The 113,572-nt window shown below is 71.6% G+C and carries 111 protein-coding genes, 2 tRNA genes and 3 pseudogenes (1 of these 116 cut by a window edge); 68 read left to right on the top strand and 48 right to left on the bottom strand.

Going from position 1 to position 113,572, the window contains the following annotated elements:
* From ftsH to RM445_RS00510, 14 genes are all read left to right on the top strand, one after another.
* A protein-coding gene (gene ftsH / locus RM445_RS00575; protein ID WP_311553915.1) for an ATP-dependent zinc metalloprotease FtsH crosses the window boundary here: on the top strand, positions 1–1,690 show its 3' portion. The gene continues 692 nt to the left of window position 1, outside the view; the window shows 1,690 of its 2,382 coding nt (coding positions 693–2,382); its start codon lies beyond the left edge, outside the window; the stop codon is at positions 1,688–1,690.
* A gap of 98 nt (positions 1,691–1,788) precedes the next feature.
* Complete coding sequence (folE, locus tag RM445_RS00570; RefSeq protein WP_311553914.1) at positions 1,789–2,358, top strand: GTP cyclohydrolase I FolE; 570 nt, start codon at positions 1,789–1,791, stop codon at positions 2,356–2,358.
* A 56-nt stretch (positions 2,359–2,414) separates the two neighbouring features.
* Positions 2,415–3,248 carry a dihydropteroate synthase gene (folP, locus tag RM445_RS00565; protein WP_449619171.1) on the top strand — a complete coding sequence of 278 codons (834 nt, stop codon included), beginning with the start codon at positions 2,415–2,417 and terminating at the stop codon, positions 3,246–3,248.
* On the top strand, positions 3,245–3,637 hold the full coding sequence (folB, locus tag RM445_RS00560) for a dihydroneopterin aldolase (protein WP_311553913.1): 393 nt from the start codon (positions 3,245–3,247) through the stop codon (positions 3,635–3,637). The genes folP and folB overlap by 4 nt, the downstream gene beginning before the upstream one ends.
* A 94-nt stretch (positions 3,638–3,731) precedes the next feature.
* Positions 3,732–4,229, top strand: a complete 498-nt coding sequence (gene folK / locus RM445_RS00555) for a 2-amino-4-hydroxy-6-hydroxymethyldihydropteridine diphosphokinase (RefSeq protein WP_311553912.1) — start codon at positions 3,732–3,734, stop codon at positions 4,227–4,229.
* The gene (locus tag RM445_RS00550) at positions 4,226–4,711 is read left to right on the top strand and encodes a DUF3180 domain-containing protein (protein ID WP_311553911.1); all 486 of its coding nucleotides are present in this window, start codon (positions 4,226–4,228) and stop codon (positions 4,709–4,711) included. Before folK ends, RM445_RS00550 begins: the two co-directional genes overlap by 4 nt.
* A gap of 184 nt (positions 4,712–4,895) precedes the next feature.
* Positions 4,896–6,164, top strand: a complete 1,269-nt coding sequence (locus RM445_RS00545; protein WP_311553910.1) for a PrsW family intramembrane metalloprotease — start codon at positions 4,896–4,898, stop codon at positions 6,162–6,164.
* 57 nt (positions 6,165–6,221) lie between these two features.
* Positions 6,222–7,121 (top strand): Rossmann-like and DUF2520 domain-containing protein, encoded by a 900-nt coding sequence (locus RM445_RS00540; RefSeq protein ID WP_311553909.1) that lies wholly within the window; start codon positions 6,222–6,224, stop codon positions 7,119–7,121.
* 4 nt (positions 7,122–7,125) lie between these two features.
* Positions 7,126–8,007, top strand: a complete 882-nt coding sequence (gene panC / locus RM445_RS00535) for a pantoate--beta-alanine ligase (RefSeq protein ID WP_311553908.1) — start codon at positions 7,126–7,128, stop codon at positions 8,005–8,007.
* Positions 8,007–8,837, top strand: coding sequence for a type III pantothenate kinase (locus RM445_RS00530; RefSeq protein WP_311553907.1), 831 nt, complete (start codon positions 8,007–8,009; stop codon positions 8,835–8,837). Before panC ends, RM445_RS00530 begins: the two co-directional genes overlap by 1 nt.
* A gap of 102 nt (positions 8,838–8,939) precedes the next feature.
* Positions 8,940–10,364 (top strand): lysine--tRNA ligase, encoded by a 1,425-nt coding sequence (gene lysS, locus RM445_RS00525; protein WP_397469209.1) that lies wholly within the window; start codon positions 8,940–8,942, stop codon positions 10,362–10,364.
* A 185-nt stretch (positions 10,365–10,549) separates the two neighbouring features.
* Complete coding sequence (locus RM445_RS00520; protein WP_311554374.1) at positions 10,550–10,918, top strand: histone-like nucleoid-structuring protein Lsr2; 369 nt, start codon at positions 10,550–10,552, stop codon at positions 10,916–10,918.
* 151 nt (positions 10,919–11,069) lie between these two features.
* Entirely contained in the window at positions 11,070–11,810 is a 741-nt protein-coding gene (locus RM445_RS00515) for a siderophore-interacting protein (RefSeq protein WP_397469208.1), read from the top strand.
* A gap of 186 nt (positions 11,811–11,996) precedes the next feature.
* A complete protein-coding gene (locus RM445_RS00510; RefSeq protein WP_311553904.1) occupies positions 11,997–14,546 on the top strand; it encodes an ATP-dependent Clp protease ATP-binding subunit in 2,550 nt (849 codons plus the stop codon).
* Between the two features lie 177 nt (positions 14,547–14,723).
* On the opposite strand, the gene RM445_RS00505 is transcribed toward RM445_RS00510, so the two are convergent.
* Positions 14,724–15,011, bottom strand: coding sequence for a hypothetical protein (locus RM445_RS00505; RefSeq protein ID WP_311553903.1), 288 nt, complete (start codon positions 15,009–15,011; stop codon positions 14,724–14,726).
* Positions 15,012–15,221: 210 nt separating this feature from the next.
* On the opposite strand from RM445_RS00505, the gene RM445_RS00500 reads away from it, so the two are divergent.
* The 4 genes from RM445_RS00500 to RM445_RS00485 all read left to right on the top strand — a co-directional run bounded on the left by RM445_RS00500 (position 15,222) and on the right by RM445_RS00485 (position 19,993).
* Positions 15,222–16,013 carry a FadR/GntR family transcriptional regulator gene (locus RM445_RS00500; protein WP_311553902.1) on the top strand — a complete coding sequence of 264 codons (792 nt, stop codon included), beginning with the start codon at positions 15,222–15,224 and terminating at the stop codon, positions 16,011–16,013.
* Between the two features lie 59 nt (positions 16,014–16,072).
* The gene (locus RM445_RS00495; RefSeq protein ID WP_311553901.1) at positions 16,073–17,179 is read left to right on the top strand and encodes a hypothetical protein; all 1,107 of its coding nucleotides are present in this window, start codon (positions 16,073–16,075) and stop codon (positions 17,177–17,179) included.
* Entirely contained in the window at positions 17,160–18,260 is a 1,101-nt protein-coding gene (locus RM445_RS00490) for an aKG-HExxH-type peptide beta-hydroxylase (protein WP_311553900.1), read from the top strand. The genes RM445_RS00495 and RM445_RS00490 overlap by 20 nt, the downstream gene beginning before the upstream one ends.
* 731 nt (positions 18,261–18,991) lie before the next feature.
* Positions 18,992–19,993: a YihY/virulence factor BrkB family protein gene (locus tag RM445_RS00485; RefSeq protein ID WP_311553899.1), complete on the top strand. Its 1,002-nt coding sequence runs from the start codon at positions 18,992–18,994 to the stop codon at positions 19,991–19,993.
* Here RM445_RS00485 and RM445_RS00480 read toward each other — a convergent pair whose 3' ends face one another.
* From RM445_RS00480 to RM445_RS00470, 3 genes are all read right to left on the bottom strand, one after another.
* On the bottom strand, positions 19,994–20,827 hold the full coding sequence (locus RM445_RS00480) for a mycofactocin-coupled SDR family oxidoreductase (RefSeq protein ID WP_311553898.1): 834 nt from the start codon (positions 20,825–20,827) through the stop codon (positions 19,994–19,996).
* A 23-nt stretch (positions 20,828–20,850) separates the two neighbouring features.
* On the bottom strand, positions 20,851–22,626 hold the full coding sequence (locus RM445_RS00475) for a right-handed parallel beta-helix repeat-containing protein (protein ID WP_311553897.1): 1,776 nt from the start codon (positions 22,624–22,626) through the stop codon (positions 20,851–20,853).
* A gap of 164 nt (positions 22,627–22,790) precedes the next feature.
* Positions 22,791–23,489 (bottom strand): helix-turn-helix transcriptional regulator, encoded by a 699-nt coding sequence (locus RM445_RS00470; RefSeq protein ID WP_311553896.1) that lies wholly within the window; start codon positions 23,487–23,489, stop codon positions 22,791–22,793.
* Positions 23,490–23,554: 65 nt separating this feature from the next.
* On the opposite strand from RM445_RS00470, the gene RM445_RS00465 reads away from it, so the two are divergent.
* The 4 genes from RM445_RS00465 to RM445_RS00450 all read left to right on the top strand — a co-directional run bounded on the left by RM445_RS00465 (position 23,555) and on the right by RM445_RS00450 (position 27,204).
* On the top strand, positions 23,555–24,418 hold the full coding sequence (locus RM445_RS00465; protein ID WP_311553895.1) for an alpha/beta hydrolase: 864 nt from the start codon (positions 23,555–23,557) through the stop codon (positions 24,416–24,418).
* 140 nt (positions 24,419–24,558) lie between these two features.
* The gene (gene exaC / locus RM445_RS00460; RefSeq protein WP_311553894.1) at positions 24,559–26,082 is read left to right on the top strand and encodes an acetaldehyde dehydrogenase ExaC; all 1,524 of its coding nucleotides are present in this window, start codon (positions 24,559–24,561) and stop codon (positions 26,080–26,082) included.
* Positions 26,082–26,489 carry a DUF779 domain-containing protein gene (locus RM445_RS00455; protein WP_311553893.1) on the top strand — a complete coding sequence of 136 codons (408 nt, stop codon included), beginning with the start codon at positions 26,082–26,084 and terminating at the stop codon, positions 26,487–26,489. Before exaC ends, RM445_RS00455 begins: the two co-directional genes overlap by 1 nt.
* Before the next feature lie 142 nt (positions 26,490–26,631).
* Positions 26,632–27,204 carry a L,D-transpeptidase gene (locus RM445_RS00450; protein ID WP_311553892.1) on the top strand — a complete coding sequence of 191 codons (573 nt, stop codon included), beginning with the start codon at positions 26,632–26,634 and terminating at the stop codon, positions 27,202–27,204.
* 7 nt (positions 27,205–27,211) lie between these two features.
* Here the strand turns inward: RM445_RS00450 and RM445_RS00445 are convergent, their stop codons facing one another.
* The 4 genes from RM445_RS00445 to RM445_RS00430 form a co-directional block, all read right to left on the bottom strand.
* Positions 27,212–27,955, bottom strand: coding sequence for an SIR2 family NAD-dependent protein deacylase (locus RM445_RS00445; protein WP_311553891.1), 744 nt, complete (start codon positions 27,953–27,955; stop codon positions 27,212–27,214).
* Between the two features lie 88 nt (positions 27,956–28,043).
* Entirely contained in the window at positions 28,044–28,352 is a 309-nt protein-coding gene (locus RM445_RS00440; RefSeq protein WP_311553890.1) for an antibiotic biosynthesis monooxygenase family protein, read from the bottom strand.
* 9 nt (positions 28,353–28,361) lie between these two features.
* Entirely contained in the window at positions 28,362–28,823 is a 462-nt protein-coding gene (locus tag RM445_RS00435) for a 2'-5' RNA ligase family protein (protein WP_311553889.1), read from the bottom strand.
* A gap of 97 nt (positions 28,824–28,920) precedes the next feature.
* Positions 28,921–29,787, bottom strand: a complete 867-nt coding sequence (locus RM445_RS00430) for an A/G-specific adenine glycosylase (RefSeq protein WP_311553888.1) — start codon at positions 29,785–29,787, stop codon at positions 28,921–28,923.
* A gap of 85 nt (positions 29,788–29,872) precedes the next feature.
* On the opposite strand from RM445_RS00430, the gene RM445_RS00425 reads away from it, so the two are divergent.
* On the top strand, positions 29,873–30,811 hold the full coding sequence (locus RM445_RS00425) for a hypothetical protein (protein ID WP_311553887.1): 939 nt from the start codon (positions 29,873–29,875) through the stop codon (positions 30,809–30,811).
* A 9-nt stretch (positions 30,812–30,820) separates the two neighbouring features.
* On the opposite strand, the gene radA is transcribed toward RM445_RS00425, so the two are convergent.
* Together radA and RM445_RS00415 are read right to left on the bottom strand one after the other, a co-directional pair.
* Positions 30,821–32,182 (bottom strand): DNA repair protein RadA, encoded by a 1,362-nt coding sequence (radA, locus tag RM445_RS00420; RefSeq protein WP_311553886.1) that lies wholly within the window; start codon positions 32,180–32,182, stop codon positions 30,821–30,823.
* Positions 32,179–32,946 (bottom strand): hypothetical protein, encoded by a 768-nt coding sequence (locus RM445_RS00415; RefSeq protein WP_311553884.1) that lies wholly within the window; start codon positions 32,944–32,946, stop codon positions 32,179–32,181. The genes radA and RM445_RS00415 overlap by 4 nt, the downstream gene beginning before the upstream one ends.
* 275 nt (positions 32,947–33,221) lie before the next feature.
* Here RM445_RS00415 and RM445_RS00410 point away from each other — a divergent pair, with 275 nt between their 5' ends.
* Genes RM445_RS00410 through rlmB form a run of 5 tightly spaced genes read left to right on the top strand, consistent with a single transcriptional unit; the run spans position 33,222 to position 37,276 of the window.
* On the top strand, positions 33,222–33,710 hold the full coding sequence (locus RM445_RS00410; protein WP_311553883.1) for a CarD family transcriptional regulator: 489 nt from the start codon (positions 33,222–33,224) through the stop codon (positions 33,708–33,710).
* A 35-nt stretch (positions 33,711–33,745) separates the two neighbouring features.
* Complete coding sequence (locus tag RM445_RS00405; RefSeq protein WP_311553882.1) at positions 33,746–34,369, top strand: IspD/TarI family cytidylyltransferase; 624 nt, start codon at positions 33,746–33,748, stop codon at positions 34,367–34,369.
* Positions 34,370–34,379: 10 nt separating this feature from the next.
* Positions 34,380–34,847: a 2-C-methyl-D-erythritol 2,4-cyclodiphosphate synthase gene (ispF, locus tag RM445_RS00400; RefSeq protein ID WP_311553881.1), complete on the top strand. Its 468-nt coding sequence runs from the start codon at positions 34,380–34,382 to the stop codon at positions 34,845–34,847.
* Between the two features lie 49 nt (positions 34,848–34,896).
* Positions 34,897–36,288, top strand: coding sequence for a cysteine--tRNA ligase (gene cysS / locus RM445_RS00395; protein ID WP_311553880.1), 1,392 nt, complete (start codon positions 34,897–34,899; stop codon positions 36,286–36,288).
* Between the two features lie 4 nt (positions 36,289–36,292).
* The gene (gene rlmB, locus RM445_RS00390; protein ID WP_311553879.1) at positions 36,293–37,276 is read left to right on the top strand and encodes a 23S rRNA (guanosine(2251)-2'-O)-methyltransferase RlmB; all 984 of its coding nucleotides are present in this window, start codon (positions 36,293–36,295) and stop codon (positions 37,274–37,276) included.
* Positions 37,277–37,290: 14 nt separating this feature from the next.
* Here the strand turns inward: rlmB and RM445_RS00385 are convergent, their stop codons facing one another.
* Positions 37,291–38,136: a metal ABC transporter permease gene (locus tag RM445_RS00385; RefSeq protein WP_311553878.1), complete on the bottom strand. Its 846-nt coding sequence runs from the start codon at positions 38,134–38,136 to the stop codon at positions 37,291–37,293.
* A complete protein-coding gene (locus RM445_RS00380) occupies positions 38,133–38,978 on the bottom strand; it encodes a metal ABC transporter ATP-binding protein (protein WP_311553877.1) in 846 nt (281 codons plus the stop codon). Before RM445_RS00380 ends, RM445_RS00385 begins: the two co-directional genes overlap by 4 nt.
* A 123-nt stretch (positions 38,979–39,101) precedes the next feature.
* Here RM445_RS00380 and RM445_RS00375 point away from each other — a divergent pair, with 123 nt between their 5' ends.
* Positions 39,102–40,205, top strand: coding sequence for a LacI family DNA-binding transcriptional regulator (locus RM445_RS00375; protein WP_311553876.1), 1,104 nt, complete (start codon positions 39,102–39,104; stop codon positions 40,203–40,205).
* Between the two features lie 2 nt (positions 40,206–40,207).
* Here the strand turns inward: RM445_RS00375 and otsB are convergent, their stop codons facing one another.
* From otsB to RM445_RS00360, 3 genes are all read right to left on the bottom strand, one after another.
* Positions 40,208–40,966: a trehalose-phosphatase gene (gene otsB / locus RM445_RS00370; RefSeq protein ID WP_311553875.1), complete on the bottom strand. Its 759-nt coding sequence runs from the start codon at positions 40,964–40,966 to the stop codon at positions 40,208–40,210.
* Positions 40,963–42,363 (bottom strand): alpha,alpha-trehalose-phosphate synthase (UDP-forming), encoded by a 1,401-nt coding sequence (locus RM445_RS00365; RefSeq protein WP_311553874.1) that lies wholly within the window; start codon positions 42,361–42,363, stop codon positions 40,963–40,965. Before RM445_RS00365 ends, otsB begins: the two co-directional genes overlap by 4 nt.
* Before the next feature lie 99 nt (positions 42,364–42,462).
* Positions 42,463–43,875 (bottom strand): threonine/serine exporter family protein, encoded by a 1,413-nt coding sequence (locus RM445_RS00360; RefSeq protein ID WP_311553873.1) that lies wholly within the window; start codon positions 43,873–43,875, stop codon positions 42,463–42,465.
* Between the two features lie 226 nt (positions 43,876–44,101).
* Here RM445_RS00360 and RM445_RS00355 point away from each other — a divergent pair, with 226 nt between their 5' ends.
* From RM445_RS00355 to RM445_RS00340, 5 genes and pseudogenes are all read left to right on the top strand, one after another.
* Complete coding sequence (locus tag RM445_RS00355) at positions 44,102–44,650, top strand: ankyrin repeat domain-containing protein (protein WP_397469207.1); 549 nt, start codon at positions 44,102–44,104, stop codon at positions 44,648–44,650.
* Positions 44,651–44,753: 103 nt separating this feature from the next.
* Positions 44,754–44,996: a hypothetical protein gene (locus RM445_RS00350; protein WP_311553871.1), complete on the top strand. Its 243-nt coding sequence runs from the start codon at positions 44,754–44,756 to the stop codon at positions 44,994–44,996.
* Between the two features lie 24 nt (positions 44,997–45,020).
* Positions 45,021–45,093: transfer RNA gene (locus RM445_RS00345), tRNA-Thr, on the top strand.
* Between the two features lie 110 nt (positions 45,094–45,203).
* A pseudogene (locus RM445_RS32240) lies at positions 45,204–45,383 on the top strand (transcriptional regulator); the annotation flags it as partial.
* Between the two features lie 34 nt (positions 45,384–45,417).
* Entirely contained in the window at positions 45,418–45,822 is a 405-nt protein-coding gene (locus RM445_RS00340; RefSeq protein WP_397469190.1) for a GAF and ANTAR domain-containing protein, read from the top strand.
* Between the two features lie 11 nt (positions 45,823–45,833).
* On the opposite strand, the gene RM445_RS00335 is transcribed toward RM445_RS00340, so the two are convergent.
* Entirely contained in the window at positions 45,834–46,742 is a 909-nt protein-coding gene (locus tag RM445_RS00335; RefSeq protein ID WP_311553870.1) for an IclR family transcriptional regulator, read from the bottom strand.
* Between the two features lie 174 nt (positions 46,743–46,916).
* A pseudogene (locus tag RM445_RS00330) lies at positions 46,917–47,018 on the bottom strand (transposase); the annotation flags it as partial.
* A 279-nt stretch (positions 47,019–47,297) separates the two neighbouring features.
* On the opposite strand from RM445_RS00330, the gene RM445_RS00325 reads away from it, so the two are divergent.
* From RM445_RS00325 to RM445_RS00300, 6 genes are all read left to right on the top strand, one after another.
* The gene (locus RM445_RS00325) at positions 47,298–47,849 is read left to right on the top strand and encodes an FKBP-type peptidyl-prolyl cis-trans isomerase (protein WP_311553869.1); all 552 of its coding nucleotides are present in this window, start codon (positions 47,298–47,300) and stop codon (positions 47,847–47,849) included.
* Positions 47,850–48,006: 157 nt separating this feature from the next.
* Positions 48,007–48,150, top strand: a complete 144-nt coding sequence (locus RM445_RS00320) for a hypothetical protein (protein ID WP_311553867.1) — start codon at positions 48,007–48,009, stop codon at positions 48,148–48,150.
* A gap of 478 nt (positions 48,151–48,628) precedes the next feature.
* The gene (locus RM445_RS00315) at positions 48,629–48,787 is read left to right on the top strand and encodes a DUF6307 family protein (RefSeq protein ID WP_311553866.1); all 159 of its coding nucleotides are present in this window, start codon (positions 48,629–48,631) and stop codon (positions 48,785–48,787) included.
* A 141-nt stretch (positions 48,788–48,928) separates the two neighbouring features.
* Positions 48,929–50,041, top strand: a complete 1,113-nt coding sequence (locus RM445_RS00310; RefSeq protein ID WP_311553865.1) for a glycosyltransferase — start codon at positions 48,929–48,931, stop codon at positions 50,039–50,041.
* A complete protein-coding gene (locus RM445_RS00305) occupies positions 50,038–51,114 on the top strand; it encodes a hypothetical protein (RefSeq protein ID WP_311553864.1) in 1,077 nt (358 codons plus the stop codon). The genes RM445_RS00310 and RM445_RS00305 overlap by 4 nt, the downstream gene beginning before the upstream one ends.
* A complete protein-coding gene (locus tag RM445_RS00300; protein ID WP_311553863.1) occupies positions 51,111–52,607 on the top strand; it encodes a glycoside hydrolase family 130 protein in 1,497 nt (498 codons plus the stop codon). The genes RM445_RS00305 and RM445_RS00300 overlap by 4 nt, the downstream gene beginning before the upstream one ends.
* Here RM445_RS00300 and RM445_RS00295 read toward each other — a convergent pair.
* The 3 genes from RM445_RS00295 to RM445_RS00285 are packed head-to-tail and all read right to left on the bottom strand — an operon-like array spanning position 52,493 to position 56,401.
* A complete protein-coding gene (locus RM445_RS00295) occupies positions 52,493–53,620 on the bottom strand; it encodes a glycosyltransferase family 4 protein (protein ID WP_311553862.1) in 1,128 nt (375 codons plus the stop codon). The two genes, RM445_RS00300 and RM445_RS00295, sit on opposite strands and share 115 nt — an antisense overlap.
* A complete protein-coding gene (locus tag RM445_RS00290) occupies positions 53,617–55,590 on the bottom strand; it encodes a potassium transporter Kup (RefSeq protein WP_311553861.1) in 1,974 nt (657 codons plus the stop codon). The genes RM445_RS00295 and RM445_RS00290 overlap by 4 nt, the downstream gene beginning before the upstream one ends.
* A gap of 55 nt (positions 55,591–55,645) precedes the next feature.
* Positions 55,646–56,401 (bottom strand): SDR family oxidoreductase, encoded by a 756-nt coding sequence (locus RM445_RS00285; RefSeq protein ID WP_311553860.1) that lies wholly within the window; start codon positions 56,399–56,401, stop codon positions 55,646–55,648.
* An 81-nt stretch (positions 56,402–56,482) separates the two neighbouring features.
* Between RM445_RS00285 and RM445_RS00280 the strand changes: the two genes are divergently transcribed.
* Positions 56,483–56,965 carry an RrF2 family transcriptional regulator gene (locus RM445_RS00280; protein ID WP_311553859.1) on the top strand — a complete coding sequence of 161 codons (483 nt, stop codon included), beginning with the start codon at positions 56,483–56,485 and terminating at the stop codon, positions 56,963–56,965.
* A 9-nt stretch (positions 56,966–56,974) separates the two neighbouring features.
* Here RM445_RS00280 and RM445_RS00275 read toward each other — a convergent pair whose 3' ends face one another.
* The 3 genes from RM445_RS00275 to RM445_RS00265 all read right to left on the bottom strand — a co-directional run bounded on the left by RM445_RS00275 (position 56,975) and on the right by RM445_RS00265 (position 60,311).
* Positions 56,975–57,886 (bottom strand): right-handed parallel beta-helix repeat-containing protein, encoded by a 912-nt coding sequence (locus RM445_RS00275; protein WP_311553858.1) that lies wholly within the window; start codon positions 57,884–57,886, stop codon positions 56,975–56,977.
* A 79-nt stretch (positions 57,887–57,965) separates the two neighbouring features.
* Complete coding sequence (locus tag RM445_RS00270) at positions 57,966–59,438, bottom strand: glutamate--cysteine ligase (RefSeq protein ID WP_311553857.1); 1,473 nt, start codon at positions 59,436–59,438, stop codon at positions 57,966–57,968.
* Between the two features lie 60 nt (positions 59,439–59,498).
* Positions 59,499–60,311 (bottom strand): MerR family transcriptional regulator, encoded by an 813-nt coding sequence (locus RM445_RS00265; protein WP_311553856.1) that lies wholly within the window; start codon positions 60,309–60,311, stop codon positions 59,499–59,501.
* A 78-nt stretch (positions 60,312–60,389) separates the two neighbouring features.
* Between RM445_RS00265 and RM445_RS00260 the strand changes: the two genes are divergently transcribed.
* The 9 genes from RM445_RS00260 (at position 60,390) to RM445_RS00220 (ending at position 70,022) form a co-directional block, all read left to right on the top strand.
* Entirely contained in the window at positions 60,390–60,749 is a 360-nt protein-coding gene (locus RM445_RS00260; protein WP_311553855.1) for a nuclear transport factor 2 family protein, read from the top strand.
* 73 nt (positions 60,750–60,822) lie between these two features.
* A complete protein-coding gene (locus RM445_RS00255) occupies positions 60,823–61,146 on the top strand; it encodes a DUF3040 domain-containing protein (protein ID WP_311553854.1) in 324 nt (107 codons plus the stop codon).
* 45 nt (positions 61,147–61,191) lie between these two features.
* Entirely contained in the window at positions 61,192–62,133 is a 942-nt protein-coding gene (locus RM445_RS00250; protein ID WP_311553853.1) for an NADP-dependent oxidoreductase, read from the top strand.
* A gap of 106 nt (positions 62,134–62,239) precedes the next feature.
* Complete coding sequence (locus RM445_RS00245; protein WP_311553852.1) at positions 62,240–63,514, top strand: RuBisCO large subunit C-terminal-like domain-containing protein; 1,275 nt, start codon at positions 62,240–62,242, stop codon at positions 63,512–63,514.
* Between the two features lie 144 nt (positions 63,515–63,658).
* Positions 63,659–64,186 (top strand): ribose-5-phosphate isomerase, encoded by a 528-nt coding sequence (locus RM445_RS00240; RefSeq protein ID WP_311553851.1) that lies wholly within the window; start codon positions 63,659–63,661, stop codon positions 64,184–64,186.
* Positions 64,187–64,262: 76 nt separating this feature from the next.
* Complete coding sequence (locus RM445_RS00235) at positions 64,263–66,005, top strand: dihydroxyacetone kinase family protein (RefSeq protein WP_311553850.1); 1,743 nt, start codon at positions 64,263–64,265, stop codon at positions 66,003–66,005.
* 2 nt (positions 66,006–66,007) lie between these two features.
* A complete protein-coding gene (locus RM445_RS00230; RefSeq protein WP_311553849.1) occupies positions 66,008–66,769 on the top strand; it encodes a triose-phosphate isomerase family protein in 762 nt (253 codons plus the stop codon).
* A gap of 107 nt (positions 66,770–66,876) precedes the next feature.
* The gene (locus RM445_RS00225; protein WP_311553848.1) at positions 66,877–68,382 is read left to right on the top strand and encodes an FGGY-family carbohydrate kinase; all 1,506 of its coding nucleotides are present in this window, start codon (positions 66,877–66,879) and stop codon (positions 68,380–68,382) included.
* Complete coding sequence (locus RM445_RS00220) at positions 68,379–70,022, top strand: glycerol-3-phosphate dehydrogenase/oxidase (protein ID WP_311553847.1); 1,644 nt, start codon at positions 68,379–68,381, stop codon at positions 70,020–70,022. Before RM445_RS00225 ends, RM445_RS00220 begins: the two co-directional genes overlap by 4 nt.
* Positions 70,023–70,097: 75 nt before the next feature.
* Here RM445_RS00220 and RM445_RS00215 read toward each other — a convergent pair whose 3' ends face one another.
* Positions 70,098–70,667, bottom strand: a complete 570-nt coding sequence (locus tag RM445_RS00215) for a hypothetical protein (RefSeq protein ID WP_311553846.1) — start codon at positions 70,665–70,667, stop codon at positions 70,098–70,100.
* Positions 70,668–70,807: 140 nt separating this feature from the next.
* Positions 70,808–70,990, bottom strand: a complete 183-nt coding sequence (locus tag RM445_RS00210) for a hypothetical protein (protein WP_311553844.1) — start codon at positions 70,988–70,990, stop codon at positions 70,808–70,810.
* A gap of 133 nt (positions 70,991–71,123) precedes the next feature.
* On the opposite strand from RM445_RS00210, the gene RM445_RS00205 reads away from it, so the two are divergent.
* The gene (locus RM445_RS00205) at positions 71,124–71,900 is read left to right on the top strand and encodes a PIG-L deacetylase family protein (protein WP_311553843.1); all 777 of its coding nucleotides are present in this window, start codon (positions 71,124–71,126) and stop codon (positions 71,898–71,900) included.
* Here the strand turns inward: RM445_RS00205 and RM445_RS00200 are convergent.
* Positions 71,890–74,709, bottom strand: a complete 2,820-nt coding sequence (locus tag RM445_RS00200; RefSeq protein WP_311553842.1) for a BTAD domain-containing putative transcriptional regulator — start codon at positions 74,707–74,709, stop codon at positions 71,890–71,892. The two genes, RM445_RS00205 and RM445_RS00200, sit on opposite strands and share 11 nt — an antisense overlap.
* A 94-nt stretch (positions 74,710–74,803) precedes the next feature.
* On the opposite strand from RM445_RS00200, the gene RM445_RS00195 reads away from it, so the two are divergent.
* The 5 genes from RM445_RS00195 to RM445_RS00175 all read left to right on the top strand — a co-directional run bounded on the left by RM445_RS00195 (position 74,804) and on the right by RM445_RS00175 (position 78,027).
* Entirely contained in the window at positions 74,804–75,871 is a 1,068-nt protein-coding gene (locus tag RM445_RS00195; protein ID WP_311553841.1) for a class I SAM-dependent methyltransferase, read from the top strand.
* A 114-nt stretch (positions 75,872–75,985) separates the two neighbouring features.
* Positions 75,986–76,108, top strand: a complete 123-nt coding sequence (locus RM445_RS00190; RefSeq protein ID WP_311553840.1) for a hypothetical protein — start codon at positions 75,986–75,988, stop codon at positions 76,106–76,108.
* 3 nt (positions 76,109–76,111) lie between these two features.
* Complete coding sequence (locus RM445_RS00185; protein ID WP_311554372.1) at positions 76,112–76,549, top strand: LemA family protein; 438 nt, start codon at positions 76,112–76,114, stop codon at positions 76,547–76,549.
* A gap of 7 nt (positions 76,550–76,556) precedes the next feature.
* Positions 76,557–77,399 carry a DUF2207 family protein gene (locus RM445_RS00180; RefSeq protein WP_311553839.1) on the top strand — a complete coding sequence of 281 codons (843 nt, stop codon included), beginning with the start codon at positions 76,557–76,559 and terminating at the stop codon, positions 77,397–77,399.
* A 133-nt stretch (positions 77,400–77,532) separates the two neighbouring features.
* Entirely contained in the window at positions 77,533–78,027 is a 495-nt protein-coding gene (locus RM445_RS00175) for a hypothetical protein (protein ID WP_311553838.1), read from the top strand.
* A gap of 182 nt (positions 78,028–78,209) precedes the next feature.
* Here RM445_RS00175 and guaD read toward each other — a convergent pair whose 3' ends face one another.
* From guaD to RM445_RS00130, 9 genes are all read right to left on the bottom strand, one after another.
* Positions 78,210–79,490, bottom strand: a complete 1,281-nt coding sequence (guaD, locus tag RM445_RS00170) for a guanine deaminase (protein WP_311553837.1) — start codon at positions 79,488–79,490, stop codon at positions 78,210–78,212.
* Complete coding sequence (gene xdhC, locus RM445_RS00165; RefSeq protein WP_311554371.1) at positions 79,487–80,332, bottom strand: xanthine dehydrogenase accessory protein XdhC; 846 nt, start codon at positions 80,330–80,332, stop codon at positions 79,487–79,489. The genes guaD and xdhC overlap by 4 nt, the downstream gene beginning before the upstream one ends.
* The gene (gene xdhB / locus RM445_RS00160) at positions 80,332–82,743 is read right to left on the bottom strand and encodes a xanthine dehydrogenase molybdopterin binding subunit (protein ID WP_311553836.1); all 2,412 of its coding nucleotides are present in this window, start codon (positions 82,741–82,743) and stop codon (positions 80,332–80,334) included. The genes xdhC and xdhB overlap by 1 nt, the downstream gene beginning before the upstream one ends.
* Positions 82,740–84,194 (bottom strand): xanthine dehydrogenase small subunit, encoded by a 1,455-nt coding sequence (locus RM445_RS00155; RefSeq protein ID WP_311553835.1) that lies wholly within the window; start codon positions 84,192–84,194, stop codon positions 82,740–82,742. Before RM445_RS00155 ends, xdhB begins: the two co-directional genes overlap by 4 nt.
* A 12-nt stretch (positions 84,195–84,206) precedes the next feature.
* Complete coding sequence (gene uraD / locus RM445_RS00150) at positions 84,207–86,135, bottom strand: 2-oxo-4-hydroxy-4-carboxy-5-ureidoimidazoline decarboxylase (RefSeq protein WP_311553834.1); 1,929 nt, start codon at positions 86,133–86,135, stop codon at positions 84,207–84,209.
* A gap of 512 nt (positions 86,136–86,647) precedes the next feature.
* The gene (locus tag RM445_RS00145) at positions 86,648–88,135 is read right to left on the bottom strand and encodes a nucleobase:cation symporter-2 family protein (RefSeq protein WP_311553833.1); all 1,488 of its coding nucleotides are present in this window, start codon (positions 88,133–88,135) and stop codon (positions 86,648–86,650) included.
* Between the two features lie 8 nt (positions 88,136–88,143).
* On the bottom strand, positions 88,144–89,043 hold the full coding sequence (gene pucL / locus RM445_RS00140) for a factor-independent urate hydroxylase (protein WP_311553832.1): 900 nt from the start codon (positions 89,041–89,043) through the stop codon (positions 88,144–88,146).
* Between the two features lie 25 nt (positions 89,044–89,068).
* Positions 89,069–89,575, bottom strand: a complete 507-nt coding sequence (gene uraD, locus RM445_RS00135; RefSeq protein ID WP_311553830.1) for a 2-oxo-4-hydroxy-4-carboxy-5-ureidoimidazoline decarboxylase — start codon at positions 89,573–89,575, stop codon at positions 89,069–89,071.
* Between the two features lie 187 nt (positions 89,576–89,762).
* Entirely contained in the window at positions 89,763–90,530 is a 768-nt protein-coding gene (locus RM445_RS00130) for an IclR family transcriptional regulator (protein ID WP_311553829.1), read from the bottom strand.
* Positions 90,531–90,716: 186 nt separating this feature from the next.
* Here RM445_RS00130 and RM445_RS00125 point away from each other — a divergent pair, with 186 nt between their 5' ends.
* The 8 genes from RM445_RS00125 (at position 90,717) to RM445_RS00090 (ending at position 99,399) form a co-directional block, all read left to right on the top strand.
* Complete coding sequence (locus RM445_RS00125; protein WP_311553828.1) at positions 90,717–91,526, top strand: hydroxypyruvate isomerase family protein; 810 nt, start codon at positions 90,717–90,719, stop codon at positions 91,524–91,526.
* 32 nt (positions 91,527–91,558) lie between these two features.
* Positions 91,559–92,473 (top strand): 2-hydroxy-3-oxopropionate reductase, encoded by a 915-nt coding sequence (locus RM445_RS00120; RefSeq protein ID WP_311553827.1) that lies wholly within the window; start codon positions 91,559–91,561, stop codon positions 92,471–92,473.
* 1 nt (position 92,474) lies between these two features.
* On the top strand, positions 92,475–94,259 hold the full coding sequence (gene gcl / locus RM445_RS00115; protein ID WP_311553826.1) for a glyoxylate carboligase: 1,785 nt from the start codon (positions 92,475–92,477) through the stop codon (positions 94,257–94,259).
* Positions 94,260–94,277: 18 nt separating this feature from the next.
* The gene (locus RM445_RS00110; RefSeq protein WP_311553825.1) at positions 94,278–95,411 is read left to right on the top strand and encodes a glycerate kinase; all 1,134 of its coding nucleotides are present in this window, start codon (positions 94,278–94,280) and stop codon (positions 95,409–95,411) included.
* Positions 95,408–95,815: an allophanate hydrolase-related protein gene (locus RM445_RS00105; protein ID WP_311553824.1), complete on the top strand. Its 408-nt coding sequence runs from the start codon at positions 95,408–95,410 to the stop codon at positions 95,813–95,815. Before RM445_RS00110 ends, RM445_RS00105 begins: the two co-directional genes overlap by 4 nt.
* A gap of 3 nt (positions 95,816–95,818) precedes the next feature.
* The gene (allB, locus tag RM445_RS00100) at positions 95,819–97,159 is read left to right on the top strand and encodes an allantoinase AllB (protein WP_311553823.1); all 1,341 of its coding nucleotides are present in this window, start codon (positions 95,819–95,821) and stop codon (positions 97,157–97,159) included.
* Complete coding sequence (locus RM445_RS00095) at positions 97,156–97,980, top strand: bifunctional allantoicase/(S)-ureidoglycine aminohydrolase (protein ID WP_311553822.1); 825 nt, start codon at positions 97,156–97,158, stop codon at positions 97,978–97,980. The genes allB and RM445_RS00095 overlap by 4 nt, the downstream gene beginning before the upstream one ends.
* Positions 97,981–98,064: 84 nt before the next feature.
* The gene (locus RM445_RS00090) at positions 98,065–99,399 is read left to right on the top strand and encodes an FAD-dependent monooxygenase (RefSeq protein ID WP_311553821.1); all 1,335 of its coding nucleotides are present in this window, start codon (positions 98,065–98,067) and stop codon (positions 99,397–99,399) included.
* A 1-nt stretch (position 99,400) separates the two neighbouring features.
* Here RM445_RS00090 and RM445_RS00085 read toward each other — a convergent pair whose 3' ends face one another.
* The 3 genes from RM445_RS00085 to RM445_RS00075 form a co-directional block, all read right to left on the bottom strand.
* Positions 99,401–99,751, bottom strand: a complete 351-nt coding sequence (locus RM445_RS00085) for a hypothetical protein (RefSeq protein WP_311553820.1) — start codon at positions 99,749–99,751, stop codon at positions 99,401–99,403.
* Between the two features lie 46 nt (positions 99,752–99,797).
* Positions 99,798–101,165: an FAD-binding oxidoreductase gene (locus RM445_RS00080; RefSeq protein ID WP_311553819.1), complete on the bottom strand. Its 1,368-nt coding sequence runs from the start codon at positions 101,163–101,165 to the stop codon at positions 99,798–99,800.
* A gap of 116 nt (positions 101,166–101,281) precedes the next feature.
* Positions 101,282–102,085: a SigB/SigF/SigG family RNA polymerase sigma factor gene (locus tag RM445_RS00075; protein WP_311553818.1), complete on the bottom strand. Its 804-nt coding sequence runs from the start codon at positions 102,083–102,085 to the stop codon at positions 101,282–101,284.
* A gap of 170 nt (positions 102,086–102,255) precedes the next feature.
* Between RM445_RS00075 and RM445_RS00070 the strand changes: the two genes are divergently transcribed.
* Positions 102,256–102,990, top strand: coding sequence for a GAF and ANTAR domain-containing protein (locus RM445_RS00070; RefSeq protein WP_311553817.1), 735 nt, complete (start codon positions 102,256–102,258; stop codon positions 102,988–102,990).
* Here the strand turns inward: RM445_RS00070 and RM445_RS00065 are convergent.
* From RM445_RS00065 to dusB, 6 genes are all read right to left on the bottom strand, one after another.
* Entirely contained in the window at positions 102,974–103,828 is an 855-nt protein-coding gene (locus tag RM445_RS00065) for a sigma-70 family RNA polymerase sigma factor (protein ID WP_311553816.1), read from the bottom strand. The two genes, RM445_RS00070 and RM445_RS00065, sit on opposite strands and share 17 nt — an antisense overlap.
* Before the next feature lie 60 nt (positions 103,829–103,888).
* The gene (locus RM445_RS00060) at positions 103,889–104,575 is read right to left on the bottom strand and encodes a phosphate signaling complex PhoU family protein (protein ID WP_311553815.1); all 687 of its coding nucleotides are present in this window, start codon (positions 104,573–104,575) and stop codon (positions 103,889–103,891) included.
* A 12-nt stretch (positions 104,576–104,587) separates the two neighbouring features.
* Positions 104,588–105,244, bottom strand: coding sequence for a phosphate signaling complex protein PhoU (gene phoU / locus RM445_RS00055; RefSeq protein WP_311553814.1), 657 nt, complete (start codon positions 105,242–105,244; stop codon positions 104,588–104,590).
* Between the two features lie 73 nt (positions 105,245–105,317).
* Positions 105,318–107,261, bottom strand: a complete 1,944-nt coding sequence (locus tag RM445_RS00050) for an LCP family protein (RefSeq protein WP_311553813.1) — start codon at positions 107,259–107,261, stop codon at positions 105,318–105,320.
* Between the two features lie 757 nt (positions 107,262–108,018).
* Positions 108,019–108,882: a GGDEF domain-containing protein gene (locus tag RM445_RS00045; RefSeq protein WP_311553812.1), complete on the bottom strand. Its 864-nt coding sequence runs from the start codon at positions 108,880–108,882 to the stop codon at positions 108,019–108,021.
* Between the two features lie 116 nt (positions 108,883–108,998).
* A complete protein-coding gene (dusB, locus tag RM445_RS00040) occupies positions 108,999–110,150 on the bottom strand; it encodes a tRNA dihydrouridine synthase DusB (RefSeq protein WP_311553811.1) in 1,152 nt (383 codons plus the stop codon).
* A 171-nt stretch (positions 110,151–110,321) separates the two neighbouring features.
* Here dusB and RM445_RS00035 point away from each other — a divergent pair, with 171 nt between their 5' ends.
* A complete protein-coding gene (locus tag RM445_RS00035; RefSeq protein WP_311553810.1) occupies positions 110,322–110,510 on the top strand; it encodes a MerR family DNA-binding transcriptional regulator in 189 nt (62 codons plus the stop codon).
* 4 nt (positions 110,511–110,514) lie between these two features.
* On the opposite strand, the gene RM445_RS00030 is transcribed toward RM445_RS00035, so the two are convergent.
* Positions 110,515–110,796 carry a hypothetical protein gene (locus RM445_RS00030; RefSeq protein WP_311553809.1) on the bottom strand — a complete coding sequence of 94 codons (282 nt, stop codon included), beginning with the start codon at positions 110,794–110,796 and terminating at the stop codon, positions 110,515–110,517.
* A gap of 156 nt (positions 110,797–110,952) precedes the next feature.
* On the opposite strand from RM445_RS00030, the gene RM445_RS00025 reads away from it, so the two are divergent.
* Together RM445_RS00025 and RM445_RS00020 are read left to right on the top strand one after the other, a co-directional pair.
* A complete protein-coding gene (locus RM445_RS00025) occupies positions 110,953–111,171 on the top strand; it encodes a MerR family DNA-binding transcriptional regulator (protein WP_311553808.1) in 219 nt (72 codons plus the stop codon).
* A 45-nt stretch (positions 111,172–111,216) separates the two neighbouring features.
* Positions 111,217–111,289 (top strand) — tRNA-Lys (locus RM445_RS00020).
* 322 nt (positions 111,290–111,611) lie between these two features.
* Here RM445_RS00020 and RM445_RS00015 read toward each other — a convergent pair.
* The 3 genes and pseudogenes from RM445_RS00015 to RM445_RS00005 all read right to left on the bottom strand — a co-directional run.
* Complete coding sequence (locus tag RM445_RS00015; RefSeq protein ID WP_311553807.1) at positions 111,612–112,424, bottom strand: LLM class flavin-dependent oxidoreductase; 813 nt, start codon at positions 112,422–112,424, stop codon at positions 111,612–111,614.
* A gap of 144 nt (positions 112,425–112,568) precedes the next feature.
* A complete protein-coding gene (locus RM445_RS00010) occupies positions 112,569–112,736 on the bottom strand; it encodes a type II toxin-antitoxin system RelE family toxin (RefSeq protein WP_311553806.1) in 168 nt (55 codons plus the stop codon).
* Between the two features lie 205 nt (positions 112,737–112,941).
* Positions 112,942–113,572: pseudogene (locus RM445_RS00005) on the bottom strand (IS701 family transposase); the annotation flags it as partial.

Raw genomic sequence — 113,572 nt, 5'->3', positions numbered from 1 at the left:
CGACTTCGTCGAGATGTTCGTCGGCGTCGGCGCCTCGCGCGTGCGCGACCTGTTCGAGCAGGCCAAGCAGAACTCTCCCTGCATCATCTTCGTCGACGAGATCGACGCGGTCGGCCGCCAGCGCGGCGCCGGTCTGGGCGGCGGGCACGACGAGCGCGAGCAGACGCTGAACCAGTTGCTCGTCGAGATGGACGGGTTCGACGCCCGCACCAACGTCATCCTCATCGCCGCCACGAACCGGCCCGACATCCTGGACCCGGCTCTGCTGCGTCCGGGACGCTTCGACCGGCAGATCCCGGTCGGCGCGCCGGACCTCGCCGGTCGCCGCGCAATTCTCAAGGTGCACTCCAAGGGCAAGCCGTTCGCGCCGGACGTCGACTTCGAGCAGATGGCGAAGCGGACGGTCGGCATGTCCGGTGCGGACCTCGCCAACGTCATCAACGAGGCGGCGCTGCTCACCGCCCGCGAGAACGGCACGCTGATCACCGGTGTCGCGCTCGAGGAGTCGGTGGACCGCGTGGTCGGCGGGCCGCGGCGGAAGTCGAAGATCATCTCCGAGCAGGAGAAGAAGATCACCGCCTACCACGAGGGCGGGCACGCGCTGGCCGCGTGGGCGATGCCGGACCTCGAGCCGGTCTACAAGCTCACGATCCTGCCGCGGGGCCGCACCGGTGGGCACGCGCTCGTCGTCCCCGAAGACGACAAGGGTCTGATGACCCGCTCGGAGATGATCGCGCGCCTGGTGTTCGCGATGGGCGGGCGCAGCGCGGAGGAGCTGGTCTTCCACGAGCCGACCACCGGCGCGTCCAGCGATATCGACCAGGCCACGAAGATCGCTCGGGCCATGGTCACGGAGTACGGCATGAGCGCGCGGCTCGGCGCCGTCCGCTACGGCCGCGAGCAGGGCGACCCGTTCCTCGGGCGGTCGATGGGCAACCAGCCCGACTACTCCCTCGAGGTCGCGCACGAGATCGACGAGGAGGTGCGCGCGCTCATCGAGGCCGCGCACACCGAGGCCTGGGAGATCCTCAACACCTACCGCGACGTCCTGGACGACCTGGTCTTCGAGCTCCTGCAGAAGGAGACGCTGACCCGGATCGACCTGGAGCGGATCTTCGACCGGGTGGAGAAGCGCCCGAGGATCACCGCGTTCAACGACTTCGGTCAGCGGACGCCCTCTGACAAGCCGCCGATCAAGACCCCCGCCGAGCGTGCCCGCGAGCGCGGCGAGCCCTGGCCGCCGCACACCGAGCCCGCCCGCGAGCCCACGCCTGTCGGCTCGTACCCGGGTGGGGGCAACGGCGTCACCCCGCCGGGGCCGAACGGCGGACCGCAGCCCGTCCCGCCCGGTGGCTACCCGGGCAGCCCCGGCTTCCCGGCCGGACCGGGCGGTTACGCGGGCGCACACCGTGCGGACCAGCCGCGTTCCGCGCAGCCCAATGGCCTGCCCAACAGCGGGCCGGGTCCGCAACCGCCCAACTCCGTGCTGCCGAACTACGGTGCACCGCCGGACTGGCGGCCCGCGACCACGCCGTCGGGCCAGTCGTGGCCGCCCCCCGGTTGGGCGCCGCCGGCCTCCCCTGCGCCACAGCAGTGGCCGGGGAACGGCCGCACGCCGGACGCCGAGGGCACGGACACTCCGCCGTCCGGGACTCCTCGTCCGCCGGCGGACGACGGGGGCCGGAGCTGAGTACGCCGGACCTGGGCACGCCGGACCAGAGCACGTCGGACGGCGACGGACGGGCGCTCCGGGGAGCTCAGGCCGTCGCTCTGGCCGACGGACGCATCGTGCCGGAGCTCGACCGTCCTCGGGCTGAGGCGGCGATCCGTGAGCTCCTCTTCGCGGTCGGGGAAGACCCCGACCGCGACGGGCTGCGCGAGACGCCCGCGCGGGTGGCGCGGGCGTACGCGGAGATCCTCGCGGGGCTCTACGCCGACCCGGACGCGGTGCTCGACAAGACCTTCGACGAGAACCACCGAGAGCTGGTGCTCGTCCGCGACATCCCGATGTCGAGCCTGTGCGAGCACCATCTGCTCCCGTTCAACGGTGTCGCCCACGTGGGCTACATCCCGGGCCGGAACGGCCGGGTCACCGGGTTGAGCAAGATCGCTCGGTTGGTCGACCTGTACGCCCGGCGTCCGCAGGTGCAGGAGCGGATCACCGCACAGGTCGCGGACGCGCTGGTGCGCAGGATGGAACCGCAGGGCGTGATCGTGGTGATCGACGCCGAGCACCTGTGCATGTCGATGCGCGGGATCCGCAAGCCCGGTTCGCGCACCACCACCTCCGCGGTGCGCGGGTTGTTCCAGACCTCGGCCTCGTCGAGGGCCGAGGCCATGGCCCTGATCCGGCAGTGAGCGGTCCACGGGCCGCCGGCGGCGGTGTGGACGTGCCCCGGCCCGGGCGGTGTGCCGTGGTGGGCATCCTGAACGTCACGCCCGACTCCTTCTCCGACGGCGGCCGCTTCCTCGACCTCGACCACGCCGTCGCCCACGGAATCGCGATGCGCGAGGCGGGGGCGGACCTCGTCGACGTCGGCGGCGAGTCCACGCGGCCGGGCGCAGGCCGGATCGACACCGCCGAGGAGCTGGGACGCGTGCTCCCGGTGGTCCGCGACCTCGTCGCGGACGGCGTGCCGGTCAGTATCGACACCACCCGTGCCGCGGTCGCCGAGGCGGTGCTCGAGGCGGGGGCGACGGTCGTCAACGACGTGTCCGGCGGTCTGGCCGACGCGGCGATGGCGCGGGTCGTCGCGGAGGCCCGCGTGCCGTGGATCCTCATGCACTGGCGCGGCCACAGCGCCCGGATGGGCGCGCTCGCGGCGTACGAAGACGTGCTCGCGGAGGTGCGGGCCGAGCTGGTGGCGCGGGTGGACGCCGCGGTGCTGGCCGGGGTGGATCCCGGCCGGATCGTGCTCGACCCCGGCCTCGGGTTCGCCAAGACCGCCGCGCACAACTGGGCGCTCCTGCGTCGCCTCGACGTGCTGCTGGCGCTCGGCTTCCCGCTGATGGTCGGAGCCTCCCGCAAGCGGTTCCTCGGCCAGTTGCTGGCAGGCGACGACGACGCACCCCGCCCACCCGACGGCCGCGAGGTGGCCACGGCCGCGATCACCGCGCTGGTGGCGACGGCCGGGGCGTGGGGTGTCCGGGTGCACGACGTCGCGTCGTCCATGGATGCGGTGGCGGTGGCCGCGGCGATCCACCTGGGGGCGGCGCCGGCTCTGGGTCGACCCCGGACCGAGCCGTGACCGGCGACCACATCGCGCTGCGGGGCCTGCGGGTCCGCGGTCACCACGGCGTGTACGAGCACGAGCGCCGCGACGGGCAGGACTTCGTCGTCGACGTCACCGTGTGGCTGGACCTCGCGGCGGCCGCCGCGTCGGACGATCTCGCCGACACCCTGCACTACGGCGAGCTCGCACAGCGGACCGCCGCGATCGTCGCCGGCCCACCGGCCGACCTGATCGAGACCGTGGCGGTCCGCATCGCGGACGACGTGCTCACCGACCGGCGGGTGCAGGCGGTGGAGGTCACCCTGCACAAGCCGCAGGCCCCGATCCCGCTCGAGTTCGCGGACGTCGCGGTCGTCGTCCACCGCAGCCGCATCCCGCCCACCGGGCGCATCATCCCGGCATGACCCGCGAGTCGGCACGTTCATCAGCGCGAGTCCGTCACTTTGTCAGCGCGAGTCGGTACGAACTGGTGCGCGAATGTCACGTCTGGGGACGCCGGTGACCCGCGCAGTCCTCTCCCTCGGATCCAATCTCGGCGACCGCATCGCGCACCTGCGTGCCGCCGTCGCGGGTCTCGCGGACACCCTCGTCGCCGCGTCGCCGGTCTACGAGACCGCGCCATGGGGCGGCGTCGAGCAGGACGACTTCCTCAACGCCGTACTGATCGTCGACGACCCGGGCACGGACGCGTGGGGCTGGCTGCGCCGCGGGCAGGCGCTGGAAAACGCTTCCGGGCGCGTCCGCGAGGTGCGGTGGGGGCCGCGGACCCTGGACGTCGACGTCGTGACCGTCAACGGAGTCGTCAGTTCCGATCCCGAGTTGCTCCTGCCGCATCCCGGCACCCTTGAGCGCGCCACGGTGCTGCGGCCGTGGCTCGACATCGACCCGGACGCCGTGCTGCCGGGCCACGGCCCGGTCGCGGCGCTGCTCGCGGCCCTGGGGTCGGACGCGGAAGCCGGCATGCGGCGGCGCGACGACCTCACACTGGTGCCATGACAGTCACGCCGATCCGGCCACGGGACCTCGTGGTGACCGCGCTCGTCGTCGCCGTCGTCGTGCACCTGCTCGTGCGTCTGACCTACGGGTCGCTGCCGGCGTTCCCGCTGTCGGCTGGCTTGCCCCTCGCCGTGCTGGGCCTGGCCGAGGCGATCGGCGGAAGCGCTCTCCGGTCGCGCATCCGCGACCGGTCGGGCGCGCGCCCAGTGCAACCGCTGGTCGCGGCGCGGGCGGTGCTGGTGGCGCGAGCGTCCGCGTTGGCGGGAGCGGTCATGACCGGGGTGTGGGCGGGGCTGCTCGCCTACGTCGCCCCGCGCAGCGGCGACGTCGCCGCCGCCGCGGGCGACACCACGGCCGCTGCGCTCGGCGTGGTCGGCGCGCTGGTGCTGGTCGGCGGCGGTCTGTGGCTGCAGCACTGCTGCCGCACGCCGGACGACCCGGAGGGTCCGGAGGACGCGGACGACCGGAGGCGGCGGGCGTAGGCCAGCTGCGGCAACCGGACATTCGCGCGGATGAAGTTGCGAGCTCGCGCGGACGAAGTCGCGGACTCGCGCTGATGAAGTTGCGGACTCGCGCTGACGAACACACGGACTCGCGGGTGGGCGGGGCGGGGCGGCGGTGCGGGTCACGCGCGACCGTCGGGTTGCGCCCGTAGGCTCCCCGTCCATGGCGGTCGCGTCCCCTCACCTGCCCACTCCCGGCCGCCAGCGGCGGGCGGTGCTCGGCACCGTCGTCGGGCTGGTCGTGTTCGGCGTCTGCGGGCTCGTCGTGCTCGGGCTGGTCAGCAGCTCCATCGGGGTGGGAGCGGTACTCGTCGGCGCGGTCTGCGCGCTGGTGCCGGTGGGCCCGGTCGTCTGGGCCTTCCTGTGGGTGGACCGCTGGGAGCCCGAGCCGCCCCGCACGCTGTTGTTCGCCTTCCTCTGGGGAGCCTGTGTCGCGGCGCTGAGCGCGCTGCTCATCAACAGCAGCGCGGTCCTGATCGTCGACGAGGTGCTCGGGCAGGGCAGCGGGGACGTCCTCGGGGCCACGATCATCGCGCCGATCGTGGAGGAGGGGGTCAAGGGCGCGTTCGTCGTCGGCCTGCTGATCTTCCGGCGCCGCGAGTTCGACGGGATCGTCGACGGCGTCGTCTACGCGGGCCTCGTCGCCGCGGGGTTCGCCTTCACCGAGAACGTGCTCTACATGGGCCGCGCCTTCGCCGAGGACGACGCACTGGTGGGGCAGGGCGGCGGGGTCCTCGCGGTGCTCATCCTGCGAGGGATCCTCTCGCCCTTCGCGCACCCGCTCTTCACGTCCATGACCGGCATCGGCTGCGGGCTCGCCGCGACGAGCCGCTCGCCGGTGGCGCGGGTGCTGTACGTGCTGGTGGGCTACGGATTCGCGGTGCTGCTGCACGCACTCTGGAACGGCTCGGCGACGGTGGGCGACGGTGGCGCGTTCCTCGGCGTCTACCTCTTCATCATGGCGCCGCTGTTCCTCGCCATGGTCGGGCTCGTCCTCTGGCAGCGCCGTCGGGAGCAGCGGACGGTCGCCGCCCAGCTGCCGGGTTTCGCGATGGCGGGCTGGATCGCGCCCAGCGAGGTGGCGCTGTTGTCGACGCTGGCGGGACGCAGCCGCTGGCGGCGCGCGGTGCGGCAGCGCTCGGGCAAGGAGGCCGCGAAGGCCGTCACCGAGTATCAGAGGGCGGTCACCGAGCTCGCGTTCCTGCGTGCGCGGATGAGCCGCGGGGCGGTCGGCGCGCGCGCCTGGGACCTGCACAACGAGAGGTTGGACATGCTCACCGTCGCGCGGGCGCGGGCGATGGGGCAGCCGGCGGCGCTGACCGCGGCCTGGCTGCGCCCGCCGCCCTCGGGCTGGGCCCCGGCGGCTCCGCACCCGCCCGGCTGGCGACCGGACCCGTCGCCGCCGCCCGGCTGGGGCCCGCCGCCCCGCTGACGGCCGCGTCTACCCTGGGCGCCGCATCGGGTCGAGTCGGGGCGAGGAGTGGAACGGATGAGTGCAGGCCGTCCCGCACGGCTCGCCGTCGGCGTGGTCTCCGCAGGGCGGGTCGGAGCGGTCGTGGGCGCCGCACTGGCCGCCGCGGGCCACCGCGTCGTCGCCGCCTCCGGCGTCTCGCGGGCATCGGTCAACCGCGCCGAGACACTGCTGCCCGGGGTCCCGCTCGTGCCGCCGGACGAGGCGGCCACCGATGCGGACCTCGTCCTGCTCGCCGTCCCCGACGACGTCCTTCCGGGTCTCGTGCGCGGCCTCGCGGCCGCCGGGTGCTTCCGGCCCGGCCAGATCGTCGTGCACACCTCCGGTGCGCAGGGGGTCGCCGTGCTCGACCCCGCCGTCGTCCACGGCGTGCTGCCGCTGGCCCTGCACCCCGTGATGACCTTTACGGGCCGGGTCGAGGACGTCGCCCGGCTCGCCGGTGCGAGCGTCGCCGTTACCGCGACGGCCGGTCACGAAGCCGCGTGGAGCGTCGGGGAGGCCCTCGTCGTCGAGATGGGCGCCGAACCGGTCCGTGTGCCCGAGTCCGTCCGCCCGCTCTACCACGCGGCCCTCGCCCACGGCGCGAACCACCTCATCACGCTGGTGCGCGACTGCGTCGACGTCCTGGAGCGGGCCGGTGTCCATCCCGCGGAGCGGCTCGTCGCCCCGCTGCTGTCGGCCGCGCTGGACAACGCGCTCCGGCACGGCGACCGCGCGCTCACCGGACCGGTCGCCCGCGGTGATTCCGGTACCGTCCGCACCCACCTGCGGGAGCTCGGCGCCGTCGACCCCGACCTGGCCGCGACCTACCGGGTTCTGGCCGCCCGGACCGCCCGCCGGGCCGAGCGCGCGGGCCTGCTGCCCGCGCATGCCGCCGACGAGGTGCGTGCCACGCTCGACGAGGAGAAGGAGGCCTGACGTGGTGACCACCGCACGAACCCGCGGCGGCTACACGCCGGGTGAGCTCACGGTGCACACGAGCCCGGCCGCGATCAGCCCGGTGACCCGCGCGCTGCGGTCGGCCGGCCGACGCATCGCGCTCGTCCCGACGATGGGTGCGCTGCACGAGGGCCACCGCGAGCTGATCCGGCACGCGCGGCGCATGCCCGGCGCCGGGGTCGTCGCAGTGTCGATCTTCGTCAACCCCCTGCAGTTCGGCCCGACCGAGGATCTGGCCCGCTACCCGCGCCCGCTGGAGGCGGACCTGCAGATCTGCCGCGACGAGGGCGTCGAACTGGGCTTCGCGCCCGGTGTGGACGACATGTATCCCGCAGGGGCGACCACCACGACGGTCGACCCCGGCCCGCTCGGGGCTGAGCTGGAAGGGGCGGTGCGGCCCGGCCACTTCGCCGGCGTGCTGACCGTGGTCGCGAAGCTGTTCCACATCGTCGCACCGGATGTCGCGTTCTTCGGCGAGAAGGACTACCAGCAGCTGGTGCTGGTCACGAAGATGGTCGCCGACCTGAACTATCCGCTCGCCGCGGTCGGTGTGCCGACGGTCCGGGAGCCGGACGGGCTGGCGCTCTCCTCGCGCAACGCCTACCTCTCGGCCGAGCAGCGGCTCGTCGCCGCGACGTTGCAGCGTGCCCTCGCCGCCGGTGCGGCGGTGTCGGCGCGGGGGCCCGAGGCGGTTCTCTCGACCGCGCGTGCGGTGCTGGACACCGAGCCGGAGATCGACGTCGACTACCTGGAGCTGCGCGATCCCGACCTGGGCCGCGACCCGCAGGCCGGCCGCGCCCGCCTGCTCGTCGCCGCCCGACTGGGTACCACGCGGCTCATCGACAACATCGCGGTGTTCCTCTAGTGCTCCTCTGCGTCGACATCGGAAACACCCAGATCGCACTGGGGCTCTACGCCGACACGACCTCGGTCTCGGTCGCGCGTCCACCGCTGATCCGCGACTGGCGCATGCGCACCGACCCGAGGATGACCGCCGACGAGCTGGACGTCGCCGTCCGCGCCCTGCTCGGCCAGTACGCCCCGCAGGTCAGCGCGATCGCCGCACTGTCGACGGTGCCGAGCCTGCTGCGTGAGCTGCGGCTGCTGCTCGACCGGCGCACGGACCTGCCCAGCGTGGTGGTCGGCCCGGGCGTGCGCACCGGCGTCCCGTTGCTGGTCGACAACCCGCGCGAGGTCGGCGCGGACCGGGTGGTGAACACCCTGGCCGCCCACCAGCTGTGCGGCACGGCCTGCATCGTCGTCGACTTCGGCACGTCGACCAACATCGACGTCGTCTCCGAGCGCGGCGAGTTCCTCGGCGGTGTGCTCGCCCCGGGTATCGAGATCTCCATGGAAGCGCTTGCGGCTCGCGCAGCCGCGCTCCGCACGGTCGAGCTGGTGCCGCCGCGCTCGGTGATCGGAAAGAACACGGTGGAGTGCCTGCAGTCGGGGGTGCTCTACGGCTTCGCCGGGCAGGTCGACGGGCTGGTGCGGCGGATCCTCGCCGAGCTCGACGCCGGTCCGGTGACGGTCATGGGCACGGGCGGGCTCGCGCCGCTCATGGCGGGGGAGTCGGAGACGATCACCACGTACGTACCGGATCTCACCCTGCTCGGGCTGCGGCTCACGTACCTGCGCAACCCCGGAGGTTCCCGACCCGACCTGCCCACACGGCGCTCCACGCACCCTCATTAACCTGGGAACGTGAGCACCGAGCCGCCCGCCAGCCCCGACCCCGCACAGGAGGACTCCGGTCTTCCGGAGCAGATACGGGTCCGGCGGGCCAAGCGGGCCGACATGCTCGCCGCGGGCCACGATCCCTACCCCGTCGCCGTGCCGCGGACGCACACGCTGCGCGAGGTCCGCGACGCCCATCCCGACCTGCCGCCGGACACCTCCACGGGCGACCGGGTCGGCGTCACCGGTCGGGTGATCTTCCAGCGGAACACCGGCAAGCTGTGCTTCGCGACGCTCCGCGAGGGCGACGGCACCGAGTTGCAGGCGATGGTGAGCCTCGCCGGCGTGGGCCCGGAGGAACTGGCCCGCTGGAAGGCCGAGGTGGACCTGGGCGACCACGTGTTCGTCGAGGGCGAGGTGATCACCAGCAAGCGCGGGGAGCTGTCGGTCATGGCCGACCGCTGGGCGATGGCCAGCAAGGCGATGCGACCGCTGCCGGTGGCGCACCGCGGGCTGAACGAGGAGACGCGCGTCCGTCAGCGCTACGTCGACCTGATCGTCCGGCCACAGGCACGCGACATGGTGCGTACCCGCGCCCAGGTCGTCCGGACCCTGCGGTCGATCCTGCACGACCGCGATTTCGTCGAGGTCGAGACGCCGATGTTGCAGTTGCAGCACGGGGGCGCGACTGCGCGGCCCTTCAAGACGCACGCGAACGCTCTCGACACCGATCTGTACCTGCGGATCGCGCCGGAGCTGTTCCTCAAGCGCACCGTGGTCGGCGGCATCGAGCGCGTTTTCGAGATCAACCGCAACTTCCGCAACGAAGGGATCGACTCGACGCACTCGCCGGAGTTCGCGATGCTCGAGGCGTATCAGGCATACGGCACCTATGACGACATCGCGGAGCTCACTCACGATCTGGTGATCGAAAGTGTACGGGCGGTGTTCGGTTCCGATGTCGTGCGTCACGCTGACGGGTCGGAGCACGATCTCGGCGGGCAATGGCGGCACGTGACGTTGCACGGCGCAGTCGCGGAAGCGGTCGATCGGGAGGTGACGGTCGACACCTCGGTGGAAGACCTCCGCAAGCTCGCCGCGGAGTTCGACGTCGAGATCGAGGAGTCGTGGAGCGCCGGGCAGATCGTTCTGGAACTGTTCGAGAAGCTCGTGGAGCACACCCTCATTGCGCCCACCTTCGTGCGCGACTACCCGGTGGAGACGCGCCCGCTGACCCGCGCGCACCGTACCGATCCGCGCCTGGCCGAGTCGTGGGACCTCGTCGTCTTCGGCACCGAACTGGCCACCGGGTATTCCGAGCTCGTCGACCCCGTCGAGCAGCGCGACCGTTTGCATGCGCAGTCGCTGCTGGCCGCAGCCGGCGACCCCGAGGCGATGCAGCTCGACGAAGACTTCCTCCGCGCCATGGAGTACGGAATGCCGCCCACGGGCGGGATGGGCATGGGGATCGACCGGCTGCTGATGGCGCTGACCGGGCTGGGCATCCGGGAGACCATTCTGTACCCGCTCGTGCGGAACGAGTGACGGGACAATAAAAAGTCTTGGCGCTCCGAGAGTTACTGCCGGTGGTGTACAACACCCATAGTGGTAACGAAGGTAGTGCTGCTCGACATCGCATCCGCATTCGGGTTATTGTTTCTCGTATGCGGTGCGGTACTCGCGCCGTGCACGGGCACACGTTTTCAACAGAAGAAAGAAGGGCTGCGGCGGTGGCGCAGATCCGTGAGGTCCGGCTCGTCGACGACATCGACGGCGAGGCGGCGGACGAGACTGTCGAGTTCGGAATCGACGGCAAGACCTACGAGATCGACCTGTCGAAGGACAATGCGGGTCGGCTGCGCGATGCGCTCGCCGACTTCGTCTCGGCGGCCCGCCGTGCGGGTGGCCGCCGGCGTGGCAGCAGTGCCGGCACCGGAACGGCGAGTGGTGGTGCGGGTGCGGCCCCGAAGGGGCGTCCGGCGATCGACCGGGAGCAGAACCAGGCGATCCGCGACTGGGCGCGAAAGCGCGGCATGAAGGTCTCCGACCGTGGCCGGATCCCGGCCGAGGTGCTCGAGGCCTACCACAAGGAGAACTGAGAGCTTTTCGTGGAAGAGGGGGGCGGGGCCTCTGGGGCGGCCCCCTCTCTCGTGGTAAGGGTGTCCTAACTCCCCCCGAGTGCCAGGAGACCTCGTGCCGAGAAGGACGACAGCGCTTCAGGTGCGGCGCACCGAGCGGCTGACCCCGCACATGATCCGTGTCATCGCAGGTGGCGACGAGCTCGCCGCCTTCCCCGACACCGACTACACCGACCGCTACGTCAAGATCCTCTTTCCGCGTCCGGGAGTCGTGTACCCCGAGCCGTTCGACATGGACGCGGTGCGCGCCGCGCATCCCCGTGAGGAGTGGCCCGCGCTGCGCACCTACACCGTGCGTGCTTTCGACGCCGCCGCGGGCGAGCTGACGATCGACTTCGTCCACCACGGCGACACGGGGCTCGCCGGGCCGTGGGCGGCCGCGGCGCGCCCCGGCGATCCGCTGCTGCTGCTCGGTCCGGGCGGCGCCTACTCCCCGGACCCCACGGCCGACTGGCACCTGCTGGTGGGTGACGAGAGCGCGCTGCCCGCCATCGGGGCGGCGCTCGAGCGCGTGCCGGCCGGGGTGCCGGTGCTCACGCTCGTCGAGGTCGACGGGCCCGCGGACGAGCAGGAGCTGACCACACCCGGTCGGCTGGACCTGCGCTGGTGCCACCGCGACGCCGCTCGGCCCGAGCAGCTCCTCGAGGCGCTGGCCGCAGCCGAGTTCCCGGCCGGCCGCGTGCATGCGTTCGTCCACGGCGAGGCTGGGGTCGTGCGCGCGTTGCGTCGGCACCTGCTCGATGCGCGCGGCGTCCCCCGCGACGACCTGTCGGTGTCGGGCTACTGGCGGCGCGGCGACGACGAGGAGGGCTTCCGGGTCTTCAAGGCGGCCGAGCGGACGGCGACGGCCTAGAGGGGTACGACGGGGGCGGCAGGGTACCCGGGAATCGGGGGTGCCGAACACGCGTTGTTCGTGAACAGTTCTTCACGGTGCGCGCACTAGACGCGGACTGTCGGTCCGGGCCGATACCATGGGTGTCACCGGGCGTCCGCGGTGCAGACGCGCGCCGGAGTGTGGCGCAGCAGGCAAGGAGTGCGAATGTTCGAGAGGTTCACCGACCGAGCAAGGCGTGTTGTCGTCCTGGCCCAAGAAGAGGCCCGGATGCTCAACCACAACTACATCGGCACCGAGCACATCCTCCTTGGCCTCATCCACGAGGGCGAGGGAGTGGCCGCCAAGGCCCTGGAGTCCCTCGGGATCGCCCTGGAGGGCGTCCGTCAGCAGGTCGAGGAGATCATCGGCCAGGGTCAGCAGGCGCCGAGCGGGCACATCCCGTTCACGCCGCGGGCCAAGAAGGTCCTGGAGCTGTCGCTGCGCGAGGCACTCCAGCTCGGCCACAACTACATCGGCACCGAGCACATCCTGCTGGGTCTGATCCGCGAGGGCGAAGGCGTCGCCGCGCAGGTCCTGGTCAAGCTGGGTGCCGACCTCAACCGTGTCCGCCAGCAGGTCCTCCAGCTGCTGTCGGGCTACCAGGGCAAGGAGCCGGCCGAGGGCAGCTCGGGCGGTCGCGGCGAGGGCACCCCGTCGTCGTCGCTGGTGCTCGACCAGTTCGGTCGCAACCTCACCCAGTCGGCCCGTGAGGGCAAGCTGGACCCGGTCATCGGCCGGGAGAAGGAGATCGAGCGGGTCATGCAGGTCCTCTCCCGGAGGACCAAGAACAACCCCGTCCTGATCGGCGAGCCCGGCGTCGGCAAGACCGCCGTCGTCGAGGGCCTGGCCCAGGGCATCGTCAAGGGCGAGGTGCCCGAGACGCTCAAGGACAAGCAGCTCTACACGCTGGACCTGGGATCGCTGGTCGCGGGCTCCCGCTACCGCGGCGACTTCGAAGAGCGCCTCAAGAAGGTGCTCAAGGAGATCCGCACCCGCGGCGACATCATCCTGTTCATCGACGAGATCCACACCCTCGTGGGTGCGGGTGCCGCCGAGGGCGCGATCGACGCCGCGAGCATCCTCAAGCCGATGCTGGCCCGTGGCGAGCTGCAGACGATCGGTGCCACCACGCTCGACGAGTACCGCAAGTACGTCGAGAAGGACCCGGCCCTGGAGCGTCGCTTCCAGCCGATCCAGGTGGGCGAGCCGAGCGTCGCGCACACCATCGAGATCCTCAAGGGTCTGCGCGATCGGTACGAGGCCCACCACCGGGTCACGATCACGGACCCGGCGCTGGTCGCCGCGGCCACGCTGGCCGACCGCTACATCTCCGACCGCTTCCTGCCGGACAAGGCGATCGACCTGATCGACGAGGCCGGCGCCCGGATGCGCATCCGTCGGATGACGGCGCCGCCGGACCTGCGCGAGTTCGACGAGAAGATCGCGAACGTGCGTCGCGACAAGGAGTCGGCGATCGACGCGCAGGACTTCGAGCGGGCCGCGCACCTGCGCGACTCGGAGAAGCAGCTGCTCGGGCAGAAGTCGGAGCGCGAGAAGCAGTGGAAGTCGGGCGACCTGGACGTCGTCGCGGAGGTCGACGACGAGCAGATCGCCGAGGTCCTCGCGAACTGGACCGGCATCCCCGTGTTCAAGCTCACCGAGGAGGAGACCACCCGTCTGCTCCGCATGGAGGACGAGCTGCACAAGCGGATCATCGGCCAGGAAGAGGCGGTCAAGTCCGTCTCGCAGGCGATCCGCCGTACGCGTGCCGGTCTGAAGGACCCCAAGCGCCCGTCGGGCTCGTTCATCTTCGCCGGCCCGTCCGGTGTCGGTAAGACCGAGCTGTCGAAGGCGCTGGCGAACTTCCTGTTCGGCGAGGACGACGCACTCATCCAGATCGACATGGGCGAGTTCCACGACCGCTACACCGCCTCGCGGCTCTTCGGTGCCCCTCCCGGGTACGTGGGCTACGAGGAGGGCGGCCAGCTCACCGAGAAGGTGCGGCGCAAGCCGTTCTCGGTGGTCCTGTTCGACGAGATCGAGAAGGCGCACCAGGAGATCTACAACACCCTCCTGCAGGTGCTGGAAGACGGTCGCCTGACCGACGGTCAGGGCCGGACGGTCGACTTCAAGAACACCGTCATCATCTTCACCTCGAACCTCGGCACGCAGGACATCAGCAAGGCCGTGGGGCTGGGCTTCACCAAGGGCAACGACGAGAAGTCGAACTATGAGCGGATGAAGGCCAAGGTCAACGACGAGCTGAAGAAGCACTTCCGCCCGGAGTTCCTGAACCGCATCGACGACATCGTGGTGTTCCACCAGCTGACGGAGGAGCAGATCATCACGATGGTCGACCTCATGATCACGCGGGTGGAGGCGCAGCTGGCCAACAAGGACATGGCCATCGAGCTGACGCCGGCGGCGAAGTCGCTGCTCGCGAAGCGCGGGTTCGACCCCGTGCTGGGTGCCCGGCCGCTGCGCCGGACGATCCAGCGCGAGATCGAGGACCAGCTCTCGGAGAAGATCCTCTTCGGCGAGATCGAGGGCGGTCAGATCGTGATCGTGGACGTCGAGGGTGTGAACCCGGACGCCCCCGAGGGCTCGCGGGCCGCAGACGACAAGGCCAAGTTCACCTTCCGCGGTGAGCCGAAGCCGGCCGTCGTGGTCCCGGACTCCCCGCCGATGGACATGGCGGGTGCCGACGGCGAGTGAGCTAGCCTCGTAGTCCCAGCCCCGCGCTTCGGCGCAGGACACACGAACGGCCCGCCCGGGCAACCGGGCGGGCCGTTCGTCGTTGCCGACCTGTCTGACCTCTCCAGTATCTGCGTCAGCGGCGGCAAAGCATCGGCTATGCCTGAGGCAGCGGTCGGACAACTAGGCGCCTCTTGCTCACCGCGGAGGGTCCTGTTCCTGGACTCGCGGCTCGCCGTTCGGGCCGTCGTCCTGACTGCCAGGATCCGGGGCAGGTCCGCCGGGTTGTTGGATGGGCGCGCCTGGAGCCCCTGGAGCGACGACGACCGGGCGATCGCCCTGCTGACCGGCTAAAGCACCCGAGACGGTGCTGATGCCGGTGAGGACGAAGGCGAGGAGGACGGCGATCGCAACCATCACAACCACTCTCCAGCAGAAGACCGCAACGAGGGCGACGACGAGAGTGATGAAGAACGTGCTGGACATCCGGACCCTCCCCAGTAAGCGAGCCGAGTGAGGCAACCCAAGAGTAACCAGACATCGGATGTCTGTCAGCAAAGAATGTAGTCAGACTACAGGCAGGTTCGAAAGTTGACGGACTTCCGTCTGGCTCCTACTGTTGACCGGTCGCCGCGCCCGCGGCGCCCGCAGACGACCACGACGGCACTCGGTGGGGCCGGACGAGAGGTACTGCGAATGGACCAGGAGGACGAGATCGATCCGCGCTACGAGCTCCGGCTCGGTGCGGGACGACCTCTACCGGACGCGATCGCTGAGAAGCTACGCAGCCTCGTCGACAGCGGGATGTTCAAGCCGGGTGCGAAACTCCCCAACGAGTCCGAACTCGCCCGCAACATGCGGGTGGCCCGAAGTTCTGTACGCACCGCACTCCAGCGGCTCGAAGCGCACGGCGTTGTTGAGGTCAAGCGTGGGGTCGGGTGGTATGTCAGGCGACGAGCACCTGTGGCCGAGTCCGATGGATCGGCTGGCCTCCTCGTCAAGCGTTACCCGGTGGCTGACCTGTTCGAGGTCCGCATCGGTTTGGAGGCGCTGGCCGCAAGCCTCGCCGCCGTCCGTGCCACGGACGGCGAGATCGATGAGATCGCGAAGTACAACGCCGAGCATCTCGATGCCGCGGACGCCCCTGAGGAGTTGCTGCGTACTGACATCGCCTTTCACGAGGCGATCGTGCGTGCGAGTGGGAACGCGCTTCTGTTCGAAAACTATCAGCAGGTCGTCGGTGAGCTCACTGAGTGGCGCTTCCGCAGCTACAGGGAACCAGGGGTGCCGCTCCGCTCGGGTCGGGAGCACACGAAGGTCGTCCGGTTCCTGCGCAACCACGACCCGAGCGGTGCTCGAGCGGCGATGAACGGGCACCTGCACCGTCTCTACGACGGGCTCCCCGAGATCAGTGGCGAACCGTTGGACTCGACTGACAGCGGCGCCGACGGCGAGCCCGAATGGCCCAATCGGAGTGTTGGCCTATAGCAATTCACCCCGATCGTGTGGTGGTGTAGTCGCCGGGGTCCGGCGATGGGGTGGGGTGTATGGCGTTCGTCCTCTGGCTGGGCGCCGCTGTGCTACTGATCATCTCGGTCGCGCTGGGTCGGGATGAGGTACCCCTTCTGCTTCGCGTAATAGCCGCCACGGCCGGTTGGGCCGGGGGTCTGGTGCTCCTTCTAGCGATCGCGCACTCTCTCCGGGCGAGGCTAGTGGTCGCTCTGCGTAGGCAGCTGATTTCGATCTCGGGTCCATCGATGATCCAGGCTATGGCACCGCGGGTGGTCCTCGACTCACTCCTATCAAAGACACTCGGCAATAGACATGGATACCAAGAGATCATCACTGCTTTGCTGGGAGGTCCCGGGCGCGACTTATTCGGCGGGGATACCGTAGTCAGTCGCCGCACCTCTGTGCATCTCAAAATCGAGAGCGTGACTGATACGGAGTGCATTAACTATTTCACCTGGACGCACGAATACTCCGGAGTTCGTAACAGTCATAAGCTTGTGATATTCGCAACGTCGGATCGTGAGATCGCTAGCCTGGTGTTGACTGAGCGAACGTACCCGTTGTATGAGGTGTGGCTGGTGGAGGAGGAGAATCTTGAAGACTTCATTCCTGCGTTGCAGGAGTCGTTGCGAGTAGGGGTCACTTACGTCGACGCGGCAGGCCGCCGGCACGTCGTCGAACCGAGGGCTCAGCGCGGGGAGGAAGTGGTATTCCGATACTACGACCAGTTTCTTAGGCTTCCTGACTACATTGATCGTAAGAACCTGCGGATGGTGCAGCTGGACCTCCATGACCTTGCCGACGAAGACCACGTCGTCAAATCGGTTGAGACTTTGACAGTGCGTGCCTCAAGCGTTGAGTCATTTGATCTCGGCTATTTAATGTGGTCGCCACCGCATCCTTGCTTCGTTCGGTCGGTAACGTTCGACATCAGTCGTCTCGCCAGACCTGGACAGGACCTCGTTCATCTCGTGCTTCTGAGCACCGTCAAGGGGGCGGGTTTGCCGATGAACAGGTGGCAGCCCTTGAAGGACCAGATCGAGGTACCGGTGGATTCGTGGATGTTGTCTGGGCATAACGTGACGCTACTGTACCGACCTACGACCTCGGCGGAGTCGCCCGATGCTGCATGCACCGACTGAACTTCAAGCCATACACGCGGCCTTCGGTACCGCGGACGCCCTCGTTGTTCGTCGACGAGCGGTGTACTCAGCCATCCTCGAGTTGGTGAGTGGGCGGCACGAAGGTGACATCACAGTCGACCTAATCGACAGCCCTATCGTGCGTGCGCACCTCGGCGAGGTGGCTGTCGACGTACGCCGTTATCGGCCGGAAGCGCTTGTTCCTCTTTCGCGGTTGACGTCTAATGCACTGAGCTTCACCAGCACTGCTGCGCGGATAGCGGTGGCAGGTGATGTGCAGGCTCGCGCTCCTCTCGAGCCGGTTGTTCGGCGCATCGAGTCCGAGCTCAGTCGCAATGGTGCCAGTGCGACGAGTATTCAGCTGATGCTGAACGATGATCCGGCCTTCAACGGCGCAGCTCGTACGGTGATCGATGGCCTTGAGCTAGCTGTCAAGCTATGTCCAGAGCTGGCTGACGACTTGATGCCACATGTTGCTCTATTCACGATCATGGGGACCGCGGGTGCGGAGCAACTCGGATCGGCTTCTGTTCGCGAGTACCCGGGAGTGATCATCGTTCCGCAGCCTGCCTCGGCAATAGAGGTTGCCGAAGCATTGGTGCACGAGGGTGCACACCAGAAGTTTTTTGATCTCGGTGTCACGTGCTCGGTGTTTGGCGAGGACTTCCATGTTGCGCCCGCTTTTAAGTCGTCGTGGGCGCCTCGGACCGCACCGGGTTGGCCGTTGGAGCAATGCGTAGCTGCATTCCACGCATATACATGTATGGCTACGTTCTTCCAGTCTGCCGGTGGTTCAGGGATTGTCGGCCTAACGGACTTCTCGCTCCTTCCGCACGCCGAGTCGCGGGCGCTTGAGTTGGCAAGTTGGCTACTTGAGCAGAAGCAGTTTTTGGGTCCGGACGGACGTGCATTCGTGGAAGCTTTAGCTGCAGCAACAACATTAGGACGAGTGGACGAGTGCAACAGGTCTATGATGGCCGAGAGTGCGCAGACTGTCGTGCGCCGCTGTTGCGGATGGACGCTGACGGCACAAATGAACGGCTCCATCGACCTATACTGGGTGTCCGTGGACGAGGCTTAGGCTATGGGCGAGACGCGTCAGGTAGGGTGAGGTTGCCTTCCTGGTGCCGAGCGGCCCACCTGGTAGGCCGAGTGGTCATTGGAAGCGCGAGGAGGTCTGTAACGCTGTTTTCTTTATCGCAGGAACCGCTCTGTGACCGTTCGTCTCAGCGGAAGGTCCGTCTGAATAAGATCGGAGCTTTTAGGCGGCGGCTTCGTTAGGCTCATTGCCAGTCCGCGGTACGAGCGGGCGGGTTTCATCTGCCCAGAACGCCGCCTCGAGGGGTCTCAAACTTCATGTCCCGTGCTGCCGGACAGCCGAAAAGTGTGCGCACCACGTCGTATAAGGTGGTTTGGTTCCCGCCTGATCGACCGGTTGAAGGTAGCACGATCTACGTCCGGCCTACCGCAGAGCCTGACTCTGTGGTCGACGTGGAGTTTGCGCGCTCGGATGAGGTGGACGGCTGATCTTGTCGTCTCTGGACCTTAAGACCGGACTGTGGTTCCCTGCTTAGGCATAAGGAATCGAGGCTGAAGTGATCGACGAGTCAAGTGAGCTGGATGCCGTAGACGCGGTACTGAGCGTCTCGTACCGCGTCAATTGGTTCCACATCGACCGGCCGGTTACAGGTACGACATCTTGCCGACAGCCGGAGCTGGCACAGCGGCTTGCGCGCGTCGCCGACGACTATTCGTCCAATCGACGCTAACCTGCTGCGTAGTTCGAGTTCCCTTCGGGGATAGCCTCGAGGTATGAGCTCGGTCCGCGTCGTCCCGGAGACCGAGCTCATGTCCGGCGAGCAGCTCTCCGCGGACGACGCCTGGCACACCGTCCGGCGCTACGGGCTCGGGCACCTGCTCGCCGCCGGCTTCCTGCGCTTCCGCTACGGCGACGGGTTCAGCCACGCCCGGGCCTTCGGGCTGCAGCTCGCGCTGGCCACCGTCCCGCTGGTCATCGCCGGAGCGGGGCTGTCCGCGGCGCTGGGTGTCGAGTCGTTCGCCGAGGTCGTCGCCCGGACCGTCGTCGCGCTGTCGCCCGGGAGCAGCGACGCCCTGGTGTCCCAGGTCGTCGAGGGCGGCTCGGACGAGGGCAGTGAGCAGGGCGAGCTCGTCGTGGCGCTGGGGCTCGGTACCGCGTTCCTGGCGGCGACCTCGGCCTTCGCCCAGCTCGAGCGGGGCGCGAACCGGATCTACGGCACCGACCGCGACCGGCCCGCCCTCCGGAAGTACGCCCGCGCCGCCGTCCTGACCCTGACCGCCGGCTCCGCGCTCGCGGTCGGCCTGTTGCTGATCGTGGCGGGCGAGCCCTTCGGGGATGCGGTCGAGCAGGTCTACCACTGGGGCGACGCCGCCGAGGGCGTGTTCGACGTCGTCCGCTGGCCCATCGGGCTCGCCGCGCTCGTCGTCGCCGTCACCGTGCTGTTCCGCCACGCCCCGCGGCGCCGGCAGCCGGGGTTGTCGTGGCTGGCGGTCGGGGCGACCGTAACGGTGCTGCTCTGGCTCGCAGGATCGGGCCTGCTCGGGCTCTACGTCGTCAGCGCGGGCAACTTCGGCGAGACCTACGGCCCCCTGACCGCCGTGATGGCGCTTCTCCTGTGGGCGAACGTCACGGGCGTCGCGCTGCTGGCCGGCCTCGCGCTCGCCGCGCAGCTCGAAGCGGTCCGGGCGGGCGGGGCGGACCCGCTCCTCGACGACAGCGACGACGACGGCATCCCGGACCACCTCGACGAGCAGCCCGGCTCGCCGGCTCGCTGATCAGCGCACCAGCATCCCGGCGTCGACCGGCAGCGCGACCCCGGTGATGTAGCGGGCCTCGTCGGAGGCCAGGAACGCCACGGCCGCGGTGACGTCGTCGACCTGGACCAGCGGCACGTCGAACAGGTTCGCCACGTCGTCGACCGGCTTGGGCTCCGCCGACGGCTCGGAGCCGCCGCCGAAGAGCGCCTCGACAGCGGGGTTGAGCACCATGCGCGTGGCGACGCCCGTCGGGTTCACGCAGTTGACGCGGATGCCGTGCGGGGCGAGCCAGGTGGCGAAGGTGCGCATCAGCCCGACGACGCCGTGCTTGCTCGCGACGTAGCCGTCGCTGCCTCCCGTGCCGTCGCCCCCGCGTCCGGTGAGCCCGAAGGCCGAGCTGGTGAGCACGACGGCCCCGCCGCGCTTCTGCTCGATCAACAGCGGCGCGGCGGCCTGCACGGTGTTCCAGACGCCGACGAGGTTGACGTCGAGCTGGTCGCGGAAGGCGCGCCGGGGGTCGGCGTCGCTCATGATCCCGATGCCGGCGTTGGCGAGGACGATGTCGATCCCGCCGAGCTGCCCCGCGCCGTCGGCGACCGCCTTCACCGTCGCGTCGGCGTCGCGGACGTCGACCTGTGCCGTGACCACCCGCCTGCCCTGCTCGGCGACCAGCCGCGCGGTCTCCTGCAGGTCGGCGGGGGTGGCGAGGTCGTAGGCGACCGAGTCGATGTCGTGGCAGATGTCGAGGGCGATGACGTCCGCGCCCTCGGTCGCGAGCCGGACGGCGTGGCTGCGGCCCTGCCCGCGCGCGGCGCCGGTGATCACGGCGACCTTGTCGGTGAACCGGGGCATCGGGCCATTCTGCCCGCCGGGCGTCAGCCCAGCTCGAACGGCCCGACGTCGATCCGGGCGGCCGGGATCCCCTGGACCCGCGGCGCCCCGTCGACGTCCGTGGTCAGCCCGGTGCTGTTCGGCGGGGAACCCGCGTTCGTCACCGACGGGGCCGCCCCGAGCACGCTGTCGCGGTAGAACCGGTTGAAGTCGGTGTCCCTGACCGGTCCGTAGGACTGCGTGGCCGGGCTGATGAAGCCGTCGTACGACGTCTTGATCTTCGGGTCGACGAACGTCCGGTTGGCCGTGTTGTCGGTGTTGTTCGGCGTCCCGGCGCCGTCGAAGTAGCGCGTTCCGGCGGTCCCCCGCACCAGCACGGTGTTGCGGACCTTGTAGTTGGTCGATTTCCGGTTGCCGCCCCCGCCGTTCGCGAAGTTGAGCACGGTCGTCTGCACCCCGGCGACGTAGTTGTTGTCCATCGTGACGTCCGGGACGCCGGTGATCTCGATGCTCTGCCAGCCGTAGGTCTCGCAGACGTTCCCGCGGATGACGTAGGTCTTCAGCTCGGCGGCGTTGCGCAGGTCGTTCTGGAGAATCACGCATTGGCCGGTGACGCGCACGCAGTAGTTGTTCTCGATGAGGATGTTGCTGGACAGCCGCGGGCTGCTGCCGGCCTGGTACGTCTGGAAACAGTCGCTGTGCGGCGAGCCGGCGCTCTTCTTCGCGTTGATGTCGTGGAAGTAGTTGTTCCGCACGATGTGGTTGGTGCCCCAGGCGCGCATGGCGTCGACGTCGTCGGCGTCGGCGTCGGTGGACTGGAACAGGTCGAAGACGTTGTTCTTCTCGACGGTGATGCGGTCGCCGCCCCACAGGTAGACGCCGAAGTTGTGCACGCCCGTGATGGTGTTGCCCGCGATCAGGACGTTGGTCCCGCAGCCCGCGCTCTGCTCGCAGCCGATCCCGTAGGTGATCCCGCGGCCCCGCACCAGGTTATTGGTGATCTTGTGACCGGTGCCGCTGAACTTGATGGCGTAGTTGGGGTTGCCGAGCGTGCCGCCGACGACGTTGAAGCCGTCGACGACCGCGTTCGAGCCGGTGATCACGATGTTCTTGAGCGTGACGACCCCGCTGGCCCGGACGGTCACGGCCTTGCTCACCGTGAGCGTCGTCGTGGGGTAGCTCCCGGCGGCGACACAGATCACCGCGCCGGCGGAGGCGCTGTTGACGGCCGTCTGCGGGTTCGCCGTGGTCGTGACCGTGCAACCGGTGCCCTTGCCGGTCGTGCCGTAGCGGATCGGCGTGGCCAGGCCGTTCGGCGCCTTGTTGGTGGCGCTGTAGTCGCCGTAGTCGGTCAACGCCGCCGCAGCGGCGGCCGGCGCCGCCGAGCGTGCCGCGCTCGGGACCGCGGCCGACATGGGCGAACCGGTCGGGGTGGGTGCGCACACCAGGTTCGACACCTGACGCCGCACCGTGTTGCCCGTGAGCACCGTGCTCTCGTCGAACGTGCACGTCCGGTCGCCCGCGACGAGCGCGGCGGCCGTCCGCGTGAAGTTGTTCGCCTTCGTCAGGTCGAGCTCCTGGTGCTGCTCGTCGCTGCGGAACACGACCTTCCCGGCCTGCCGGAGCTCGCGGACGAGCGTGAGCTCGAGCCGCTGGAAGGACGCCGCGCCGGGCGTCTCCACGAGCCGCACCGTGCCGGAACCCTTCGAGCAGAGCTGGTCGCCGCCGGAGCTCACCGGTGAGCACTCGGCCGTGGTGACCGGCCGCGGCGCCGCCGGTTGCGCGGCCGCGGCGATGCCGGGAAATGCGAACGAACTCACCAACAGAATGGCGACGACGGAAAGAATGCGACCCACGGCGATGCCCCCTTGCAGAACGCTCCGAGACGGGTCGTCATTGCTCCTGGTCCCGTTACCGCTGTTGTCGCCCGATCGTGGGCGGATCGCCACAATTGACGAAAGGGCGTCACTCTTTTCGGTGGAAGTCAGCGCAGGCGGACCGGGTGGGCGTCCGGCGGCGGGGTCCCGAACAGCGTCGAGGCGTCGTGCGCGGGTGCGTCCTCCCCGGTCAGGTGGGCGGCGCTGATTCGGTCCGTCCGGAACCACCGCGGGGCGCGGCGGAGGCGGCACCAGGCGAGCAGGAACCAGTGGCCGCGCGTCGCCGCGAGGGCGACCGGCTCGACGGCGCGTGCGGTGTGCGCACCCGCGGAGTTCGTGTACCGGAGCACGACCACCCGCTGCTGCCGCACGGCCTCGTCCAGCACACGGGCGACGGCGGGGCGCGCTGGTTGCTCCGGGGTTCGCAGCCACAGGCGGCCGGCGACGACCTCCGCCCGCTCGCGCTCGGCGTCCGGCATGGCGGCGAGCACCTTCGACAGCGCCGAGCGCGCGTCGGCGGCGAACGGAATCGCGGGAAGGGCGGCGAGGGCGACAGCGATGGCTGCCGCCTCGGCCGCGGTGACGTTCAGCGGGGGCAAGGTCCCGGCTGCGCCCAGGACGTAGCCCCCGCCGCGACCCGCCTGCGCCCAGATCGGGACGCCCGCCTGCAGGAGGGCGTCGACGTCGCGCTTCACGGTGCGGACCGAGACCTCAAGCCGTTGCGCGAGCCAGGTCGACGTCCGCCCGGCCGGTCCCGCACTGCGCAGCTCCTCGGCGATCGCGTACAGCCGCTCGGTCCGGTTCATGTCGCCGAGAATGCAGGAGAATCGGTGACAGCACGGTGTCACCGAGCTCCGCGCAGACTCATCCCATGACCGAGATCAGCAGGAACGGCCGCACCGTCGCGGTCCACGACCTCACGCCCGGCGCCCCTGCCGACGCTCCGGTGGTGCTCATGTGCCACGCAGCGCCGGGCAGTGGGTCATTCGATCCTGATCCCGAGGTCACGGCGGCGGCCGGGATCCGGCTGATCGAGGTGGACAGGCCGGGCTACGGCGGCTCCGATCCGGTGAAGGACGGCTTCGCCACGATCGGTCTCGCGGCGGACGACGCGGCAGCGGTGCTCGCCGACGTGCTGCCGCCGGGCGGCAGGGCCGGGGTGGCCGGCTGGTCGGCCGGGGGCCGGGTCGCGCTGGCGCTCGCCGCCCGGCACCCGGAGCTCGTGGGACGGGTGGCGGTGATCGCCGCGCCCGCCCCGGACGAGGAGGTCCCGTGGTACGGCGACGAGAACCGGGCGATGGTCGACGCGCTACGCGGCCTGCCGCCCGCGGACGCCGTCGCGCGGCTCACGGCGGTGTTCGAGGGGATGCTCGCCGATGCGGGTGGCGGCGCCCTGCTGGGTCTCGCCGGGGTGGCCGACGCCGACGCCGACGTGCTGACCGCGCCGGTGCGCGAGCGGCTGCGCGCGATGCTCGACGCGGCGACGGCGCAGGGCGTCACCGGGATGGTGGCGGACCTCGCCGGCTACACGCTCGCCGACTGGGGCTTCACGTCGTCGCAGGTCGCGGCGGACGTGCTGCTCGCCTACGGCGCCGACGACGCTCTGGTCCCACCCGCGCACGGCGAGTGGTACCGCGATCGACTCCCGTCGGCGCAGTTGGAGATCCGGGCCGGCGTCGGACACCTCGTCGTCGTCCCCGTCTGGAGTCGGGTGCTCGCGTACCTGGTGAGGTGAGGGAATCCTTGGTCAACGCCGCAGATGCGGAGAGTAATGCCTGCCCGAAAGGTGGGGGCGGCGCCGTGGGTGCAACGTCGATGCAACAGCGGCCTTCCTAGCGTTCCGCGCCACGTACCCGAAACGTGGGAGGACCAACGATGGCCAAGTACGCGCCCCCGGGGACTGAGGGAAGCGTCGTCTCCTTCAAGCCCCGCTACGACCACTTCATCGGCGGCGAATACGTCGCCCCGGCCAAGGGCCGGTACTTCGAGAACCCCACACCGGTGACGGGCGAGACCTTCACCGAGGTCGCCCGCGGCACGGCCGACGACATCGAGATGGCGCTCGACGCCGCGCACGCCGCCGCGCCGGCCTGGGGCAAGACGTCGGCCGCCGAGCGCGCCAACATCCTCAACAAGATGGCCGACCGCGTCGAGGCCAACCTCGAGTCGATCGCGATCGCCGAGGCCTGGGAGAACGGCAAGGCCTGCCGCGAGACGCTCGCCGCCGACATCCCGCTCGCGGTGGACCACCTGCGCTACTTCGCCGGTGCCCTGCGTGCCCAGGAGGGCTCGCTCTCCGAGATCGACGAGAACACCATCGCGTACCACTTCCACGAGCCGCTCGGCGTCGTCGGGCAGATCATCCCGTGGAACTTCCCGATCCTCATGGCGATCTGGAAGCTCGCCCCGGCGCTGGCCGCAGGCAACGCGATCGTGCTGAAGCCGGCCGAGCAGACGCCCGCGTCGATCCACGTGCTCAACGAGCTGGTGGCCGACCTGCTGCCGCCGGGTGTGCTCAACATCGTCAACGGCTTCGGCGTCGAGGCCGGCAAGCCGCTGGCGTCGAACAAGCGCATCCGCAAGATCGCGTTCACCGGCGAGACCACCACCGGCCGGCTGATCATGCAGTACGCCAGCGAGAACCTGATCCCGGTGACGCTGGAGCTCGGCGGCAAGAGCCCGAACGTCTTCTTCGACGACGTCGCGGCCCGCCACGACGAGTTCTACGACAAGTCGCTCGAGGGCTTCGCGATGTTCGCCCTCAACCAGGGCGAGGTCTGCACCTGCCCGTCGCGCGCGCTGATCCAGGGCGGGATGTACACCGATTTCCTGGCCGACGGCGTCAAGCGCGTCGAGCAGATCAAGCAGGGCGACCCGCTCGACACCGACACGATGGTCGGCGCGCAGGCGTCGAACGACCAGCTCGAGAAGATCCTCTCCTACATCGACATCGGTCGGCAGGAGGGCGCGAAGATCCTCGCCGGAGGGGAGCGCGCCGACCTCGGCGGCAACCTGTCGGGCGGCTACTACGTCCAGCCGACGATCTTCGAGGGCGACAACTCGATGCGGATCTTCCAGGAGGAGATCTTCGGGCCGGTCGTGTCGGTGGCCCGGTTCTCCGACTACGACGACGCCATCAAGATCGCCAACGACACGCTCTACGGCCTCGGCGCCGGCGTGTGGAGCCGCGACACCAACACCGCCTACCGCGCGGGTCGCGACATCCAGGCCGGCCGGGTGTGGGTGAACAACTACCACGCCTACCCCGCGCACGCGGCCTTCGGCGGCTACAAGCAGTCGGGCATCGGGCGTGAGAACCACAAGATGATGCTCGACCACTACCAGCAGACGAAGAACATGCTGGTCAGCTACTCGCCGAACGCGCTCGGCTTCTTCTGATGGGGCCGGACGGGGCGACCCGTGTTCAGCGGGTCGCGCTGACCCCGGCGGCCGCGGAGCTTCTCGTCAAGCTGACAGACACCCACGGTCCGCTGATGTTCCACCAGTCGGGCGGGTGCTGCGACGGGAGCGCCCCGATGTGCTACCCGGACGGCGACTTCAAGACCGGCGGCTCGGACGTCCACCTGGGCGACCTGCGCGTCGACGGTCTCGAGAAGCCGATCGGGTTCTGGATGTCGGGCTCGCAGTTCGAGTACTGGAAGCACACCCACCTCACGGTCGACGTCGTGAAGGGTCGCGGCAGCGGGTTCTCGGTCGAGGCGCCCGAGGGCGTCCGGTTCCTGATCCGTTCCCGGCTGTTCACCGATCAGGAGTACGAGGCACTGGAGGAAACCTCGACCGGCTGAGCACGTCCCGCAACGGCGGCCATCTCGTTCGCGTACCGCGGACGGGGTGGCCGTCGTCGCATCTCGGGTGATCTCCGCATCCTCGGTGCCGAGAGCGCGTTGCTCCATATGGAGTGCACCACAGTTCGGGTGCCGTCCACGAGTGCGACGGGAGATCATGTTGAGCAACGGTGGGCACCGGACGAAGACGGTGGCCGTACTCGTGGGGATCGTGGCCGTCTTCGGCGGCCTGCTCGCGGGGCGTGCCGTCGCCGAGACGGGCCACACGGCGCCGGCTGCGCTCGCCGCCCACAGTCAGCCGCTGGTCGACGGCACGCCGTGCTCGAGCAGCGCCCGGTCGTGCGTCGACCTGGAGTCGCAGCAGGCCTGGCTGATCGCCGACGGGAAGGTCGTGCGCGGGCCCGTCAAGATCTCCTCGGGCGGTGCAGGCAAGGAGACGCCGGTCGGACACTCGTTCCGGGTCTTCCGCAAGGAGAAGGACCACAAGAGCGGCGAGTTCAAGCTGGCGAACGGTCAACCCGCCCCGATGCCCTGGGCGGTGTTCTTCGCCGACGGGGGGATCGCCTTCCACGCAGGCGACCCGGCTCGCGCGTCGTCCGGCTGCATCCACCTACCCGCCGCCGACGCGCAGGCGTGGTTCGAGCACCTGCAGATCGGCGACCAGGTCCAGGTCGTGAAGGCGTCGGAGGAGATGGCGGCCCGGGCGGGGCACTGACCCCGGATCAGCGCAGCAGCTCGTCGAGCACCATCAGGACCTGATCGGCCGGTGCGGGGACGCCCACCGCGCGGCCGTCGCGCACCTGCGGTTCCCGGACGTTGATCCGGACCAGTGCTCCGGTCGCCGCGGACGCCAGCTCGGCCTGGCGCCGGATCGTCGGGAGGGCCGTGCCCGCACCGATCTCGACCACGGCAAGCGACGTCCGGTGCTCCCGCACGAACGTCGTGTACGCCGTCAGCCGGGGCGCGGCCTCGGAGGGGTCCCAGTCGCCGTCGCCGAACATGAGGATGTTCGGCCGGGCAAGGGCGCCGCACCGGGGACAGGTCGGCAGCGGCGGTCGGGCGCGCATCGTCGCCGGGTCGACGGCGACGTCCGTCCCGTCCGCGGACCACACCGGCGCCCCGCAGCCGGCCAGACACTGGAGCCGGTGGATGGAGCCGTGCACCTCGGCGACGACGTCGGGGTCGAAGCCTGCGGCCTGGAACTGGCCGTCCACGTTGGACGTGAGCACGCGGGTCGGCCGCTCGCGGGCCCAGCGGCGGAGCACGGCGAAGCCGGCGTGCGGCACCGTGCTGCGGTAGAGCGCGAGCCGGTTCCCGTAGAAGCCCCAGGCCAGCGCCGGATCGTCGGCGAAGTGGACGGGGTCGGCCAGCTCCTCGAACCGCAGGCCCAGCGCCCGGTAGGGCGGGTAGGCCCGCCAGAACCCCTCCGGCCCGCGGTAGTCCGGCAGGCCCGAGTCGACGCCCATGCCGGCCCCGGCGCAGATGAGCAGCGCCTCTGCGGACCGGATGAGGCCGGCGGCCCGCTCGAGCGGGTCGGTGCTCAGGACGGTGCCGTCAGGACTGGGCGACCGACCGCTGGATGACCTCGAACTCCAGCAGTGACGACCCCGACGCCACGGGCCGGGCCCGCTCGCCGGAGTGGGCGGTCATCGCCGGGCCGTTCAGCCAGGCCTGGAACGACTCCTCGGTGTCCCAGTGCGTCACCACGAAATAGCGATCTTCGCCCTTGACCGGGCGCAGCAGCTCGAACGACAGGAAGCCGGGCTGCCCGTCGACCGCGTGCAGCCGGTTCGCGAACCGCTTCTCCAGCTCCGGACCTGCGCCCTCGGGGACCTCGATCGCGTTGATCTTCACAACCGCCATGCCCCCAGGCTAGTCGGCCACCTCGACGTCCACGATCCGTGCCCGTACGGGCTCCACGGGGTGCAGGGCGGCGAACGCGGTGGTGGCCCGGCCCGTCGCCACGACGCAGTGCGGCAGCCAGGCACCAGGTAAGTACGCCGCCACCGGGCCGCGTACCCGGCCCGCCAGCGCGTCGTGCACCGCCGTATGGACGGCGAGCAGCTCCGTGTCGACCACGGCGGCGAGCACGAGCTCGTCCGCGCGGGCCGCGGTGCTGCCGAGTGTGGCCAGCCAGACGGTCGGGAGCGCGAGCACCCGCAGCTCGTCGGCCAGCGCCGATCGGACCGCGGGCGGGATCGCCACGGCGCCGGCCGCGGTCAGGGCAGGCCGACCGGACGGAACGGCACAGCCCGCCTTCGCGGCCCGGACGCGCAGGTCGGCGAGGCACTGGACGGCTGCGTCGTCGAGCCGGAACCGCACGAGCTGGGTCACCCGGCGCACCTCCTTCTGGACGAGTGGCCCGTTCGTCGGAACCTATGGGACGAGCGGGCCGCTCGTCGGGAACGCAGCGGTCTCGGGAGTCGTAGTGTCATGCCGGCAGCGCGAAGCGGCCGTCGTCGAGCCGCTCGGCCAGCCCGTCCACGACCAGCGAGTCGAGGCAGCGGTCGCGCTGGCCGGCGTCGGCCCATGCGGCGTCCAGCGCCGCCCGCTCCACCGGCTCCGGCGAGCCGCGCAACACCTCCATCAGCCGGCCGCGGACCTGCCTGTCGGTGCCCGCGAAGGCCTGCACCTGCCGGCGCGGGCCGGTGTAGTCGGGGCGACCGGCGAGTTGCCAAGCGCAGACCGCGTGCACCGGGCAGGCTCCGCACCGCGGTGCCCGGGCCGTGCACACGACCGCGCCCAGCTCCATGAGCGCGACCGAGACGAGCGCGGCCCCGGCGTCGTCGGGCGGCAACAGGGCGTCGACGTCGGCGAGGTCGGCGCGGACGCGCGCTGGGCCGGCGTCGCCCGCGCCGTGCACGGCCCGTGCGACCACCCGTCGGACGTTCGTGTCGACCACGGGGGAGCGGAGGCCGTAGCCGAACGCGGCGACGGCACGGGCGGTGTACGAGCCGACGCCGGGCAAAGCCTCGAGCGCGTCGACGTCGGCGGGGACGACGTCGCCGTGCCGCTCCGCGACGGCCTGCGCCGCCTCGTGCAGCCGCAGCGCGCGCCGGGGATAGCCGAGCCGCCCCCATGCCCGCAGCACGTCGGCGCGAGGAGCGGCGGCGAGGTCCGAAGGGCGCGGCCAGCGCTCCATCCACTCCCGCCAGATGGGCTCGACGCGCGCCACCGGGGTCTGCTGGAGCATGAACTCGCTGACGAGCACGCCCCACGGCGTGGTGCCGGGCCGTCGCCACGGAAGGTCCCGCGCGTTGACCCGGTACCAGCGGGACACGAGGTCGGGCAGGTGCACGGGGCGAGTGTGCCTTTCCGCCCGAGGACGGCGGCCGACCGGCCCGGGTACCCACTCGGAGTAATCACTTCGATACATTGAGTGAGTGTGGGAGCCGGTCGGACCACTGCCCGCCGCCGTGTACTGGCGGCGGCGGTGGGTCGCGCTGGCATCGATGCTGACGTTGTCCGGGCTGCTCGCCGCCGGGGTCGGCGGGCACAGACCAGTCGAGAGTCCGATACCGGTACCCGCTCCGGCGGCCGTGCAGGCGACGGCCGAGGGGCGCTCGGATGGCCCGGCGGCACCGAGGATCCCGTCCACCTTCGCAGGTGGCGGCGGTTTCACGACGCCGACCGCTTCGTACCCCTCCTCGCTGTACCCCTCCTCGCTGTACCCCTCCTCGCTGTACCCCTCCTCGCTGTACCCCTCCTCGCCGACGAGCGCCGCGCGCGGCTCCGGCTCGCCGACCAGCACCGGACAGGGCCGGGAAACGGCACAGGCCGGTTCGACTCCGGCGTCCCCGGACCCGTTCACGGCGGCGTCGGTGCCCGAGCTCGGCAGCACGTCGTCCGAACGGATCCGCCCCGACGACACACCGCGCCCCGCCGTGGCCGCGCAGTCGCCCGTCCCCGTGCCTCGCACCGGGCCCGTGCCGTGCACGAACCCGATGCTGGCCGCCGCCGCGGAGGTCGATCCCGCCGTGCACAAGGTCGGCAGCCACCCCGTCCTGCGCCTGGTGCTCACCAACATCAGCGGGCAGCCGTGCGTGCGCGACCTCGACGCCTCGCGTCAGGAGATCGTGGTGTGGAGCAGCGACGGCGCCACCCGGCTCTGGTCGAGCAACGACTGCCTCAACAACCCCACCACCGATCTGCGCACCCTGGTCCCCGGTCGCCCGGTCGCGTTCTCCCTCACGTGGGGCGAGCGGACCACGACACCGGGCTGCGCGCAGCCCCGCACGGTCGTGCCGGCGGGTTCGTACCGCCTGATGGTCCGGCTCGACGACCTGATCAGCCCGCCGACCCCGTTCCTGCGCACCGTGTGATCCAGGGGGTCAACGCAGGTTGTCGAGCACCACCGCCACGTCGCCGACCTCCTGCACCCGCAGGCCGCTGTGCTTGCTGCCGCTGTCCGGCGGGACGAGGGCCCGCGTGAACCCCAGTCGCGCGGCCTCGGCCAGCCGTCGCTCGACGCCGGCCACCCGGCGGATCTCCCCGGCCAGGCCGATCTCGCCGAGCACCACGAGATCCGGGGGTAGCGCGACGTCGCGGCGCGCGGAGGTGATCGCCATCGCCAGGGCGAGATCCGCGGCCGGTTCGATGATCCGCATCCCGCCGACCGTCGCGGCGTACACCTCGGCGTCGTGCAGGCGCACTCCCGCTCGGCGCTCCAGCACCGCCAGCAGCATGGCCACGCGCGAGTTGTCCAGGCCGCTGACCGCCCGGCGCGGGCTCGGGATGTCCTTGCCGGCGACGAGGGCCTGCAGTTCGGCCGGCAGTGGCCGGCGGCCGTCCATCACGACGGTGACCGCGGTGCCGGGAACCGGCGGGCCGCCGAAGCGGGCCAGGAACAGCCCCGACGGGTCGGCCATCCCGACGATGCCCTCGTCGCGCAGCTCGAAGCAGCCCACCTCGTCCGCCGGCCCGAAACGGTTCTTCACGCCGCGGACCATGCGGAGCGTCGAGTGCTTGTCGCCCTCGAAGGAGAGCACGACGTCGACGAGGTGTTCGAGCACGCGCGGGCCGGCGATCGAGCCGTCCTTCGTCACGTGTCCGACCAGGATCACCGGCAGCCCGCGCTCCTTCGCCAGTCCGGTGAGGGCGACCGTTACCGCGCGGACCTGCGTCACCCCACCCGGAGCGCCGTCGGCGGTGTCCGTCGACATGGTCTGGACCGAGTCGACCACCAGCAGCTGAGGGGCCACCGCGTCGATGTGGGCGAAGATCGACGCCAGGTCCGACTCGGCGGCCAGGTAGAGCGCGTCGTGCACGGCACCCGTGCGCTCCGCGCGCAGGCGCACCTGCCCCGACGACTCCTCGCCCGTGACGTAGAGCACTGTGCCCGACCCGGCCGCCTTCGCGGCCACCTCCAGCAGCAGCGTCGACTTCCCGACACCGGGCTCACCGGCCAGCAGCACGACCGCGCCGGGCACGAGCCCGCCGCCGAGGACCCGGTCCAGCTCCGCGACGCCAGTCGGGCGGGCGCGGGCGGTGTCGAGCTCGACGTCGGCGATCCGCCGGGCGGGCGACGACGGTGCACCTGCCGCCACCACCTTGCGCGCCCCGGCCGGGGCGGCGATCTGTTCGAGCGTCCCCCAGGCCTGGCACGACGGGCAGCGCCCGACCCACTGCGCCGACTGCTGCCCGCACTCGGCGCATCGATAGCCGGTGCGGGCTGCGCGGACGCGGGCCGTCACTCCTGCTCGGCCGCCTTGCGGGGATCGCCGGGGTAGCCGACCGGCAGCATCACGGTCACCTGCCCGGCCCGCTCGAACGTGAGAACGAGCTCGTAGGACAGGCCGGCCTGGATGTCTTCCCGCAGTCCGGTGAGCTCGACCTGGGCGAACCGGGTGCTCGGGTCGAGCTGGCCGATGGGCGGCGCCGGCTGCAGTCCCGCGGCGGGAGCCTCACCGCTGGCCGACGCCGACCCGGTGGGGGCGGTGTCGGCAGGCTCGAGAGCGGAGTTGGTGGGTGCTGCGGACGAGCTCGCGTCGGGGGAGCCGATCGGCGACTCCGCGGACGGCTCGGTCGACCCCGGTGCCGACTGCCCGCCCAAGCTCGACGGGCTGCCGATGACCATCGCGGTGCCCGCGGGCAGGTCGGTCTGTCCGTTGACCGCGACCGACGCGGCGACGGGGCTGCTGGCCGAGACCAGGCGGTCGTTCTGGGTGTTCTGGTTGACGACGTGCATCTCGACCGGTGCCGTGCCACCTGCCGCGTACACGGCGGCCGTCTCCGGGCCGCCGGTGGCCTCCGGGTAGGCGATCTGCGCGTCGCGGACGGCGATGCCGTTCGTCGTCACCGTGGCGCCGGTGGAGGAGTTCGCCTGATAGGCGGTCTGCGCGACCTGACCGGCGGCACAGCCGCCGAGCGCGACGGTGCCGGCGACGGCTGCGGCGACGAGGGCCGCGCGGGAGCGGGCGGCTGCACGGGGCGCGGGACGGCTTCCAGGGCGGATCACGGCGGTGTCGTCCTTCCTGCCTGGGTGCACCGGCAGACGGCAGCTCGGGCGCCGGTGCGGTGGGTTCGGGTGCAGCTCCGGGGTGGTCACGGGGGTGACCAGGTGCGAAGCCTAGTCGGCGCTGCTCCCCGTGGCACGACGCGGCTCGCCGAAGATCCACCTTGCACGTTTCCTTTTGGTTGTCAATCCCCTGACCTGCGACGACAGCGCGGACCGAGGAGCGCTGCACGGGGGCGACGTGTTAGTCTTTCCTTAGCGAAAGGGGCAGAGGACACATGGTTTTCAAGGTCGGAGAGACCGTCGTCTACCCGCACCACGGCGCCGCGCTCATCGAGGCGATCGAGACCCGCACGATCAAGGGCGAGGAGCGCAAGTACCTCGTTCTCAAGGTCGCCCAGGGTGATCTCACGGTGCGTGTTCCCGCTGAGAACGCCGAGGTCGTCGGCGTGCGTGACGTGGTCGGTCAGGACGGGTTGGACAAGGTGTTCGAGGTGCTCCGCGCCCCGCACACCGAGGAGCCCACCAACTGGTCCCGCCGGTACAAGGCCAACCTCGAGAAGCTGGCTTCCGGCGATGTCAACAAGGTCGCCGAGGTCGTCCGCGACCTGTGGCGCCGCGAGAAGGACCGCGGCCTGTCCGCCGGCGAGAAGCGCATGCTGGCCAAGGCGCGGCAGATCCTGGTCAGCGAGCTCGCGCTCGCCGAGGGGACCGACGAGGAGCGGGCGGAGATCCTGCTCGACGAGGTCCTGGCGACCGCCTCCTGAACCGCTCCGCGCCCCCTGCACAGGGCGCCGTCGCAGTGGTCGTCGCACACCGGCCCGGTGTCGACGGCCCCTGCGACGTACTTGCGCCACTGCTCGGTATTCCCGTCGTTCTCCGGGCCGTCCGGGCGTTGCTCGCCTCCGGGGCGGTCGACCGTGTCGTGTTGCTCGTCGACCCGGAGGGCGAAGCGGCTGCCCGTCGGCTCGTCGACGGCCTGCCGGTCTCGCTGCACACCGATCCGCTCGAGGCGGCACGGTCTGCGCAGGGGCCGGGCCCGGTCGTCCTGCACGACGCCGCGCGCCCGCTCGCGTCCCCGGCCCTCGCCGAGGCCGTCACCCGGGCGGTGGATGCCGGTCATGCGGTCGCCGTACCCGCCCTGCCGTTGTCCGACACCGTGAAGCACGTCGACATCACGGACGTCGTGGTCGGCAGCCCGGACCGGAGCGGGCTGCGGGTGATCCAGACCCCGCAGGCGTTCCGCGCCGGGGTGCTGTGCACGGACGTGCTGGCGAAGGTGCTGGCCTCCACCGAGCCGCTCGAGCAGGCGTGGACGGCCGCGGGTGAGCCCGCGGTCACCGTGCCCGGGCATCCGCTGGCGTTCGCCGTGCGTTCGACGTGGGAGCGCGACCTCGCCGAGGTGCTGGGGCGCGACGAGGCATGAGGGTGCAGCCGTGAGGGTCGGGCTGGGGACGGACGTGCACCCGATCGAGCCCGGTCGTCCCTGCTGGATCGCGGGGCTGCTCTGGGACGGCGTCGACGGGTGCGCCGGGCACTCCGACGGTGACGTCGCCGCGCACGCCCTGTGCGACGCCCTGCTGTCGGCGGCCGGTCTCGGTGACGTCGGCGCGGTCTTCGGCGTCGGCCGCCCCGAGTACGCGGGTGCGGGCGGCATCGCGCTCCTGTCGCACGTGCGCGGGCTGCTGGCGGAAGAAGGTTGGACGGTCGGGAACGCCGTCGTCCAGGTCATCGGCAACGCCCCGCGGATCGGCACGCGCCGCGCCGAGGCGGAGAAGGTGCTGTCGGAAGCGGCCGGCGGCCCGGTGTCGGTCTCCGGCACGACCACGGACGGGCTGGGCCTGACCGGCCGGGGCGAGGGCCTGGCCGCCGTCGCGACCGCGCTGTTACGGCCCGACTCCTGAGCGGCGGGCGCCGGACCCGGTCGTATCAGCGGTCCGTACTCTGGAAGATGTGACCTTGCACCTGTTCGACACCGCCACGAGGAGCCAGCGGGAGTTCGTCCCGCTGCGGGCCGGGGCTGCGTCGATCTACGTGTGCGGGGCCACGGTGCAGGGCCTCCCGCACATCGGGCACGTGCGGTCGAGCCTGAACTACGACGTGCTCCGCCGATGGCTCACTTACGGCGGTCTGGACGTCACGTTCGTCCGCAACGTCACCGACATCGACGACAAGATCCTCACCAAGGCCGCAGCCGGACACCGGCCGTGGTGGGAGTGGGCCGCGACCCACGAGCGCGCATTCCTCGCGGCCTACGACGCGCTGGGCTGCCTGCCGTCGTCGGTCGAGCCCCGGGCGACGGGGCACGTCACACAGATGGTCGACCTCATGGAGCGGCTGGTCGAGTCGGACCACGCCTACGCCTCCGGTGGCGACGTCTACTTCGACGTGCGGTCGTTCCCCGGCTACGGCGCCCTCTCGGGCCAGCGGCTCGACGAGGTCGTGCAGGGCGAGACCGAGGCCGTCGGCAAGCGCGACCCCCGCGACTTCACCTTGTGGAAGGCCGCGAAGCCGGGCGAGCCCGCGTGGTCGACACCGTGGGGCGAGGGCCGGCCGGGCTGGCACCTCGAGTGCTCGGCGATGTCGACCTTCTACCTGGGGCCGGAGTTCGACATCCACGGCGGCGGTATCGACCTCGTCTTCCCGCACCACGAGAACGAGCGTGCCCAGAGCAATGCGGCGGGCGACCCGTTCGCGCGGTTCTGGCTGCACAACGCCTGGGTGACGCTCGGCGGGGAGAAGATGAGCAAGTCGCTGGGCAACACCTTGTCCATCGACGCGCTCCTGCGCCGGGTGCGCGGCGTCGAGCTGCGCTACTACCTCGTCGCCCCGCACTACCGCTCGATGATCGAGTACTCGGACGCGGCGCTCGACGAGGCGGTGGCCGCGTACCGGCGGATCGAGTCCTTCGTGCACCGGGTGCGCGAGAGGGTCGGCCGCCCCGAGCTCGCACCGGCCGTCCCGCAGGCGTTCGCCGCCGCGCTGGACGACGACCTGGCCACACCGGGCGCGCTGGCGGTCGTCCACAACACCGTCCGCGAGGGCAACACCGCACTGGACGCCGGCGACCGCACCGCAGCGGCGAACCAGGCGTCGTCCGTACGCACGATGACCGCCGCGCTCGGCCTCGACCCGCTCGACCCCCACTGGGTGGTCGACGGGGCGGACGAGGCCTCCGCGGCCGCACTGAACACGCTCGTCGGCGACCTCCTCGCGCAGCGACAGGAAGCGCGGGCCCGCCGCGACTTCGCCGTCGCGGACGCGGTGCGGGACCGGCTCACCGCCGCGGGCGTCTCCGTCGAGGACTCACCCGACGGCCCAACCTGGTCACTCAAGGATTCGTAGGCACATGGCAGGCAACACCAACCGTCGCGGAGCAGTACGCAAGGACGGCACCAAGAAGGGGATGGTCGTCGGGTCCGGCGGCCAGCGCCGAAGGGCGCTGGAGGGCCGCGGACCCACGCCCCCCGCGGAGATGCGGAAGGGGCATCCGGCCCAGCGGCGCGCGGCCTCGGCGGCCAAGCACGCGGCGAAGAGCGGCGACCGTGGCCGTCCGGCGGCCGGGAAGCGGCGGCACGACGACGACGCGCCGGAAACCGTGCTCGGTCGCAACCCGGTGGTCGAGTGCCTGCGTGCGGGCGTCCCCGCCACCGCACTGCACGTCGCGCTGGGTGCCAACGCGGACGAGCGGATCTCCGAGGCCGTGCAGCTGGCAGCCGACGCCGGGATCGCCATCCTCGAGGTGCAGCGCAACGACCTCGACAGGATCGCGGGCGGCGCGCTGCACCAGGGCGTCGCGCTGCAGGTTCCCCCGTACGAGTACGCCCACCCGGACGACCTGCTCGAGGCCGCCGGCGACGGCGCGGGTCCCGCCCTGATCGCCGCGCTGGACGGCGTCACCGACCCGCGGAACCTCGGCGCCGTCGTGCGCTCGGTGAGCGCGTTCGGCGGGCACGGTGTGATCGTGCCGCAGCGCCGCACCGCGAGCATGACGGCCGTGGCGTGGCGGGCGTCGGCAGGCACGGCGGCGCGCCTGCGCGTGGCGCGAGCGACGAACCTGACCCGCACGCTGCGCGAGTACGCCACGGCGGGGCTGATGATCGCCGGACTGGACGCCGAGGGCTCGGTCTCGCTCGACGAGTTCGACCTGGCGACGGACCCGCTGGTGCTGGTGATCGGCTCGGAGGGCAAGGGCCTGTCCCGGCTGGTCCGCCAGACCTGCGACGTCACGGTCTCGATCCCGATGGCGGGCCCGGTGGAGTCGCTCAACGCCTCCGTGGCCGCCGGGGTGGTGCTGGCGGAGGTCGCCCGCCGCCGCCGCGCCGCCCGCTGACCTGTCGACGTCGGTCAGGCTCGCGCGGGTGAGCGACCGCGGTACCGGGCCACCACCCGGCACCCCACGTAGCAGGCGAACGCGATCGCGGCGACGTAGCCCGAGACCGGCAGCCCGGGCGCCAGGGACAGCACCGTGCCGCCCACCAGGGCCAGCTCCGCGAACGCCACCGCCAGTGCGGTGGCGAGCAGCGGGTTTGCCGTGACCCGGGCCGCGGCGGCACCAGGAGCGATCATCACCGAGAGCACGAGGATCGCTCCGACCACCGGCACCGCCAGCGCCGTCACCAGCCCGATGAGCACCGCGAACAGCAGCGACAGCATGCGCACCGGGACGCCGCGGGCCGTGGCCACCTCCGGGTCCGCGCTCGCGAACAGCAGCTGCCGGTGGAACACCGCGACCACCGTGACGACCACGACGGCCACGCCGCCGAGCACCCACAGGTTGGTGGCGTCGATCGAGACGATCGACCCCGTCAGCAACCCGAACTTGTTCGACGCCCGCCCGTGGTAGAGTGCGAGCATCAGCACGCCGAGGCCGAGCCCGAACGCGAGCACCACGCCGATCACCGAGTCGCGCTCGCGCTGGCGCAGCCCGAGCACGCCGAACACGAGGCCCGCCACCACGGCCCCGACGACGGCGCCGATCTGGACGCCGATCCCGGTCAGCAGCGCAGCCGCCCCTCCGGTGAAGGCCAGCTCGGCGGTGCCGTGCACCGCGAACGACATCCCGCGCGCGACGATCAGCGGCGCCAGCAGGCCCGCGACCAGGCCGAGCACCGCGCAGGCGATCAGCGCCGACTGGACGAACGGGAGTGCGAGCAGCTCTCCGACGTTCTCGAACGAGATCAGCTTGTTCACAGGTCGTCCCCGTGGCAGTGCGCCGCATCCGCGCCGTCGGCGCCCACCACGACCAGCCGGTCGCGCACGCGCAGCACGTCCACCTGCGTGCCGTACAGCGCCGACAGCACGGTGGAGGTCATCACCTCGTCCGTCGGCCCGATCCGGAACCGGCCGTCCACCAGGTACAGCACGCGGTCCACCAGCGGCAGGATCGGGTTGATCTCGTGGGTGACGAACACGACGGCGGTGTCCGCCACCCGCCGACGCTGGTCGATCAACGCGGTGACGCCGGCCTGGTGGGCCAGGTCGAGCGACAGCAGCGGCTCGTCGCAGAGCAGCACGGCCGGGTCGCCGACCAGCGCCTGGGCCACCCGCAGCCGTTGCTGCTCGCCTCCGGACAGCCGCCCGACCGGCGCGTCCGCGTAGCTCGTTCCACCGACCGCGGCCAGCGCCGCGTCGACCTGCGCCCGGCGCACCCGTCGTCCCCGCAGGCCGATGCCCAGCCGGTGCCCGTCCAGGCCGAGGCCGACGAGATCGCGCCCCCGTAGCGGCAGGTCCGGGTCCAGCGCCTTCTGCTGCGGGATGTAGCCGATGTGCGGGCTTCCGCGGCGCGGCTCACGCCCGGCCACCCGAACCTCGCCCGCCGACAGGGCCTGCAGCCCGAGCAATACCCGTATCAGGGAGGTCTTGCCCGACCCGTTCGGCCCGAGGACGGCGATGAACTCACCCGGCGCGACGTCGAGATCGAGGCCGCTCCACAGGGTCCGCTCCCCGAAGGACAGCCGTGCCCCACGCAGGCTGACCGCAGCGGCAGGTGCCTCGACCGGCCGGGCGTCATGGGCCGTCGACGGGAGGGTCACCGGGCACCTCACTACGGGGACTCGCTATTGGCAACGATTTTCGAATCCACTCTAGCCTGTGACACGTCCCACCGGGGGTGCCCAGGGTTCCCGCGCATTCAGCGCAGCGGCTACCGTGCGTCCATGTCCGGGTCCTCCAAGGTCCGCAGGCCCGCCACACTGGCGTCGCTCGCAGCGGAACTCGGCGTGTCCCGGACGACCGTCTCGAACGCCTACAACCGGCCTGACCAGCTCTCCGCCCCATTGCGGGAGCGCGTGCTGGAGGCCGCCCGGCGCCTCGGCTACCCCGGCCCGGACCCCGTGGCGCGCTCCTTGCGCACCCGCCGGGCGGGAGCCGTCGGACTGCTGCTCACCGAGGCCCTGTCGTACGCGTTCCGCGACCCCGTCGCCACCGGCTTCCTCGAGGGACTCGCCCTGGCGTGTGAGCGTGCGGGCCAGGGACTGCTGCTCATCCCGGTGAGCCCCGAGCACGCCGACGTCGCCGCGGTGCACCGGGCTGGTGTCGACGGCTTCGTCGTCTACTCGGTCCGAGAAGACGATCCGCACTTCCTCGCCGTGCTCGAACGGCCCGTGCCGACGGTCGTCTGCGACCAGCCCGCCGGCGTCGAAGGACTCGACCGGGTCGGGGTCGACGACCACGCCGCGATGCTGGGCCTCGCCCGTCACCTGACGGGCCTCGGCCACCGGCGGTTCGGCGTGATCTGCATGCGGCTGGGCGAGTACCGCAGCGACGGCCCCGCGTCGGCCGCCCGCCTGGCCGACATCGCCTACCCGGTGCAGCGCAACCGGCTCGCGGGCCTGCGGGCCGGGCTCGCCGAGGTCGGGGTCGACTGGGCGACCGTGCCGATCTGGGAGCGCTTCGACCACTCGGTCGAGGCCGGCCAGACGGCCGCCGCGGAGCTTCTGGCGGCGCACCCGCAGCTCACCGCCATCGTCTGCACCTCGGACATCCTCGCCCTCGGCGCGCTGCGCCGCGCCGTCGCTCACGGCCTGACGGTGCCCGACGACCTGACGATCACCGGCTTCGACGGCGTGCCCGAAGCCGAGCGCGCCGGTCTGACGACGGTGTGGCAGCCGGTGCTGGAGAAGGGCCGGGCGGCAGGCGAGCTGCTGCTCGAACGCGGCGACCGCATCCGTCCGCGCTCCGTCACGCTGCCCACCGAGCTGCGGATCGGCCGGACGAGCTGCGCCCCGCGCGATGCCGAGCGCTGGTTCTCGGGTCTCTGACCTCAGCGCCGCGCCGCGAGCAGGGCCTGCAGCAGCGCCGTGACGTCTTCGGGTGCGCCGACCCGGAACCCCGCCGCCGTGTCGCCGTCGCCCACCTTCACCCCGACGTCCCCCGGCTTCAGCCGGGCGAACGCCGTCTCGTCGGTGACGTCGTCGCCCACGAACAGCACCGCGTCGGCACCCAGCCGCCCGCGCAGGGTGTCGATCGCCGCGCCCTTGCTGACCTGGACCACCGCCATCTCCAGCACGGCTTTGCCCGCCGTCGCCTCGACGCCCGGCAGCTGCGCAGGCCCGGTGCGCACGGCGTCGAGCACCCGCTCGGCGACGAGCGGCTCCGCACCCCGCACGTGCACGACGATCCCGGCCGGCTTGCTCTCCAGCCGCACCCCCGGCTCGCCGTCGACGGCGTGCCGGACCGCGGCCGACAGCTCGTCCTTCAGAGCGCGTTGCGCGTCGGTGAGCTCGAGCGCGCCGTCGTCGAACTCCCCGCCGTGGCTGCCGACCAGTCGGACGGGAGCCACGAAGCCGGACACGGTCCGCAGGTCGTCCAGCGCCCGCCCGGACAGCATCGCCACCGTCGTGCCCGGCAGGTCCGCCAGCGCTCCGACCGCCGCTGCCGAACCGGGTAGCGGCCTCGACGTCGACGGGTCCTGCACGATCGGGGCCAGCACACCGTCGAAGTCGAGCGCGACCAGGAGCGTCGGAACCCGGGCCAGCTCCGCCAGTGCGGTCTCCAACGCCGTGTCGAGCGAGCGGGTCACGTCGGCAGGCCGAGGGCGTCGAGGAACGAGCGGGCCCACCGGTCGACGTCGTGGCGCTTGACGTGGCGGCGCAGGGTCTTCATCCGCCTGCGTGCCTCGTCGCGCGGCATCTCCAGCGCCTGCACCACGGCCGCCTTCACGCCGTTGATGTCGTGCGGGTTCACCAGCAGGGCGCTGGTCAGCTCGCGGGCGGCGCCGGTGAACTCCGAGAGCACCAGCACGCCCGCGTCGTCGTGGCGGGCGGCGATGTACTCCTTGGCGACGAGATTCATCCCGTCGCGCAGCGGGGTGACCAGCATGACGTCCGCGGCCAGGTAGAACGCCGTCAGCTCGTCGCGAGGTAGCGACTGGTGCAGGTAATGCACCGGAGGACGGCCGATCCGGCTGTAGTCGCCGTTGATCCTTCCCACCGTCTGCTCGATCTCGGCGCGCAGCCGGATGTAGTGCTCCACCCGCTCCCGGCTGGGTGTGGCGATCTGCAGGAACATGGTGTCGTCGGCCGAGACCCGCTCCTCGCCGAGCAGCTCCTCGAAGGCGCGCAGCCGAACGTCGATGCCCTTGGTGTAGTCGAGCCGGTCCACTCCGAGCAGGAGGTGGCGCGGGTCGCCCAGCTCCTGGCGGATCTCCGCGGCGCGCGCGACGACCTCGGGCTTGCGCGACAGGTCGTCCAACGCCTCGAAGTCGATGGAGATCGGAAAGGCGCCGAGCTTGACGGTGCGGCCGCGGTAGGCGACATGCCCGTGACCCGCCGCCGTGGCACCGGCGAGCTGAGTGGCGAGCTGCCGGAAGTTGCGGGCCCCACCGGGCGTGTGGAAGCCGACCAGGTCCGCGCCCAGGAGTCCGCGCACGATCTGCTCGCGCCACGGCAGCTGGAGGAACAGCTCGACCGGCGGGAAGGGGATGTGCAGGAAGAACCCGATCCGCAGATCGGGGCGGAGCTCGCGCAGCATGCCCGGCACCAGCTGGAGCTGGTAGTCCTGCACCCAGACGGTCGCGCCCTCGGCGGCGACCTCCGCCGCGGCGGCGGCGAACCGCTCGTTGACCTGAGCGTAGGCCTGCCACCAGTGCCGGTGGTACGACGGCGGGGCGACGACGTCGTGGTAGAGGGGCCAGAGCGTGTCGTTGGAGAAGCCTTCGTAGTAGTTCTCGACGTCGTCGGTCGACAGGGTCACGGGGTGCAGCTGCAGCCCGTCGTCCTCGAAGGGCTCCGCCTCGGCGTCGGCCAGGCCCGGCCAGCCCACCCAGGCGCCCTGGCGGGTGCGCAGGATCGGCTCCAGCGCCGTCACCAGCCCGCCGGGGCTGCGCTTCCAGTTGTCCGAGCCGTCCGGCGCCCGCTCCAGGTCCACGGGCAACCTGTTGGCCACCACGACGAACTCGGCCTTTCCGTGCCCCGTCACGACCTGCCCCCGCTCTGCGGCTCAGTGAGGTCGCTGAGCCTAACGCCTGTCCCGTCAATCAGCGCCTGTGCCGGAGCAAGGCGGAGATCGACAGGAACATTAGTTCCGCGTGCCCGGCGGTGCCGGATCTGCCGGGGAGAGCGGAGTCGCCTGAGGCCGGGTGAGGTACTGACCGAGCGTGACGCCTGCCGCCAGTGCCAGCCCGATCGCCAGCGCCAGGGTGATCGTGACCAGGCCGTCCGTGAGACCTTCGACCGACAGTTCGTAGAAGCCGCGGTAGGCGGTCAGTCCCGGCAGCAGCGGGCTGATCCCGGCCAGCGTCACCACCAACGGTGGAACCTTCCCCCACGGCACGCGCCCGGCCCGGCGGAGCAGACCCGCGGCCAGGCCGACGACCGTCGCGGCCACGCCCGCAGCCGCCACCGGTCCCGCTCCGTACGCGGTGAGCAGCACGTAGGTGCCGCGTCCCGCTCCACCCGCGAGCGCGGCGAACAGCAGCGCGAGCAGTGGCGAGTAGCCGTTGAGCGCGTAGAAGGCGGACGCCAGTGCAGCGCCGCCGATCGTCGCCGCAATCCGTGCCCCGCTCTGTGGCAGCTCGGCGGCGACGTCGAGGGTCACCCCTGCCCGCTGCGCGACCTTCAGGCCCAGGACCACCCCGGTGAGCAGCCCCGCCGACAGCACCCCGATCTCCGCGGCCCGGCCGGCGGCCGTCACGTTGTAGCCGCTGATCGCGTCCTGCACGGTGCCCACCACCGCGAATCCGGACAGCAGCACGGTGATGCCGGCCGCCACCACCAGCTCCGGCTGCGTCCCCTCCGGCAGCACGCCGATCGTGAACAGGGCCGCGGTGGCGCCGGTCGCCAGGAACCCGCCCATCACCTGCCGGAAGAACGCCGGCAGCCGCTGCCGGGCGAAGAACCGTCCGGTGACGTCGATGACCGCGGTGATGCCGGCGGCCGAAAGCACCGCGACGGCCGGTGCGCCCAGCACCAGTGCGAGCGCTCCCGCCAGCCCGGCGGCGCCGGTCGTCGCCACCCAGCGCGGGTAGGGGTGCGTGGCCGTCACCGCCGCGTCGAGCGCAGCCGCCGACGGTCGCAGCCCCCGCCCGCGCTCGATCTGTTCCACCAGCTGGTACACCCTGGCCAGCAGGGTCAGGTCCAGCCCGCGGTGGGTGACCAGGCGCATCGAGGTGATCGGCGTCGCCGCCATACCGCGGTGGCAGCAGATCGTGACGGCGGTGAACGTGATGTCGACGTCGACCGCGGAGAGCCCGAAGGCGTTGGCCACCCGCAGCATCGTCTCGGTCGTTTCACCCGATCCCTCGCCGCTGGAGAGCAGTACCTCCCCGATCCGGATGCACAGGTCGATGACCTGCTGCACGTGCCGGTCGTCCGGCACCTCGGGCCCGATCGGGTGGAGGAGCTCCGCCGTCGGCGGACCTGGCGTGAGCAGCTTGCGTGCGGGCCGGCGGACCGCCGACCGCAGTCGTCGGCGGAGACGCGAGGCGTTCACGCCCCGCAGCGTAGGTGCCCGGTCTCCTTGCCGCGGAGAGATCCGACGACAGCATGAGTCACGGGGAAGGGCGACAATGTGATCGACAACGTGATCGACAACGTGATCGACAACGTGATCGACAACGTGATCGACAACGTGATCGACAGCGTGGAGCCCGAAAGCCCGGCGGCCGCCCGGAACAGCGTCCGAAGGTCGTGGCGGTTCGCCCTGACCTGTCTCGGGGCTGTGCTCGCTGGAGCAGGGTGCGCCGGTCGACGCCCGCGACGGCCAGGGAGCGACCGCCCTGGTCCGAGCCGCCTACGGCAACCACCTCGACGCCGCGGCCCTGCTCGTGCAGGCCGGAGGCGACGTCGACCTCGCGGACGACTCCCGGCAGAGCGCCTATCTGATCGCGACCAGCGAGGCCGGCGACGATCCGCGGCTGCTCGAACTCACCCTGGCCGCCGGCGCCGACATCAACGCCAAGGACAGCTACGACGGCACCGGCCTGATCCGGGCCGCCGAACGTGCGCACGTGACGATCGTCGAGAGGCTGCTGCAGGCGGGCATCGACCGCGACCACATCAGCCGTCTGGGCTACACGGCTCTGCACGAGGCCGTCGTCTTCGGCGAGGGCGGACCGGCCGACCAGGCGACCGTGGCAGCCCTGGTCGCGGGCGGAGTCGATCTCGACATCCCGGACGGTGGCGGGGAAACCGCGCTCGCTCACGCCGAACGCGGTGGCCAGCGCGAGGTCGCGTCGATCCTGCGCGCGGCCGGGGCCGGTGGCTGAGCGCATCCGCGACGAGCACGGTTCATCCGGAAGAGGGTTTTCGGGCGATCCCCGACGGGGACTTCATGGCACCGCGGGTGATCAGTAGATCGGGGTGGCAGCGATGCAGATGACGCACAGCTCCTTGACCATCCAGGAGGCCGCCGAGAACCCCCTGCCGGGTAAGTCGCCCGAGGATCTCGACATGCACATCGCCAGCCACCTGGCCGCCGGTTGGGAGATGGCGTTCTACGCCGTCCACACCACGAGCAGCGGGATCCGGCACCACTTCATCTGGCGCGGCCCGGCGGACGGGTCACCGTATCCGGTAGGAGGCGTAGCGGATCCCGGCCAGCCCCTGCCCTGACCAGGTCTAGGATCAACCTCGCCGGCCGGTGTAGCTCAGTTGGTAGAGCAACCGCCTTGTAAGCGGTAGGTCGTCGGTTCGAGTCCGACCCCCGGCTCTGTATCGATTTGAGTTTCGGCATCGGCGGCTGCGGAGTTGCAGCAACTGCTGCTGGCGACCGAGGACGTCGGTGCTTTCCTGGACGAACTGGCCACGCTTGCGGCCACGGTGCTTCCGGGGGACCTGTTCTGTGGGATCACTTTGCGCCGTGATCACCGAGCGATGACCGTGGTCAGTAGCGACATCCGCGCCAGCCAGGTCGATGAGATCCAATACGGCCACCATGAGGGACCGTGCCTGCACGCCCTGAGCACTGGCGAGATGGTCGTCGTCGACGACCTCGCCGACGACGACCGGTGGGCCGGCCACCCGGCTACCGGCGTTGGGCCACGGGGTTCGCTCGTCGTTGTCGTTGCCCTTGCGCGCCGGCGGCCGGGTGCTCGGCGCACTCAACATCTACTCGCTGCACCCTCGGGCATTCGGGACCCAGGAGCAGCTTGTCGCCGGCCGGTTCGCCGACGAGGCGTCCCGCGCGCTGGAACTGGCGATGCGGCTGGCGGAGCGCACCGAGATGTCCGAGCACCTGCAGATCGCGCTTGCTTCCCGTGCGGTGATCGACCAGGCCTTGGGGATCTTCATGGGTCAGAACAAGTGCGGCGCCGACGACGCGTTCGACATGTTGCGGAGCATCTCGCAGAACCGCAACGTCAAGCTTCATGACATCGCCGCCGAGATCATCACGGCAGTCGCCGGTCGACCACCGTCCGGCGAGGCCCGCTTCCTCTGACCCGCCGGCCATCACCCGACCGCGAAACCGCCGGAGTGCGGATGAACCGCTTCTTGGGGCGGTGGCCACTCCTCAGAGGCTGTCGAGGGTCGATGCCGCGGTGAGGTTGTGGGTGGTGATGGATGGCGCCGCGACGGTCGGGCGGATCGGCGCCACGAATCGGGATCGAGTTCACGGCCGAGTGCGTGGGCGGCGAGGGTGAGGGTCGGGGCGACCTCGCCCAGCGTGTGGGGGGTGAGTGCGTCGACCTGCACCTCGATCGCAGCGATCGCGACGTTGCCGGGGCCGAGAACGGGCACGGCGACGGCGCAGGTCTGCGGGTCGAGCTCGCCGTGGTCGGTGGCGTAACCGTGGTGGCGGGTCTCGGCAAGAGCGCGGCGGAGTCGATCGGGTCGGGTCACCGTACGCGGTGTGTAGCCGGGCAGACGGGAAGCGAGTGCCGTCCGTGTGACGTCGGGGGGCGCGAAGGCCAGCAGTGCCTTCCCGAGAGCGGTGGCGTGCGCGGGTAGCCGGGCCGAAACGGAGAACGCCGTCACCGGACTGTGGCCCGGCATCTTCTCGATGTAGGCCACCTGCAGGTCGTCGAGTACTCCGAGCCGGGTGAGCCGGCGCAGCGCGTTTGCGACGTCGTCCACGACGAACGGGGCCCGCTCGGGCAGCGTGGGTAGTGCGGGTAGCCGGGGTGTGTCAGCTGCCAGCTGCTGAAGCACCGACCCCGCCCGGAACCGGCCGTCGCCGTTTCGCTCGAGCAGGCCGCGGTTCACCAGTTCGCCGGTCAGGCGATGCGCGGTTGACATCGGCAGCCCGGTGCAGCGGGCCAGCTCGGCCAGCCCGTGTCCGCTGCCGCTGTTGAAACAGGTCAGTATGGCGGCGATCTTGCTCGTGACCGACCGGCCTGGATCTGCCGTGTTGCCTGCCATGTGGTCTCCGCCATCCTCGAGGCTCGGTTGCCGTGAGCCCGACGGCGTGCGCGCAGGATGTACGACGGCGCAGCCAGCCCTTGGACATACGGGGGAGGTGGCCGCACTGCGGGACCGCACGTGACGTTACGGCAGGGATCCGCTCCCGGCTAGACCGTATGGGGGCAGACCCCTCTTGCTGATCCCGGTGTCGGCGCCCAACGCTTTGACCAGATCGTCGACCTTCCGCGTCGAGACGCCGTGCAGGTAGGCCTCCATCACCACCGCGAACAGGGCCGGGTGCGGTGACCGTTGCGCTGCGGTCCGCTCCTCGCTGCGCCGATGCAGGCCGGCGCCGATGGTCTCGGTGAGCTCGCCCTCTCACGCGGTGGCCTCTTCTATGTGCTCACTACGCCGATCCCGCGTTCCCGATGCGGTTCGCCCGGCTGCGTGAAGCGGTAGGCCGTCGGTTCGAGTCCGACCCCCGGCTCCATGCTCGACCGGCGCGAGTGCGCTGCAGGCCCGCCAGTGACCGGTCCGCTGACCGTGCAGCCCCGGCATCTACGATCGCCGACCATGCGTACCGTCGGCAAGATCACGATGATTGTGGCGGTGGCCGCCGGCCTGGCGTCCTGTTCCTCCCCGGCGAAGGACGCCCCGACCGCGGCGGCGAGCAGCCCGACACCCGCGGCGACGGCGACGGTGGCCGACCTCCCGGCGTGCACCGCGGACGACATCACCGTGACCGGCGCTCCCGGCAGCAAGCCGACGATCTCCGTCCCGGACACCTGCTCACCGCCGAAGCAGCTGCTCAGCAAGGACCTCGTGGTGGGTACCGGCCCCGAGGTGACGACGGGCGTCACGATGCAGACGCACTACGACCTGGTCACCTGGTCGGACAAGCAGGAGCTCGACTCGTCGTGGTCGCGCGGCGAGCCTTTCCCGCTGGAGAACGTCGGCAACGCCCAGGTCATCGACGGGTGGAACGAGGGCCTCATCGGTATGAAGGAGGGCGGCCGCCGGCTGCTGGTCGTCCCGGCGGACAAGGGCTACGGCCAGGGCGGCAACGGCATCAGACCCGGCGAGACCCTGGTCTTCGTCGTGGACGCGGTGAAGGTCACTTCCTGACCGACCGGGCCCGACCGACTGCCCCCTCCCGAGGACCTCGCCCCGGTCAGCGGCGGTATTTCCGCTCGTCCCCGTAGACGAACTCCACGAATCCCTTCGCGTAGCTGCACGGTGACCCGTCCCAGTTGCCACCCGTGGGATCGACGCCGTCCACGCGTTGACGGCCCTGCTGATCCTCGACCACGATCCACGCCGCGACCGGGTTGTAGGTGGTCTCGTCGCCATGCTGATAGGCGGCGTAGTAACCGACCGCGGAATCATCTGGACGACCCTGTCGCCATTTCTCATCGTCATCTCCTGATCTTCATCGAGCCGCCTACCGGCACGGCGGTGGATACTGCGTCCACTGCGGAGGAAATGCCCCAGGTCACACCACCGTATGCCAACGGTCCGGCGGTCCGGGCCTCGTGCCGCAGACCGCTCCGGCGCCACGCTGAGGCCGACCGGACCCGACCGGGCCGGCGACCTCGTTCGGACGAAACGATCTGCTTCGTGGACCTGCCGGGTGTAGGGTGTGGAGTGTCGGGGGCATGTTGCACCGGGGCGGCAACGGCCCAGGTCGTCCTCGTTGAAACCTCAGGTCGGGCGGCCCGCCGTTCGAAGACCGGAGCCCGACATGACGTCGGCGTCCAGGACCACTCCCGACCTCCGACGGCCGAGCCCCCGCCGTGTCAAGTCTGATTCCGCTGGCGGCGCGAAAGAGCAGTAGCCGTCTCCTCGTGAGGTATATCGCACCAGTTCGGGCTGCGGTGTATCGATTCAGAAAAAGGGGTACCACCATGGCAGTAGAAACTGTTTACGTATCGCACTACGACCGGCGCATCCGCCTCGTCGCTGATGCACTCACGCAGAATTCCAAGCTCGCCGACGAGGCAGCGGTCGAGCTGGCCAAGCACGTTCTCAACGCTCTGGACCACATCCCGGAGAAGGTCCGGTAGTTCACCGGGGTTCGTCGACTGCTCCACCGCACCATCCGCAGACGTCAGGAGACCTTGTCCGTGCCGATCAGTACCGTCCACCAACCCGCGCATCCAGGCCGCACCGTTACGGCACCTCGACCACGACCGACCGCGATCGGCATGGTCAGCACGTACCCGCCGACGCAGTGCGGCCTGGCGACGTTCAGCGCCGCTCTCATCGAGCACCTGCACCTCTCGCCGAAGGTGTCGCTCGGAGTGGTGCAGGTGGTCGACGAGGTCGAGCCGCGGCCCGGTCCTGACGTGGTGGCGCAGTTGGTGAACGGTTCCTCGGACAGTGCTGGTGCTGCCGTCCGTCGTCTCAACGGCTTCGACGCCGTGGTCGTCCAGCACGAGTACGGCATCTACGGCGGCCCGGACGGCATCGACGTCCTGGACGTCGTCGACGCGTTGACGGTTCCGGCGATCGTCGTGATGCACACGGTCCTGCAGGACCCGACCGATCGGCAGCGCCACATCCTCCTGCGCCTGCTCGCCACGGCCGACGTCGTCGTGACCCTGACGCAGACGGCCCGGAGGCGGCTGATCGCGACCTACGGAGCCGACCCGGCGCAGCTCGTGGTGATTCCGCACGGCGCGGTCGACCACGGGCCCCCGTCCACGGTCGAGCGCGACGCCGACGCCCGCCCGCTCGTCCTGACCTGGGGCCTCATCGGGCCGGGTAAGGGCATCGAGTGGGCGATCGACGCGATGGCGGGGCTGCGTGACCTGGAGCCGCGCTACCTGGTGATGGGACGGAGCCATCCCAAGGTCGTCCAGGCCCACGGCGAGGTCTATCGCAACGGCCTCGTGCAGCGTGCCCGGGACGCGGGTGTGCACGACATCGTCGAGCTCGACGACCGCTACCTCAGCGTCGCCGAGCTGGCCGAGCTGGTGCGGCAGGCCGACGTGGTGCTGCTGCCCTACGACTCCCGGGAGCAGGTGACCTCCGGGGTGCTCATCGAGGCGGTAGCGGCCGGGCGTCCGGTTGTCTCCACCGCCTTCCCGCACGCGATCGAGCTGCTGGCCGACGGCACCGGGATCCTGGTGCCACAGCGCGACCCCGCGGCGCTGGAGGCGGCCCTGCGCAGGGTGCTCAGCGAGCCCGGACTCGCCGACGAGCTGGCCGAGCAGGCCGCGCAGAAGGCGCCCGAGCTGCTGTGGGCGGCGGTGGCCGACCGCTACCGCGTGATCGCGACGGCCGCGATCACAGCCGGCATGGCGGAGGCCTCGTGATGGAGCTCGTGCGCGAACCGCAGGTGCCGCGCGTCGAGATTCCCACCCCGATCTACGGCCACCTGCGCAGGCTCACCGACGCGGGCGGGTTGTACGAGCACGCGGAGGGCACGACCCCGCGGCCCGAGCACGGCTACTGCCTGGACGACGTGGCGCGGGCGCTGGTGGTCGTCTGCCGCGAACCGGCGGCCGCCGAGCTGGACGACCTCCGCGAGCAGTACCTGATGTTCGTCCTGACGGCGCAGGAGCCCGACGGCCGGTTCCACAATCGCCGTCAGGGCGATCTGACCTGGTCGGACACGGCGTCCCTCGAGGACTGTTGGGGCCGCGCGCTGTGGGGTCTCGGTACCGCCGTCGCGCGGGTGCCGCACCTGCGCGACCGGGCGCTGGCCGGGTTCGATCTCGGCTCCATGCAACGCTCGTCACATCCACGCGCGATGGCCTTCGCTGCGCTCGGGGCCGCGGAAGTGCTCGCTGTGCTGCCTGAGCACCGCCAGGCGCGCGCGCTGATGACCGCGGTCGCGATCGCGGTCGGTCGGCCCGCCGCCGACGAGGCGTGGCCGTGGCCCCAGCCGCGGCTGACCTATGCCAACGCGGCCCTGCCCGAGGCCTTGCTCGCCGCGGGCGTCGCGCTGGATTCGCCCTCCCTCGTCGCGGACGGTCTCGGCCTGCTGGGCTGGCTGCTCGACGCGCAGATCCACGAGGGACACCTGTCGGTGGTGCCTGTCGGGGGTCGCGGTCCGGGGGAGTCACCGTCCGCCTTCGACCAGCAGCCGATCGAGGTGGCGGCGCTCGCCGACGCCTGTGCGCGGGCGCACCGGATCGAGGGTGGGCGGCGCTGGGCCGAGGGGGTCGAGCTCGCTGCGGCGTGGTTCGCCGGCATCAACGACTCCGACACCCCGATGCACGACCCGGCCGGCGGCGGCGGCTTCGACGGGCTGATGCGCGGCGGCCGCAACGAGAACCAGGGCGCGGAGTCGACGCTGGCGCTGCTCTCGACGCTGCAGCAGTCCCGGTCCATCGCGCTGGACGCCCGCCGGACCGTCCGGCGCTCGATGAGGAGCGTCGGATGAAGGCCTGCGTCACCCGCAGCCACGTCGCTCTGACGGCGGACCCGGCGCGGGTCCTGGCGCGGCTGTTCGTCCCCGGGCAGGAGCTCTCGCACGACAGCCGGTCCCGGGCTTCCGGAGTCCTGGGGCGGATCCTCGCGCTGCCCGAGGACGAGGTCGGTGCGGTCCTGAGCCGGGTGCGTGACCGCTACCTCAAGAGGCACCGCGACCTGCCGGGTGTGCTGACGGCCAACTACGAGCGGATCGCCCACCGGGTACCGGACGACGTCGTGCTGTCCGACGCGCGCCGCAGCCTCGTCGGTGCCTGGTTCACCCACGAGTACTCGGTCGAGGCAGCGGCCCTCTTCAATCCGTCGGCCGTGGCCCATCCCGACCAGACGGGCCTGGAGCCGGGCTGGACCCGGTTCGTGCTGAGCCTGCGTGCGGTCGGTGAGGGGCACCTGTCGTCCGTCGAGTTCCGTTCGGGGGTCGTGGGACCGGCGGGGGAGCTGAGCATCGACGAACCCGGCCCCCACATCGAGCGCGGCCGGACGCTGCCCACCTGGTACGACCGCGGGGCGTTCGCGGCGGCGCTGGCCGGTCAGGACATCGATCGCGAGTCGGCTGCCTTCGTCATCGCCCGGCTCGCACCGCGGTTCCACGACGCCGAGCTCGAGGCGGTGCTCGCCGACCTCGCCGGGGAACGACTCACCCGTCCCACCGCGGCCCGGACCGCCGACCTGGCGCGACGCATCGCCGCGTGCAGCTACGAGGTCGAGTTCCCGCCGGAGACGGCACTCGCGGAACGCGTGCTGTGGCCGGAGAGCCCGAGCGAGTCGCACGGGATCGAGGACGCCCGCTTCGTGGGCGTCGACGACGACGGCGTCTACCGCGCGACCTACACCGCGTTCGACGGGTCGTCGATCGCCCCACAACTGATCGAGACCAGCGACTTCCGCCGTTTCCGCATCTCCCAGCTCGCCGGGCCGGCCGCGCGGAACAAGGGCATGGCCCTGTTCCCACGTCGTGTCGGCGGCCGGTACGTCGCCCTGTCGCGGTGGGACCGGGAGAACAACGCCATCGCCACGTCCGTCGACGGGGTCTGGTGGGGCGACGCCCGCACGTTGCAGACGCCGAGCCGTCCGTGGGAGCTGCTCCAGCTCGGCAACTGCGGATCGCCGATCGAGACCGAGGCCGGCTGGATCGTCCTGACGCACGGGGTCGGGCCGATGCGCGAGTACGCCATCGGCGCGCTGCTGCTGGACCTGGACGACCCGAGCCGCGTCATCGGCGCGCTGCGCGACCCGCTCGTGGAGCCCGCCGACGACGAGCGCGACGGCTACGTCCCCAACGTCGTCTACTCCTGCGGTGCTCTGCGGCACGGCGACCAGCTGCTGCTGCCCTACGGGGCCAGCGACGCGTCGGTCCGCTTCGCCTTCGTCGACATCCCGCTGCTCGTCGAGCGGTTGACGGCCGACGGACCGCCGGACGCGATGCGGGAGAACAGTTCCGCGTAGTCCGCCACCATCCGCGTCGCCGTGAAGCGCTCCTCGACGTCGTCCCGGCAGTCCTGCCGCGACAGGGAGCCGACACGACCGACCGCCTCGACCGCGGCGTCGACATCGTCGACGAGGAAGCCGGTGCGGCCGGGGCGGATGATCTCGGGCATCGACCCGAGCGGGAACGCGATCACCGGTGTCCCGGTGGCCAGCGACTCGACGACCGAGAGCCCGAACGGCTCGGCGAAACCGATCAGGTGCAGCAACGCCAGCGCGCCGCCGAGCAGCTCGTCGCGCTCCGCCGGGCCGACCGGCCCCAGGTACGTCACGCCGGGCGTCCCGAGGTGTGGTTCGACGAGCTCCCGGAAGTAGTCGCGGTCCTGGATGATCCCGGCGATGACCAGCGGCAACCCTGCTCGCCGAGCCACCTCGACGGCCCGATGGGTCCCCTTGTCGGGATGGATGCGGCCGAGGAACAGCAGGTACTCCCCGCGCTGATCGCGGAAGGTGAAGGGGGAGAGGTCGATGCCGTGGTGGATCGTCGCGTCGTAGGTCAGGTCCGGATGACGGTCCGCGTCGCTGATCGCGACGTAGTGCGCGATGTCGTCGTACGCCCGGTAGACCGGGACGATCCGCTCGGACGAGAAGCCGTGGATGGTCGTCACGACCGGCGTCGACACCAGCCGGCTGTAGGTGAGCGGCAGGAAGTCGAACTGGTTGCTCAGCACATCGAACCCGCCGGCCCGCTCGAACGCCGCCGCGTTGTGCAGGCCCTCGTAGACCTTGACGTCGTAGCCGCCCGGATCCTCCTCGTAGCCACGCGGGGCCTCGGCGTGCAGCCGCCCCGCCGTGCGGGAATCGGCGGTGGCGAACAGCGTGACATCGTGGCCGAGGGCGACCAGTCCCTCCGCGAGGGTGGACGCCACCTGCTCCCACGGCCCGTAGTCGCGCGGCGGAGTGCGGTGCGCGATGGAGGCGAGGACGCCGATGCGGAGGCGGGACGTTCCTTGTGCGTGGGCCCGTGTCGTCACAGCTCGATCCTCGACCCCATCACCACGGTCCGGTCGACGGGCAGGTGGAAGTAGACGGCGGGGTTGGCGGCGTTGTGCGACAGCCCGATGAACAGGCCCTTGCGCCAGGCGCTCATGCCCGGCTCGCGGCCGCGCTCGATCGTGATGCGCGAGAGGAAGTAGGACGCTGTCCCCGGTGGGTGGTCCAGCTCGGGAGCGAAGTCGTGGGCCTGGCGCAGGACGGCCGGGATGTCGGGGTCGTCCTGGAAGCCGAACCGGACGGACAGGTGGAGGATGCCGTCACCGGCATGCCCGAGCTCGTCGACGGTGATGCGCTCGTGGGCGGGGACGTGCGGCACGTTCGCCGAGTGGACCGAGACGATCACGACCTGCTCGTGCAGGACGCGGTTGAACTCGACGTTCGCCCGCAGCGCGAGCGGCGCGGTCAGCTTCGTGGGGTGCGGGAAGACCGCGAGACCCGGGACGCGCGTGAGCTGCAGATGGTGCAGCTTGTCGACGAACTCGGGCAGTGACCCCTCCCGGTCGACGCGGCGCGCGGTGATGACGCGGCGTCCGCGTTGCCAGGTGGTCATGAGGGTGACCATGACCGCGGCGATCGTCAGGGGGAGCCAGCCGCCACTGACGATCTTGACGAGGTTGGCGCCGAGGTAGGTCAGCTCGAGGCCGCCCAGCACGACCGCGACCAGTGCGAGCTTCCACCGCGCCCAGTGCCATGCCGTCGCGGCGTAGGTGAGGAACAGGCTCGTGGTCAGCAGCAAGGTGCCCGTGACCGCGAGGCCGTAGGCGGTGGCCAGGCGCTGCGACGACCCGAAGACCGCGATGAGCACCAGGACGCCGGCGAACAGCAGCCAGTTCACGACCGGTATGTAGATCTGGCCGCTCTCCCGTGAGGAGGTGTGCCGGACGGTCAGCTGGGGCAGGTACCCCAGCCGGACCGCCTGCCACGACATCGAGAACGCCCCCGAGATCACGGCCTGCGAGGCGATCACGGTCGCGCACGTCGCCAGGACGACGAGCGGCAGCCGCGCCCAGCCGGGGGCGAGCAGGTAGAACGGGTTGGCGACCGCGGCGGGGTCGTTCAGGATCAGCGCGGCCTGGCCCAGGTAGTTGAGGATCAGCGCCGGGAACGCGACGGCGAACCACGCGACCCGGATGGGCAGCTTGCCGAAATGCCCCATGTCGGCGTAGAGCGCTTCCGCTCCCGTGATCACGAGGACGATCGCGCCCATCGCGATGAACGCCGTGTAGGGGTGGTCGCCGATGAACGACACGACGTAGGTGGGCGACAGGCCGCGCAGCACGTCGGGATGCGCGACGATCTGCGGGATACCGAGCACGGCGATCGTGAGGAACCACAGCACCATCACCGGCCCGAACACTCTGCCCACCTGGTGCGTGCCCCAGCGCTGCACGACGAACAGCAGCGTGAGGATGGCGACGCCGCACGGCAGGACGGCGTCGGCCAGCCCGGGGTCGACGATCTCCAGGCCCTCGACGGCCGACAGCACGGAGATCGCGGGCGTGATCAGCGAGTCGCCGTAGAACAGCGACGCCCCGAGCACCCCCAGGCCCAGCGCGATGCCGGCCTGGCGCGGCGAGATGCGCGAGAGCACGGTGTGCACCAGCGCGGCGAGGGCCATGATGCCGCCCTCGCCGTCGTTGTCGGCGCGCAGGACGAGCGAGACGTACTTGACCGTCACCACGAGCGTGACCGACCAGAAGATGAGCGAGACGACGCCGTAGACGTCGGCAGGCGACGGGCTCACGGAGTTGTGGTCGATCGAGAACACCGTCTGGACGGCGTAGAGCGGGCTGGTGCCGATGTCGCCGAACACGACGCCGAGCGCGCCCAGCGCCAGCCCGAACAGCGGGCCGCGGGAGGTCGGACGGTCGTCCTGCGCACCGTCCGGGGCTGCCGGGGCGGCGCCGGAGTCCGTCGGGTTGGCGGCGGGCGGTGAGCCGTCGATCACAGAGACAGTCTGCTCCGTCCGCGCCGCCTTCGGGCGGACCCGGCCGAGGTGCCCGCTACCGCGCCGTGGCGTGGCGGCCCAGCCACGTGTCGAGGTCCGTGCCCGCGATCCGGGCCTCACCCGCCGGGACGAGTGTCGACTCGTCCACCCGCGCGCCGAAGTAGCCCGCGTCGGGGTCCGTGACGACCTGCCGGAAGTCTCCCTGTTCGGCGAGCAGGCGGGTGAGGAAGTCGGCCATCGGGCGTCGGACCGGCCCCGCGACTTCCTCTCTGCCGTTGCGAGGAGAAGCGACGGCCATGTCGGCCAGTGCCGCCGAGACGTCCGCGGCGGCGACGGGCTGGAGCGCTGTGGCAGCGGCGCCGACCGTGTCGCCGTGCGTCGCGGCGTCCGCCATCGCGGCGAGGAACTCGAAGAACTGGGTGGCACGCAGGATCGTGTACGGCAGCCCGGACTGCTCGATCAGCCGCTCCTGCGCGATCTTCGCGCGCATGTAGCCGCTTTCGGGCATGCGGTCCGCGCCGACGACCGAGAGGGCGACGTGGTGACGCACGCCGGCGGCGGCCTCCGCGGCGAGCAGGTTGCCGGTCGAGGTCGTGAAGAACGCCATCACCGGCTCGTCGGCGAACGACGGTGAGTTCGAGACGTCCACGACGACGTCGGCGCCGGCGAGCGCCTCGGGCAGGCCCGCGCCGGTGAGGGTGTCGACGCCGGTGGACGGCGCGGCCGGGGCCACGTCGTGCCCGGCGTCGCGCAGCAGCTCCACCAGTCGGCGACCGATCAGCCCGGTTCCACCGATGACCACGATCCGCATGTCGAACTCCTTCTACTCGGACAACTTGTGTCCGAGTACCGTACTCGGACATGAGGTGTCCGAGTCAAGTAGGCTGGGAAGGTGAAGTTGTCGGGCGGAGTGGAGTGGGCCCTGCACTGCTGCGTCGTGCTCGCGGGCATGCAGCGGCCGGTGCCCGCGGCGCGGCTCGCCGAGTTCCACGACGTGTCGGCGAGCTACCTCGCCAAGCAGCTGCAGGGCCTGTCGCGGGCCGGGCTGGTGCGTTCCGTGCAGGGTCAGTCCGGCGGCTACCTGCTGACTAGGGCGGCGTCGGAGATCACGGTTCTGGACGTGGTCGAGGCGGTCGACGGCGACGGCCGGACGTTCGTGTGCACGGAGGTGCGGCAGCGCGGGCCGCTGGCGGCGGAGCCGGCGTCGTGCACCGCGCCCTGCCCCATCGCCCGCGTGATGTGGAACGCGGACCGGGCCTGGCGGGAGGCGTTGCGCGCGGTGAGCATCGCGGACGTCGCGGAGGACGTGACCCGCGCGTCGGGCACCGAGGCCCTGCCCCGGGTGCGGGCCTGGCTCGGTGCCGTCGCTCGCTGAGCGGGTTGCTCAGTAGGCCTCCGGGCCGTTGTAGCCCTCCTGCGCCGACGGGTCGTCGAACCCGACCTCGCGGTTGTAGTCGGGGCCGATCTCGTTGTCCTGCACCACGACGCCCGTCGAGCCCTTGCCCAGGGCGAACGCCTTCGTCGCCTTGCCGACCATCTCGTTGCCGCGGATCGTCACGTTCTGGATGTCCTCGAGCGCGACCGACTGCGCCTTCGCGTTCGCGTCGCAGTAGTTGCCCTCGAAGAGCCAGTTGCGGCTGACGCCCTCGCCCGAGCCGCCTTCGTCGTTGGGGCCCTCGGCCATCAGGCACTGGGCCCGGATGTCCTCGCACCGGTTGCCCTGGATGACGACGTTCTCGCTGCCCGGCCCGGATGTGGCGAAGGTCTGCATGCAGTCGACGTGCGAGTCTTCGATCTCGTTCGCCTCGAGGTCGTAGACGTGGTTGCGCAGGATCTTGGCCCCGTTGCCGAAGAAGCGGATGCCGTCCACGTCGTCGCCGTCGTACTTCACCTGGGTGATCTTGTTGTCCTGGACCGTGACGTTCTCGCCGTTGGCCCGGATCCCCGTGCTCTCCGCGCCGGAGGAGATGAAGCCCTGGACGACGACGTTGTCGGCGCTCACGTCGATGCCGGGCACGGTCGCCGAACCACCACCCGAGTAGACGATCGGAGCATCGGAGGTCCCGCTGACGGTGATCTTCAACGGTTCGTCGAGCTCGCCGCTGAAGCAGATGACGTCGCCGGGCTGCGGGTCGTCGGCGTCGCCGCGGCATTCGGGGGCCGCCGGAGTGCCTGTCACGGCGTCGCCGCTCCAGCCGGAAGTCGGAGAAGTACCTGCCGAGCAGCCGGCCAGAACGAGCGCCGCAGCGACGACGGCCACGCTGATCCGGATCTTCAACGTCCACTTCTCCTTCATTCGTCGGGTGTGTCCCGATCCCGAGGGTACGAAGGGTCCGCTGTGAGCCGCCTGAAGATCGTTCTCAGCGCCCGGCCGGTCAGCGCTCCCAGGTGTGGACGGGCTCGTTGCTGTGCATGTTCGGGATGTAGCGCTCCAGCATCCCGTGCAGGGCCGCGGTCCGGTCGGCTCCGGCCCGCTGCAGGTCGTGCACCACGTCGACCTGCCACGAGGCGCCGTTCACACCGCTCGTGCACCGGCCCTCGATGACCCCGAGGAGGCGGTCGCGGACGGCCGGCTCGACGCCCCAGCTGTCGAGGCCGGCGTGGGCGAGCGGCAGCAGGCGGCGCAGCACGAGTTCGACGGCTGGGACCTCGCCCACGCCCGGCCAGTACAGGGTCGCGTCGAGGCCATGGCGGGCCCCGCTGTGCAGGTTCTCCTCCGCCGCGGAGAACGACATCTGCGACCAGATCGGCCGTTCCTGCTCGGCCAGCGTGCGGACCAGCCCGTAGTAGAACGCCGCGTTCGCCACGGCGTCGACGACCGTCGGCCCCGCGGGCAGCACCCGGTTCTCCACGCGCAGGTGGGGGCGACCGTCGACGACGGCGTAGATCGGCCGGTTCCACCGGTAGACCGTGCCGTTGTGCAGCGACAGCTCGGCCAGCGCCGGGATCTCGCCGCGCGCGAGCTGCTCGGCGGGGTCGTCGTCCTCGCAGATCGGCAGGAGTGCGGGGAAGTAGCGGGCGTTCTCCTCGAACAGGTCGAACACCGAGGTCACCCACCGCTCGCCGAACCAAACCCGCGGCCGGACCCCCTGCTCCTTGAGCTCCTCGGGGCGGGTGTCGGTGGCCTGCTCGAACAGCGGGATGCGGGTCTCCCGCCACAGCTCCTTGCCGAACAGGAACGGGGAGTTCGCCCCCACGGCGAGCTGCGCACCGGCGATCGTCTGCGCGGCGTTCCAGTACTGCGCGAACTGCGCGGGGCTGACCTGGAGGTGGAGCTGGAAGCTCGTGCAGGCGGCCTCCGGGGTGATCGAGTCGGCGTAGGTGCTGAGCCGTTCGACACCGTCGACGGCCAGCTCGACGTCCTCGCCGCGCGCCGCGAAGATCTGGTCGTTCAGAGCCGCGTAGCGCGGGTTCGCGCTCATCGCCTCGATGCGCACGTGCCGCGGCTTCAGCGTCGGCAGGATCCCGGTCATGACCAGGTGCGCCCCGTCGCTGCGGGCGCGTTCGTCGGCGGAGTTGAGGCTGGACCGGACGGCCTGCTCGAAGTCGTGCAGGCCGTTGCCGCCGATCTCGCGGGGATCGACGTTGATCTCGATGTTGAACTGGCCCACCTCGGTCTGGAAGGCCGGGTCGGCGACCAGTTCCAGCACGCGGGCGTTGACGTTCGCGGGCTCGCCCCGGTCGTCGACGAGGTTGAGCTCGATCTCCATCCCGGTCATCGGACGGTCGAAGTCGAACTGCGACTCGGCCAGCATCTGCGCGAGGACGTCGAGACAGCTCCGATGCTTGTCGCGGAACCGGCGCCGGTCTTCCCGGCTGAACACCACGTGCTCGACGTCGCGACCCATGGCGCACATGCTCGGGGAGATCGGGAGCGGCGTCCAGTGAGCCGGGTGCCGCGTACTGGATCAGCCCGATCTGTCGGCTGCGGCGACGGGGAAGACCGGCCAGCCGATCTCCGTACGCCATCGGGTGGGATCGGTGGTGTGCCGCGGGCCCACGAGGTAGATCTCCCGCACCGGCCCGGCCACCGCGAGGGTGTGGTCGGCCACCCAGCTGCCGAGCTCGCCGTACGTGACGTCGATGGTGTCGTGGTCGCCGGGATGCGTCGCGACGGCGAGCTCGACCGCGGGCAGGGTCACCGCCCGCACCCGCCCCGACGACGTCGGCGGCTCGCTCACCGGCAGGTAGACGAGGGCGTGGCCGCGACCGTCGGTGAACAGCTCGTTGTCGTAGAGCCCGCCCGGTGGACCGGCCGGATGCGGGACGGCGGCCTCCAGCTCGGCCATCGCGCCGGGGTACCAGTCGAGCACCTCGTCGTGGCCCACGTCCGCCGCCACGGCGGCGACCGGCATCGCCGGCACCCGGCGCAGCTCGACGTCCAGCCGGGTCGGCTCGGGGCGCAGCAGCCGCTGCAGCGACGCCACCGCCGCACGGGTGCGCTCCAACTGGTCCTCGAGCCGCCGCAGGTGCTCCGCGACGAGCGCGCCGCGGGTGTCCGGATCGGGTGTGCGCAGGATGCGGTGCACGTCGACCAGCGGGACGTCGAGCTCACGCAGCCGGTGGATGACCTGGGCGACGGGGATCTGCTCGGTGTCGTAGTACCGGTACCCGCTGGTCTCGTCGACGCGGGCCGGTTCGAGCAGGCCCGCGTCGTGGTAGCGGCGCAGGGTGCGGATGCTCAGGTGGGTCAGCTGCGAGAACTCGCCGATCGACAGCACCCCGGCACTCTGCACCCTCTCCCCGGGAGAGGGTCGAGCGCTTGACCCTCCCGCGGCGGGAGGGCCGACGCTCGAGGCATGAACGACATGACACCGACCTCCGTCGACCCGGCCGAGCTGCCCACGACCGTCCGCGCGTACCTCGCGGCGCACGACAGCCGCGACGTCGACGCCGCGTTGGCCTGCTGCACCGACGACGCGGTGGTGGTCGACGAGGGCCGCACCTACCGCGGGCAGCTCGAGATCGCCGGATGGCTGCGCCGGTCGGCGTCGGAGTACACCTACACCTCGACACCGGCCGGAGCTGCGCGGATCGACGAGCAGCGGTGGATCGCCACGAACCATCTGGAGGGCGACTTCCCCGGCGGGGTGGTCGACCTCGACTTCCGGTTCACGCTGCGCGGCGACCGCATCGCCGAGCTGGTCATCGCCGCCTGACCGGAGCATGGAATCGGCGCCGTGGGGCACCTGCGCCGCGTACACAGACGCGCGGCGTGGCGGGAGGTGGGCGGTGTCACTCGACGCGGGGGACCGGGCCCGGTTGATGCGGATCGAGGCCGAACTGGCTGCAGCCGATCCGGCACTGGCCAGGAGGTTCCGGCGGTGGAAGTCGTCGGGCGGGCACGAGGTGGTCGGGCCGGGCTGGTCCGCAGTACCCGGATGGGCGCTGGTGGTGTTCCTCGTCGGCTTCACCACGTGGATGGTGGCGCCGGCGGTGGGGTCCGCGGTGGCGGTCGTCGCATGCTGTGGGGCTGCACGGCGGTGGGCGCGGAATCAGGAGTCACGGCGCGGCGACCTGCTGCCGTGGGGCAGGAAGGACAGCGGCCGACGGTGACGCGTTCCGGTCGATCTCGGCATTCTGCGGGTGTTTGCTGGAGGCATGGCGAAGCGGTGGGTGGCGACGGACTTCGGTGACCTCGACGTGATGGCGTTCGTCGATGCGGAGGTGCCCGATCCGGGTCCAGGTGAGGTGACGATCGCGGTCCGGGCAGCCGGGATGAACCCGGCCGACTACAAGCGGTTCGCCAAGGGCCCGGCCAACGATCCGTCGGCGCTGCCCTGGCCGATCGGCTACGAGGTGTCCGGAGTGATCGAGGCGCTCGGCCCGGGCACGGGGATCGCCTCCGGCGGAGGTGCGGCCGGCGACGAGGTACTGGCCTTCCGGCTGGCCGGCGGGTACGCCGAGCGGATCACCGTTCCGGCGACCGCGGTGTTCGCCAAGCCGCCCGCGCTCGACCACCCCGCTGCGGCGAACCTGCTCCTCGCCGGGACGACCGCGGCCGAGATGCTGCACGTGACCGGGGTGCGTGCCGGTGACACCGTGGTCGTGCACGGCGCCTCGGGCGCCGTCGGAGTGAGCGTGCTGCAGCAGGCGCGCGAGCTCGGCGCACGCTGCGTGGGCACGGCGAGCGAGCACAACTTCGACACCGTGCGCCGGTTCGGGGGAGAGCCGGTCGTCTACGGCGACGGGCTCGCCGACCGGTTACGCGCCGCAGCGTCGGACGGGTTCGCCGCCGCGCTCGACACCGTGGGTACGGACGAGGCCGTCGACGTCTCGCTCGAGCTGGTGGCCGACCGCGGGCGGATCGTGACGATCGCCGCGCACGCCCGGGCACAACGCGACGGGATCCACGCGATCGGCGGCGCCATGCCGGCGAGCGCGGCCTTCCGTGACGAGGCGCGGCCCCGGCTCATCGCGATGGCCGCCGACGGTCGCCTGGTCGTTCCGGTGGCGCGGGCGTTCCCTCTGGATGCCGCACCGGAGGCGCTCGCGCTGCTGCAGAGCGGCCACCCGGGAGGCAAGCTCGCGCTCCTGCCGTGACCACGTGATCCCCGCGTCATGATCGGGTCGACGCGCTGACGGGCACCCGCCTGCGGGTGATACTGGCCGCGCGACCGAGATGGCGACCCGACGAAGGGAACCGCTTATGCCCGCCTCCGACATGTTCCGGCTCAGCGAGAACATCCGCGACCTGGACTACCTGCTGGCGACCTACTACATCGAGCTGCCCGCCGAGGCGGACATCCTGGCCAAGGCGGCGAGCTACGCGGTCGGGCAGACGATCGGGACGTGGGTCGAGGTGCCCGGGGTGACCGCCGAGATGCGCGACCGCCACCTGGGCCGGGTGGTCAAGGTGCTGGAGGCGCCTCCGGTCGACCTCGGCACGCAGTCGCAGGAGACCAGCGGGTACTTCATGCAGATCGCGCTGCCGACGGTGAACATCGGCCCGTCGATCCCGATGCTGCTCGCGACGGCGATCGGCAACGACGTCTCGACGTCGGTGCAGGCCAAGCTCGTCGACCTCGAGGTGCCGGACTCGCTGGCCGAGGAGCTGGTCGGGCCGCGGTTCGGGATCGAGGGCGTGCGCAAGCTCGTCGGGGTGCACGACCGGCCCCTCGTGCTCAACATGATCAAGCCGTGCACCGGGCTCACCCCGGAGGCCGGTGCCCAGATCTTCTACGAGACGGCTCTGGGCGGCGTCGACCTGATCAAGGACGACGAGCTGATGGGCAACCCGTCGTTCTCGCCGGTGGTGGACCGGGTCAAGGCCTACCTGGCTGCGGGGGAGCGCGCCCGCGACGAGACGGGCCGCGACGTCGTCTACTTCCCGAACGTCACCGACCGGGCCGACCGGATGATCGACACCGCGCGCCGCGCCGTGGACGCCGGTGCCCGAGGGGTCATGTGCGCCTACGCGTCGGTCGGTTACGGAGGCCTGCAGGCCCTGTCCGAGGTGGTCGGCGTGCCGATCCTCGCCCACTACGCGGCGGCGGGGCCCTACTTCGAAGGCCCGGGGACGGGGATGTCGGCACCGCTGGCACTCGGGCTGCTCCCGCGGCTGGCGGGGGGCGACCTGGCGATCACGATCACGCCGTACGGCGGCTACCCCCTGCGGAGGCTGCAGTACCTCAAGATGATCCAGCAGCTGACCCTGCCGCGCCCGCACGTCGCCCCGGTCTTCCCCGTGATCGGCGGGGGCGTGCACCCGGGGACCGTCGAGACCTACATGGGCGAGCTCGGCAACGACATCGTGCTGGGCGCCGGCGGGGCCATCCAGGGGCATCCGGACGGCGCGGCGGCAGGCGCGGACGCGATGCGGCAGGCGATCGACGCGGTGATGGCGGGGCGCCGGGTCGCCGACGCCGCGCAGGAGCACCCGGAGCTGGCGCACGCGCTGGAGAAGTTCGGAGCAACCGTCTGAGCACGTCCGACCACTGAGCGGGACGGTTCGTGCAGGCCAGGTCTCGGGTACGTAACGTCCGAGACGACGACGGTGGCTCCGGTGCTGGATCGCCGCGGGCAGCGACAGCCGTCGGTCGACATTGACATGACGAGGAGTGCCCCAATGGCAGACACGCTGAGAATCGTGGTCGGGAGCGACTGCGCGGGGATTCGCTACAAGGACGTACTCGCCGACCAACTGCGCAACGACGACCGCGTGTCCGAGGTCATCGACGTCGGGCGCGACATCGACGAAGACACCCACTACCCGCACATCGCCGTGGCTGCAGCCCGGTTGATCCAGGAGGGCAAGGCGGACCGGGCGCTGCTGGTGTGCGGAACCGGGTTGGGCGTCGCGATCAGCGCGAACAAGGTCCCGGGGATCCGCGCGGTCACGGCGCACGACAGCTTCTCGGTCGAGCGCGCGGTGCTGAGCAACGACGCCCAGGTGCTCTGCATGGGCGAGCGGGTGGTCGGCCTCGAGGTGGCCAAGCGGCTCGCCCGGGAGTGGTTGGACTACCGGTTCGACCCGCAGTCGTCGTCGGCCCCGAAGGTCGCGGCCATCGGCGAGTACGAGCGGACCCACGAGGAGCCCGAGATCAGCGAAGACGAGGCCAAGCTGCTCGCGGACGCCGCCCTGCGGGCGTCGTGACAGGACGGGGCCGGGCAGCGCCCGGCCCCGCCGCTTTCGATGACCAGCCGGTACGACACCTGACGGAGAATGCGCAATGACGCGTCTGTTCAACGACCCCGACGACTTCCTGGACGAACTGACCGAGGGTTTCGTCGCCGCCTCCGGCCGATGGGTGCGGGCCGTGCCCGGCGGGGTGGTCCGCTCCACCCGGTCGCCCGAACCCACGGTGGCGATCGTGATCGGCGGCGGATCCGGCCACTACCCGGCCTTCGCCGGCCTCGTCGGCCCCGGCCTGGCCCACGGCGCGGCCATGGGCAACCTGTTCGCCTCGCCGTCCACCCAGCGCGCCTACTCTGTCGCCAAGGAGGCCGACCAGGGCCGCGGGGTGTTGTTCAGCTACGGCAACTACGCCGGTGACGTGCTGAACTTCGACGCCGCCCAGGATCAGCTGAAGGCGGAGGGGATCGACTGCCGCACGGTGCTGGTCACCGACGACATCTGGAGCGCTCCGCCGGACGAGTTCGAGAAGCGTCGCGGCATCGCGGGCGACCTCACGGTCTTCAAGGTCGCCGGCGCCGCCGCCGAGGAGGGCGCCTCCCTCGACGAGGTCGAGCGGCTGGCCCGGCACACCAACGACCGCACCCGGTCCTTCGGCGTCGCCTTCGACGGCTGCACCCTGCCCGGCAAGTCGGAGCCCCTGTTCACGGTCCCGCAAGGGCGGATGGCGGTCGGGCTCGGCATCCACGGCGAGCCCGGCATCGACGAGACGGACGTGCCGACCGCGGACGAGCTCGCCGAGCTGTTCGTCTCGCGGCTGCTGCAGGAGGTGCCCGAGGGGGTCGAGGTGTCCGGCGCCCGCGTGGTGCCGATCCTCAACGGCCTGGGCAGCGTGAAGTACGAGGAGCTGTTCGTCGTCTACCGCAGCGTGGACCGGTTGCTCCGCGCCGCCGGCGTCGAGGTCGTCGACCCCGAGGTCGGAGAGTTCTGCACGAGCTTCGACATGGCCGGCTGCTCGCTGACCCTGCTGTGGCTCGGCAATGAACCTGGTGGCGAGCTGGAGCGGCTCTGGACCGCACCGGCCGACACCCCTGCCTTCCGGCGCGGCTCGGTCAGCGAACGGGAGCACGTCGACTCCAGCGCGACCGCGGCCGCACAGAAGACGATTCCGCCGGCCAGCGACGAGTCCCGGCACGCGGCCACGTACATCGCCGACCTGTTGGCCCGCATGGCCGAGGCCATCGACGCGCAGGCGGACGAGCTGGGCCGGATGGACTCGGTGGCCGGCGACGGCGACCATGGGATCGGCATGCAGCGCGGCAGCCGGGCCGGTGCGAGGGCGGCGCGTTCCGCGGCCGACGCCGGTGCGGGTGCCGGTACGACGCTGGCCGAGGCCGGCGACGCCTGGTCCGACCAGGGTGGAGGCACGTCCGGAGTGATCTGGGGGCGGATCCTGCAGACCCTCGGCAAGACGTTGGGCGACGAGGCGCCGGTGAACGCGGCGGTGGTGGCGGCAGCCGTGGGCGAGGCCCGGGACGTCGTGATGGGCTTCGGCAAGGCCAAGGTCGGCGACAAGACCATGGTCGACGCGATCGTGCCGTTCGCCGACGACCTCAGCGCGAGCGTCGAGGCGGGCCGGCCGCTGCGGGTGGCCTGGCCGCAGGCGGCCGCCGTCGCCGAACAGGCCGCGCAGCAGACCGCCGACATGGCCGCGAAGCTGGGCCGGGCCCGGTCGCACGGGGACAAGAGCATCGGCACGCCCGACCCGGGAGCGGTGTCCTTCGCCCTCATCTGCACGACGGTGGCCGGCGAGCTGCCGCCCGCGGACGGGGCCGGCTGATCATGGCCCGGTTCTTCATCGGGTCCAGCTTGAAGATGTACTTCGGGCACAAGCGGACCCTGGAATGGGTGCGTGGGGTGGCCGAGATCTGCATGGATCATCCGGCCACGACCGGCGGGACCGTGCAGTTCTTCGCCATCCCGACCTTCCCGAGCATCCCCGGCGTCCTCGAGCTGGCCCAGCCGGCCGGGATCGCGGTCGGCGGACAGGACCTGCACTGGGAGGACGTCGGGCCGTTCACGGGTGAGGTCAGCGGTGCCGAGCTGGCCGAGCTGGGCTGCACGATGGTCGAGATCGGGCACGCGGAGCGACGGGCGATGTTCGGCGAGACCGACGAGATCGTGGCGCGCAAGACGCTGGCCGGGCTGCGCAACGGACTCGCGCCCGTCCTGTGCATCGGGGAGCCTGAGCCCGGGGCGCCGGCTCAGGCGGCCGAGCGCTGCATCGTGCAGCTCGAGTCGGCACTCGCGCCCGCCCGCTCGTCGGGAACGGGCGGGCAGCTGGTGGTGGCCTACGAGCCGAACTGGGCCATCGGCGCTCCCGAGCCCGCTCCGCCGGAGTACGTCTCCGCCGTCTGCCGTGCGCTGCGTGAGCACGTCGCGGGCGACGAGCTGTTCCCCGACGCGAAGGTGATCTACGGCGGCAGCGCGGGTCCCGGTCTGCTGCCCCGGATCGCCGCGGACGTCGACGGGATGTTCCTGGGCCGGTTCGCCCACGATCCGGCCGCGGTCCGCCGGATTCTCGACGAGGTGGACCAGCTCTGACCTGACTTCACGCACTCCGAGGAAGGAACGCTCGAGATGTTGCTGCCCGACGAACGTGCCGCGCTACCGCTCGACGACGCCGACACCGTGAAGAGGGGTGCCTGACCATGGCAGGGAAGGCCTATCTGGGGATCGACGCCGGTACGTCGGTGGTGAAGGCCGCGATCTTCGACGAGAACGGCGACGCGCTCGCGGTGCAGGGCCGCTCGATACCGCTGATGCACGAGCGGGCCGGGGTCAGGGGCGCGGTCGAGCAGGACTTCGAGGTCATCCTCGCCACCCTGTCGGCGGTCGTGTCGGATGCGATCCGCGAGGCCGGTCAGACGCCCGAGTCGGTGGCGCTGACCGGGCAGGGCGACGGCTGCTGGATCACCGACGAGAAGTTCCACCCCGTGCGTCCCGCCATGTCGTGGCTCGACGGGCGTGCCGGCTCGCTGGTCGACGAATGGGCGAAGTCCGGTGTGCTGCAGGAGGTGTACGGGATCAGCGGCGGGTCGATGTTCCCCGGCGCCCCGGCCGCCTGTCTGAAGTGGCTCGACCTCAACGAACCGGAGACGCTGGACCGGGCGGCGACCGCGGGCTACTGCAAGGACGCGATCTTCGGCCGGCTCACCGGCGTGCGCGCCACCGACCCGTCGGACGCCTCGATGCCCTTCGGCGACGGCACCGGCATGGGCTACAGCGACCGCGTGCTGGAGCTGACCGGGCTGACCGACAGGCGCTCGCTGCTCGCTCCGATCGTGGCTCCGGTGCCCGTCGCGGATCTGCACGCCGAGGGCGCGGCCCTGCTCGGGCTGCCCGTCGGGACCCCCGTGAGCTCGGGGCCGTTCGACTTCCCCGCGTGCGGGTTCGGCTCCGGCATCGGTTTCCCCGGCACCGAGGGCGACGCCCTGCTCATCGTCGGCACCACGCTGGGCTGCCTGGTGCACCGCGACGAGCTGGTCAACACCGGCGACGCGGCCGGCTTCAGCGTGTCCACCGGCAAGTCCGGCCAGTGGCTGCGGGCCATGCCCGCGATGGTCGGTACCGCGTCGCTGGACTGGGTGCTGCGCATCCTCGGCATCGAGGTCAGCGCCGTCGAGGGGCTGCTGGGCACCAGCCCGCCCGGGGCCAACGGTCTCAACGTCCTGCCCTACCTGGCCACCTCCGGTGAACGCGCCCCGTTCGTCGACCCGCTCGCGGCCGGCTCGATCTCCGGCATGCGGTTGACCACGAACCGCGACGACATCGTGCGGGCCGTGTGCGAGGGCCTGGCCTACACCGCGCGGCACTGCTTCGAGTCGGCCGGGCAGAGCGGGCGGATCGTCGTGACCGGCGGCGGCAGCAAGTCGTCGAACTGGATGCAGGTGTTCGCCGACGTGCTCGAGACCCCGCTGGTGCTCGCCCGCACCCCCGAGGTGGGGGCGCGCGGTGCCGTGCTCGCCGGCGCCGAGGCCCGCGGCGAGGAGCTCGACGTGGAGCAGTGGACCAGCCCCGAGGGTGTGGTGGAGCCCAACGACGCGAACCGCGCGCTCTACGACGCCGGTTTCGCACACCAGATGGAGCTGCTGGAGGCGGCCAGGCCGCTCTGGCACACACGCGCCGCGCTGGCCACCCAGGGGGACAAGAAGTGACTTCGACGCTGTCGCCGTCGACGCGCAAGGACGCCATCGCCGCCGCCACCACCGGGACGCACGACCTGGTGGTGGTCGGCGGTGGCGTGACCGGCGCCGGCGTGGCTCTCGACGCGGCCTCCCGCGGGCTGTCGGTCGTGCTGCTGGAGGCCGGCGACCTCGCCGTCGGCACCTCCTCGCGTTCCGGCAAGACCATGCACGGCGGGCTGCGCTACCTCGAGCAGCTCAACTTCTCACTGGTGTTCGGCGCGCTGCGCGAGCGCGACCTCACGATCAAGACGCTGGCCCCGCACCTCGTTGGCCACGAGCACTTCCTCTACCCGCTGCAGCACCAGTGGGAGAAGCCGTACGTCGGTGCGGGCGTCGGCCTCTACGACGCGATGGCCACGATGAGCAAGCGGACGGGAGGGGCGCCGCACGCCCGCTACCTGAGCCGTAAGACGGTGGAGCGGGAGGCTCCCGGGCTCGACACGAACGTCGTCATCGCCGGCCTGCAGTACCCGGACGGGCGCATGGACGATGCCCGCCACACCCTGGCCGTCGCCCGGACCGCGGCGTCCTACGGCGCGCAGGTGATCACCTACGCCAAGGTGACCGGCGTGCGCACCGCACCCGACGGCCGGGCCACCGGCGTGACCGTCGAAGACGTGGAGGGCGGCGGGTCGTTCGACGTCTCGGCGCGGGTCGTCGTGAACGCGGCCGGCGTGTGGGCCGCGGAGATCCAGCAGCTCGCCGGCGCGCACACCTTCAGCATCGCCCCGGCCAAGGGCGTGCACCTGCTCGTGCGCAAGGAGGCGTTCGACTCGACGACGGGCATCCTGTCGAAGGCCGAGGACTCGGTGATCATCCTGCGCAAGTGGTACGGCCACTGGCTGCTGGGCACCACCGACACCCCGTACAGCGGCGACAAGAGCAACCCGACGGCCGAGAAGGAGGACATCGACTACCTGCTGCGCAACGTCAACAAGCTGCTGCGCCGCAAGATCGAGCGCTCCGACCTGCTGGGCACCTACGCCGGGCTGCGTCCGCTGCTGGCGCCGGCGGGAGCCGACGGGAAGTCGACGTCCGCCCTGTCCCGCGACCACGCCGTGATCGAGGCACCGATGGGCATGGTGACGATCGTCGGGGGCAAGTACACGACCTACCGGCCCATGGCACGCGACGCCGTCGACGCCGCGGCCAAGTCGCTCGGGCGCGAGATCCCGCCCACCCCGACCGAGAACCTGCCGCTGGTCGGGGCGCCGGGGTGGCTGGTGATCCGCAACCAGCTGCCGGCGCTGTCCGCCCGGTACGGCGTGCCCCCGCCGACGCTCGAGCGGATGCTGCACCGCTACGGCGCCGAGCTGCCGGAGGTGCTGGCGCCGATCGCCGGCGACGAGGCGCTGGGTCGTCCGGTCCCGTACACCTCGGGCTACCTGCCCGTGGAGTTCATCTACGCGGTCACCCGCGAGGGCGCGATGACGCTCGACGACGTGCTCACGCGGCGGACGCACGTCGCGATCGAAGACCCCGACGGCGGGGTCGCCGCCGCCGCGGGGATCGCCGCCCTGATCGCCCCGGTGCTCCGCTGGGACGCGGCGCGGCAGAAGGAGGAGGTCGCGGCGTACGAGGCCCAGCCGCGGCTCGCGACGATCCTCTAGGACGACGTGAGTGGTGGGTGGCGCCCCTTCCGGCACCACCCACCACTCACGGCCCTGGCGAGCGCTCGACCTACGTCAGTCGGTGGCTCCGGTCAGCTGTGCGGCGCCCTGGAGGATGCCCGGCAGCTGCTGGTTGGGCCGCTGCTGCTCGCCGTGCAGGGCGTTGAGGACGACGATGCCGCCCGTCAGCGCCGGGATCACCCACTGCAGCACCTTGAGCTGGCGCTGGGCGCTCGCCACCTCGGCCGGGGTCTCCGGCGCGGGGTCGGTGCCGCCCTGCACCGGGACGCCGTCGTACTGGTCGAGCTTGGCGCCCAGAGCCCGGCTCCATGCGGATGCTCCCAGCGCGGCGCCGGTGAGGACGAGCTTCGCCACGGTCGAGGTGCCGACACCCTTCTGGCTCGCGACGCGGCCCTTGTTCGCGTACAGCAGGCCTGCTCCGCCGACGAGGTGCGCGGCGATGGCACCGAGGTTGACCGGCGTCCAGCGGTTCCAGCCCGCGTTCGCCACCTGCAGCCGTTCCTTCGGCTCCGCCACGTCGGCAGCGGCACCGTTGATGCCGACCGCGCCCGCCAGCGATCCACCGAACCAGGCCCCGAGGCCGATGTCGTGCAGGCTGCGGACCACGGTATTGCGCTCGGACATGAACTTCCCCTCCGTCGGTGGCCGCACCCGGCGGTGCGGACGGACCGGGACGTACCCAGGTTGAACCGGATTAGGCCGGATTCGAGCGCCCTCGTGGACGGCCCCGGACTGCGGGTGGCGCTGCAGGGTCTCCGGCTCGATCACGGCCGTCGTGTTCGGGAGTGTGGCGTCGGTTCTCGCGTGGCGCCGGTGGGGTGGCCGCGCCGACCGGTAGTGCACGCGGGCACGCACAGCGCGGTGCACGGGCCGGGCCGGTGCGGGGGCGTGCTCGGGGCCAGGTCGATGAGTCCGGCGAGCAGGTCGGTGATCGTGGGCTGGGCCATGACGTCTCCTTCGACGGTCGTCCGGGGCGGGTGCCGCCCGAGGAAGAGAGTGACGAGGGCCGCTGACAGATGCCTGTCGCCGGAGCCCGAGCGGTGTGAGCCCGATGACAGCGGCGGTGGGCAGGCTGCAGGCATGCGGAGCGCAACCACGATCACGGCGACGAATGTCGCCGAGCTGGGCACGATCCTCGGGATCTGGGCCCACCCCGACGACGAGGCGTACCTGTCCGCCGGACTGATGGCGCTGGCCCGCGACAACGGTCAACGGGTCGTCTGCGTGACCGCGACCCGCGGTGAGTCGGGCACTCCGGATCCTGTCGCCTGGCCGCCGGCCCGGCTCGCCGCCGAGCGCACCCGGGAGATGGCCCGCTGCCTGGACGTTCTCGGGGTCCGCGAGCACCACTGGCTGGGCCACCGCGACGGCGGTTGTGCCGCGGTCGAGCCGGAGGCCGCGGTGTCGCAGCTCTGCGACGTCGTCGGCGACGTCCAGCCGGACACCGTGTTGACGTTCGGCCCGGACGGTGTCACCGGGCATCCCGACCACCGCACGGTCTCCGCCTGGGCCGGTGCCGCCTTCACGCGCGCCGCCCCAGCCGGCGCGCGGCTGCTGCACGCGGCGGTGCCCGAGCCGTGGGAGGCGCGGTGGAGTGAGCTGAGCGCGAGCCTCGACATCTACCTGCCCGGATATCCGGTCCTCACCCCGTCGGAGCGCCTCGCCGTGGACGTCGTGCTCGATCCCGTGACCGCGGCCCGCAAGGTCCGGGCGCTGGCCGCGCAGACGACCCAGACCGCCGGCCTGATCGCGACGCTGGGCGTCGCGCGCTACACGGCGTGGGTCGGCGAGGAGGCGTTCGTCGAGGCGGTGCGTCGCCCGGCGAGCGGGTCGCTGGTCGGGGCGCTCACCGACTGAGGTTCCGCTCGATCGCGTCTCGGGCGACGCGAAGGACCTCGGCGCGGCTGATCGACACGGCCGGGGCCGCAGGTGGCCGGACGGCCCGGTCGACGGCAGGCGCATCCGACGATGCGTCCGCCGCGGAATCGAGCACGGCGGCGTCGTCGGGATCGCCGAGCCGGCGCAGCAGGTCCGCCAGGTTGCGCAGCGCGGGCCACAGGTGGGTCCAGTTGCCGGTGCGGGCGAAGTAGTCGACCACGTCGCGGTAGCCGCGCAGCGCGTCGGCGGTCCGGCCGGCCCGGCCGCGCAGGGCGACCAGGCCCACGAGCGCGACGCCGCCGAGGAAGGTCGCGCCGGAGGTCCGGGCGAGGTCGATCGCCTGCAGGTAGTGCCGCTCCGCGGCTCCGGTGTCTCCGGCCACGCTCTCGATCTCGCCCGCGACGTAGTGGTTCCAGGCGCGCATCGATGGTGAGACCGCGCCGGAACGGCCTCGTGCCTGCAGCTCGCGCGCGCGGTCGAGCTCGCCGGAGTAGGCCATGGCGAGGGCGGCGACACCCGGGTTGTCGCGGGGTCGAGGGGCGATCGCGTCGGCGGCGAGGGAGTGCTCGACGACCTCGGCGTGCGCCCCGCGGGCCAGGGCGACCACGGACAGCACGGAGAGGCAGCACCACGTCCCGAACTTGTCGGTCGCGCGGTCGAGCCCACCGCGGGCCAGGCCTTCGGCCGTGGCGTGGTCGCCACGGTGGTAGGCCGCCTCGGCGGCGGTACCCAGCACGGCGGCCGCGCGGGGATGCGCCGCGAGTGCGGGGTCGCCGATGAAGTCCGCGGCCAGCTCCTCCGCCCAACCCCGGATCTCGATCAGGTCGCGGTAGGTGACCGCGTCGTGGAGGCTGGCGACCAGGACGGCGCCGTCGTCGATCGCTCCGCGGCTCCGGGTCGACTGCCATGCGGCTCGCAGGTTCGCCAGCTCCCGGCGCAGGACGGCGTCCGCCTCGGGCTCGCGCTCGGTCGCGACCGTCGACGCGAACCAGGTGGTCAGGTCGACCGCCCAGCGCAGCAGACGGTCGCCCGCGTCGTCGTCCTCGTGTTCGGCCGTGAGCCGGTCGAGCCCGAAGGCGCGCAGCGTCTCCAGTATCCGGTACCGGGTGCCGCCCTCGGCGAAGGCGGCGTCGATCATCGAGGCGTCGACGAGCCGCGCCAGCACGGCGCCCGGATCGGTGTCCGGAATCAGGTCGGCGGCGAGCCGCTCGGCGTCGTCCAGCGCGACCCCGTCGACGAAGACCGACAGGTACCGGAAGAGCCGCCGCTCGTCGTCGGACAGCAGCTCGTAGGACCACTCGACGGTGGCCCGCAGCGTCCGGTGCCGACCGTTGCCGCCGGTCCGCCCGCCGAGCAGGTCGAGCGCGCGGTCGAGGCGGCGATGCAGGTCGGTGAGCGAGAAGCCGGACAACCGGCCGGCAGCCAGTTCGATGGCCAGCGGCATGCCGTCGAGCCGGCGGACGACGTCGGCCACCAGGTGCAGGTCCGCAGGAGTCGGTGCGGCGTCGGGGCGGACCCGGCGGGCGCGGTCGAGGAAGACCGCCACCGAGGGCACCTCGGCGAGGTCGCGATCGGAGTCGGGGAGCGCGAGCGGCGCCAGGCGGAACGCGTACTCCGCGGCCAGCCCGAGCGGCTCACGGCTGGTCGCCAGCACCACCAGCCCCGGACAGGCCGAGAGCAGAACGCCGACGGTGTCGCGCGCGGCGTCGACGAGGTGCTCGCAGTTGTCGACGACCAGCAGTCCGGGACGATCGCCGAGGAGCGCGATGCAGGCCGCGAGGACGTCGCCCTGGGCCACCTGCAGGTTCAGCGCCGCCGCCAGCGCGTGCGGGATCGCGGCCGGGTCGGTGACCGGGGCGAGCAGCAGCACGGTCGACGCCTCGCAGCGCTGCGCGACCTCCAGGGCCACCCGCGTCTTGCCGACGCCACCCGCCCCGACGACCGTGACGAGCCGTTCCGACCCGATCAGCCGGTGCAGCGTCGCGACCTGTGCCTCGCGACCGAACAAGCGCGTGGTCGGGCGGGTGTGCTCGACCGGAGCCGGGCCGCCCTTGCCGGACCCGCTCGCGACGTCGCGTTCCAGCTCGCCGAGCGCCGGCGAGGGGTCGAGGCCGGTCTCGTCGGCCAGGCGGCGCCGGTACTCCCGGCCGGTCCGCAAGGCTTCCGGAGCCTGGCCGGTCGCGGCGAGCACGCGCATGAGCAGCAGGACCGCGGGCTCGCGCAGGGGATCGTCGGCGTGGGCGGCGGTGGCGAGCCCGACGACGTCGCCTGCCCGGCCCGCGCCGACGGCACACGCGATCAGCGCATCGGTCACCTCGCGGTACAGCTGCGCGCAGCCCTCCACGGCGACCGCGATCGGCTCGACATCGGTGAGGTCGGCCAGGGCCGGCCCGCGCCACAGGGCGTGTGCGTCCTTCAGCACGGCCAGGTCGGGCGTCTCGCGGGCTCGGGCGAGCAGCGTCCGCGCCTGCGCCAGGTCCAGGCCGTCGGCGGCGAGGTCCAGCCGATATCCGCCGTGGCGGGTCTGCACGCGGGCCGCGGCCGGTCCGAGGTGTGTGCGCAGTCGGGAGATGTGGGTGTGGAGGGCCTGCCGTCCGGACTCCTGCACGTCGCCCGGCCAGAGCGCGTCCACAAGCCGATCGACGCGGACGGTCCGGCCCTCGGCGAGCGCCAGGAGCGCGAGCACCGCCCGCCGCTTGGGTCCGGGGACCTCGACGGGCAGGCCGCCGACGACAACCCGCAGCGGCCCGAGCACCTCCACCCGGAGTGTGGATCCCGGATCGTCCACGTCGCCCCACCTCCGGGTCACAGCATGCCCGTGGTGTCAGCGCGACGACAGCACGCGCAAGTTCCACGACATCGCCTTCGCCGAGGCTTCCTGCATGACGGAAACGACGCAGGACATGGACCACGGCAAGCTCGACGAGTTCCTCGGCAGGTTCGTCGGCGATCTCGCAGCCACCGGGAGCGCGGGCGGTGTGGTGATCGGCAGCCGGCTCGGCCTCTACCGTGCGCTCGCCCGAGGTGCCGCGACCGCGGAGCACTTCGCGGAGCGGACCGGGTGCGACCGGCGCTATCTCACCGAGTGGCTGCGCGGCCAGGCCGCCGCCGGCTACATCACCTACGACCCCGCGACGGCGGAGTTCTCCCTCACCCCGGAGCAGGAGTTCTGCCTCGCCGACCCGAACGGGCCCGACCTGCCCGCGGCGTGCCGCATCGTGCTCGGCTACCTGCGCGCCGAGCCGCGCATCACCGAGGCGTTCCGCACGGGTGAGGGCGTCGGCTGGCACGAGCACGACGACGACGTCTTCGTCGGGTGCGACGCGTTCTACCGTCCGGGCTACGTCGCCGACCTCGTGCCCACCTGGATCCCGGCCCTCGACGGCGTTGTGGAGAAGCTGACGAGCGGAGCACGGATCGCCGACGTCGGCTGCGGCCTGGGATCGTCGTCGGTGCTGCTCGGCCAGGCGTTTCCGCAGAGCACGGTCGTCGGCTCGGACTACCACGCGGAGTCGATCGAGCTGGCCCGCAAGAAGGCCGCCGAGGCGGGCGTCGCGGACAGGGTCACCTTCGAGGTTGGCACGGCGCAGACCTTCGCCGGCACCGGATACGAGCTGGTGACCACCTTCGACTGCCTGCACGACATGGGCGACCCGCCCGGCGCCGCCCGGCGTATCCGCGAGGCGCTGGCTCCGGACGGCACGTGGCTGCTGGTCGAGCCGAACGCCGCCGACACGGTCGAGGGCACCCTCAACCCCGTCGGCCGGCTGTACTACAACGGCTCGCTGTTCCTGTGCCTGCCCAACGCGCTGTCGCAGCAGGGCGGCTACGCGCTCGGCGCGCAGGCCGGCGAGGCCGCGGTCCGGGAGATCGCCGCCGAGGCGGGCTTCACGCGGTTCCGGCGGGCGGCGGAGACCCCGTTCAACCTGGTGTACGAGATCCGGCCCTGATCACGATCCGTGCGCAATGCCCACAGTGGATGTATCAGGAGCGGGGCGCAGAGCGATCTCCTCGGCACGGGTGCGACACCGGTCGCCCCGCCACCCTCACCCTCGGAGCCCGGAGTGAGCACACTCGTCGTCGTCCTGGTCGTCACCGTCGTCGTCGCGGTCGCGGTGATCGGTTGGGTCGTCGCGACCTACAACGGTCTCGTCCGCCGGCGCAATGCCGTCGCCAACGCCTGGTAGCAGATCGAGGTCCAGCTCAAACGCCGCTACGACCTGATCCCGAACCTCGTCGAGACGGTGCGCGGTTACGCCACGCACGAGCGCCAGACGTTCGACTCGGTCACCGCGGCTCGCGCGGCCGCGGTGAACGCCCAGGGGCCGGCCGAGCAGGCGAAGGCGGAGAACGCGCTGAGCACCACCTTGCGCAGCCTCTTCGCGGTGAGCGAGGCCTACCCGCAGCTGCAGGCGAGCCGCAACTTCGCGGACCTGCAGGGGGAGCTGTCCGACACCGAGAGCCGGATCGCCTACGCGCGGCAGTACTACAACGACTCCGTGCTGACGTACAACAACGCGGTGCAGACGGTGCCGACGAACATCGTCGCCGGCATCGGCGGGTTCACCCCGCGGGAGTCGTTCGAGGTGCCCGACGAGGAGCGCCGCCCCGTCCAGGTCCGCTTCTGACCCGGCGATGAACCTCGCTTCGGTGCACTTCACCGGGCTGCTGCCGGGCCAGGGCGTGGCGGTCGCGGTGGCGGGCATCGGCCTCGTCGTCTGGTTCGGCCTGCTCGGGATGATGGCCGTGGCCACCCGCTCGCCGTCGCCCCGGCCGGGCATGCCGCCTGACCCGAACCGCCTCGATGCCGAGTCGCCCGCGCTCGTCGACCTGCTCACCGGCGGATGGAAGTTCTGCGAGGAGGCCGCCGCGGCGACGGTGCTCGACCTGGCCGCCCGCCGGGTCGTCGCCGTCGAGGAGATCGGGCCCGAGCTGTCGCTCGTGCGGCTGGGGCGCGGTGACCCGCCGGACCTGAACCCGTACGAGCAGATGGTGCTCGACCACCTGCGGCGGCTGGCGACCTCGGACGGCGTCGTCGCCACCGGCGCGGTCGCCGAGGGCAACCGGCACATCGGCAGCTGGTGGAAGTCGTTCAGCCATGCGGTGATCGAGGAGGCGCGGGCGCGCGGGCTGTCGCAGCGCCGCTGGACCGCGGGGCACCGCACCGTCCTGTCGGTGGCCGCGGTGGTCCCGGGGCTGGCGGTGGCGGTCGCCTTCATGCTGGCCCCGAACGAAGACGACAGCCTCTTCGGGTCGCTCGGCGCGGGCTTCGTCGTCGGCGCCATGTTGGTGGCGTTCGCGGAGAAGATGAACGGCGAGCGGGCCACCGACCTCGGCCTCGAGGTCGCGGGCCGCTGGCTGGGACTGCGCGGGCACCTCGCAGGCGGGCGGTTGCCGAGCAGCCGGCCGTGGCGGCGACCATCTGGGGCCGTCCGCTCGCGTACGCCGCCACGCTCGGGCTCGCGCCTCGTGCGGTGATCAGCCTGCCGATCGCGTCGGCGGCCGACGACCGGCGGGCCTGGTCGGACTACGGCGGGATGTGGCACGTCGTGGACGTGCGCTACGGCCGCGGGGGCGGTCGCTGGGCTTCCTGTTCTGGGGACGCAGCACCTTGTCCGCGGTCGGGACGGCGTTCTTCGGCGGCGTCGCCGCATTCATGATCTCGCTGTTCGCGTTGATGTTGTCGAGCGCGCTGCTCGACATCGGCCCGGACGACCCGATCGCCGCCGCCCGCTGGATCGGGCTGGTCGTCGGCGCCATCCCGCTCGCCATGGCGCTGCTCGACCTGGTCTCCCGGCGCACCATGAGCGGCCAGGTCGTACGCAAGCGCCGCTTCGCGCGCCGCACCAGCGGGGAGCAGACGAAGTACCGGCACTGGATCGCGATCGACGAGGGCACCAGCCGTCGGCTGAGCGCGTTCGGGATCGACGAGGACGACTGGCACCGCCTCGAGGAGGGCGACGTGGTCACCGCACGCGTCGGGCGGCGGCTGGGCTACATCCACGGCGTGGAGGTGACCACGCCGTCTCGACACCGGGGTGGGACGGCGCCGCCGCCTATCGACCAGGCTCCGACGGTGCTTCGGCCGCACGATCAACCAGGCTGATCGTCGGGGCGGTATGCGCCCGGGAATCGGGCCGGTGCGCGTCGCACGATCAACCAGGCTGATCGTCCGGGCCCTACCGGCCCCGGAATCGGGCCGGTGCGCGTCGCACGATCAACCGGGCTGATCGTCCGGGGCCAACCAGCCCCGGAAACCGGCCGACAGCCCCCGGACGATCAGCTCGGTCAGCGCAGACGGTCCCCGCCGACCCACACTCCGCGCACGTCCGCCGGGCCGCCCAGCGCGAACACCTTCGCCAGGGCGTCGTCGGCGTCGTTCGCGTGGGTGAGCACGACGTCGAGGGTGCTGCCGTCGTCCGGCCGGACCCACACGGCGTCGAACTCCTTGCCCACCGACAGGTCACCGACCGAGTCCAGGCCCAGCGCTTCCGCACCCGCCGCGGTGGCGAGGTACAGCAGGTGCGCCGGCGTGAGCGGCAGCCCGTCGGCCCCGAGCAGGGACTGCACGAAGTACGCCTGCAGCCCTTCCCGGAGCAGCGAGAAGCTCGTCCCGGCGCCGACGTCCGTGCCCAGCCCCACGCGCACGCCGCGCTCGACGTGCCGGCGTAGCGGGAACAGCCCGCTGCCCAACGCGCTGTTGCTCGACGGGCAGTGCGCCACCGCCGTTCCCGTGCTGGCCAGCAGGCCCAGCTCGGCGTCGTCGGGGTGCACGTTGTGCGCGAGCACGCTGCGCGGGCTCAGGAGCCCGTACCGGTGGTAGGTGTCGGCGTAGTGCCGGTGGTCGGGGAAGAGCCCGCGCACGGTGTCGATCTCGGCACCGTTCTCGTTGATGTGCGAGGTGAACAGCGCGCCGTCGACGTCGTCGAGCACCGACGCGCACGCCTCCAGCATCGCCTCGCTGGTGGACAGCGAGAACCGCGGCGTGACGGCGTAGCGGAGCCGGTCCTTGCCGTGCCACCGCGCCGCCAGCGCGATCGCGTCGGCGTACGCCTGCTCGGGTGTGGTCAGCAGTTCGGGGCGCAGGAGCCGGTCGCTGACGACGAGCCCGCCCGCGACCCGCAGCCCGACCGCCGCCGCCCGCTCGAAGAGCTGGTCGACCGCGGCGGGGTAGTGCGCCCCGAACACGAGTGCCGTCGTCGTCCCGGCCCGCACGAGCCCGTCCACGAACTCGGCGGCGACCGTGCCGGCGTACCCGGTGTCGGCCATCCGGGCCTCCTCCGGCAGCGCACAGTCCTTCAGCCAGTCGAGCAACGGCATGCCGAGCCCGCCGATCACCCGTACCTGGGGGAAGTGGACGTGGCTGTCGACCAGCCCGGGCAGCAGCACGCCGCCGGTCAGGTCAACCACCTCGTCGTCCGGGCGTGCGGCCCGTACCCGGGCGAACGGCCCGCGGTCGACCACGACCCCGGCCGTGACAGCGATGCCGCAGTCGTCCTCGGCGCGCAGGCGACCACCGGTGAACGGCGACTCCGGGGTGTCGAGGACGGTTGCTCGATAGATGGTCACGACACTGCCTGCTCTGCTCGATCCTGCTTCGTCGAATCGCCCTGGGCCCGCTCGAACCGCAGCACCAGGTCCGCCGCGACCCCGACGGCGATCGTCGCCGGGTCCTTCCCGGTGATCTCGGGAAGACCGATCGGCGTCGTGATCCGGGCCAGCTGATCCGGCCCGTGCCCCTCGGCGGCCAGCTTCTTCTCGAACCGCCGCCACTTCGCCGACGACCCGATCAGCCCGATCGACGCCAGGTGCCCGCACCGCAGCGCGGCGTCGCACAGTGCGGCGTCCTCGGCGTGGTCGTGGGTCATGATCAACACGTGGCTGCCGGTGGGCAGCTCGCCGAGCACCAGCTCGGGGACGACCGCGTGGTGCCGGTGGACCCGGGCCAGGGCGTCCGTGGTGATGGGCGCGAGCCGGTCCGGCGCGATCTGCCCGGCCCGCGAGTCCACCAGGTGCAGCTCGACGTCGTGCCGGGCCAGGATGCGCGCCAGCTCGGTACCGACGTGGCCCATCCCGAAGACCGCCACGGACGGCACGGGGCGCAGCGGCTCGTACAACACCGTCACCTCGCCACCGCAGCACTGCACCCCGTACTGGGCCGGGGCCCGCTCGGTGAGGCTCGCCGTGTCCGTCTCCGGCTCGCGGGCCTCCGACGCCAGCAGCTCGCGGGCCCGCCGTACCGCGGTCTCCTCGAGGTTGCCGCCGCCGATCGTCCCCCAGTACTGCCGCTCGCCGACGACCATCTTGGCGCCGGCCTCGCGGGGGGCGTGCCCGCGCACGGTCACCACCGTGACGAGCACGCCGGGCTGCCGTTCGCGGCGCAGCCGCTCGACCGCCGTGATCCAGTGCATCACGCACCGCCCACCGGGATGTCAGCAAGGCCACCTTCACGGCGCCACGTGTCCTGAAGGTGGCCTTCCTGACGCGACGCGCCCGCCGCCCGCGCCGCCTCGATCGCCCAGAACACCTGCTCCGGGGTCGACGGGCAGCCCAGGTCGACGCAGTGCCCGGCCGGGCCGAACGCTGCCACCGCCTCCCGCAGCGCCTCGCGGACGCTGAACCCGAGCATCAGCGGCGGCTCGCCCACGGCCTTCGAGCCGTAGACGACGCCGTCCTCCGTGGCCTGCTCCAGCAGCGTGACCCGGAAGTCCTCCGGCATCTCCGAGAAGCTCGGCAGCTTGTAGGTGCTCGCCGCCTGGGTCGCCAGCCGTCCGCGGGACGGCCGGTCGCTCGTGTCCCAGCGCAGGTCCTCCAGCGTGAGCCAGCCCGCGCCCTGCACGAAGCCGCCCTCGACCTGGCCGAGGTCGACCAGGGGGGAGAGGCTGTCGCCGACGTCGTGCACGATGTCGACCCGGCGCTGCCGGTACGCCCCGGTGAACCCGTCGACCTCCACCTCACACGCCGCGACCCCGTAGGCGAAGTACTTGAACGGCGAGCCGTGCATCGTCTTCGCGTCCCAGTGCAGGCCGCTCGTCCGGTAGAAGCCGGCCGCCCACAGCTGCACGCGCCGGAAGTAGGCGTCGTGCACCAGGTCGGCGAACGGGATCTTCTCGTCGGTGTCGGCGAGGCCGGTCACGATGCCGTCGTGGAACCGGACGTCGTCCGGGTGCACGTTCAGCCGCATCGCCGCGATCTCCGCGAGCCGGCCCTTGATCTGCTCACAGGCGTTCTTCACCGCGCCGCCGTTGAGGTCCGCTCCCGAGCTCGCCGCGGTGGCCGAGGTGTTGGGCACCTTGTCGGTGCGGGTCGGCGCGAGCCGCACGGCCGTCAGCGGTAGCCCGAGCGCGGTCGCGGCGACCTGCAGCATCTTCGTGTGCAGGCCCTGGCCCATCTCCGTGCCGCCGTGGTTGATCAGCACCGAGCCGTCCTTGTAGACGTGCACGAGCGCGCCCGCCTGGTTGAACGCCGTCAGGTTGAACGAGATCCCGAACTTCACCGGAGTGATCGCCAGCGCCCGCTTCGTGTGCTCGTGCGTGGCGTTGAACGCCTCGATCTCGACCAGCCGCCGCTCGACGTCGCCGGTCTCGACGACCTGCGACCAGATCCGCTCCAGCCGCTCGGCGTGGCGCACCGGCTGCCCGTACGGCGTCGTCTGGCCGGACCGGTAGAGGTTGCGCCGACGCAGCTCGCGGGCGCTGATCCCGAGCGCGGGCGCGCACCGGCCGAGGATGTTCTCGATCACCAGCATGCCCTGGGGCCCGCCGAACCCGCGGAACGCGGTCTGCGACGTCTTGTGGGTCTTCGAGATCCGCCCGTGCACCTCGATGTTCGGGATCCAGTAGGCGTTGTCGATGTGGCACAGCGCCCTGGCCTGCACCGGCTCGGACAGGTCGAGGCTCCAGCCGCCGTCAGCGGTCAGCGTGCCGGTCAGCGCCTGGATCCGGCCGTCGGCGTCGAAGCCGACCTTCCACGAGGAGTGGAACCCGTGCCGCTTGCCGGTCATCGTGATGTCCTGCGTGCGGGTCAGCCGCAGCCGGACCGGGCGGCCGGTGAGGCGCGCGCCGAGCGCGGCGATCGCCGCGTAGCCGTGGGGCTGCATCTCCTTGCCGCCGAAGCCGCCGCCCATCCGCAGGCACTGCACCGTGACCTCGGAGTTCGTCAGGCCCAGGACGTGGGCGATGATCTCCTGGGTCTCGCTCGGGTGCTGGGTGCTCGACTGGACGAACACCTGCCCGTTCTCGTCGATCGTGGCGAGCGCGGCGTTGGTCTCCAGGTAGAAGTGCTCCTGGCCGGCGAACTCGAACTCGCCCTCGAAGACGTGCGCACAGTCGGCCCACGCCGCCTCCGGGTCGCCGCGCCTCAGGGTCGGTCGCGCGCCCTGGAAGCTCTCCGCCGCGATCGCCTCGGCGATCGTGACCAGTGACGGCAACGGCTCGTACTCGACCTCGACGGCCAGCGCACCGAGCCGGGCCGCCTCCAGCGACTCGCCGAGCACCCAGCACACGGCGTGGCCCCGGTACATCACCTCGTCCGGGAACAGCGGCTCGTCGTGCTTGACCCCGGCGTCGTTGACCCCGGGCACGTCGGCGGCGGTCAGCACCCGGACGACCCCGGGCACCTGCAGTGCCGGTGCGGTCCGCAGGGCGGTCACGCGGGCGTGCGTGTGCGGGGCCTGCACCGGATACGCGTGCAGGGTGCCGAAGTGGCGGTTGACCAGGTCGTCGGTGTACAGCGCCAGGCCGGTGACGTGCAGGTCGGCGCTCTCGTGCGGAACCGTCGCACCCACGACACAGCGTTCCGGGCGCGTGCTCAACTCGGTCATGCCGTCGCCTCCAGTGCTGCCGACTCGGTGTGGAACTTGAGGAGGCTCTGCCCGAGCATCGCGGCCCGGTAGGCGGCGCTCGCCCGGTGGTCGTCGATCGGCGTGCCCTCTTCGCGCAGCACCGCCGCCGCCTCGCCGGCGATCTCCGCGGTCCAGGGCCTGCCCACGAGCATCTCCTCGGTGGCGGTCGCCCGCAGCGGGGTGGCCGCGACGCCGCCGAGCCCGATCGCGGCGCGCGCCACCACCCCGTCCCGGACGTCGAGAGCGAAGGCGATCGCCACGCTCGAGATGTCGTCGAACCGCCGCTTCGCGATCTTGTGGAAGGCCGTCAGCGGGGCAAGTGGCAGCGGGATCCGCACCGCGCGGATGAGCTCGCCCGGCTCGCGGACCGACTTCCGGTACCCCGTGAAGTACGACGCCAGCGGCACCTCGCGCTCGCCGTTCGGCCCGGCCAGGACGACCGACGACTCGAGCGCCAGCAACGCGGGCGGCGCGTCCCCGATCGGGGAGCCGGTGCCGAGGTTGCCGCCGAAGGTGGCACCGTTGCGGATCAGCCGCGACGCGAACTGCGGAAACAGCTGGTCCAGCAGCGGCACCCGGCCGCCCAGCAGTCGCTCGGCCTCGGACAGGGTGAGCGCGGCGCCGATCTCGACGACGTCCGCGTCGACGGAGAACGTGCGTAGCTCGGGCAGCCGGTCGACGGCGATCACGAACGGCGCACGGGCACCACGGATGTTGACCTCCACGCCCCAGTCCGTGCAGCCCGCGATCACGGTGGCGTCGCGCGCGGCCAGCAATGAGATTGCTTCGCCGAGGTCGGCGGGCCGGGCGAACCCGGTCTCGCCGACGGACACCCGGGTGCGCGCGGCTGCCGGAGCAGCCGCGGTGCAGCGGCCGGCAAGGCCGTCGTCAGGTGTCGGCGCCCCGAGGGCGTAGGCCGCGTCGCGGATCGGCCGATACCCCGTGCAGCGGCAGAGGTTGCCGCTCAGTGCGTGCAGGTCGAACCCGTTGGGGCCGTGCTCGTCGTGCCCGGCGCTGTGGCCGTTGGTGGACGGGTCCACCGCCACACGGTCCGGGCGGTAGTACTCGGCAGCCATGCTGCAGATGAATCCGGGCGTGCAGTAGCCGCACTGGGAACCACCGCGGACGGCCATCTCCCGCTGCACCGGGTGCAGGGCGCCCGGGCGACCGAGCCCCTCGGACGTGACGACCTCCTGGCCGTCCAGCGCGAGAACCGGCACGAGGCAGGCGTTCAGTGCCGTCCACCGGGTGCCCCCGGTTCCTTCCGGCCGGGCGACCAGCACCGAGCAGGCGCCGCACTCGCCTTCGGCGCAGCCCTCCTTGGCGCCGGTCAGGCCCTGGTCGCGGAGCCAGTCCAGTGCGGTGACGTGCGGCTCGACCCCCGTGACGGCGCGTTCTGCGCCGTTGACGGTCACGGTCGGGGTACTCATGGGTTTCGCTCCTCAGCTGTCGAGGTGGGGGACGCGGGCCGAGTGGATCGGGTTCGCGTTGGCCACCAGCCGGTCGAACCGGTGCGTGGCGATCTTGGCGATCTCGATCAGTGCGGTCGCGTGCTCCTGGGTCTTCGAGTTGTTCAGCCGCTCCCAGCCGCGGCGCAGGATCAGGTCGAACGACTCCTGATCGCGCACGGCCATCACCAGCGGGAACCCGAACTTGTTGCGGTACTCCCGCGCGAGCGTCCCGAGCTCCTCGTGCTCCTTGTCGGCCAGCCGGTTCAGCCCGAGAGCAGACTGGTCGGCCAGCGAGTCCTCGCCCTCGTCACCGGTGGCGACGGTCTGCGCGCCGAGGTTGGGGTAGCTGCCGATCAGCTGCTCCTGCTCGTCGGTCGTCGCCGAGAAGAGGGCCTCCTGGAACGCGCCGCGCAGATCCTGGGTGTCGCTGAACGGCCGCTGGTCGTACGCGCGCTCGACGACCCACTGCGGGCCCTGGAACAGCCGCGAGAAGGTCTGCACGAACTCCTCGCGCGACATCGCGTTGACCTGGTCCAGGCGCACCAGGTTCTCGCCCGGGGAGCCGGCCACGGCCGGGCCGCGGCTCCTACCGACGTGGAAGAACACCAGGTTGAGCAGGATCGCGGTGATGCTGCCCAGCGTGATGCCACTGCCGAAGATGATCTGCGCCCAGTCCGGCACGGCCTTGGCCACGTCGGGCTGCGCGGTGACGTACATGGCAAGACCCAGGCTGGTCGCGACGATGACGACGTTGCGGTGGTCGTGGAAGTCCACTCGGGCCAGTGTCTGGATCCCCACCACCGCCACGGTGGCGAACATCGCCAGCGCGGCGCCGCCGAGCACCGGGTGCGGGATGCCCGCGACGATCGCCGCGGCCTTCGGGAGCAACCCGAGAATGATCATGATCGTACCGGCTGCGGCGACCACGTATCGGCTCTTGATCCGGGTCAGCCGGACCAGCCCGACGTTCTCGGCGAAGCACGTGTACGGGAAGGAGTTCAGGATCCCGCCGAGGGTCGTGGCCAGACCGTCGGCGCGCAGGGCGCGGGCGATGTCCTCCTTGCCGATGCGCTTCTCGACGATCTCACCGGTGGCGAAGACGTCGCCCGTGGTCTCGACCGCGGTGATCAGCATGACGACGATCATCGAGATGATCGCGGCGAACGCGAACTTCGGCCAGCCGAAGTAGAACGGCGTGGTCACGCCCAGCCACGGCGAGTTGACGACCGCATCGAAGTGCGCGTCGCCGAGCGCCCAGGCCACGAGCGTTCCGACGACCAGGCCGACGAGGACGGCGACGGTGGCCATGAAGCCTCGGAACACCCGCTGGATGACCACGATCAGGGCCAGCGTGCCGAGCGCGTACGCCAGGTACTTCCCGTTGGTCGGGTCGAGCGTGGGTCCGGCCCCGCCGGCGGCGTCGGCCGCCGCGACGGGCAGCAGCGCGATGCCGATGATCGTGATCACCGAGCCGGTCACGACGGGCGGGAAGAACCGGATCAGCTTGGAGAAGAACGGTGCGATCAGGAAGGTGAAGATCCCGGCGACGATCACCGCGCCGTAGATGACCAGCAGTCCGTCGGTGCCGCCACCGTTCGCGAGGCCGATGGCGATCATCGGGGACACGGCGGTGAAGGTGACGCCCTGCAGCAGCGGCAGCCGGACGCCGACCTTCCAGAACCCGACGGACTGGATGATCGAGGCGATGCCGCAGGTGAACAGGTCGGCGTTGATCAGGTGGATGAGCTGCTCGGTGGTCAGCCCGATGGAGTTGGCGAGCAGGATCGGGACGATCACCGCGCCGGCGTAGAACGCCAGAACGTGCTGGAAGCCGTAGACCGCCAGCTTCGGGATCGGCAGGACCTCGTCGACGGGGTGCCGGGTTGTCGGCCGGTCCTTGAGTGTGGCGTTCGTGGCCATGGCTTCCGCCTTTCGAAGCGGTGACGGGAGTCGGGCGGTGCGGCCGCGGTCGGCGTCGATTTCGCCTGCCGACCGGAGCTGCGCGGCTCAGTGGGCGTGCGGCGGCGTCGGGACGAGGTGCGCGATGCCGGGGAGTGCTCCGGCGGGCCGAGAGGCCCGGCGATGATCGGCGTGCGAACGCCGGCCGGACCGACTACGGGAGTGGCAACAGACACTAGTAGGGACACTGCTGCCTCCTCATCTGCGCGACGGAGGCGAGTGTCGACCGGAAGACCGGCGCCGTTTTCGCCAGGCGGAAACGCTCTTCCATTTCGCGCCGTTGGGGAGTCTAGGGCGACGAAGCTCACAGGTCAATGGTCATATAGGAAGCAACCTCGTGCGCATCTTGCAGGGCAGGTGTGCCGGTCGGCGAACGTGTGCGACGGCCCGAAGGACCGCACCGATGAAGCCGCCGCCGGTTCCCGAACAGGGAACCAGCGGCGGCTTCAGCGAGCGTAGGAACTACCGGGTCGTCAGTGCTCCGGCCTGGACTCGGACCGGTGTGGTGGGGCCGCCCGGGCGTCGTCGTCGGTGTCGCGCGCGTCGGTGACGCCGCCCGGCACGTCGTAGTCCGGCGTGACCCCGACCGTCGGCGACTCGGCGACCAGCGCCGCCTCTCGAGGAGTGCCGCTGCGGCCCACGTTGAACAGCAGGTTCAACAGGACGGCCGTCACCGCGGCCGAGCTGATGCCGGAGTCGAACACGGTCTGGAACCAGCTCGGGAAGTGCTCGTAGAACGTGGGCACGGCGATGGGGATCACGCCCATGCCGATCGAGAGCGCGACGATGATCAGGTTGTTGTTGCCCTCGTAGTTCACCCGCCCGAGTGCGCGGATGCCGCTGGCGGCCACCGTGGCGAACAGGGCCAGACCGGCCCCGCCGAGCACCGGCAACGGGATCGCCGCGACGATCGCTCCGACCTTCGGGAACAGCCCCAGCACTACGAGGATCACACCGCTGGCCGCCACGACGAAGCGGCTCTTGATCCCGGTGATGGCCACCAGTCCGACGTTCTGGGCGAAGGCACTGGCGGAGAAGGAGTTGAGCAGGCCGCCCGACACCGCGGTGGCCAGGCAGTCGGCCCGCAGGCCCGCGACCACGGTCCGCCCGTCGGCCGGGCGATCCACGACCTCGCCGATGGCGAGGATGTCCGCCGTCGTCTCAGTCATGATCACCAGCATCACGATGACCATCGAGATGATCGCCGCGGCCGCGAACTGCGGCGGGCCGAAGTGGAACGGCGTCGACACAGCGAACCACTGCGCCTCCCCGATCCGGCTGAAGTCGGCCTTGCCGAGTGCCGCGGCGACCAGGGCACCCACGACGAGGCCGGCGAGGATGGCGATGCGGCTGAAGAAACCCGGCAGGAAGCGGTAGATCAACAGGATGATCGCCAGCGTGAGCGCGGCGAGCCCGATGTTGGCCGGGGCGCCGAACGACTCGGCAGTGGGCTGCCCGCCGCCGGCCCAGCGGATCGCGACCGGCAGCAGCGAGATGCCGATCACCGTGATCACCGAGCCGGTGACCACCGGCGGGAAGAAGTGCAGCAGCCGGTTGAACACTCCGGACAGTAGGAACCCGACGACTCCGGCGACGAGCACCGCGCCGAAGATGTACTGCAACCCGGCGACGCCGCCGCCCGCGTCCTTGCCGATGGCGAGCATCGAGGCGACGGCTGCGAACGACGTGCCCTGCACGAGCGGCAGCCGTGCACCGATCTTCCAGATGCCGAGGGTCTGCAACAGGGTGGCCAGCCCGGACACCAGCAGTGCGGCGGTGAGCAGGTACGCGAGATCCGCGAAGGGCAGGCCGAGAGCGGTGCCGACGATCAGCGGAACCGCCACGACGCCCGCGTACATGCTCATCACGTGCTGCAGGCCGTAGAGGAGGAGCTGCCCGACGGGCAGCATCTGGTCGACCGGGTGGCGGTCGACCGTCGCGGCGGGCGAGGTGCGGGCCATCGCCGGGGTCACCAGCCCTGACCGGGGTCGAACGCGGCCGAGCCGGGGTTCGGGGCGTCGTCGCGGCGGACGGTGCCCTCGATGTAGCCGTAGGGCCGGTCGTCGGCGTGGAAGACCTCGTTCTTGTTCTCCACGTCGAACGGGCTGAGGTCGACGAGGAAGTGGTGCTTGTTGGGCATCGAGAAGCGGATCTCCGCGATCTCCGGCTGCTCGGTGATGATGTCCTGGCCGATCGCGTACATCGTCTGCTGCAGTGCGAGGCTGTGGTGGCCGGCGAAGGTGCTCCCCAGCGTGGCCAGCACCCGGCCGTACGAGGCGCCCCAGTCGGTGTCGGTCTCAGTGTGCAGCCACTGCGCGGTGACCGACGAGGCCATGATCCGGTCGTCTGTGGGCCGCAGCGTCGTGTAGCGCTCCTGGTAGAAGGTGTGGAACTCCGAGTCCGTCGTCTTGAGGACGATCAGGTCACGGACACCGGACACGACCCAGAGCTGCGACCCGTCGTAGGTGACGGTGACGGTGCGGACGTAGGCGCCGCGTCGGGCGAAGGCGTGCGGGTGGGGCGTCCCGTTGTGGCTGAGCCGGTCCCACGGGTAGGCCTCGATCTGGACCCGGACGCGGGACACCTGGGGGACGTCGTCGACGAAGTGCTTCGCCAGCGCGATGCCGAACGACTCCGGCTCGCGGACCGCGTCGCCCGCCTCCTTCGCGTAGGCGTTGACGGTGTTCTTGGTGGCGTCGGTCGTGAGGCACTTGGTGTTGTCGCCGTTGTAGTGCACGTCGTCGAAGTCGCCGACCAGCGCGACGCTCACGTTGTAGTCGGCGATCTCGTGCGGCTCGGTGTCGCGGAAGATGCGCACGACGCGGGTCTCGGCTTTTCCGTACTGGTTGTGGCCCAGCGTGATGGCCATCGGTCGCTCCTCGGGTCGTGGGTGTTCAGCCGGCGAGCAGGGTCTGCAGTCGCAGGCGGGTGATCTGGGCGAGCTGCTCGGTGACCTCGGCACGCTCGCGGCCCTCGTCGTTGCCGAGCCGTCGATCCAGCTCGGTCAGCATCTCCTCGGCGCTGCGGCCCGCGGCGCGGATGAGGAAGACGTGGCCGAACCGGCGCTCGTACTCGGCGTTGCGGGTTCGCAGCAGCTCCTGGGTTCGGGCGTCAGTGCCGGCGACGGTGGACTGCTCCCGCCGTGACCACTGCGCCTCGGTGCTCCCGCCCTCGGCTCGCTCGCCGATGCGCGGGTGGGCGTCGAGCGCCCGACGGACCTCGCTCCAGTCGAGGTCGCGTGCGGCGTGCTCGGCGGTGTCGAGGACGGAGTCGAGGTCGGCGTACGGGCGGTGCGCGAGCACCTGCTCGATCCAGACGGGTGAAGCGTTGCAGGCGCGCAGCTGCTCGGCAGCCTGCGCATCGGGCAGGTGCAACACGTCCAGGCGGCCCGTGTTCGTCATTCGGCGACCTCGTCGTCGTTTGTGGAAGAGAACTTCCGCGATGCGGATAGGTGGGTACGGTAAGGCGCGCCACGGGACACGTCAAGAGGTCGATTGCCGACGGTGCCGGCCGGTGATCGACGCGTGAAAGCCACGTTCAGGACGTGTGGCGCCCTGAACGTGGCTTTCACGACATGGTTGAGCCCGGTCAGGCCGTCGAGCGCTCGCCGATCTCCGACGACAGCCGCTCGCCGGCCTTGCGGAGCAGGGGGACGGCGCGGTCGATCAGTTCCGGGGTCATCCGCGGGGCCGGACCCGAGACCGAGATGCCGAGCGTGCCGAGTGCGCCGTGCACCGGGACGGCGACGCAGCGCACGCCGATCTCCTGCTCGCCCTCGTCCATGGCGTGGCCCTCGCGGCGGATCTTCCTCAGCTCGTCCAGCATCGCGTCGGGGGTGGTGATCGTGTTCGGGGTCGCGGGCGGCATCCCTGTGCGGGCCAGCAGCTCACGCACGGTGTCGTCCGGAAGCTGCGACAGCAGTGCCTTGCCCACCCCGGTGCAGTGCGCGGGGACCCGCCGGCCCGGCTCGGTGAACATCCGCATCGTGTGGCGGGACGGCACCTGGCCGATGTACATGACCGCGTCGTGGTCCAGGACGGCGAGGTTCGCGGACTCGCCCAGGGCGTCGACCAGTTCGGTGAGCACCGGCTGCGCCCACGCCCCGAGCATGGTCCCCGCGACCTGGCCGAGCGGGACGAGCCGGGCACCGAGGGCGTAGCGGCGGTTCGACAGCTGTCGCATGTAGCCGCGTTGGACCAGCGTCCGGACGAGCCGATGGATCGAGGGGAGCGGCAGGCCTGAACGGGCGGCGAGCTCGCTCAGGCCGATCTCACCCCCGGCGTCGGCGACGATCTCGAGCAGGTCGAGCACGCGGCCGACGGATTGCACGCCACCGCTCTTGGCCGGGTCGGCCATCGATCCTCCGGATGTTCAGAACTTTCGCCTAGCGGAAGCAGCATACCGAGAACGTCGATGACGGCCGAGTTAACTCTGGCGTGGCGGCCGCCGAACCGGGGCTGGGACCTGGTTGACGGCTCGCCCGACCCGCCCTACAGTCTTCGTCAAGCGGAAGTTAGTTTCCACGATACGGAAGAGGTCGGAATGCGGTACGAGGTCAACCTGTCGATCCTGTTCACGGAGCTCCCGCTGCTCGACCGGCCCGCCGCAGCTCGTCAGGCGGGCTTCGACGCCGTCGAGTTCTGGTGGCCGTGGCCCGTCGCGGTGCCCTCGGACGCCGAGATCGACCAGTTCGCGACCGCGGTGACCGACGCCGGCGTGCAGCTGGTGGGCCTCAACTTCTTCGCGGGCGACATGCCCGGCGGCGACCGCGGGCTCGTCTCCTGGCCCGCCCGCAGCACGGAGTTCCGCGACAACATCGACGTCACGGTCGGTCTCGGCGAGCGGCTCGGCTGCCGGGCGTTCAACGCGCTCTACGGCAACCGGACCGACGACAGCACCCCCGAGGAGCAGGACGCGTTGGCCGCCGAGAACCTCGCCTTCGCGGCGCGGGCGGCGCAGCGGATCGGCGGCACCGTGCTCGTCGAGCCCGTCAGCGGCGCTCCCCGCTACCCGCTGCTCACCGCGGCGGACGCGCTCGCCGCGATCGACCGGGCCGGTGAGGAGAACATCGCCCTGCTGCTCGACGTGTACCACCTGGCGGTCAACGGCGGTGGCGATCCTGGGGCCGTCGACGCCGCGATCGATGCCTCCGCGGGCCGGATCGGCCACGTGCAGATCGCCGACGCCCCGGGCCGCAACGAACCCGGCACCGGGAAGCTCGACATCGACCACCACCTGCAGCACATCGCCGCCACCGGCTACGACGGCTGGGTCGGGCTCGAGTACAAGCCCACCGCGGCGAGCGCGGACGCCTTCGACTGGCTGCCCCGCGAGCAGCGGTCGGCCCGCTGAACTTCCACTCCAGAAAGAAAGGTGCTTCCGACATGACCACCGTCGCCTTCATCGGCCTGGGCATCATGGGCGGCCCGATGGCCGCGAACCTCGTCAAGGCCGGCTTCGAGGTGGCCGGCTACAACCGCAGCCCGGACAAGGTCGCCGCCCTGGTCGACGCCGGTGGCCGTGGCGCCGACAGCGTGGCCGAGGCCGTCCGCGACGCCGACGTGATCATCACGATGGTGCCGGACTCCCCGGACGTCGAGGCGGTGACCGGCGGCGACGACGGCGTGTTCGCCTCCGCCCGCTCGGGCGCCCTCTACGTCGACATGAGCACGATCCGCCCGGACGTCGCCGTCCGCGTGGCGGAGGCCGGACGCAAGGCCGGGCTGCGCGTACTGGACGCCCCGGTTAGCGGCGGCGAGGCCGGCGCGATCGAGGCCAGCCTGTCGATCATGGTGGGCGGCGAGCCCGGCGACTTCGAAGACGCGCGGCCCGTACTGGAGGCCGTCGGCAAGACGATCGTGCACGTCGGCCCCGCCGGGTCGGGCCAGACCGTCAAGGCCGCGAACCAGCTCATCGTCGCGGTGAACATCGAGGTCCTCGCCGAGGCGGTCGTGTTCCTCGAGGCGTACGGCGTCGACACGAAGGCTGCGCTGGAAGTACTCGGCGGCGGCCTGGCCGGCAGCACCGTGCTCAACCGCAAGGGCACGAACATGCTCGACCGCCAGTTCAAGCCGGGCTTCCGGCTCGCTCTGCACCACAAGGACCTCGGCATCGTCACGTCGGCCGCCCGCGAGGCAGGGGTCGCGATCCCGCTCGGCGCGGTGGTCGCCCAGCTGGTGGGCGCGCTGGTCGCCCGCGGCGACGGCGGCCTCGACCACTCCGGCCTGCTGAAGCTCGTCGCAGAACTGTCTGGCAGAGGGCTGTCCGGCCGCGACACCGAAACGAAAGAGGAGAGCTGACATGGCTCGCATGACAGCGGCTGACGCCGCAGTCGCCATCCTGGAGCGCGAGGGCGTCACGCACGCCTTCGGCGTCCCGGGCGCGGCGATCAACCCCTTCTACGCGGCGATGCGCCGCGCTCGCCAAGAAAACGGGCAGGGCATCGAGCACGTGCTCGCCCGGCACGTCGAGGGCGCCTCGCACATGGCCGAGGGCTACACCCGCACCCGCGCCGGCAACATCGGCGTCTGCGTCGGCACCTCCGGCCCCGCGGGCACGGACATGATCACCGGCCTGTACTCCGCGTCGGCCGACTCGATCCCGATCCTGTGCATCACCGGCCAGGCGCCGGTCGCCCGGCTGCACAAGGAGGACTTCCAGGCCGTCGACATCGCGTCGATCGCCGCGCCGCTGACGAAGATGGCGGTCACGGTCCTCGAGGCCGCGCAGGTCCCGGGCGTCTTCGCCAAGGCCTTCCACCTGATGCGCTCCGGCCGCCCCGGTCCCGTGCTCATCGACCTGCCGTTCGACGTGCAGATGACCGAGATCGAGTTCGACCCCGACACCTACACCCCGCTCCCGGCGTACAAGCCCGCGGCGAGCCGGGCACAGGTCGAGAAGGCGCTCGACATGCTGCAGGAGTCGACCTCGCCGGTGATCGTCGCCGGCGGCGGGATCATCAACGCCGACGCGTCCGCGCTGCTGGTGGAGCTGGCCGAGATCCTCGACGTCCCCGTGATCCCGACCCTGATGGGCTGGGGCGCCATCCCGGACGACCACCGGCTGATGGTCGGCATGGCCGGGCTGCAGACGGCCCACCAGTACGGCAACGCGACGATGCTCGCGTCGGACTTCGTGCTCGGGATCGGCAACCGGTGGGCGAACCGGCACACCGGCGGCCTCGACACCTACCGCCGCGGCCGCACCTTCGTCCACGTCGACATCGAGCCCACCCAGATCGGGCGCGTGTTCGCTCCCGACTACGGGATCGTCTCCGACGCCGGTGCCGCGCTGGCCCTGTTCGTCGAGGTTGCCAAGGAGCGCCGGGCGCAGCTGCGCGACCGCAAGGCCTGGGTCGACGAGTGCGTCAAGCGCAAGCAGACGATGCTGCGCCGCACCCACTTCGACGACGTCCCGGTCAAGCCGCAGCGCGTGTACGAGGAGATGAACCGCGCGTTCGGCCGCGACACCCGCTACGTCAGCACCATCGGGCTGTCGCAGATCGCCGGCGGCCAGTTCCTGCACGTGTACCAGCCGCGGCACTGGATCAACGCCGGACAGGCCGGCCCGCTGGGCTGGACGCTGCCCGCCGCGCTGGGTGTCTGCGTCGCCGACCCGGACGCGACGGTGGTGGCGCTCTCGGGCGACTACGACTTCCAGTTCATGCTCGAGGAGCTGGCCGTCGGGGCGCAGTTCCGCCTGCCCTACGTCCACGTCGTCGTGAACAACTCCTACCTCGGGCTGATCCGCCAGAGCCAGCGCGGGTTCGAGATGGACTACTGCGTCCAGCTCTCGTTCGAGAACGTCAACACCCCGGAGCTCGGCGCGTACGGCGTCGACCACGTCAAGGTGGCGGAGGGACTGGGCTGCAAGGCGATCCGCGTCGACCGGCCCGACGACCTGGCGTCGGCCTTCGAGCAGGCGCGCAAGCTGATGGCGGAGTTCCGGGTGCCGGTGGTCGTCGAGGTGCTCCTCGAGCGCGTCACGAACATCTCCATGGGCACCGAGCTGGACAACGTCGTCGAGTTCGAGGAGCTCGCGACGCTGGACGAGCACGCCCCGACGGCCGTGGCACTCCTGGACTGATCGGAGTTGGATCGCGCCGTGCACATCGTCGTCGCGCCGGACAAGTTCAAGGGTTCACTGACCGCGCTGGAGGTCGCGGACCGGGTCGCGGCCGGGATCGCCGCCGTACATCCTGAGGTGGAGGTCGTGCGCGTTCCGGTCGCGGACGGGGGCGACGGCACCGTCGACGCGGCCATCGCGGCCGGGTACGAACGGATCCCGTTGCGCGCCACCGGCCCGACCGGCGACCCGGTCGACACCGCCTACGCGATGCGCGACGGGGTCGCGGTGGTCGAGATGGCCGACGTCTCCGGCCTGCGGCTGCTGCCGCCGGACCGCCTCGCGCCGCTCACCGCGACGTCCTACGGGACGGGCGAGGTGGTCCGTGCCGCGCTGGATCATGGCTGCTCCGGCATCGTGCTGGGCATCGGCGGCAGCGCCAGTACGGACGGCGGCGCGGGGATGCTGGAGGCCCTCGGCGTCCGGCTGCTCGACGCCGCCGGGAACCCGCTCCCACGAGGCGGCGGGGCGCTGGCCGACCTCGACCGCGTCGACCTGTCCGGCCTGCACCCGGCCGTGGCCACGGCCCGGATCGTCGTGGCCTGCGACGTCGACAACCCGCTGCTCGGCCCGCACGGGGCCGCCGCGGTGTACGGGCCGCAGAAGGGCGCGACCCCGGACGACGTCGTCACGCTCGACGCCGTGTTGGCGCACTGGGCCGACGTCGTCGACGCCGCCACCGGCCGCCCGGATGTCCGCAACCGTGCGGGCGCCGGGGCCGCGGGCGGGGTCGGCTACGCCGCGATGGCGGTGCTCGGCGCCGAGCTCGAGCCGGGCATCGGGCTGGTGCTCGAGCTCGTCCGGTTCGCCGACCACCTGCCCGGGGCGTCGCTGGTGATCACCGGCGAGGGGTCGCTCGACGAGCAGACCCTGCACGGCAAGGCCCCGGCCGGAGTGGCTGCGGCAGCGGCGAAGGCCGGGATCCCGGTCGTCACGGTGTCGGGCCGGCTCGCGCTGGACGGCGCGCAACTGCAGACGGCGGGAATCTCCGCCGCCTACGCCCTCACCGACATCGAACCCGACGTGCGGCGCTGCCTGGCCGACGCCGGCCCGCTGCTCGAACGCCTGGCCACGACTTTGGCCCGTGAACGGATCGGAGGCACGACTCCATGACATCGGTACCGCTTTTCGTCAACGGCGGAGGCATGCGCGGCGGCAACGTGCACTACAGCATCGAGGGCCTGCCGTTCCTCGGTGACGCCCGCACCGCACCCCGCTACCGGTTCTTCTCCATCCGCGACGAGTTCCCCGGGCTGTGGCCGGTCGCCGAGGGCGGCGTGAGTGTGCCGGGCGAGCTGTACGACGTGCCGCTCGACGTGATCCGCGACCGGTTCATCCCGGCCGAGCCGGCGGAGCTGGAACTGAGCGTGATCGAGCTGGACGACGGCAGCAGTGCGGTCGCCGTTGTCCTGCGCGAGGTGGCCCACGAGGCAGGCACGGGCCTGACCGACATCTCCGAGGCCGGGGGCTGGCGGGCCTACCGAGGGATCGCCGAGCAAGCATCGCAGGGGAGCTGAATCATGGCCGACTTCGACCTGGTGTTCCGCGGCCGCAGGGTGATCACCCGCGCCGGTGAGGTGCCCCGCTGCATCGCCGTCCGCGACGGCGTGGTGGTCGCGATCGAGCCGCTCGAGTCGCGGCTCGAAGGCACGGAGACCATCGACCTGGCCGACGACGAGGTGCTGCTGCCCGGGCTCGTCGACAGCCATGTGCACGTCAACGAGCCCGGCCGCACCGAGTGGGAGGGCTTCGCCACGGCGACCCGCGCCGCGGCGGCCGGCGGCGTCACGACGATCATCGACATGCCGCTCAACAGCATCCCGCCGACCACCACCGTCGACGGGTTGCAGGTCAAGCGGAAGGCCGCGCAGGACACGGCACACGTCGACGTCGGCTTCTGGGGTGGCGCGATCCCGGGCAACATCGACGACCTGCGCGGGCTCCACGACGCAGGCGTCTTCGGGTTCAAGTGCTTCATGACCGACTCCGGGGTGGACGAGTTCCCGCCGCTGTCGCCCGAGGAACTCGAGGAGTACCTGGGCGTACTGGCCTCGTACGGGGCGAAGATGATCGTCCACGCGGAGGACTCGACCGCGATCGAGCGGGCGCCGGCACCACACGGGCGGCACTACTCCGACTTCCTCGCCTCGAGGCCGCGCGGCTCGGAGAACGTGGCGATCGCGCACCTCATCGAGGCGGCCCGCCACACCGGCGCGTCGGTGCACCTGCTGCACCTGTCCAGCTCGGACGCCGTGCCGATGCTGCGCACCGCCCGCCGCGAGGGCATCCGGATGACCGTCGAGACCTGCCCGCACTACCTGGTGTTCGAGGCCGAGGCGATCGCCGACGGAGCCACGCAGTTCAAGTGCTGCCCGCCGATCCGCGAGATCGGCAACCGGGAGGAGCTGTGGGCTGCACTGAGTCGCGGCGACATCGACTGCGTCGTGTCCGACCACTCGCCGTGCACCGCCGAGCTGAAGCGGCTCGACGTCGGCGAGTTCGACTCGGCCTGGGGCGGCATCTCGTCGCTGCAGATCGGGCTGCCCGCCGTGTGGACCGAGGCGCGGCTGCGCGGCCACACGCTGGTCGACGTGGTCCGCTGGATGTCCCAGCGGCCTGCCGAGATCGCCCGGCTGCAGCACAAGGGCCGCATCGAGCGCGGCTACCACGCCGACTTCGCCGTGTTCGCGCCGGACGACGCGTTCGTCGTCGACCCGGCGCACCTGCACCACCGCAACCCCGTCACCCCGTACGCAGAGCGCGCGCTGGCCGGAGTCGTCCGCAGCACTTGGCTGCGCGGCCGCCGGGTCACCGGCGACGAGCCGCAAGGACGCTTGATAACCCGAGGAGGGGTGGAATGACGTACTGGTCACCTACCGGAGGACTACCCCCGCAGACCCAGCTGCTGACCGACCGGGCGATGTTCCGGGAGGCCTACGCGGTGATCCCGCGGGGCACGAACTCGGACATCGTCACCAGCTTCCTGCCGTTCTGGGAGGACACCCGGCTGTGGGTGCTGGCCCGCCCGCTGACCGGCTTCGCCGAGACCTTCTCCCAGTACATGGTCGAGGTCGCGCCCGGCGGAGGCAGCGAACGTCCCGAACTCGACCCGGAGGCCGAGGGGGTCGTCTTCCTCACCTCAGGACTGCTGAACATCACCCTGGGCGCGACCACGCACAAGCTCGAGGCGGGCGGATACGCCTACATCCCGCCGGGTTCCGACTGGACCGTCCGCAACGAGAGCGGGGATAACGCCCACTTCCACTGGATCCGCAAGGCCTACGAGCGGGTCGAGGGGCTGGACGTGCCCGAGGCGTTCGTGACCAACGAGCACGACGTCGAGGCCGGGGCGATGCCGGACACCGACGGCAGGTGGCGGACCACCCGGTTCGTCGACCCGGCCGACGTGCGGCACGACATGCACGTGAACATCGTGACGTTCGAGCCGGGCGCAGTGATCCCGTTCGCCGAGACCCACGTGATGGAGCACGGGCTCTACGTCCTGGAAGGCAAGGCCGTCTACCGGCTCAACGAAGACTGGGTCGAGGTCCAGGAGGGCGACTTCATGTGGTTGCGGGCGTTCTGCCCGCAGGCCTGCTACGCCGGCGGTCCGGGACGGTTCCGCTACCTGCTCTACAAGGACGTCAACCGGCACATGAAGCTCCACTGTCGCGTCGGCTGAACCGCGCGAACTGCGCGCTATGGTGACGGGCGGGGCGCCGGCCTCCGCCCGACGCGGGCCCTCGCCGCCGAATCGAGGTGGACGGTGCGCGTCGCGATCATCGGGTCCGGTCCGACCGGGCTGTTCCTGGGTGCCGCTCTCGCCCGCCGCGGACACGGCGTGACCGCCGTCGACCGCGATCCCGGTCCGGCCCCCGACGGCAGCTGGCCCCGCCGCGGGGTGATGCAGTTCCACCACGCGCACGCCTTCCGGGGCCAGGTACCCGCGGCGCTGCGGGCGGAGCTCCCGGAGGCCTACGACGAGTGGGTCGCCGGCGGCGCCGAGCAGATCAGGATTCCGCGGCCGGACGGCACCGAGGTGCTCGCCGGGATGCGCTCACGCCGCGAGACCTTCGAGCGGGCGTTGCGCGCCGCCGCCGCGCAGCAGCCCGGCCTCGAGCTGCGGTGCGGGCACGTGGACGCGGTGCTCGACGACGGCGGGCGGGCGCGCGGTCTCCGCGTCGACGGGCAGGACCTGCCGGCAGACCTGGTGATCGACGCGTCCGGTCGGGCCGGGCGGGTGACCAGGGCCCTGCGGCCGCCCCCGAGCGCCGGCGGCGACACCGGGGTCGCCTACGTCGACCGGCAGTACCAGCTCCACGACGGTGCCGAGCCGGGACCGATGGTGAACCCGATCGCCTGGCAGGCCGAGCTCGACGGCTACCAGGTGATCCTCTTCCTGCACGAGCGCGGCATCTTCTCGGTGCTCATCGTGCGGCCCGTCGACGAGCCGGACCTGCTGCACCTGCGGCGCACCGACGTGTTCGAGGCCGCCTGCCGTGCGGTGCCCGGGCTGGCGACCTGGACCGATCCGGACCGGTCCCGGCCGATCACCGACGTGCTGACGGGTGGCGCGCTGGTCAACCACTACCGGGGCCAGACCGGTGCCGACGGCGCCCTCGCGCTGCCCGGTCTGGTGTTCGTCGGCGACGCGGTCTGCACGACGACGCCGATGTTCGGCCGGGGCGTGACCACCTCGTTCCTGCAAGCCCGCGAGGTACTCAGGTTGATCGACGAGCACGGCGCCGACGCGGTCACCGTCGGGGAGAGCTTCGACGCCTGGTGCGCGGTGAACATGCAGCCGTGGGTCGACGACCACGTGCGGATGGACGACACGGCCCGCCGCCTCTGGGCCGGCGACGACCTCGACCTCGACGCGCGCCTGCCGTCCAACCTGATCATGGCGGCGGTGCAGGTCGATCCGTCCATCGCCCCGGCCCTGGGGCCCTACCTGAGCATGGAGGCCGGCCCGTCGTGCCTCGACGCCGTCGAGCCACGGGCCCGGGCGGTGTACGCCTCGGGCTGGCGGCCCGGCTTCGACCCCGGCCCGAGCCGGCGCGAGCTCGTGGAGCTGGTCCGGTCGACCGTCGCCGCCACCTGACTCAGGCGCGCGAACCGTCCAGGTACTGCAGCAGGTCGTGCGCCGCCAGCTCGACGGCCTTGTGGCCCCACTCGGCGGCGCGGTACTGGCAGGCGATGAGTCCCATCCGGTGCAGGCGCCGGAAGTCGCCGTAGACGAAGGCGTAGCGGCCCTTCGTGTGCTCCGAGGCGCCCTCCGTCAGGCCCAGGTGCCAGGCGGCGTATTCGTCCCAGGAGTGCGACTCGAGGTAGGCGGTGCCGTCGGCGGCGCTGGGCTGGACCTCGCCCCACTGGCTGCGCAGCACGTACTGGCGGGAGTCGATCAGCTCGCGGGCCCGGGCCACGGCGCTCTCGTTCACCGAGTAGGAGGCCACGGCCGCCATGATGGCCCGGCCGCTCGCGTACAACCACTCGTGAGGCTCAGCCGATGTGGATGTTGGTGGCGAACAGGCCCGTCGGGTCGACGCGGTCGCGGATCTGCAGGAGGCGCGCCCGGTCCGCCGGGTTCCACAGCCGACCGACCTGCTCGGCGGTGGCGGTGCCGACGAAGTTCAACAGGGCGCCGTACGTCCACGGGCGGACGGCGTCGATCACCGCCGCCATGGCCGCGGTCGTCGCCTCGACGGGCGGGCCGAACGGCGCACCGACCGTGAACACGGAGAACGCCGCGTCCCGGCCGGCGACCGCGTTGGGGACCACCGGACGCCGGGCGATGGCGCCGCCGAGCAGCCGGACCTCCACCAGTGCGAGCGGCGCCGGCACGTCCGGGCCCGCCACGGCCAGCAGGGCGTCGACGGCCGCGGCTGGCAGCGCATCCACCGTGACGCCGCGCTCGCGGACGGGCATGGGGGTGGTCGGGTCCATGCTCACGGCGTCCACGGCGACGTAGGGCATCTCGTCGACGAGGTCCATGAGCGGGGTGGCCACCGCCCGCATCGGCGCGAGCACCGCCGCACCGTCGGACGCGGAACCGAGGTGGACGAACCGCAGGGAGGTCACGAACCGACCGCGCAGCGGCTCCGGCAGCGACGGGTCCGGGGGGAGCCGCAGCATCGCGACGGAGGTCGTGGTGTCGTCGGAGAGCGTGGGGGCCCACTCGCGCCAGGCGTGCAGCACCGCCGCGGTGGCCTCGCCCGGGAAGAAGATGCAGCCCCCGTAGAACCGGGCGACGGGCATCAGTGCGAACTCGAGGTCGGTCACGATGCCGAAGGTCGACTTGCCGCCGCGTACGGCCCAGAACAGGTCGGGGTCGCTCTCGGGAGTGACGTCGCGGATCTCACCGTCCGCGGTGACGAGGGTGAACCGGCGGACGTGGTCGGCGGCGAAGCCGTAGCGACGCGCCATCGGGCCGAGGCCACCGCCGACGGTGTAGCCGACCACGCCGACCTGCGACGACGAGCCGTTGAGTGGCGCGAGCCCGTACGGCGCGGCCGCGTCGATCACCTGACGCCAGCGGGCTCCCGCCTGGACCCGCGCCGTGGCGGAGTCAGGGTCGACGGCGACGCGGTCCATGCGGTGCGTGCTCACCAGGACGGTGCCGGCGAGGTCGCTCTGCAGGCCATGCCCGGTGCTCTGCACCGCCACCCGGCGTCCGGTCCGCGCGGCGTAGCGCACGGCGGCTGCGACGTCGCCTGCGCTCGTGGCACCGACCACCACTGCCGGGGCTGCGGTGAAGGTGAGGCTGAAGCTGGCGACCTCCTCGGCGTACCCGGGGTCACCGGGCTCCAGGACCGGACCGGCGACGGTGGCGTCGAGCTCGGCGGTGGTCGTGTCCAGCATCGTGGTCATCCGTGGTCTCCCTGCGATCTCCGGCGTCTCAGGAGAGCCTGTCGGGATCGGGAGCCCGGAACGATCAGGGTTCCTGGCGGGTGAGGGTGTGGACAGCACCCCGTTCCCGAGTGCGGCTACGCCTCCTGGAGCCGGTTGCGGAGCGAGGCGAGGGTGCGGGACAACAGCCGGGAGACGTGCATCTGCGAGATGCCGGTGAGCGCGGCGATCTCCGTCTGGGTCATGTCGTGGAAGAAGCGCAGCTGCAGGATCCGCCGTTCCCGCTCGGGGAGCTGGGCCAGCAGCGGCACGACGGCCACCCGGTCCTCCACCAGGCCCATGCCGGGGTCGTCCTCGCCGAGCGACGACGCGAGGCTGCGACCGGGGTGCTCGTCGTCGGCCGGCTGTTCGTCGAGCGACGAAGGGAAGGCCGTCATGTGGGCCTGCAGCACCTCGATCACCTCGTTGAGGGAGATGCCGAGCCGTTCGGCGAGCTCGCTCGGACGCGGTGCGCGGCGCAAATGTTGGGTCAGCTCGTTCACGGCCTCGTACAGGCTGGCCTGCTGCTGCGTGATCCGCCGCGGGATGCGGATGGTCCGCGATCGGTCGCGGAAGTGCCGGCGCACCTCGCCGGTGATCGTGGGTACGGCGAACGACAGGAAGTCGATGCCGCGGTCGGGCTCGAAGCGGTCGACCGCGCCGATCAGCCCGACCGTCGCGACCTGCTCGAGGTCGTCGGGGATGTCGCCGCGGTGGACGAACCGGTGTGCGATGTTCCGGGCCACCGGCAGGTAACCGGTGATCAGTTCCGCACGCAGCTTGTCGCGGCGCGGATCGTCGGGGGCCAGCCGGGCGCGCTCGGTGAACAGCGGGGCCACGTGTGCGTACTCGTTCTCGGCCCGCTCGGAGGCTTCGGCGACGTCCACCAATGTCACGGACATGCGGCAGCGCCTCCTGGATTTCGAGGGGGCGGCTGGATGCACCCGGGGGCCGTCGCTATGGGGAGCGCGACCCTGTCCGAAGGTAGCACCGGTGCGCAGAACTCACCGCTCGACGAAGTGCCCCCGGTGGCCCGTGGCGCCGTGGCGGTGTGTTGCGGTAGAGCTTCCCCGTGGACGAGACGCAGATGCCCGCGGGCCCGGACGAGCCCGCGCCGTGGTCGACGGTCGAGCAACTCGTCCGCACCCTCAGAGTCCCGAAGGGCGACCCCCGGGACCTGGTGCCGCGGATCGTCGGCGAGGCGGTCCGGATCGTCCCGGCCGCGGAGCACGCGGGAGTGATCGTCGCCGAGCCGGAGGGAAAGCTGCGGACGGTGTTCGCGTCGGGACCCGTGCCGCAGCAGCTCGACGAGCTGCAGACGGAGATGGGCACCGGGCCGTGCCTCACCGCTGCCCGCAAGCAGATCGTGGTGCGGATGCACGATGTCGCCGCGGACACCCGGTGGCCCGACTTCTGCCGTGCGGCGAAGGGCTGCGACGTGGGCAGCATGCTCTGCGTGCCGTTGTTCGTCGACGACCGGATGCTCGGCACCCTCAGCTTCTACGGTGAGCAGCCCGACGCCTTCCGCGAGCACGCCGAGCCGGTCGCCCGCATGCTCGCCACGCTGGCGGCGGTCGCCCTGGCCGATTCGTTCCAGCGGACGCGGATCGAGCGGGCGCTGGGCAATCGCGACATGATCGGGCAGGCCAAGGGCATCCTCATGTGCCGGCTCGGAGTCCGGGCCGACGCGGCGTTCGAGATGTTGCGGGCGCACTCGCAGCGCACCAACATCAAGCTGGTGACCGTTGCGGAACGGGTGGCCGAGACCGGCTCGCTGGACGAGGCCCCGCCTACTGCAGAAGGGTGAGCCGCGACAGCCGCGCCGGATCGGCCAGGATGTCGATCTCGACCACCCGGCCGTCGTGCACGGTCATCGCCATCACGGACACAGCCCGGCCGTCGACGACGTTGACGACTCCTGCCGCGCCGTTGACCAGGGCGTGACGGGCGGCGGGTGCGAACCGGCCGAAGGTCAGCGCCTGCCCGGCGACGGTGGCGGCGCCGTGCAGCACAAGCAGGCCCGCACCCGTGTCGACGCGCAGCACGACGTCGGGGGCGAGCACCGCGAGGAGGGCGTCGAGACTCCCGCCTCGGGACGCCGCGAGGAACGCCGCGACGACCTCGCGTTGCCGGGCGAGGTCGGGCTCCGCCGCCGGATTGCGGCCCCGCACCCGCCGGCGCGCCCTGCTCGCGAGCTGCTTGGCCGCAGCGGGCGTGCGGTCCACGATGCGGGCGATCTCGTCGAAGGGCACCGCGAACATGTCGTGCAGCACGAAGACCAGCCGCTCGGTGGGGGAGAGGGTCTCGAGGACGACGAGGAGCGCGAGGCCCACCGAGTCGGCGAGCAGGGCCGTGTGCTCCGGGTCGACACCGTCGACCGCGGTGACGACCGGGTCGGGCAGCCGCGTCTCGAGCGGATCCTCGCGGCGGGCGGCGCGCGACCGCAGCATGTCGAGCGCGATGCGGGCGACGACCGTGGTCAGCCAGCCGCGCAGGTTCGCGACGTCGTCCGTGTCCGACCGGCTCATCCGCAGCCAGGCCTCCTGCACGGCGTCGTCGGCCTCCGCGGACGACCCGAGCATGCGGTAGGCCACGGCGCGCAGGTGCGAGCGATGGGTCTCGAACTGCTGTGCCGGCTCGTCCACCGGTCACCTCCTGCCGCCGGGGTCCGTCACTTCCATGACGGACTCGCCGCACCAGAGGTATCAGCCCGTCGCGGACCGCTGCGCGAGCAGGAACTCCGCGACCTCGCGCGGCCGGCGTCCGGTCACCGCCGTCACGGTCTCGTCGGCCACGAGCACGGCATGGTCGGCGAACCGTTCGTAGTACCGGCCCAGCAGCGTGACGTCGACGGCCGCCGCGATGCCGTGCGGCCACGACCGGTCCATCAGCACGCCGAACAGCTGCGCGTGCAGGTCGTCCATCGCCTCGTCGTCGGCGTCGAGCTCGACGGCCAGCAGGACGTTGCGCGTGCGCACCACCTCGGCCGCCTTCAGCGCCATCTCGACCCCGAGCCGGTTCATCTCGGTGAAGGCGGGCCGCACCTGCTCGGGAACCGCACACCGGGACTGCCGCCGCAGCGCGGCCTCCGCCACGTGCCGGGCGAGGACGTCCATGCGTTCCAGGTCACCGGAGGCGCGGATCGCGGACACCACGGTGCGCAGGTCGCCGGCGACGGGAGCGTGGAACAGCAGGGCGTCCGTCGCGACGTTCTCGACACCGGCCCGCAGCTCGCCCATCACGTCGCTCGCGACGATCTTCTCGGCGAGCCGGAGGCGGCCGTCCAGCAGACCCGCGCCGGCACCGCGCAGGCTCGTCGCGGCTTCCGTGCACATCCGCCCCAGCAGCTCGGAGAGCTGCTCGAGGAGCTGGGGGAGGGCGGGCGGAGCCATCGGTACCGAGCCTCAGACCGTGAGCGGACCGGGCATCCGGCCGGTCACGACGTAGACGACGCGGCGCGAGACGGTGACGGCGTGGTCCGCGTAGCGCTCGTAGAACCGGCCGAGCAGGGTGATGTCGACGGCGGGGCCGACGCCGTGGCTCCAGTTCGGCCCCATGAGCACGCTGAACAGGTGCCGGTGCAGGTCGTCCATCGCGTCGTCGTCGGCCTCGAGCGTGGCCGCGGTCTCGACGTCCCGGCTCCGGATGACGTCGCCGGCCTTGCGCGCGAGCGCGGTCGCGATCTTCCCCATCTCGGTGAAGTAGGGCACGACCTCGTCGGGCAGCACGGACTGGGGATGCCGCCGCCGCGCGGCCTGTGCGACGTGCAGGGCGAGGTCGCCCATCCGCTCGATGTCGCCGGCGCCGTGGATCGCCGAGATCACGACACGCAGATCGGTCGCCACCGGCGCCTGCAGGGCGAGCAACCCGAATGCCTTCTCCTCGGCCGCGACGCGTAGGTCGTCGATCCGGACGTCGTCCGCGATCACCTGCTCGGCCAGCTGCAGGTCCGCATCAAGGAGGGCACGCGTCGCGTGCTCCATCGCCAGGGCGGCCTGGCCACACATGTCGGCGAGCGCGTCCGCGAGCCCGGTGAGCTGTTCCTGGTACAGGTCGCGCATACATCGAGCGTAGTTGTGTCCACCGGGCGAATCGGGAGCGGCGGGTGAACCGGGGATGAACGCTGGCGGACACTCAGCCGCAGGTGACGGCCGGTGTGGCCGGGGTCTCCTGAGCGGCGTCGGGGGCGGCGGAGGCCCGGACCGTGCCGTCGAACGACCGGCCGAGCACGAGCTGCAGCACGCCGGTGGTGCCGGGGTCGGGCACCGCCGACGCCGACGGCACCGCGCCGGCGAGCAGCTGGGCCTGGTCGGCGCGGTCCGGTGAGTACCGGACGACGGTGTCGAGCGCGGCCTGGCCGGCGTTGCGCACCTCCCCCGTGCGGAACCCGAGGTCGCCGAGGGTTCCCGCCACCTCGGCGGCGAGGCCGTCGCGGCCGGAGGCGTTGAGGACGTCCGCGGTGACGTCGGTCGGTGCGGTGGCGGTGACGGGCGTCCGGTCCTGCGCCGGGAGAGGAGCGTCGGTCCGCACGGCGGCGAAGAGGGCCTGCGCGTCGGCCTCGCGCACCTCCCGGTTGCCGCGGCTGTTGGGCTGCGGCTCGGTGGGCACGGTGCGGACCTCGCCGAGCCCGGTCGACAGCGCGAGGAGGTCGGCCACGCCGGTGCCCGTCGACACCACCGCGGTGCCCAGGGCGGGCAGCAGGCCACCGACCCGGCCGGGGTGCAGCAGTGCGGAGGGCGAGAGCGCCCGTTCGAGCGCCGCACCGAGCACCCGTTCCTGGCGCTGGACGAGCGCGGCGCCGCCTGCGGGTTCGTCGTGCACGTCGGCCGCCCGCACGAGGGCGGCGGCGCGGGCGCCGTTCAGCGGACCGGTTCCCGCGTTCGTGACGATCGGGCCGAGCACGGAGTCGAGCACGGGCCGCTCGACGCACACCTGCACGCCCCCCACGGCCTCGACCAGGGCGGAGGTCGCGGCGAGGTCGACCGCGACGAACCGGGTGATCGCGAGCCCGGTGACCTGCTGGGCGGCGCGGGTCGCGCACCGCGGGCCGCCGACGGCGTAGGCGCTGTCGAGGGTGGTGCGGGGCTCCGCGGGAACGGTCTGGTCGAGGTAGGCGGAGGCGGTGGCGTCCCAGCGCTCGCAGGGCGGCCGGGTGATCTCCAGATCCGGCGGGAGCGTGACCGCGACGGAGTGGTCGCTCCGGGCGTCGCGGTGCACGACGGTGACGGTGTTCGCCCGGGTGGTCGCACCCGCGGAGCCGCCACTGTCGGTGGCGAGCAGCAGGACGTTCTCGTCGCCGGTCTGGGCGGCGGCGTCGAGGACGCCGTCGGGCGCGACGTCGACGGCGGCGACCGGCGTGAGCGCGCCGTCGAGCCGGGTGCGACCGACCCAACCCAGGCCCGCGACCAGCACCAGCAGCAGGGCGACCGAAGCGACGGCGTACCGCCCGACGCGCACGGCCGGCGGCGCCTTGGGACGCGCGGTGTCGGCCTCGGCCTCGGCGTCGTCGTCGTCCTCCTCGTCCCGGTCGTGCAGACCCAGGATCAGGCCGGCGTGGGCAGCGGTCAGCCGCGTCAGGGTCTCGTCGATGTGGTCCGCGCGCAGGCGCTCGTCGGAACCCTCGGGCTCGGCACGGGCCCGGCCGCGACGGGTCACGGCGCTGTCCGGCTCGTCGTCCGTCGAGCGTGCGGGCACCTTCGCGGTGCGGGCCTCGGAGCGTGCCCTGGCCACGGACCGGCCCGTTCCGGACGTCCCGACGGGGCGTTCGCCGCCGGTGTCCGTCGCCCGCCTCCGGCCGCGACGGGGCTGGTCGGTGTCCGGAGCCTCGTCGGCATCCGGTTCGGGTGCGCGCCGCCGCCCAGCGGTCGCGGGCGGGTCGTCGGTCGTGGCGGCCCGGTCGTCGTCGGGTCGGGCGGCCTGCCGTCGGCGGCCGGTCGTCTGCGGTCCGTCCGCCGGGACGGGCTGATCGGACTCGTGGTCCGGAGCGGGTCGCCGCCGGCCGGTGGTGGGCCGCGGTGCCGGCTCCACCGGCTCGCAACCGGGCGGCGGCGATGCATCGAGCAGGCGCTCGGCGGCCACCGGCGCGCCGTTCCGCGGGCGCTTAGGAGGCGCGCCGTCGAGTGGCTGCGGTCTGACGCCGGCGTCGACGGGCCGGGCGGTGGGCGGCCGACCGCGACCTGCGCCGTCGGGGTTCCGACGTCCTGGCGCAGCGGGGCCGGGCCGTTGTCCGTCGGGCGGCCCGCCGGGCAGGAGGCCGTCGGGCGGTACGGGACCGGTCCGTGCCCTCCGCGGCATCTCGTGGGGTCGAGCTGCCGGCCCGTAGGCCTCGGGGCCCATCGGCGGTGCTCCGCGGCGCCCGTTCGTGGTCGGGCCTGCGGCTCCACGCTGCCGCGGATCGGCGCCCGGTCCCCGACGCGGCGGGCTCACCGGGCTCCCGGGAGCCGCCCACGGCCTCTCGTCACGCTGAGTGGTCGGTCCTCCAAGCGCCGGGGGCGGTCCCTGGGGGGCTCCACGACCGGGTGGCGGGACTGGGCGGGCGGGTGGCCCGGGCCGTCCGTTGCGGACCGCCGGGGGCTGCCTCGACGGGTCCAGCAAACCGTGCCGTACCAGGAACTCGTCGGACGATTCGACGCGCGGCGGGCGTGGCCGGGCAGGGGGGCGTCGGACCCGGTACTGATCGCTGGTCACGCCACCTCCTCCGACCGCAACGGGAGCAGGACGGGGACGGGTCGTCCCGGCCCCCCGATCTTCGGAGCGTACGGAGCGCAGTCACCGGGCCGTGCAGCGGGATGCACTTCGCGGCCGTCACACGGTCGGTGGGGCCGATGGGGCCGTCTCAGCCGACGGCCGGCCGCCGGACCGCCCGCTCGTGCACCGGCAGCTGGGGGATCGCCCGCCGTGCGCCTGCGGCGCCCGCCAGGCGGACGAAGCCCGTCTCGGTGTCCCGGAAGGCGACGGCGTTGCGGCCGGCTTGCTTGGCTGTGTAGAGCAGGACGTCCGCCTCGCCGACGAGCCGCTCCACCGCAGTCGGCCACCCGACCCAGTGCGCGACGCCGACGCTGACCGTGACGTGCAGCCCGGCCACGAGTTCCTCCCACGCGTGGCGGGCCACCCGGTCGCGGGCGATCTCACAGATCTCCACCGCCTCGGGGTAGCGATGGCCGGGCAGCACGAGCGCGAACTCCTCGCCGCCGAACCGCGCGCAGAACGCTCCGCCGGGCAGGCCGCTGCCCAGCACGCCGACCAGCCGCTGCAACACGCGGTCGCCCAGCAGGTGGCCGTAGGTGTCGTTGACGAGCTTGAAGTGGTCGATGTCGACGAGCGCGACCGACAGCCCGAGTGCCCTGACCGCCGGGTCGACGGGCTGGTCGAGCAGCGTGGCCAGGCACTCGTCGAGATAGCGGCGGTTGTAGCTGGCCGTCAGGCTGTCGCGACGGCTCAGCTCACGCGCCTCGGCGTGCTCGCGTCGCAGCCGGTCCAGCTCGTCGCCGGGCCCGACCCGGCCCTGGAGCAAGCGGACCGCGGCGCGCAGGTGGTCGTACGCCTGCTCCCAGCGGCCCAGCCGGGCGAGGCGCTCGGCGGCCGCCGCGTGCACCGCCGCGCGGTCGTACTCCAGCGCGTCGGTCCCGGTGGCCGGGTCGAGGTCGAGGTAGGGCGACGGCACATTGTGCGCCACCGTGCCCATCACCGAGCAGTCCATCTGCCGGTCACCTCCTGTCGCAGGCGTTGTCGACGGGACCAACGCGCCGCTTGAGCCCGTGGGGGCCAATCCACTCGACCGGGCGAAATGTTCCGCTCCGGGCTCCGGGGTCCCCCTCACCCGCCCGAGTACTCCAACTCGGCGCCGAACGGCACCGACGGGTCGTCCGGGTCGTCGAGCCAGCGCTCCGGCAGCACGACCCGACCCGGCGACCCCTGCCGCCCGCGCGGGCCCTCGGCCTCGGCCGGGAACTCCTGCTCGTGGTCGAGGGTGGCGAGCAGTTCGTCGAGCTCGTCGAGGTTCTCGACGAGCCCGAGCCTGCGCCGGGTCTCGGAGCCCACCGCAAAACCCTTGAGGTACCAGGCGATGTGCTTGCGTACGTCGCGGATGCCCTTGTCCGGGCCCATGTGGTCGCCCAGCAGCTCGGCGTGGCGGCGCAGCGTCACGGCGACCTGGCCCAGCGTAGGTGGCGTGGGCGCCGGACGGCCGGCGAACGCCGCCTCGAGGTCGCCGAACAGCCAGGGCCGGCCCAGGCACCCGCGCCCGACGACCACGCCGTCGCATCCGGTCTCGGCGACCATCGCCAGCGCGTCCGCCGCGCTGAAGATGTCGCCGTTGCCCAGCACCGGCAGCTCGGCGGGCAGCGCGTCGCGCAGCCGGGAGATCTCGGACCAGTCGGCCGTCCCCGAGTAGCGCTGTGCCGCCGTCCGGGCATGCAGGGCGACGGCCGCGACCCCCGCGTCGGCGGCGATCCGGCCGGCGTCGAGGTGGGTGCGGTGCTCGTGGTCGATCCCGATCCGCATCTTGACCGTCACGGGGATCTGGCCGGCGTTGTCGACGGCGGCACGCACGATCCGCTCGAACAGCCGCCGCTTGTACGGCAGCGCCGCTCCTCCGCCGCGCCGCGTGACCTTGGGGACGGGGCAACCGAAGTTGAGGTCGACGTGGTCGGCGAGGTCGCCCTCGGCGATCGCGCGCACCGCGGCTCCGACCGTCGCGGGGTCCACCCCGTAGAGCTGCAGTGAGCGCGGGTGCTCGTCCGCGTCGAAGGCGATCATTCGCGACGTCAGCGGATTGCGCTCCACGAGCCCGCGAGACGTGATCATCTCGCAGACGTAGAAGCCGGCACCCTGCTCGCGGCACAGTCGGCGGAAGCCGGGGTTGGTGATTCCGGCCATGGGCGCGAGCACGACCGGGGTGTCGCAGCGGTAGGGGCCGATCTGCAACGGGCGGGCCACGGCGGTCAGAGGGGCGGTCACGCCACCCATTGTCCCCGGCCCGTCGAAGTGCTCGTCGTGTCGTCGGGAACACGCATCGAAGTGGACCGAGCACGCTGTGTCAATCTCATGTCGAATCGATGAGAACCCGCCAACTCCGCCAGTCGCGACATCAGCGCCCTCGTGCGGACACGCCGTCTGACCAGCCCTTACGGTGATCACGTGACAGACGGCCGGCTCGTGACCACTGCCGAGCTCGCCCGCGCGCTGGGCCTGTCAGCCCGCACGATCCAGCGGTACCGCCAGACCGGGCTGCTGGAGCCGGAGCTGGTCTCCGCGGGCGGCCATGCACGGTGGGACATCGACAAGGTGCGGAGTCGGCTGCGGTCGCTCGCGGAGCGGGCGGAGTAGCCGTTCACCGGTCCTGCTGGGACCGGACCGTGCCTCCTGCGGGCCCTCCGCGCACGACCGCGTCCGCCGCCGCAGCGGCGAGCGCGTGCAGCGAGCACGGCCACCGTCTGGTGGGCACGCCGCGGCCTGCCGTGCCGCACCCGTTGCCCCGGCAGAACCCGTGATCGTCCGGCTGATGCTCACGCAGCAGATTCGCCACGACGTCCGGCATCGCCGCCATCTCCCGCACCAGACCGGCCCACAACTCGTCCGGTGACCTGCGGTTCTCCGTCCGATCAGCGTGCACGTGCGCCCCCTCAGCTCGCCAATCGCGCAACATGAACAGTACAAGCAATAACTGACAGTTACTGAGCCGGTGTCACAATCTCGCAAGACTACACCTTCGCGAGAGCTGCTGGTGCTTCCACCTGCATGAACGGCGGAAGATGGCAGGATGCGGAGCGTGAGCACGCCGCCGGCCCGACCGTCCCGCAGGGACCTGGTGACCACGGGCAAAGCGGCGGAGGCGGTCGGGGTGAGCCACCGGTCGCTGCTGTACTGGGTCTCGAAGGGTTGGATCAAGCCGACCTGGCGCAGCCCGTCGGGTCGGTACATGTGGTCGGTGGAGCACCTGGAGTCGCAGCTGGCGGAGATGGAGGAGCTGCCGCCGGAGCAGCAGTGACGCTCGGGCGGGGTGCTCGTCCAGTAGGGTGCTCGTGCAGGTCTGGGGCCTCTAGCTCAATTGGCAGAGCAGCGGACTTTTAATCCGCGGGTTGTGGGTTCGATCCCCACGGGGCCCACTCATCCCGCTGGTCAGCGCATCGCCTCTCTTGCGGAGACGTCGGCGGGTCTGCCGAGCGCCTGAGCTGGTGCGTGTTCGAGATCGGGTTCGCTCGTTGTACGCGTGCGGAGCGTGGTGATCCGTCCCGAGCGCATGGTTGTGGTCGCCGCCCGCCCCGAGCTGATCGTGTGGGTGCTATCGGAGCTGATCGGACCGCTTTTTGCCCCGCACGATCAACGGGCTCGCCGCAGCGGATCGTGCGGGCTATCCGGCCTTGTTGACCCGCGTTTGACCCCGGACGATCAGCAAGTTCGCCGTTGACCACGCGGACCGCGCGACGCTCACTTTCCTGAGAGCCGCGCCACCACCGGGGCGAACTCCTCGATGAACGCGCCGTTCACGATGACGTAGGAGAAGCCCAGTTCGGCGCGCCGGCGTTCGAGCTCCACCGCCATGTCGTCGACGCTGCCGCAGATCATGGACAGCGAGTCGTGCTCGATCAGGGTTTCCGCGTCGGCGCCGATGAAGCCGCGGATCCATGGTGGGACGTGTTCGCCGACCACGAAGATGTTCATCGCCAGTTCGACGTCCCGGCCTTCCGTCGCCGACCGGATCTCCTCAATGTGGGCGGCGAACTCGTCGCGGGTGGTCAGCGCGCCACCGGCGGGCGCCACGATGTCGGCCTTCGCCGCGGCGAGCCGTCGCGCTTTCGGGCCGCCGACGGCGAGCATGACCGGCGTGTGCGCGTCGCCGTCGAGCCGCCGTACGTGGTCGATCGTCTGGGAGATCGAGTCGAGCCGGCCCTGGCCGTTGGCGTAGCGCAGTCCCAGCTCTTCGGCCTGCTCCCGCATCGACGGCAGCCCTGTGCCGAGGCCGAGCTCGAACCGGCCCTCGGTGAGCGTCGTGACGCTGTGCGCCTCCCACGCCGCCGCCCGCGCGGTCCGCAGCGGGCTGGCCAGTACGTACGAGCCGACGCGCAGCCGGGTAGTGACCGCGGCGGCCGCCGCGAGCGCTGCTGTCGGGGTCGGCAGGTTGAGGTTGTCCGGGGAGAGCAGCGTCGAATAGCCGAGCTCCTCCGCCCGGCGGGCGATGTCCCGCCACTTCGCGCCGCCCTCCTGGGCCGCTGCCACCACACCGAACCGGAACGCCTTCATCAGACCAACCCCGCGCTTGTTCTTGATTCGATTGCCAGCCCGACGCTACCGACCTCGGAGCAACCCTCAGAGATCTGCAGAAGGGGCACCTGGGGCGGTGATCTCCTCACGGCGCCGCGAAGAAATCACCACCCACGAGGGTGTTCAATGCGGCCGGTATGCGTCGCGGCGATGGGCGACAGCCACCACCGCCACGATGTGCTCCTCGTCATCGACCGTGTACAGCGCGCGGTACTCCCCACGCCGGGTGCTCCGCAGCTCCTTCATCGGCGCGTCGAGCTGCTTGCCCAGCAGGTACGGATTCTCGGCCACCGGCCCGGTCAGGTGCTCGAACAGTGCCCGGCCGCCGATGCTGGCAGCCGGTTCATCCCGCGCCGGGCCGCCGCAGTAAAGACCACGGTGTAGCCATCGGCCCGGCTCACTGCTGCGCGGTGCGACGTCTCAAGTCTTCGGCCACGTCCTCCGCCGTTACCAGTCGGCCGGCGCGCAGGTCGTCTAGTACTCCAGCCGTAGATCGTTACGGTCGTCGCTGAGCTGCCTCCTGGCGGCTGTAGTGGCTGGTTCGGGCTCGGTGTTGATGACGTCGTCGCCAGGCTGACCAGGCTCGCGGGCAGGACGGCCGGCGGTGGGGTGTCACGACGAGGGCCAGGAGCAGGCGGCGGATCTCGCTGCAGGTCAAGGGGATCATCCCTGCGGGTGCGGGCTGGCCGGTCTGCTCGTTAGCTGCGATCACCACGAGCAGCGCGTGGGCGATCATCGCCAGCAGTGTCCAGCGCTGCCACGACGTCCAGCGGCGAACCTGGTGCTCATCGAGCCCGGCCAGGCCCTTGCCCGCCTGGAAGGACTCCTCGATGCTCCAGCGGCGGCCAGCGACGCGGACCAGCTCGCGCAGCGGCACCACGTGCGGGGAGTAGCAGCGGTAGAACGCCAGCTTGCCGGTGTTGCGGTGGCGCCGGACCAGCAGCCACCAACACCCCGTGTCCTCGCTGTCGGTGTCACTGCTGGCGGCATTGTCGGGGGTCAGGGTGATCCAGGCCCAGTCGTAGTAGCGCTCTCCCTTCGCACCCGCGCCGGCGGAGAGTTGCTGCCATGCCCAGCGGGGCAAGCTGGCGACCAGAGCGTCGGCGCGGATCGGACCGGCTGAGGTG

It is taken from the genome of Pseudonocardia charpentierae (assembly GCF_031845345.1).
Classification (GTDB): Bacteria; Actinomycetota; Actinomycetes; order Mycobacteriales; family Pseudonocardiaceae; genus Pseudonocardia; species Pseudonocardia charpentierae.
The sequence above is the reverse complement of the archived record's forward strand: the minus strand, read 5'-3'. Positions and strand labels throughout refer to the sequence as shown.

Bases quoted from the DNA above. Each gene is read 5' to 3' on its own strand.
- RM445_RS00550 (WP_311553911.1), top strand. From the start codon at position 4,226: ATGACAGTCACGCCGATCCGGCCACGGGACCTCGTGGTGACCGCGCTC.
- RM445_RS00545 (WP_311553910.1), top strand. From the start codon at position 4,896: ATGGCGGTCGCGTCCCCTCACCTGCCCACTCCCGGCCGCCAGCGGCGG.
- RM445_RS00540 (WP_311553909.1), top strand. From the start codon at position 6,222: ATGAGTGCAGGCCGTCCCGCACGGCTCGCCGTCGGCGTGGTCTCCGCA.
- lysS (WP_397469209.1), top strand. From the start codon at position 8,940: ATGCTCGCCGCGGGCCACGATCCCTACCCCGTCGCCGTGCCGCGGACG.
- RM445_RS00515 (WP_397469208.1), top strand. From the start codon at position 11,070: ATGATCCGTGTCATCGCAGGTGGCGACGAGCTCGCCGCCTTCCCCGAC.
- RM445_RS00510 (WP_311553904.1), top strand. From the start codon at position 11,997: ATGTTCGAGAGGTTCACCGACCGAGCAAGGCGTGTTGTCGTCCTGGCC.
- RM445_RS00505 (WP_311553903.1), bottom strand. From the start codon at position 15,011: ATGTCCAGCACGTTCTTCATCACTCTCGTCGTCGCCCTCGTTGCGGTC.
- RM445_RS00500 (WP_311553902.1), top strand. From the start codon at position 15,222: ATGGACCAGGAGGACGAGATCGATCCGCGCTACGAGCTCCGGCTCGGT.
- RM445_RS00495 (WP_311553901.1), top strand. From the start codon at position 16,073: ATGGCGTTCGTCCTCTGGCTGGGCGCCGCTGTGCTACTGATCATCTCG.
- RM445_RS00490 (WP_311553900.1), top strand. From the start codon at position 17,160: ATGCTGCATGCACCGACTGAACTTCAAGCCATACACGCGGCCTTCGGT.
- RM445_RS00485 (WP_311553899.1), top strand. From the start codon at position 18,992: ATGAGCTCGGTCCGCGTCGTCCCGGAGACCGAGCTCATGTCCGGCGAG.
- RM445_RS00480 (WP_311553898.1), bottom strand. From the start codon at position 20,827: ATGCCCCGGTTCACCGACAAGGTCGCCGTGATCACCGGCGCCGCGCGC.
- RM445_RS00470 (WP_311553896.1), bottom strand. From the start codon at position 23,489: ATGAACCGGACCGAGCGGCTGTACGCGATCGCCGAGGAGCTGCGCAGT.
- RM445_RS00465 (WP_311553895.1), top strand. From the start codon at position 23,555: ATGACCGAGATCAGCAGGAACGGCCGCACCGTCGCGGTCCACGACCTC.
- exaC (WP_311553894.1), top strand. From the start codon at position 24,559: ATGGCCAAGTACGCGCCCCCGGGGACTGAGGGAAGCGTCGTCTCCTTC.
- RM445_RS00455 (WP_311553893.1), top strand. From the start codon at position 26,082: ATGGGGCCGGACGGGGCGACCCGTGTTCAGCGGGTCGCGCTGACCCCG.
- RM445_RS00445 (WP_311553891.1), bottom strand. From the start codon at position 27,955: ATGGGCGTCGACTCGGGCCTGCCGGACTACCGCGGGCCGGAGGGGTTC.
- RM445_RS00440 (WP_311553890.1), bottom strand. From the start codon at position 28,352: ATGGCGGTTGTGAAGATCAACGCGATCGAGGTCCCCGAGGGCGCAGGT.
- RM445_RS00410 (WP_311553883.1), top strand. From the start codon at position 33,222: ATGGTTTTCAAGGTCGGAGAGACCGTCGTCTACCCGCACCACGGCGCC.
- rlmB (WP_311553879.1), top strand. From the start codon at position 36,293: ATGGCAGGCAACACCAACCGTCGCGGAGCAGTACGCAAGGACGGCACC.
- RM445_RS00375 (WP_311553876.1), top strand. From the start codon at position 39,102: ATGTCCGGGTCCTCCAAGGTCCGCAGGCCCGCCACACTGGCGTCGCTC.
- RM445_RS00350 (WP_311553871.1), top strand. From the start codon at position 44,754: ATGCAGATGACGCACAGCTCCTTGACCATCCAGGAGGCCGCCGAGAAC.
- RM445_RS00335 (WP_311553870.1), bottom strand. From the start codon at position 46,742: ATGGCAGGCAACACGGCAGATCCAGGCCGGTCGGTCACGAGCAAGATC.
- RM445_RS00325 (WP_311553869.1), top strand. From the start codon at position 47,298: ATGCGTACCGTCGGCAAGATCACGATGATTGTGGCGGTGGCCGCCGGC.
- RM445_RS00315 (WP_311553866.1), top strand. From the start codon at position 48,629: ATGGCAGTAGAAACTGTTTACGTATCGCACTACGACCGGCGCATCCGC.
- RM445_RS00310 (WP_311553865.1), top strand. From the start codon at position 48,929: ATGGTCAGCACGTACCCGCCGACGCAGTGCGGCCTGGCGACGTTCAGC.
- RM445_RS00300 (WP_311553863.1), top strand. From the start codon at position 51,111: ATGAAGGCCTGCGTCACCCGCAGCCACGTCGCTCTGACGGCGGACCCG.
- RM445_RS00285 (WP_311553860.1), bottom strand. From the start codon at position 56,401: ATGCGGATCGTGGTCATCGGTGGAACCGGGCTGATCGGTCGCCGACTG.
- RM445_RS00275 (WP_311553858.1), bottom strand. From the start codon at position 57,886: ATGAAGGAGAAGTGGACGTTGAAGATCCGGATCAGCGTGGCCGTCGTC.
- RM445_RS00270 (WP_311553857.1), bottom strand. From the start codon at position 59,438: ATGGGTCGCGACGTCGAGCACGTGGTGTTCAGCCGGGAAGACCGGCGC.
- RM445_RS00260 (WP_311553855.1), top strand. From the start codon at position 60,390: ATGAACGACATGACACCGACCTCCGTCGACCCGGCCGAGCTGCCCACG.
- RM445_RS00250 (WP_311553853.1), top strand. From the start codon at position 61,192: ATGGCGAAGCGGTGGGTGGCGACGGACTTCGGTGACCTCGACGTGATG.
- RM445_RS00245 (WP_311553852.1), top strand. From the start codon at position 62,240: ATGCCCGCCTCCGACATGTTCCGGCTCAGCGAGAACATCCGCGACCTG.
- RM445_RS00240 (WP_311553851.1), top strand. From the start codon at position 63,659: ATGGCAGACACGCTGAGAATCGTGGTCGGGAGCGACTGCGCGGGGATT.
- RM445_RS00235 (WP_311553850.1), top strand. From the start codon at position 64,263: ATGACGCGTCTGTTCAACGACCCCGACGACTTCCTGGACGAACTGACC.
- RM445_RS00230 (WP_311553849.1), top strand. From the start codon at position 66,008: ATGGCCCGGTTCTTCATCGGGTCCAGCTTGAAGATGTACTTCGGGCAC.
- RM445_RS00225 (WP_311553848.1), top strand. From the start codon at position 66,877: ATGGCAGGGAAGGCCTATCTGGGGATCGACGCCGGTACGTCGGTGGTG.
- RM445_RS00215 (WP_311553846.1), bottom strand. From the start codon at position 70,667: ATGTCCGAGCGCAATACCGTGGTCCGCAGCCTGCACGACATCGGCCTC.
- RM445_RS00210 (WP_311553844.1), bottom strand. From the start codon at position 70,990: ATGGCCCAGCCCACGATCACCGACCTGCTCGCCGGACTCATCGACCTG.
- RM445_RS00205 (WP_311553843.1), top strand. From the start codon at position 71,124: ATGCGGAGCGCAACCACGATCACGGCGACGAATGTCGCCGAGCTGGGC.
- RM445_RS00195 (WP_311553841.1), top strand. From the start codon at position 74,804: ATGACGGAAACGACGCAGGACATGGACCACGGCAAGCTCGACGAGTTC.
- RM445_RS00180 (WP_311553839.1), top strand. From the start codon at position 76,557: ATGAACCTCGCTTCGGTGCACTTCACCGGGCTGCTGCCGGGCCAGGGC.
- xdhC (WP_311554371.1), bottom strand. From the start codon at position 80,332: ATGCACTGGATCACGGCGGTCGAGCGGCTGCGCCGCGAACGGCAGCCC.
- xdhB (WP_311553836.1), bottom strand. From the start codon at position 82,743: ATGACCGAGTTGAGCACGCGCCCGGAACGCTGTGTCGTGGGTGCGACG.
- RM445_RS00155 (WP_311553835.1), bottom strand. From the start codon at position 84,194: ATGAGTACCCCGACCGTGACCGTCAACGGCGCAGAACGCGCCGTCACG.
- uraD (WP_311553834.1), bottom strand. From the start codon at position 86,135: ATGGCCACGAACGCCACACTCAAGGACCGGCCGACAACCCGGCACCCC.
- RM445_RS00145 (WP_311553833.1), bottom strand. From the start codon at position 88,135: ATGGCCCGCACCTCGCCCGCCGCGACGGTCGACCGCCACCCGGTCGAC.
- pucL (WP_311553832.1), bottom strand. From the start codon at position 89,043: ATGGCCATCACGCTGGGCCACAACCAGTACGGAAAAGCCGAGACCCGC.
- uraD (WP_311553830.1), bottom strand. From the start codon at position 89,575: ATGACGAACACGGGCCGCCTGGACGTGTTGCACCTGCCCGATGCGCAG.
- RM445_RS00130 (WP_311553829.1), bottom strand. From the start codon at position 90,530: ATGGCCGACCCGGCCAAGAGCGGTGGCGTGCAATCCGTCGGCCGCGTG.
- RM445_RS00125 (WP_311553828.1), top strand. From the start codon at position 90,717: ATGCGGTACGAGGTCAACCTGTCGATCCTGTTCACGGAGCTCCCGCTG.
- RM445_RS00120 (WP_311553827.1), top strand. From the start codon at position 91,559: ATGACCACCGTCGCCTTCATCGGCCTGGGCATCATGGGCGGCCCGATG.
- gcl (WP_311553826.1), top strand. From the start codon at position 92,475: ATGGCTCGCATGACAGCGGCTGACGCCGCAGTCGCCATCCTGGAGCGC.
- RM445_RS00105 (WP_311553824.1), top strand. From the start codon at position 95,408: ATGACATCGGTACCGCTTTTCGTCAACGGCGGAGGCATGCGCGGCGGC.
- allB (WP_311553823.1), top strand. From the start codon at position 95,819: ATGGCCGACTTCGACCTGGTGTTCCGCGGCCGCAGGGTGATCACCCGC.
- RM445_RS00095 (WP_311553822.1), top strand. From the start codon at position 97,156: ATGACGTACTGGTCACCTACCGGAGGACTACCCCCGCAGACCCAGCTG.
- RM445_RS00080 (WP_311553819.1), bottom strand. From the start codon at position 101,165: ATGACCACGATGCTGGACACGACCACCGCCGAGCTCGACGCCACCGTC.
- RM445_RS00075 (WP_311553818.1), bottom strand. From the start codon at position 102,085: ATGTCCGTGACATTGGTGGACGTCGCCGAAGCCTCCGAGCGGGCCGAG.
- RM445_RS00060 (WP_311553815.1), bottom strand. From the start codon at position 104,575: ATGGCTCCGCCCGCCCTCCCCCAGCTCCTCGAGCAGCTCTCCGAGCTG.
- phoU (WP_311553814.1), bottom strand. From the start codon at position 105,244: ATGCGCGACCTGTACCAGGAACAGCTCACCGGGCTCGCGGACGCGCTC.
- RM445_RS00045 (WP_311553812.1), bottom strand. From the start codon at position 108,882: ATGGACTGCTCGGTGATGGGCACGGTGGCGCACAATGTGCCGTCGCCC.
- dusB (WP_311553811.1), bottom strand. From the start codon at position 110,150: ATGGGTGGCGTGACCGCCCCTCTGACCGCCGTGGCCCGCCCGTTGCAG.
- RM445_RS00015 (WP_311553807.1), bottom strand. From the start codon at position 112,424: ATGAAGGCGTTCCGGTTCGGTGTGGTGGCAGCGGCCCAGGAGGGCGGC.